This is a genomic window from Terriglobales bacterium (genome assembly GCA_035567895.1).
Classification (GTDB): domain Bacteria; phylum Acidobacteriota; class Terriglobia; order Terriglobales; family Acidobacteriaceae; genus Gp1-AA112.
In genome coordinates this window covers 56,837-172,179 of record DATMPC010000085.1, presented here as the reverse complement: position 1 = coordinate 172,179, position 115,343 = coordinate 56,837, and the positions used below count along the sequence as shown (strand labels likewise).

At 56.2% G+C, this 115,343-nt stretch carries 94 protein-coding genes, 1 tRNA gene and 1 pseudogene (2 of these 96 running past the window's edge); 45 read left to right on the top strand and 51 right to left on the bottom strand.

The features are described 5' to 3' along the window. Both VNX88_17855 and hpnJ read left to right on the top strand, forming a co-directional pair. Positions 1 to 379, top strand: the end of a protein-coding gene (locus VNX88_17855) for a TolC family protein (protein HWY70536.1). It extends 905 nt beyond the left edge of the window; 379 of the gene's 1,284 nt are visible here — the last part of the coding sequence; the start codon falls outside the window, past its left edge; it ends in the stop codon at positions 377 to 379. Positions 380 to 541: 162 nt separating this feature from the next. Beyond that, positions 542 to 2,050 (top strand): hopanoid biosynthesis associated radical SAM protein HpnJ, encoded by a 1,509-nt coding sequence (gene hpnJ, locus VNX88_17850; GenBank protein HWY70535.1) that lies wholly within the window; start codon positions 542 to 544, stop codon positions 2,048 to 2,050. A 136-nt stretch (positions 2,051 to 2,186) separates the two neighbouring features. On the opposite strand, the gene VNX88_17845 is transcribed toward hpnJ, so the two are convergent. From VNX88_17845 to VNX88_17835, 3 genes are all read right to left on the bottom strand, one after another. Continuing rightward, entirely contained in the window at positions 2,187 to 3,317 is a 1,131-nt protein-coding gene (locus tag VNX88_17845; GenBank protein ID HWY70534.1) for an ATP-dependent DNA ligase, read from the bottom strand. 324 nt (positions 3,318 to 3,641) lie between these two features. Beyond that, a complete protein-coding gene (locus VNX88_17840; GenBank protein HWY70533.1) occupies positions 3,642 to 3,944 on the bottom strand; it encodes a GtrA family protein in 303 nt (100 codons plus the stop codon). A 132-nt stretch (positions 3,945 to 4,076) separates the two neighbouring features. Continuing rightward, a complete protein-coding gene (locus VNX88_17835) occupies positions 4,077 to 4,781 on the bottom strand; it encodes a CDP-alcohol phosphatidyltransferase family protein (protein ID HWY70532.1) in 705 nt (234 codons plus the stop codon). A gap of 215 nt (positions 4,782 to 4,996) precedes the next feature. On the opposite strand from VNX88_17835, the gene VNX88_17830 reads away from it, so the two are divergent. After that, positions 4,997 to 5,539: a glutaminyl-peptide cyclotransferase gene (locus tag VNX88_17830; protein ID HWY70531.1), complete on the top strand. Its 543-nt coding sequence runs from the start codon at positions 4,997 to 4,999 to the stop codon at positions 5,537 to 5,539. A gap of 86 nt (positions 5,540 to 5,625) precedes the next feature. On the opposite strand, the gene VNX88_17825 is transcribed toward VNX88_17830, so the two are convergent. Then, on the bottom strand, positions 5,626 to 6,408 hold the full coding sequence (locus tag VNX88_17825) for an SDR family oxidoreductase (protein ID HWY70530.1): 783 nt from the start codon (positions 6,406 to 6,408) through the stop codon (positions 5,626 to 5,628). Positions 6,409 to 6,651: 243 nt separating this feature from the next. Between VNX88_17825 and VNX88_17820 the strand changes: the two genes are divergently transcribed. Genes VNX88_17820 through VNX88_17810 form a run of 3 tightly spaced genes read left to right on the top strand, consistent with a single transcriptional unit; the run spans position 6,652 to position 10,107 of the window. Next, the gene (locus VNX88_17820) at positions 6,652 to 7,263 is read left to right on the top strand and encodes an LON peptidase substrate-binding domain-containing protein (protein HWY70529.1); all 612 of its coding nucleotides are present in this window, start codon (positions 6,652 to 6,654) and stop codon (positions 7,261 to 7,263) included. A 54-nt stretch (positions 7,264 to 7,317) separates the two neighbouring features. Next, on the top strand, positions 7,318 to 8,802 hold the full coding sequence (locus VNX88_17815; GenBank protein ID HWY70528.1) for a hypothetical protein: 1,485 nt from the start codon (positions 7,318 to 7,320) through the stop codon (positions 8,800 to 8,802). A gap of 30 nt (positions 8,803 to 8,832) precedes the next feature. After that, entirely contained in the window at positions 8,833 to 10,107 is a 1,275-nt protein-coding gene (locus VNX88_17810; protein ID HWY70527.1) for a VWA domain-containing protein, read from the top strand. Positions 10,108 to 10,394: 287 nt separating this feature from the next. Here the strand turns inward: VNX88_17810 and VNX88_17805 are convergent, their stop codons facing one another. Next, positions 10,395 to 11,825, bottom strand: coding sequence for a glutamine synthetase family protein (locus VNX88_17805; GenBank protein ID HWY70526.1), 1,431 nt, complete (start codon positions 11,823 to 11,825; stop codon positions 10,395 to 10,397). 228 nt (positions 11,826 to 12,053) lie between these two features. On the opposite strand from VNX88_17805, the gene VNX88_17800 reads away from it, so the two are divergent. Then, positions 12,054 to 12,218: a hypothetical protein gene (locus VNX88_17800; protein ID HWY70525.1), complete on the top strand. Its 165-nt coding sequence runs from the start codon at positions 12,054 to 12,056 to the stop codon at positions 12,216 to 12,218. Positions 12,219 to 12,297: 79 nt separating this feature from the next. After that, the gene (locus VNX88_17795) at positions 12,298 to 14,652 is read left to right on the top strand and encodes an APC family permease (protein HWY70524.1); all 2,355 of its coding nucleotides are present in this window, start codon (positions 12,298 to 12,300) and stop codon (positions 14,650 to 14,652) included. 6 nt (positions 14,653 to 14,658) lie between these two features. Here VNX88_17795 and VNX88_17790 read toward each other — a convergent pair whose 3' ends face one another. Beyond that, a complete protein-coding gene (locus VNX88_17790) occupies positions 14,659 to 15,525 on the bottom strand; it encodes a DUF2520 domain-containing protein (GenBank protein HWY70523.1) in 867 nt (288 codons plus the stop codon). A gap of 30 nt (positions 15,526 to 15,555) precedes the next feature. Between VNX88_17790 and VNX88_17785 the strand changes: the two genes are divergently transcribed. The 7 genes from VNX88_17785 (at position 15,556) to thiO (ending at position 21,739) form a co-directional block, all read left to right on the top strand. Further along, entirely contained in the window at positions 15,556 to 16,161 is a 606-nt protein-coding gene (locus VNX88_17785; protein HWY70522.1) for an NUDIX hydrolase, read from the top strand. A 256-nt stretch (positions 16,162 to 16,417) separates the two neighbouring features. Continuing rightward, a complete protein-coding gene (locus VNX88_17780) occupies positions 16,418 to 16,633 on the top strand; it encodes a cold-shock protein (protein HWY70521.1) in 216 nt (71 codons plus the stop codon). A gap of 96 nt (positions 16,634 to 16,729) precedes the next feature. Beyond that, positions 16,730 to 18,484, top strand: coding sequence for a DNA polymerase/3'-5' exonuclease PolX (gene polX / locus VNX88_17775; GenBank protein ID HWY70520.1), 1,755 nt, complete (start codon positions 16,730 to 16,732; stop codon positions 18,482 to 18,484). A gap of 48 nt (positions 18,485 to 18,532) precedes the next feature. Then, positions 18,533 to 19,222, top strand: coding sequence for a hypothetical protein (locus VNX88_17770; GenBank protein ID HWY70519.1), 690 nt, complete (start codon positions 18,533 to 18,535; stop codon positions 19,220 to 19,222). A gap of 300 nt (positions 19,223 to 19,522) precedes the next feature. Beyond that, on the top strand, positions 19,523 to 19,873 hold the full coding sequence (locus tag VNX88_17765) for a hypothetical protein (GenBank protein HWY70518.1): 351 nt from the start codon (positions 19,523 to 19,525) through the stop codon (positions 19,871 to 19,873). Positions 19,874 to 19,985: 112 nt separating this feature from the next. Next, positions 19,986 to 20,621: a class D sortase gene (locus tag VNX88_17760; protein HWY70517.1), complete on the top strand. Its 636-nt coding sequence runs from the start codon at positions 19,986 to 19,988 to the stop codon at positions 20,619 to 20,621. A gap of 53 nt (positions 20,622 to 20,674) precedes the next feature. After that, the gene (gene thiO, locus VNX88_17755; GenBank protein HWY70516.1) at positions 20,675 to 21,739 is read left to right on the top strand and encodes a glycine oxidase ThiO; all 1,065 of its coding nucleotides are present in this window, start codon (positions 20,675 to 20,677) and stop codon (positions 21,737 to 21,739) included. Positions 21,740 to 21,742: 3 nt separating this feature from the next. Here the strand turns inward: thiO and VNX88_17750 are convergent, their stop codons facing one another. Further along, a complete protein-coding gene (locus VNX88_17750) occupies positions 21,743 to 22,627 on the bottom strand; it encodes a GNAT family N-acetyltransferase (protein ID HWY70515.1) in 885 nt (294 codons plus the stop codon). 302 nt (positions 22,628 to 22,929) lie between these two features. On the opposite strand from VNX88_17750, the gene VNX88_17745 reads away from it, so the two are divergent. From VNX88_17745 to VNX88_17725, 5 genes are read left to right on the top strand one after another with little or no spacing between them, the layout of a single operon-like run. Continuing rightward, positions 22,930 to 24,207 carry a Fe-S-containing protein gene (locus VNX88_17745; protein HWY70514.1) on the top strand — a complete coding sequence of 426 codons (1,278 nt, stop codon included), beginning with the start codon at positions 22,930 to 22,932 and terminating at the stop codon, positions 24,205 to 24,207. A 5-nt stretch (positions 24,208 to 24,212) separates the two neighbouring features. Continuing rightward, entirely contained in the window at positions 24,213 to 25,466 is a 1,254-nt protein-coding gene (locus VNX88_17740; GenBank protein ID HWY70513.1) for an ABC transporter permease, read from the top strand. After that, positions 25,463 to 26,569, top strand: a complete 1,107-nt coding sequence (locus tag VNX88_17735) for an FtsX-like permease family protein (protein ID HWY70512.1) — start codon at positions 25,463 to 25,465, stop codon at positions 26,567 to 26,569. The genes VNX88_17740 and VNX88_17735 overlap by 4 nt, the downstream gene beginning before the upstream one ends. Further along, a complete protein-coding gene (locus VNX88_17730; protein HWY70511.1) occupies positions 26,569 to 27,795 on the top strand; it encodes an ATP-binding cassette domain-containing protein in 1,227 nt (408 codons plus the stop codon). The genes VNX88_17735 and VNX88_17730 overlap by 1 nt, the downstream gene beginning before the upstream one ends. A 57-nt stretch (positions 27,796 to 27,852) precedes the next feature. After that, the gene (locus tag VNX88_17725) at positions 27,853 to 29,892 is read left to right on the top strand and encodes an amidohydrolase family protein (protein ID HWY70510.1); all 2,040 of its coding nucleotides are present in this window, start codon (positions 27,853 to 27,855) and stop codon (positions 29,890 to 29,892) included. 12 nt (positions 29,893 to 29,904) lie between these two features. Here VNX88_17725 and VNX88_17720 read toward each other — a convergent pair whose 3' ends face one another. Continuing rightward, on the bottom strand, positions 29,905 to 31,170 hold the full coding sequence (locus tag VNX88_17720) for a M20 family metallo-hydrolase (protein HWY70509.1): 1,266 nt from the start codon (positions 31,168 to 31,170) through the stop codon (positions 29,905 to 29,907). Positions 31,171 to 31,565: 395 nt separating this feature from the next. After that, positions 31,566 to 32,606 carry an energy transducer TonB gene (locus tag VNX88_17715; GenBank protein HWY70508.1) on the bottom strand — a complete coding sequence of 347 codons (1,041 nt, stop codon included), beginning with the start codon at positions 32,604 to 32,606 and terminating at the stop codon, positions 31,566 to 31,568. A 339-nt stretch (positions 32,607 to 32,945) separates the two neighbouring features. Here VNX88_17715 and ileS point away from each other — a divergent pair, with 339 nt between their 5' ends. The 3 genes from ileS to VNX88_17700 all read left to right on the top strand — a co-directional run bounded on the left by ileS (position 32,946) and on the right by VNX88_17700 (position 38,925). After that, on the top strand, positions 32,946 to 35,798 hold the full coding sequence (gene ileS, locus VNX88_17710) for an isoleucine--tRNA ligase (GenBank protein ID HWY70507.1): 2,853 nt from the start codon (positions 32,946 to 32,948) through the stop codon (positions 35,796 to 35,798). A gap of 140 nt (positions 35,799 to 35,938) precedes the next feature. Next, entirely contained in the window at positions 35,939 to 36,475 is a 537-nt protein-coding gene (lspA, locus tag VNX88_17705; GenBank protein HWY70506.1) for a signal peptidase II, read from the top strand. A 302-nt stretch (positions 36,476 to 36,777) separates the two neighbouring features. Further along, a complete protein-coding gene (locus tag VNX88_17700; protein HWY70505.1) occupies positions 36,778 to 38,925 on the top strand; it encodes an FUSC family protein in 2,148 nt (715 codons plus the stop codon). A 2-nt stretch (positions 38,926 to 38,927) separates the two neighbouring features. On the opposite strand, the gene VNX88_17695 is transcribed toward VNX88_17700, so the two are convergent. The 8 genes and pseudogenes from VNX88_17695 to VNX88_17660 form a co-directional block, all read right to left on the bottom strand. Beyond that, a complete protein-coding gene (locus tag VNX88_17695) occupies positions 38,928 to 39,176 on the bottom strand; it encodes a hypothetical protein (GenBank protein ID HWY70504.1) in 249 nt (82 codons plus the stop codon). Positions 39,177 to 39,610: 434 nt separating this feature from the next. After that, positions 39,611 to 39,985 (bottom strand): annotated as a pseudogene (locus tag VNX88_17690) (deiodinase-like protein). A gap of 12 nt (positions 39,986 to 39,997) precedes the next feature. Beyond that, a complete protein-coding gene (locus VNX88_17685) occupies positions 39,998 to 40,333 on the bottom strand; it encodes a hypothetical protein (GenBank protein HWY70503.1) in 336 nt (111 codons plus the stop codon). A gap of 143 nt (positions 40,334 to 40,476) precedes the next feature. Continuing rightward, a complete protein-coding gene (locus tag VNX88_17680) occupies positions 40,477 to 40,830 on the bottom strand; it encodes a PilZ domain-containing protein (GenBank protein ID HWY70502.1) in 354 nt (117 codons plus the stop codon). Positions 40,831 to 41,003: 173 nt separating this feature from the next. Next, complete coding sequence (locus VNX88_17675) at positions 41,004 to 41,465, bottom strand: NUDIX domain-containing protein (GenBank protein ID HWY70501.1); 462 nt, start codon at positions 41,463 to 41,465, stop codon at positions 41,004 to 41,006. A 215-nt stretch (positions 41,466 to 41,680) separates the two neighbouring features. Then, positions 41,681 to 42,412: a hypothetical protein gene (locus tag VNX88_17670; protein ID HWY70500.1), complete on the bottom strand. Its 732-nt coding sequence runs from the start codon at positions 42,410 to 42,412 to the stop codon at positions 41,681 to 41,683. A gap of 189 nt (positions 42,413 to 42,601) precedes the next feature. Beyond that, positions 42,602 to 43,351, bottom strand: coding sequence for a YebC/PmpR family DNA-binding transcriptional regulator (locus VNX88_17665; GenBank protein ID HWY70499.1), 750 nt, complete (start codon positions 43,349 to 43,351; stop codon positions 42,602 to 42,604). A 99-nt stretch (positions 43,352 to 43,450) separates the two neighbouring features. Next, positions 43,451 to 43,930 (bottom strand): AI-2E family transporter, encoded by a 480-nt coding sequence (locus VNX88_17660; protein ID HWY70498.1) that lies wholly within the window; start codon positions 43,928 to 43,930, stop codon positions 43,451 to 43,453. A gap of 301 nt (positions 43,931 to 44,231) precedes the next feature. Here VNX88_17660 and purQ point away from each other — a divergent pair, with 301 nt between their 5' ends. Genes purQ through VNX88_17645 form a run of 3 tightly spaced genes read left to right on the top strand, consistent with a single transcriptional unit; the run spans position 44,232 to position 47,324 of the window. Next, positions 44,232 to 44,927 carry a phosphoribosylformylglycinamidine synthase subunit PurQ gene (gene purQ / locus VNX88_17655; protein HWY70497.1) on the top strand — a complete coding sequence of 232 codons (696 nt, stop codon included), beginning with the start codon at positions 44,232 to 44,234 and terminating at the stop codon, positions 44,925 to 44,927. 3 nt (positions 44,928 to 44,930) lie between these two features. Continuing rightward, positions 44,931 to 45,239, top strand: a complete 309-nt coding sequence (locus VNX88_17650) for a tetratricopeptide repeat protein (GenBank protein HWY70496.1) — start codon at positions 44,931 to 44,933, stop codon at positions 45,237 to 45,239. Positions 45,240 to 45,281: 42 nt separating this feature from the next. After that, positions 45,282 to 47,324 carry a family 20 glycosylhydrolase gene (locus tag VNX88_17645; GenBank protein HWY70495.1) on the top strand — a complete coding sequence of 681 codons (2,043 nt, stop codon included), beginning with the start codon at positions 45,282 to 45,284 and terminating at the stop codon, positions 47,322 to 47,324. Between the two features lie 509 nt (positions 47,325 to 47,833). Here VNX88_17645 and VNX88_17640 read toward each other — a convergent pair. Both VNX88_17640 and VNX88_17635 read right to left on the bottom strand, forming a co-directional pair. After that, complete coding sequence (locus VNX88_17640; GenBank protein ID HWY70494.1) at positions 47,834 to 48,046, bottom strand: hypothetical protein; 213 nt, start codon at positions 48,044 to 48,046, stop codon at positions 47,834 to 47,836. A 112-nt stretch (positions 48,047 to 48,158) separates the two neighbouring features. Next, the gene (locus VNX88_17635) at positions 48,159 to 51,209 is read right to left on the bottom strand and encodes a vitamin B12-dependent ribonucleotide reductase (GenBank protein ID HWY70493.1); all 3,051 of its coding nucleotides are present in this window, start codon (positions 51,207 to 51,209) and stop codon (positions 48,159 to 48,161) included. Positions 51,210 to 52,045: 836 nt separating this feature from the next. Between VNX88_17635 and VNX88_17630 the strand changes: the two genes are divergently transcribed. The 8 genes from VNX88_17630 to VNX88_17595 all read left to right on the top strand — a co-directional run bounded on the left by VNX88_17630 (position 52,046) and on the right by VNX88_17595 (position 63,000). Next, positions 52,046 to 54,412, top strand: a complete 2,367-nt coding sequence (locus tag VNX88_17630; GenBank protein ID HWY70492.1) for a hypothetical protein — start codon at positions 52,046 to 52,048, stop codon at positions 54,410 to 54,412. Between the two features lie 201 nt (positions 54,413 to 54,613). Next, positions 54,614 to 55,648, top strand: a complete 1,035-nt coding sequence (gene glpX, locus VNX88_17625; protein ID HWY70491.1) for a class II fructose-bisphosphatase — start codon at positions 54,614 to 54,616, stop codon at positions 55,646 to 55,648. 98 nt (positions 55,649 to 55,746) lie between these two features. Next, positions 55,747 to 57,198, top strand: coding sequence for a pyridoxal-dependent decarboxylase (locus VNX88_17620; protein HWY70490.1), 1,452 nt, complete (start codon positions 55,747 to 55,749; stop codon positions 57,196 to 57,198). A 79-nt stretch (positions 57,199 to 57,277) separates the two neighbouring features. Then, positions 57,278 to 58,885: a bacillithiol biosynthesis cysteine-adding enzyme BshC gene (gene bshC / locus VNX88_17615; protein ID HWY70489.1), complete on the top strand. Its 1,608-nt coding sequence runs from the start codon at positions 57,278 to 57,280 to the stop codon at positions 58,883 to 58,885. A 122-nt stretch (positions 58,886 to 59,007) separates the two neighbouring features. Then, complete coding sequence (gene ccsA / locus VNX88_17610; GenBank protein HWY70488.1) at positions 59,008 to 59,820, top strand: cytochrome c biogenesis protein CcsA; 813 nt, start codon at positions 59,008 to 59,010, stop codon at positions 59,818 to 59,820. Further along, positions 59,817 to 61,208, top strand: a complete 1,392-nt coding sequence (gene hemA / locus VNX88_17605; GenBank protein ID HWY70487.1) for a glutamyl-tRNA reductase — start codon at positions 59,817 to 59,819, stop codon at positions 61,206 to 61,208. The genes ccsA and hemA overlap by 4 nt, the downstream gene beginning before the upstream one ends. After that, positions 61,208 to 62,143 carry a hydroxymethylbilane synthase gene (hemC, locus tag VNX88_17600; protein ID HWY70486.1) on the top strand — a complete coding sequence of 312 codons (936 nt, stop codon included), beginning with the start codon at positions 61,208 to 61,210 and terminating at the stop codon, positions 62,141 to 62,143. Before hemA ends, hemC begins: the two co-directional genes overlap by 1 nt. A 23-nt stretch (positions 62,144 to 62,166) precedes the next feature. Then, entirely contained in the window at positions 62,167 to 63,000 is an 834-nt protein-coding gene (locus VNX88_17595; protein ID HWY70485.1) for a uroporphyrinogen-III synthase, read from the top strand. 1 nt (position 63,001) lies between these two features. Here the strand turns inward: VNX88_17595 and VNX88_17590 are convergent, their stop codons facing one another. The 5 genes from VNX88_17590 to VNX88_17570 all read right to left on the bottom strand — a co-directional run bounded on the left by VNX88_17590 (position 63,002) and on the right by VNX88_17570 (position 67,858). Then, entirely contained in the window at positions 63,002 to 64,024 is a 1,023-nt protein-coding gene (locus VNX88_17590) for a tetratricopeptide repeat protein (GenBank protein HWY70484.1), read from the bottom strand. A 136-nt stretch (positions 64,025 to 64,160) separates the two neighbouring features. Continuing rightward, the gene (locus VNX88_17585; protein ID HWY70483.1) at positions 64,161 to 65,393 is read right to left on the bottom strand and encodes a glycosyltransferase; all 1,233 of its coding nucleotides are present in this window, start codon (positions 65,391 to 65,393) and stop codon (positions 64,161 to 64,163) included. Further along, a complete protein-coding gene (locus VNX88_17580) occupies positions 65,390 to 66,625 on the bottom strand; it encodes an MFS transporter (protein ID HWY70482.1) in 1,236 nt (411 codons plus the stop codon). The genes VNX88_17585 and VNX88_17580 overlap by 4 nt, the downstream gene beginning before the upstream one ends. 2 nt (positions 66,626 to 66,627) lie before the next feature. After that, entirely contained in the window at positions 66,628 to 67,044 is a 417-nt protein-coding gene (gene queF / locus VNX88_17575; GenBank protein HWY70481.1) for a preQ(1) synthase, read from the bottom strand. Between the two features lie 295 nt (positions 67,045 to 67,339). Next, positions 67,340 to 67,858 (bottom strand): YihY/virulence factor BrkB family protein, encoded by a 519-nt coding sequence (locus VNX88_17570; GenBank protein ID HWY70480.1) that lies wholly within the window; start codon positions 67,856 to 67,858, stop codon positions 67,340 to 67,342. Between the two features lie 188 nt (positions 67,859 to 68,046). On the opposite strand from VNX88_17570, the gene VNX88_17565 reads away from it, so the two are divergent. The 3 genes from VNX88_17565 (at position 68,047) to VNX88_17555 (ending at position 71,004) form a co-directional block, all read left to right on the top strand. Then, positions 68,047 to 69,297 carry an efflux RND transporter periplasmic adaptor subunit gene (locus tag VNX88_17565; protein HWY70479.1) on the top strand — a complete coding sequence of 417 codons (1,251 nt, stop codon included), beginning with the start codon at positions 68,047 to 68,049 and terminating at the stop codon, positions 69,295 to 69,297. Positions 69,298 to 69,305: 8 nt separating this feature from the next. Then, entirely contained in the window at positions 69,306 to 70,280 is a 975-nt protein-coding gene (locus tag VNX88_17560; protein HWY70478.1) for a tetratricopeptide repeat protein, read from the top strand. A gap of 181 nt (positions 70,281 to 70,461) precedes the next feature. Continuing rightward, entirely contained in the window at positions 70,462 to 71,004 is a 543-nt protein-coding gene (locus tag VNX88_17555; GenBank protein HWY70477.1) for a hypothetical protein, read from the top strand. Between the two features lie 595 nt (positions 71,005 to 71,599). Here VNX88_17555 and VNX88_17550 read toward each other — a convergent pair. The 8 genes from VNX88_17550 to VNX88_17515 all read right to left on the bottom strand — a co-directional run bounded on the left by VNX88_17550 (position 71,600) and on the right by VNX88_17515 (position 85,049). Further along, the gene (locus tag VNX88_17550; protein HWY70476.1) at positions 71,600 to 72,661 is read right to left on the bottom strand and encodes an NADP-dependent oxidoreductase; all 1,062 of its coding nucleotides are present in this window, start codon (positions 72,659 to 72,661) and stop codon (positions 71,600 to 71,602) included. Further along, positions 72,639 to 74,402: an acyl-CoA dehydrogenase family protein gene (locus VNX88_17545; GenBank protein ID HWY70475.1), complete on the bottom strand. Its 1,764-nt coding sequence runs from the start codon at positions 74,400 to 74,402 to the stop codon at positions 72,639 to 72,641. The genes VNX88_17550 and VNX88_17545 overlap by 23 nt, the downstream gene beginning before the upstream one ends. Before the next feature lie 74 nt (positions 74,403 to 74,476). Next, positions 74,477 to 76,603 carry a 3-hydroxyacyl-CoA dehydrogenase NAD-binding domain-containing protein gene (locus VNX88_17540; GenBank protein HWY70474.1) on the bottom strand — a complete coding sequence of 709 codons (2,127 nt, stop codon included), beginning with the start codon at positions 76,601 to 76,603 and terminating at the stop codon, positions 74,477 to 74,479. Positions 76,604 to 76,651: 48 nt separating this feature from the next. Further along, positions 76,652 to 78,256 (bottom strand): long-chain-fatty-acid--CoA ligase, encoded by a 1,605-nt coding sequence (locus VNX88_17535; protein ID HWY70473.1) that lies wholly within the window; start codon positions 78,254 to 78,256, stop codon positions 76,652 to 76,654. A gap of 14 nt (positions 78,257 to 78,270) precedes the next feature. Then, a complete protein-coding gene (locus VNX88_17530; GenBank protein HWY70472.1) occupies positions 78,271 to 79,698 on the bottom strand; it encodes a prolyl oligopeptidase family serine peptidase in 1,428 nt (475 codons plus the stop codon). 66 nt (positions 79,699 to 79,764) lie between these two features. Further along, positions 79,765 to 83,271 carry a TonB-dependent receptor gene (locus tag VNX88_17525; protein ID HWY70471.1) on the bottom strand — a complete coding sequence of 1,169 codons (3,507 nt, stop codon included), beginning with the start codon at positions 83,269 to 83,271 and terminating at the stop codon, positions 79,765 to 79,767. Between the two features lie 14 nt (positions 83,272 to 83,285). Continuing rightward, positions 83,286 to 83,996: a TetR/AcrR family transcriptional regulator gene (locus VNX88_17520; GenBank protein HWY70470.1), complete on the bottom strand. Its 711-nt coding sequence runs from the start codon at positions 83,994 to 83,996 to the stop codon at positions 83,286 to 83,288. Between the two features lie 33 nt (positions 83,997 to 84,029). Further along, positions 84,030 to 85,049 (bottom strand): alcohol dehydrogenase catalytic domain-containing protein, encoded by a 1,020-nt coding sequence (locus tag VNX88_17515; GenBank protein ID HWY70469.1) that lies wholly within the window; start codon positions 85,047 to 85,049, stop codon positions 84,030 to 84,032. A gap of 182 nt (positions 85,050 to 85,231) precedes the next feature. On the opposite strand from VNX88_17515, the gene VNX88_17510 reads away from it, so the two are divergent. Genes VNX88_17510 through VNX88_17495 form a run of 4 tightly spaced genes read left to right on the top strand, consistent with a single transcriptional unit; the run spans position 85,232 to position 88,822 of the window. Then, on the top strand, positions 85,232 to 86,377 hold the full coding sequence (locus VNX88_17510) for a phosphotransferase family protein (GenBank protein HWY70468.1): 1,146 nt from the start codon (positions 85,232 to 85,234) through the stop codon (positions 86,375 to 86,377). Continuing rightward, positions 86,374 to 87,096, top strand: a complete 723-nt coding sequence (locus tag VNX88_17505; protein ID HWY70467.1) for a histidine phosphatase family protein — start codon at positions 86,374 to 86,376, stop codon at positions 87,094 to 87,096. The genes VNX88_17510 and VNX88_17505 overlap by 4 nt, the downstream gene beginning before the upstream one ends. 9 nt (positions 87,097 to 87,105) lie before the next feature. Then, positions 87,106 to 88,305: an acyl-CoA dehydrogenase family protein gene (locus tag VNX88_17500; GenBank protein ID HWY70466.1), complete on the top strand. Its 1,200-nt coding sequence runs from the start codon at positions 87,106 to 87,108 to the stop codon at positions 88,303 to 88,305. A 46-nt stretch (positions 88,306 to 88,351) separates the two neighbouring features. Continuing rightward, positions 88,352 to 88,822 carry a MaoC family dehydratase gene (locus VNX88_17495; protein ID HWY70465.1) on the top strand — a complete coding sequence of 157 codons (471 nt, stop codon included), beginning with the start codon at positions 88,352 to 88,354 and terminating at the stop codon, positions 88,820 to 88,822. Positions 88,823 to 89,057: 235 nt separating this feature from the next. On the opposite strand, the gene VNX88_17490 is transcribed toward VNX88_17495, so the two are convergent. From VNX88_17490 to gcvT, 7 genes are all read right to left on the bottom strand, one after another. Further along, positions 89,058 to 89,134, bottom strand: a tRNA-Arg gene (locus tag VNX88_17490). A gap of 109 nt (positions 89,135 to 89,243) precedes the next feature. Beyond that, positions 89,244 to 89,573, bottom strand: coding sequence for a DMT family protein (locus VNX88_17485; protein ID HWY70464.1), 330 nt, complete (start codon positions 89,571 to 89,573; stop codon positions 89,244 to 89,246). Positions 89,574 to 89,674: 101 nt separating this feature from the next. Further along, a complete protein-coding gene (locus tag VNX88_17480) occupies positions 89,675 to 89,947 on the bottom strand; it encodes a hypothetical protein (GenBank protein ID HWY70463.1) in 273 nt (90 codons plus the stop codon). Positions 89,948 to 90,014: 67 nt separating this feature from the next. Continuing rightward, complete coding sequence (gcvPB, locus tag VNX88_17475; GenBank protein ID HWY70462.1) at positions 90,015 to 91,547, bottom strand: aminomethyl-transferring glycine dehydrogenase subunit GcvPB; 1,533 nt, start codon at positions 91,545 to 91,547, stop codon at positions 90,015 to 90,017. Beyond that, complete coding sequence (gene gcvPA / locus VNX88_17470) at positions 91,547 to 92,875, bottom strand: aminomethyl-transferring glycine dehydrogenase subunit GcvPA (GenBank protein HWY70461.1); 1,329 nt, start codon at positions 92,873 to 92,875, stop codon at positions 91,547 to 91,549. Before gcvPA ends, gcvPB begins: the two co-directional genes overlap by 1 nt. Further along, on the bottom strand, positions 92,876 to 93,265 hold the full coding sequence (gcvH, locus tag VNX88_17465) for a glycine cleavage system protein GcvH (GenBank protein ID HWY70460.1): 390 nt from the start codon (positions 93,263 to 93,265) through the stop codon (positions 92,876 to 92,878). It abuts the gene before it with no gap. A 14-nt stretch (positions 93,266 to 93,279) separates the two neighbouring features. Then, positions 93,280 to 94,419, bottom strand: a complete 1,140-nt coding sequence (gcvT, locus tag VNX88_17460) for a glycine cleavage system aminomethyltransferase GcvT (protein HWY70459.1) — start codon at positions 94,417 to 94,419, stop codon at positions 93,280 to 93,282. Positions 94,420 to 94,650: 231 nt separating this feature from the next. Here gcvT and VNX88_17455 point away from each other — a divergent pair, with 231 nt between their 5' ends. From VNX88_17455 to VNX88_17445, 3 genes are all read left to right on the top strand, one after another. Then, positions 94,651 to 95,832 carry an acyl-CoA dehydrogenase family protein gene (locus VNX88_17455; GenBank protein HWY70458.1) on the top strand — a complete coding sequence of 394 codons (1,182 nt, stop codon included), beginning with the start codon at positions 94,651 to 94,653 and terminating at the stop codon, positions 95,830 to 95,832. 551 nt (positions 95,833 to 96,383) lie between these two features. Next, positions 96,384 to 98,993, top strand: coding sequence for a M1 family metallopeptidase (locus VNX88_17450; GenBank protein HWY70457.1), 2,610 nt, complete (start codon positions 96,384 to 96,386; stop codon positions 98,991 to 98,993). Positions 98,994 to 99,462: 469 nt separating this feature from the next. After that, positions 99,463 to 101,865, top strand: a complete 2,403-nt coding sequence (locus VNX88_17445) for an MASE1 domain-containing protein (protein ID HWY70456.1) — start codon at positions 99,463 to 99,465, stop codon at positions 101,863 to 101,865. A 97-nt stretch (positions 101,866 to 101,962) separates the two neighbouring features. Here VNX88_17445 and VNX88_17440 read toward each other — a convergent pair whose 3' ends face one another. The 6 genes from VNX88_17440 to VNX88_17415 form a co-directional block, all read right to left on the bottom strand. Beyond that, positions 101,963 to 102,994 carry a response regulator gene (locus VNX88_17440; GenBank protein ID HWY70455.1) on the bottom strand — a complete coding sequence of 344 codons (1,032 nt, stop codon included), beginning with the start codon at positions 102,992 to 102,994 and terminating at the stop codon, positions 101,963 to 101,965. Positions 102,995 to 103,410: 416 nt separating this feature from the next. Then, positions 103,411 to 103,680: a hypothetical protein gene (locus tag VNX88_17435; protein HWY70454.1), complete on the bottom strand. Its 270-nt coding sequence runs from the start codon at positions 103,678 to 103,680 to the stop codon at positions 103,411 to 103,413. 123 nt (positions 103,681 to 103,803) lie between these two features. Beyond that, positions 103,804 to 104,070, bottom strand: coding sequence for a hypothetical protein (locus tag VNX88_17430; GenBank protein ID HWY70453.1), 267 nt, complete (start codon positions 104,068 to 104,070; stop codon positions 103,804 to 103,806). Between the two features lie 472 nt (positions 104,071 to 104,542). Continuing rightward, on the bottom strand, positions 104,543 to 104,734 hold the full coding sequence (locus VNX88_17425; protein ID HWY70452.1) for a hypothetical protein: 192 nt from the start codon (positions 104,732 to 104,734) through the stop codon (positions 104,543 to 104,545). Positions 104,735 to 104,776: 42 nt separating this feature from the next. Beyond that, complete coding sequence (locus tag VNX88_17420; GenBank protein HWY70451.1) at positions 104,777 to 105,034, bottom strand: hypothetical protein; 258 nt, start codon at positions 105,032 to 105,034, stop codon at positions 104,777 to 104,779. A gap of 18 nt (positions 105,035 to 105,052) precedes the next feature. Next, on the bottom strand, positions 105,053 to 105,250 hold the full coding sequence (locus VNX88_17415) for a hypothetical protein (GenBank protein HWY70450.1): 198 nt from the start codon (positions 105,248 to 105,250) through the stop codon (positions 105,053 to 105,055). 589 nt (positions 105,251 to 105,839) lie between these two features. On the opposite strand from VNX88_17415, the gene VNX88_17410 reads away from it, so the two are divergent. After that, positions 105,840 to 106,088 carry a hypothetical protein gene (locus VNX88_17410; GenBank protein ID HWY70449.1) on the top strand — a complete coding sequence of 83 codons (249 nt, stop codon included), beginning with the start codon at positions 105,840 to 105,842 and terminating at the stop codon, positions 106,086 to 106,088. Between the two features lie 232 nt (positions 106,089 to 106,320). Here the strand turns inward: VNX88_17410 and VNX88_17405 are convergent, their stop codons facing one another. The 6 genes from VNX88_17405 to VNX88_17380 all read right to left on the bottom strand — a co-directional run. Beyond that, a complete protein-coding gene (locus VNX88_17405; protein ID HWY70448.1) occupies positions 106,321 to 106,929 on the bottom strand; it encodes a hypothetical protein in 609 nt (202 codons plus the stop codon). Positions 106,930 to 107,331: 402 nt separating this feature from the next. Continuing rightward, on the bottom strand, positions 107,332 to 108,414 hold the full coding sequence (locus VNX88_17400; GenBank protein HWY70447.1) for a hypothetical protein: 1,083 nt from the start codon (positions 108,412 to 108,414) through the stop codon (positions 107,332 to 107,334). Between the two features lie 3 nt (positions 108,415 to 108,417). After that, positions 108,418 to 111,093: an ABC transporter permease gene (locus tag VNX88_17395; protein HWY70446.1), complete on the bottom strand. Its 2,676-nt coding sequence runs from the start codon at positions 111,091 to 111,093 to the stop codon at positions 108,418 to 108,420. Next, positions 111,090 to 111,431 carry a PadR family transcriptional regulator gene (locus tag VNX88_17390; protein ID HWY70445.1) on the bottom strand — a complete coding sequence of 114 codons (342 nt, stop codon included), beginning with the start codon at positions 111,429 to 111,431 and terminating at the stop codon, positions 111,090 to 111,092. The genes VNX88_17395 and VNX88_17390 overlap by 4 nt, the downstream gene beginning before the upstream one ends. Before the next feature lie 205 nt (positions 111,432 to 111,636). Beyond that, positions 111,637 to 114,798 (bottom strand): SBBP repeat-containing protein, encoded by a 3,162-nt coding sequence (locus VNX88_17385; GenBank protein HWY70444.1) that lies wholly within the window; start codon positions 114,796 to 114,798, stop codon positions 111,637 to 111,639. 271 nt (positions 114,799 to 115,069) lie between these two features. Continuing rightward, positions 115,070 to 115,343, bottom strand: partial view of a DUF4097 family beta strand repeat-containing protein gene (locus tag VNX88_17380; GenBank protein ID HWY70443.1) — the final stretch only. The gene runs 581 nt beyond the window's last position; 274 of the gene's 855 nt are visible here — the last part of the coding sequence; the start codon falls outside the window, past its right edge; its stop codon occupies positions 115,070 to 115,072.

Below are 115,343 nucleotides of genomic sequence, written 5' to 3'. Positions count from 1 at the left end.
CTTCCCGTTCTTGAATAAGGCCCAGAAGGACCACAGCGAAGCCCTGTACGCCGAAGCACACCGTGCACGCAAAGACGCAGATGCCGCGAAGGAACAGGTGTCGACGGAAACTCTCAAGCTGCAACGCACAGTCGCTCAGCTTAGCGCGGCGCGCGAAGTGGCCAAGCTGGAGTATCAACTTTCCCAAAACAATACCCAAGCAATGCAGGCCAAGGTCGATTCAGGACAGGCGACATTACGCGATCAGCAGCAGGTCCAGCTCGATGAAAACGACAAATACTCGGCTTTGCTCGACGCCACCTATGAGCTGGACAAAGCGCAGATGCAATTGTTGAAGCAGACCGGCGACCTGGAGAAATGGGCGCTATCAACACCTTGAGTCCCGGGGATGCGTGGCGACCTTTCAGTCCACAACCGCTGGTCAAATTAGCGACGGTCTAACTCCACAAAGTAGTAGCTTTGTCAATGAGTTACCACTCTCACATTTTCTTGTTTGGGACGATGAACGGGGTTCTCTGGATGTTATAGTTGACATGGAAGCATGCCATTAAAAACGTTGTTCCTGAACCCTCCCTCGTTCGAGAACTTTGACGGCGGCGCCAGTTCGCGTTGGCCGGCTACTCGAGAGATTGAATCGTATTGGTATCCGGTTTGGCTGGCTTATCCGGCGGGCATGCTAGAAGGCTCGCGTCTGCTGGACGCCCCACCGCACCACGTCTCCTCCGACGAAACTATCGAAATCGGCAAAGACTACGAGTTCCTTGTCCTGTTTACCAGCACTCCGGGATGGACAGGTGACCAGAAGCTCGCCGACGCCATGAAGACGGCGAATCCGAAGCTGAAGATCGCATTCGTCGGACCTCCGGTTACTACTTCGCCGGACAAGGCGTTGAACGAGTGTGATGCCATCGACTTCGTGTGTCGGAAAGAGTTCGATTACTCGGTAGTCGAGTTCGCACAAGGCAAGCCTCTCGATCAGATCCTTGGCATCTCGTATCGAAAGAACGGGCGCGTCGTGCACAATCCCGATCGCCCGCAGATTGAAGACCTCGATGCTCTGCCGGATGTGACCGATGTTTACAAGCGCGATTTAGACGTAACCCGCTACAACGTTCCGTTCTTGTTGTATCCATTCGTCTCGTTGTACACGACGCGTGGATGCCCGGCGCAGTGCACCTTCTGCTTGTGGCCACAAACCCTCAGCGGACACGCGTGGCGTAAGCGATCCACCGATGCCGTCGCGCGAGAAATGGCCAAAGCGAAAGAATACTGGCCAAACGTCAGGGAGTTCTTCTTTGACGACGATACGTTCAACATTCAGGGACCGCGCACAATCGAACTTTGCCAGAAGCTAAAGCCCCTGAATCTGACGTGGTCTTGCACCTCCCGCGTGACGACGAGCTACGACACGCTCAAAGCGATGCGCGATGCCGGCTGCCGTCTGCTGATCGTCGGCTTTGAATCGGGCGATGCGCAGATCTTGAAGAACATCAAGAAAGGTGCAACCGTTGAACGCGCCCGCGACTTCACGCGCGATTGCCACAAGTTGGGACTTGTAATCCACGCGGATTTCATTTTGGGATTGCCCGGAGAAACCAAAGAGACAATCCGCAACACCATCAACTTCGCCAAATCGCTGGATTGCGAAACGATTCAGGTTTCAGTTGCACACGCTTATCCCGGAACGGAATTCCACGATTTCGCGGAGAAACACGGATTCATCGTCAACAGTCAGTCGATGGTGGACTCCGGCGGACACCAGATGGCGCACATCGAGTATCCCGGTTTGCCGCGCGATTACGTGATGGAGATGGTCCATCGCTTTTACGACGAGTACTACTTCCGTCCGAAGCAGGTCTATCGCATCGTACGAAAAGCGATCTTCAATAACACTGACCGCAAACGCCTATATAAAGAAGCCAAATCGTTCCTGAAGTTACGCGCCGCCCGCAACAAGTACGTGGAAGAGACGCGAAAGAATCCGCAACCAGTACCGATACCAGCGGCACCGCAGGTACAAGAAGAGGTCGTCGAAGTCGGGTCGGAATGACGGCCCGGCGATATCTGGTTCTGCTGGCGATTGTGTTATCCGCCGCAATAGGCGACGTACTTCTCTCAGTTGGAATGAGGCAAATCGGAGCCATCTCTGCTAAGAGATGGCTCGATCTGCTTTTTGCGATTCGATGTCACGCCACCAGGAGTTTTTCTAAGTCTCCCGCAGTACCCGGAATCACCTGTTCGTAAGTGCACTGCTCCGGCGATTTATCCGGACGCCATCTGAGAAACTTGCATCCGTGACGGAAGCGTCCGCCGGAGAAATGATCGTATTGCACTTCACATACCAGCTTGTTCTGAAGCGGAACCCACTCGGTGGAGCGCTCGGTCGCCCATCGGCTGGGTCCGCCGGGAGCGTTGCCGCTGAATCCTTCCTGCTTCTCTTGAGTGATGTAAGGCTCGAGTGTCTTCACCAACTTCACACGCTCTTCAGCCTTGAAGCTTGAAGTGAAGCCGACGTGATTGAGTCTTCCCTGCTCGTCGTGGAGTCCCAGCAGCATTGAGCCGATCACTTCGCCTTTGCTCGCATAACGGAATCCACCGACGACACAATCCGCCGTGCGCAAGCGTTTCACTTTCACCATGCCGCTGCGTTCTCCGGAGAGATAGGTCTCTTCCAGTTTCTTTGCGACCACGCCATCGAATCCAACGGTTGCAAGATTGCCCATCCAACGCTGGGCTACCTGCAAATCACGAGTTGAGGGCGAAAGTCGCACAGTGGGATTCTTCCCAACCTGATCAAAGAATTCTTTCAGGCCTGTTTTGCGACGCTCAAGCGTCTCGTCAGTCAGCAGTTTGCCGTCGGCATTGACCAGCACGTCGAAGCTTAAGAACGTCACCGGCGTCTCCGTGGCCAGTCTCCGAATGCGGCTCTCTGCTGGGTGAATGCGCTGCAGCAGCGCGTTGAAATCCAGATGCCCTTCGCTGAGGATCACTATTTCGCCGTCAAGCACGAACTGTCTTTGCGGCAGCGCACGCAGCGCCTCGATCAACTCGGGGAAGTAACGACCAAGCGGTTGCCCAGCTTTGGACTGTAGCAAAACATCATCATTCTTGCGGAACGCAAGGCCACGAAACCCATCCCATTTCGGTTCATAGAGCCAATCGCCGGACTCAGGTAATTGAACGGCTGTGCGAGCCTCCATGGGCGGAAATGGCGGACGAATGGGAAGATCGATTGGCGGAAATACTTCTTGGAGTTGTTCAGCGGGAACGGCTCCGGAGAGATCCTCTGATTTGGAACTATTTCTTCCTCGGGCCATTGCCTGCCGATTGTACGCTGGGCTCGCCGCGCGTTGCGGCTTGCCCTTCTGCTGGTGATGCCTCCTTGACCCCCTTTGAGGCGCTTCGCTATGTCAGAAAAAAGCGTGGGACAAAGCTCGAAATTTGGGCCCTTTGTCCCACCTAGACTATCACTCGTAATCATCTGTATTTACAGATACTTATACTGGAAATTGTCACTGTCCCACTGTCCCAAAGCCCTAGGGTGTATGGGACAGTGGGACACGCACTTCCCGGGGCACAGCCGCCATCGCCTGCGACAGATTTGGCCATCGACTAGTGCAGGGCCAATGCCACACAAATTCTCATTGTGCGCGGCAGCCCTGCTGCCAGTCGTTGCGAAAGACGAAGCGGTCGCTAGCAAAGAAGTTCAGCAAAGAGCAAATCAGGACACTGGAAACGTTAGCTATGAGATAGGGCCAACCCATCCGCTCAACCAGCGTCCAAGTGAACCCAAGATTGCCAAGAATCGAGATAAGTCCATTGGCCACGTGGAAGCGCAACAAGCGTGACCATACGCTGTGGCGACACAGTGCGATCACATCGGCCCAAGTAACGTGCTCGTGCCAGACGAAGTTATGCAGAACCGCAGCCTCGACGGCAAGCACTTGTCGCGGCCAAATAGTTCATTGAGAGTCCTCGTTTTAGCGCGAGCAAGACTGTAAGCTGAACCGCAAATCCAAGTATTCCTACCGCGTTGAACACTCCCCAACGGCGCATTTGATGTTGTTTAGCGGCGCTCACTGCAGCCGCTCCGCGTCGTAAAGCACGCGCGTATGACGGATGAACGACAAAATTGCGATCGTAGTCATGCCGATCGAGCCCAGCACAGCGCCAAAATCCCACAGGCTCAAAGACAATCCAAAGGGATGCACCCCAGGATAAAAAAACACATACACGTTGCCGAGACACAGCAAAATGCGGAGTTCCGTAGGACCGAAGTAGAAGTAAGACATTTCAAACCGTGCCAGCGCGTAAGTTGCAAGAAAAATCTCCGCCGAAAGCAGCAGATACGCGACCAGCATCCACACTGCGATCAAAGGATTCATGTGTCCTGAAGCTCCCATTCCAGCGAGCAGTGCGGTTACGCTAAAGCAATCAATCACATGATCTACGTAGAATCCGTACCGCGGACGCTGCCGATGTCGGTATCGCGCCAGCGTGCCGTCGAGGCTGTCGCCGAACCAATTCACGGCAAGAAAAAAGCATGCCAGCAGCAATCCGTAGCGATTGAAGCGAGTTAGCGCGTACGAAGCGCCAGCTAGGAACATTCCAGCCGCGCCCAGGACGGTTAAATGGTCCGAATTGATCGACGCCGGCATTCGTTCCGCCAGCCATCGAAGTGCTTTCTTTTCAGCTTTTGTGATGAAACTCTGCTGGATTCGAGTCGCTTCGCGGAACTCCCCAACTCGCGATCCCGCAATTCCCAACTGTAATTCCGACATTTTCACGTCTCCACAGCGTACTTTTGGGGCACATTAGCCCCGTTCTGTGACGTATTTGAGGCGCTATCGCGAGCTAGAACAATGCATAAACACTCCGGCGAAGGTAAATTTGAGGTAATTCCACAAGTCTCGCGCGAACATGAAGTTGCGAGGAAGCTCAACGGCGCCGACTCATCATCGGCGCTGGCGCCAGACAGTTCTAAGGCCAGTCAAGCTTGATCACAGTCAGTATCCCCAAACTCATCTTCGGAGTTGTTTGCGCGGTGACGCAGCTCATAGGACAAAGCGCGCCTCGGCTCCAGACCAAGCCTCCGCGGCAATATACCTTCAAGGTTGTTCACATATTTCCGCACGATCCCACTGCCTTCACCCAAGGTCTTGCCTATCGTGACGGCCTTCTCTATGAGGGCACGGGGCTCCACGGTCGATCGTCGGTGCGAAAAGTTCGCCTCGAGACGGGTGAGGTTGTTCAACATGTCGATCTGCCTCCTGAGTTGTTCGGCGAAGGCATTGCGCTGTTCAAGAATGAACTCATTGAGCTCACCTGGCAGTCGCATACGGCGTTTGTCTATGACATGAACGACTTCCGTCTACTGCGGAAATTTTCATATCCGGGAGAAGGATGGGGACTCACAAGCAACGGCGAGGAACTGTTCATGAGCGACGGAACATACGACTCACACAAGAAGCGCCTGTTCGTTACAGGAAAACTGTGGCCCAGCCTGTTCGAGATTCGAGTTGTGCCAAAGCAGCGTTAGAGATGTGACAAAGTGCCGTGGCTTTGCGGCACGGTTGAAGATAGCCGGGGATGCAACCCCGGGTGGACCGTTACCAAGCCTACCGCTTATTTCATCATCCGCCTCAGGCCAAACTCGATGACTTGCGGGGACAGTTCGTAAAGGTGGCTTAAGAGCCAGCCGTGCCAGGGCACAAAAACTTCCCGCGTGCCGCGCAGATAGCCACGCAATATCGCCCGGGCGCAGCGCTCCGGGGAAATTCCCTGTTGCATGGTTTCGCCCAGACGTTTGCCTTCAGTTCCCTGCACCGTATTCACGCCGAAATTGGTGCGGATGCGACCGGGACATACGCTGATCACCCGGACGCCACTTGGCTCCAGTTCAAGCCTCGCAGCCTCACTGATCGCGTTCAAGGCATGTTTCGTCGCGCAATAGGCACCCATGTGCGGTACCGGCAGATGTCCGACGATGCTGGAGATATTGATGATCGTGCCCCCACCTTGAGCCTTGAAGATGGGCGCAGCGACCTGCATGCACTCGATCGCGCCGAACAGGTTGGTTTCGAACAGCGCGCGGCACTCGTCCATCGACATTGAGGCGACTGAATCAAGCAATCCGTAACCGGCATTGTTGACCCAGACGTCGATCTTCCCAAAACGGTTCTTAGCGACAGTAACAAGAGCTTCGATCTGCCGACGATCGCGCACGTCACATGCGATTGCGGCTGTCCGATCGCTGTCTCCTAAGCGGCTCCTGGCCTCTTCCAGCCGGGCGAGATCCCGCGAGCTCAGGACGACGCGCGCGCCTTCCAAGAGAAAGGCACGAGCAAGGGCCTCACCGATTCCCATGGAAGCGCCAGTTATCACCACAACTTGATCGCGACACCGCATGGCCTTCGGTTGTATATGCAGCGCGCAAGAGGGTCAAGCCGAGCATAGGGAACGCAGCATAGCGCAGGCTTGTCCAAATAACTTCGTGTCCCGCGAGAGAAAGTGCCGCGGTGTTTGCGGCACTGCTCTTGGGTACCGCGCTCTCTTTTTGCAGCAGTCAGTTTCAACGACCCTGTTCAACAACCCTACGGCATGCACGCCTCTGTCATGCAGACTAGGCATCCGTGCTCTAGAATCAAACGAGTGAGCGAGCTTCTCCCATTATTCCCGTTAGAACTGGTTCTATTTCCGGGAATGGCTCTGCCTCTGCACATTTTTGAGCCGCGATACAAAGAGATGATCGGTGAGTGTCTGGATCACAACTCGCCCTTCGGCATCGTTCGCGTCATCAAGGATGGCATCGCTCAGATCGGTTGCTCGGCAGAAATTGTCACTGTAGTGAAGCGATATGAAGACGGCCAGCTGGATATCGTCACGCAAGGCTTGCGGCGATTCGAGGTGCTCGAGATCCATCAGGACCGGTCATTCCTGCAGGCAGATGTGACGTTTCTCCTCGAAGAACCGGACGAGGCGGATGACGCGCGCAAAAAGGCGCTGGATCTGCATCATTCGCTGTTGTTAATGGCGGCGAGCGGACAGGCGGTTCCCTCCCTCGAGCCTCCCGAGGAGCTCCTGTCGTTCTATCTGATCTCGCAACTCCCGGTCGATCTCGACTTCAAGCAAACCATCCTCGCCATGCCTTCCGAATCGAAACGCCTGGCAACACTCATCGAATACTACGAAGCCATCCTGCCGAAGCTCGGAAGGATGGTTCAGGCAAAGAAAAAGAGCGGTTCGAACGGGCATGTGATGTAAGAGGGCGCGCCTGGCGGGCCCGCGTATAATTTTCTTGAGGTGATCTCATCTGTAATGAACCTCCCTACCACTCTGGGCGAACTCCGGAAAAGTGAATTTAGCGAACAGCGGCTGCGCACGCGTCGTGTGAAGGATGAGCTGCGCGACAACCTGATGGCGAAGCTCAAGACTGGCGAGCCCATCTTTCAAGGCATCGTCGGATATGAGGACACGGTTGTGCCGCAATTAGTTAACGCGGTTTTATCGCGGCACAACTTCATCCTGCTTGGCCTTCGCGGACAGGCGAAGAGTCGCATGTTACGCGCCCTTACCGGCCTGCTCGATCCCCGTATGCCGTATGTGAAGGGGTGCGAGATTCACGACAATCCGTACGAACCTCTCTGCCGGCAATGCAAACATCGCATCGCCGAGGAGGGTGATGAGACACAGATCGCCTATCTAAATCCGCAGGAGCGCTACGTGGAGAAGCTGGCGACTCCTGACGTGACCGTGGCCGACCTCATAGGCGATATCGATCCCATCAAAGCTGCACGTGGAGGACTCGATCTCGCAAGCGAACTCACTGTCCATTACGGACTGCTGCCTCGAGCCAATCGCGGAATCTTTGCCATCAACGAGCTGCCAGACCTCGCCGGCAAGATTCAGGTGGCGCTGTTCAACATCATGCAGGAAGGCGATGTGCAGATTAAGGGTTATCCGGTGCGCCTAAACCTGGATGTGGCACTCGTCTTCAGCGCCAATCCCGAGGACTACACGGCGCGCGGAAAAATCGTCACGCCGCTCAAGGACCGTATTGGCTCCGAAATTCGAACGCATTATGCAGGGACGTTGGAAGAGGGAGTTGCGATCACGCGCCAGGAGGCCTGGACCGAGCGCAATGGCCATCCACTGCACGTGCCGCAGTTCATCCGCGAGATTGTAGAGCAGATCGCTTTCGCCGCCCGCGAAGACAAGCGCGTCGACAAACGATCGGGCGTAAGCCAGCGTCTCCCGATCTCGACGATAGAAAACGTAATCTCCAACGCCGAGCGCCGTGCGTTGCGCAACTCTGAGAGCACGGTTGTTCCTCGCGTGAGCGATATCTATAGCGCGATTCCGTCGATCACCGGCAAGCTCGAACTCGAATACGAAGGTGAGCTGCGTGGAGCCGACACGGTGGTTCGTGACCTGATTCGCCTCGCTGTCGCGCGCACCTTCGACCAATACTTTAAAGATGGCAATATGCAGCAGATCACGCAGTGGTTTGATCTGGGCGGCCAGCTAAAGTTCTCCGACACAGCTGGAGCTGGTGAACTACTCGATGGACTCAAACGCATTCAAGGTCTCACGGAGAAACTGAACGCGGTTGAGGTGAAGGCGAAGGACAAGCCGGAACTTGTAGTTTCGGCAGCGGAATTTCTGCTTGAAGGTTTGTACGCGCACAAACGCATTGGACGAAGCGAGGAGCGCGTCTTCACCGCGCCGGAGAAGCAGCATCATCCCGAGAAGGCGATGGGTCGGGAAGAAATCCCGACGCGAAACAGGAGACCGTACAACTAGGGCGTTACCGGCATTCTGTAGAGACGCAGCATGCTGCGTCTCTACCTCCGCTGGTCGATCATGAAATTCATTAAGTACTCCAAATACGTAGCCGATCCAGCCGGTGAGATGAGCATGGAAGACCTGCTCAACGCGCTCTCCAATTATCTGCTCCAAAGCGGCTTTCAGGATTCCTGGTACTTTTACGAATTCAACGATGGGGAGCAAACTCTGGAACAGCTGCGGCAGGCTATCCAGCAAGCGCTCGAATCAGGCGAAATGCTCGACGAGAACATGCGCGAGCAGCTCGAGCAGATGCGCGCGGACGGCCAGCTCGACGAACTCATTGAAAAGTTGATCGAGCGCATGGAGCAGGAGAACTACATTACCGTCGACCAGCCGTTCGATCGATCGCAGCAATCGAACCTGCCGGGACAAACCGGAGAGATGCAACAAGGACAGGTTAAGTTCGAGGTTACGGACAAGAGCTTGGACTTCCTGGGCTACCGCGCTCTGCGCGATCTCCTCGGCTCGCTAGGCAAGTCGAATTTCGGGCGCCACGACACGCGTGATATGGCAACCGGTATCGAATCGAGTGGCGCGTCGCGCCAATACGAGTTCGGCGATACCCTCAACCTCGACATTACTGCCACTCTGTCGAATGCAATCCAGCGCGATGGACTTAAAGTTCCAGTTGAACTCGAATATTCCGACCTTCAGGTGCATCAATGCGAGTACCAGTCGTCGTGCGCAACCGTGCTGATGCTCGACTGCTCGCACTCGATGATCCTTTATGGGGAAGATCGCTTCACTCCAGCGAAGAAAGTTGCGATGGCGCTGTCGCAACTGATTCGCACGCAATATCCCGGCGATTCCCTATCACTTGTTTTGTTCCACGATTCCGCGGAAGAGCTGCCGCTTTCGCAGCTTGCCCGCGTGAAGGTTGGTCCGTATTACACCAATACCCGCGAGGGCTTGCGGATGGCGCAGCGCATTCTCGACCGCCAGCGCAAGGACATGAAGCAGATCATCATGATTACCGACGGCAAACCTTCGGCACTCACCCTCGAAGACGGTCGCATTTACAAAAATGCTTTTGGGCTCGATCCTCTCGTCGTGAGCCAGACACTCGAAGAAGTTTCACGATGCAAGCGAGCAGGAGTGATGATTAACACTTTCATGCTGGCCTCAGATTACGGGCTGATTCAGTTCGTGCAGAAGGTCACTGAGATGTGCCGCGGCAAGGCGTACTTCACCACACCCCACAACCTTGGCCAGTACCTGCTAATGGATTACATGTCGCGGAAGACGCGGACGATTCACTAGAATCAGGGTCGCACGTTCACTCCTATTACCCTGTCATCCTGAGGCCTGGTGTTGGCCCAAGGATCTCCCGGAATATTTCGGACTTCGTTGCTGCGTCCCGGCTTTTCGCCAGGATGTTTGGCCGAAGAGCCCGGAAACTGCATGGGAGTTCTAGTCATCGCGGGAGATCCTTCGGCCAGAACCAGGCCTCAGGATGACAGTAGGAGGAAGTACTGTGGGAGAGCCACGATCCATATTGGAACCCTAGGGAACCGCTTCGTTAAGCTGTCCCTAGGTATGAGTTATTTCTAAAACAGATTCCAAAGGTACTGATTGTAGACATCGTGGTGATACTGCACCTCAGGAGTCTTCACGAACGTTCCCAATAGCCGCGGGCAGCGATCGGCAGAGGCCTTCTTCAGATCCGCATAACGCGCCTTTACGTCTTCCCCGAGAAGCTTCGTCGTCCACTCGGCTGCAAGGAAGTTGTCGATCGCCGTATAGATGTTGTCCGGAAGGTAGCGCTCGGCCTGGCGCAGGTTCTTGATCTTCGCGATATCGCCCTGCAGGCCAGTGCGAAATACGGAGTACATCACCATGTAGGGATTGGCGTCGGGGCTCACCGAGCGCACTTCCACCCGTGAGGTCTTCTCGTTCCCAATCGGAATGCGGATCATCGATCCGCGATCCACTGGCGATGCCTTGATCTGGTTCGGGGCTTCAAAGTGCGGATCGAGGCGGCGATAGGCGTTCACGCTGGCATTGAGCATCAGGCAGATGTCGTTGCCGTGAGTAAGAATACGGTCGACAAAGGACCACGCAATCTTTGCCAGCTTCTCTTCCCCTTGCTTATCCCAGAAAATGTTCTTGCCGTTCTTACTGACGGAAACGTTAGTGTGCATGCCGCTGCCATTTACTCCTACGACTGGCTTGGGCAGGAACGAGGCCGTGAATCCCATTTTGGTCGCGACCTGCCGACAGATCAGTTTGTAGAGCTGAATCTGATCGGCGGCGGCGACGGCTTCGCCGTAGCTGTAATTGATTTCAAATTGGGAAGGAGCAACTTCGGGATGGTCCTTCTCATTCTGGAAGCCCATCGAGCGCTGTACTTCAGCGGTGGTGTCGATGAACGTGCGCAGCGGATCGCCGGGCAGCGAATGATAGTAGCCGCCGGTGTTTACGTAGTCGAACTTGCCGGTTTCGTTGTAGCGCCGCTCGGCGTCAGGTCCCTGGAAGAGAAAGCCTTCAATCTCGTTGGCGGCGTTCAGCGTATAGCCTTCGCTCTTAAAGAGTTGATCCGCCCATTGCTTGAACATACCGCGAATGTCGGCGGTGTAAGGCGTTCCGCCCTTGTCGATGACATCGCCAAAGACGAGCACTTTGCCGGCGCCAAACACGTCCGCCGGAGCCCAGTAGAACGCGGGCCAGTCGATGCCGAGGCGCAGGTCGCTCTCGCGCTGCGCGGTGAATCCGCGAATGGACGATCCGTCGAAAGTGAGGTTGTCGTAGCTGCGCAACAGAAACTTCTTGTCGTAATCGAGCATGTGCAGGCGGCCTTCGAGGTCGCTGAACAGCACGGTGACGGCTTTAATGCGCTTTTCATCCGTCAGGTAGCGCAGGCGCTCTTCCTGTATCTGGTCGAGTGGAACGCGCGTCTTGCGCTGTTCTTTTGCTTTGAGATTGAGATCTTCCAGCTCGTCGTAAGGAATGGCCAGGAAATTACGCAGTTCGGTCGACATGCATCTCCTCAAGGTGGAATCAGGGCCCGCAGCAACAACTCAGATCAGAAAATCAGACTATCGCGTGCTTGCACAGGACCAAAATAAATTTAATTGATGGAGGATATACGAACCGCTTTGCTGAGGAAAACGGCTCGCGTGGGCACTCGGGCGTCTTACGGCGGTTTCGAGGTATAAACTAGTGGGATTATTCCCCAGAACAGCCGCTTTCTGTAGAATCATCAAAGCATGAGTGCTTTGCTTCAATTTCTGGCTCGGCTCTCCGTTGGCATGTTCCTCGCCGGAGTGCTGGGATCGTTGGTGGTCGTAGTGATCAGCTTCTTCGAAGATATAGCGCTGTTGTTCGAAGGGGATGACGACCTCAACGTTGACGCTGCTACTACCCGAGCGTAGAGTTGAGCACGCAAACCACTGAACCCGGTCAGTTCTCCCCACTGACGCTGGGACGAATCCGGCAGCCGGTCTGCTAAGAATGCCTTCTGGTTCCCCGATCTTACCGCCTTCCAATCGAGTACGAATCGTAGTCGCCTCCTCGGTGGCGCTCACGTTCATTTCGTTCTGGCGCGCGGCCGCGATTGTCCTCAACGACCTCGGTTCGTCGGCATACTACGTGGGAGGAATCGCCGAAGACGCCTTTGGGCGCTCTGCACCGTGGTTCATTCTCGGCGTGATGTTGTTCTCCTTCGCCGTGCGCGCGGTGTACGTCGAGAGCTGTTCGATGTTCGTGCGCGGCGGCGTGTACCGCGTGGTGAAAGAAGCGCTGGGCGGAACACTGGCCAAGCTGAGCGTCTCCGCGCTGATGTTCGACTACATCCTCACGGGACCGATCTCCGGTGTCTCCGCCGGACAATACATCGCCGGACTGATCAACGAACTCTTCAGTAAAGCTGATGCTCACGGCTGGATCGGTCCAGGCTTTCACGCGATGTTCCACGGCACGCCGCACGTCAACGTGAATGGAACCGCCGTCGTTATCTGCCTTGCTGTGACTCTTTACTACTGGTGGGAGAACATCAAGGGTATCGAGGAATCGAGCGACAAGGCTCTGCGCGTTATGCAGATCACTACCGTCATGGTAGTGCTGCTGTTGGGATGGTGTGTAATTACGTTGATGAAGATTGGCTGGTCAGTCCCGCCCTTGCCGACTCCGTCGAACCTTCACTTCAACGAAACCTCACTCGGCTTTCTTGCTCACACTAGCCTGGCCACCAACTTTGGACTGTTTGGAATCCTCATGGCATTCGGGCACTCCGTGCTCGCTATGAGCGGTGAAGAGACCCTTGCGCAGGTAAATCGCGAAATTGCTCACCCCAAGCTGAAAAACCTGAAGCGCGCGGCGATCATCGTTGCGATTTACAGCTTCCTGTTCACTGGAATCGGCACGCTGCTCGCGGTAATGATCATTCCCCAGAGCGTGCCGGTACAGAGTTACGAGAACAACCTTCTGGCTGAACTGGTGATGTGGTTCAACGGTCCGCTCCTGTTGAAGCTGTTGTTCCGCACGTTTGTGGTCGTCGTGGGCTTCCTGATTCTTTCGGGCGCGATCAACACCTCGATTATCGGATCAAACGGCGTATTGAATCGAGTATCCGAAGACGGCGTCCTCACCGACTGGTTCCGCAAACCTCAGAAGAAATATGGAACCAGCTATCGGATCGTGAACTTGATCGTCGGCCTGCAGATCATCACGATTCTCTTAAGTCGCGGCGATGTAAACGTACTGGGCGAGGCTTATGCATTCGGCGTGATCTGGAGTTTCACCTTCAACAGCGTCGCAATGTTAGTCCTGCGCTTCAAATACAAAGGCGAACGCGGTTGGAAGGTGCCGCCGAATATTACGATCGCGGGACGTGAGATTCCGCTTGGCCTGCTTTCCGTATTCATGGTGCTGCTCACCACGGCCCTGGTGAACCTTGCGACCAAAAAGATAGCAACCATCACCGGCATCATGTTCGCGGCGGCGTTCTTTGTCATCTTCACCATCTCCGAGCGCATAAACAAGCGCAAGTTCAAGCATGCGGAAAAGGAGATGAAGGAGCACTTCCAGCTCCTTCACGAAGAAAAAATCGAGCGCGAGGCTGTGGGCATCCGTACGGATTCCACGATCGTCACCGTTCGTGATTACAACACGCTCTTGCAATTGCGTTGGGTGTTGCAGAACACCGACACCACAGAACACGATGTTGTCGTATTGGCCGCGCGACTTACAGGACCTGGCAGTGGCGAAGTCGATCTCTCAACGGAACAGATTTTCAGCGACCACGAACAGACGCTGTTCACAAAATGTGTGAGCATCGCCGAGAGTTACGGCAAGCATATTTCACTGATGGTCGTGCCCGCGCGTGACGTCTTTTCGGCGATCGTCCAGACTGCGAATTCGCTGGTTGCCGCGCGCGTTGTCGCAGGACTCTCGACCAAGATGACGTCGGAAGAACAAGCTTTCCGCATGGGACAGGCCTGGGAAGCGGCACCTCTACCAAAACACCAGTTCGTATTTCAGGTGGTGAAGCCCGGTCCGGAAGTACAGAGCTTCCGCATTGGCCCACACAATCCCGATCTGAAAACCGAAGACGTCATGCTCGTCCATCGTCTCTGGCTCGACGCGCGGCGCCAGTCGGGCACGGAAGAGTTGCATCATCACGACATCGTTACGCTGGCGCTGACGCGTCTCGCCGCCGACTATTCGCGCGACCGGCAATCGATTCTCAAGGAGCTCCGAACGCGCGGAGACGGTCTGGTGGGAAAGACTCCTCCGCGAGTTGGGCCGACGGGCAAGCCTCTCTCGAATCCCGTTTCGATACCGCCGACAAATCCAAGATCCAAGTAGGTTAGATCAGCCAATCAGCTTCTTGAGGGCGTCGGCATTGGTGACTGGCAGGTATTGGAGCGCAATGCTGGCCAACGATTTATAGAGCGTCAGAAGTTCCGGTCGCCCTTTTAGAACCTCAAGATGCTTGCGGAGCGTTGCAATGTCTCCGCGCCGCAGTGGGCCGCTAAATGCATGCTGAGGAGTACTCACAAGGCAGTTGTCGATGGTCTGGCGAACGATTGGCCCCATCAACTGACGCGATTTGCGTCGATCGAACCCTGCGAGTTCTCCTACTTGCTGAGCAGCAGCTATCAATGCCACTAGCGCCGGAGAGGAGAAAAATCCGAACAGGTGGTAAGCGGGCTTCAGTTCCGACGGAATGCGAAACGGCTTTCCTCCAAGGCTCCGCACAATCACGCTCACGGTAGCAAGCGCGTTGTGATCGCCTTCCAGCGCAAACGGCACTCCCTCCAATTCCGGTTTGGAACTGCGCACGAACGTCATCAGGGGATGCGCCGAAGCAATGCTGGCGCCGGCCGTCTTGAGCGGAGCGAGCGCCTCGGACCCGAGCGCACCGCTGCAATGAATCGCGATCTTACGCGTCCAATCGCCACGCGTCGCGATCTGGCTGGCGACGTCAAGAATGGCATCATCGGGTACGCATACCCAAGTGGCTTTGGTAGCGAATTGAGCGTCGCGGAGAGTGATCACACGTGCGCTTACCCGCTTCGCGAGCTTGCGCGCACGCGAAATTGATTGTGCATTGTTTCGAGAGACGATCTCGACTACACGATGCCCGCTGCTCCGCAATGCCACAGCCAAGGCTGTTGCCAAAGTTCCGGCGCCGATGATCGTGGTATCGATGGACCGCTTGCTTTTCGAGGGTGTCATGCGATGGGGAAAAAGTTGAGTCGCGACAGAATGTTAACCTATCGCTTCATGCCCAAAGGTCGCACGCACGCAAAGAGCAAAGTCCCGCACTTTCCTAAGCCAAAGCACGCAAAGATTCTGTCGCGCAAGATTGCATATCGCGGCAAGGTCTACACGGTCGTGGTAGATCGAGTTCGCGAACCAGGAGGCGTCGTTGCCCTGCGCGAGATTATTCGCCATCACGGCTCTGTGGTTGTGCTGGCTCTGGATGACTCCTCGGAGCCGCCACGCGTGCTCCTCGAGCGTCAATATCGTTACGCAGCCGACGCCTATTTGTGGGAGCTGCCAGCTGGTCACATCGATCCGGGAGAAAAGTCCGCGGCGGCCGCAAAACGTGAGCTGCGCGAAGAGACTGGAATGACAGCCAAACGGTGGAAGCGAGTCCTCAAGTTTTACGTTAGCCCAGGCATCCTCGACGAGACCATGGAGGTCTTCCTGGCGACTGGCCTCACCCAGGGAGAAGCGCAGCTGGAAGACGACGAGCGCATCCAGACCAGGTTCTTTCCTCTGCCTGCTGCGCTGAAGATGGCGCATAGCGGGACTATTAGTGACGCGAAAACGTTGACGTCGTTATTTTGGCTGGATTCAACGTATTAAGTAGTACTCCTCAACCTCTCTGTCAGCTCTTTTTGAGTGCTCTAAACGCGATTACTACTTTGACAACATAGTTAATTTTCTGCATAATTTTCACTAACCAGTAACCTCACTAGGACCCCAAGAATTACCCCTCGCGCCGTTCTCCAAGCTCGCTTTCGGGCGTGTGAAGTAAGTCTCCGTGCAGTCCCCAAGGGTGGTCTGGAAGCTCGGGTCCCGGCTCCTAGCTGTTCGGCCCAGAAGGAAACTCAGAAAAGGTATGCAAGTGACGCGAATTAAAGGCACTGTAAAGTGGTTTAACAACGCTAAGGGTTTTGGATTCATCGGTCAGGAAAGTGGACCAGACGTGTTTGTCCACTACAGCGCTGTAAAGTCTGAAGGCTACAAGAGCCTTCAGGAAGGCGATCAGGTGGAGTTTGAGATCGTGCAGGGCCAAAAAGGTCCTCAAGCCGACAACGTGACCAAGCTGTCCTAGTGAGATCGAGAATTTATCCAGAACCCAGCCAATCGGCTGGGTTTTTTGTTCCCAGGCATCGCGAGGCATAGGAATTTAGAATTACCGACGCACACTATGGAGAACCGTAACATCGCAGCCGTCTTTAATGAAACCGCCGACCTGATGGAAGTTCGTGGCGACGACCCATTCCGCATTCGCTCTTATCGACGGGCCGCTGAAGCTGTTGAAGGACTCCCAACCCGAATCGCGGATATCGCTGCTGACACGAAGAAGCTGCTTGAAATTCCCGGAATAGGCAAAAGCATGGCCGGAAACATTCAGCAACTTCTGAAGGAGGGTAATTTCCCCCTCCATGCTGAGCTACTTCAAAAGTATCGCCCTTCCATGTTGGAACTCCTGAAGATTCAGGGCCTCGGCCCAAAGACCATCGCGCTGATTTGGGATGCATATCAGGTGTGCGATATCGAAGGCGTGGAGAAGCTGGCGCGTGAAGGAAAGATCCGCGAGCTTCCGCGCATGGGAGAGAAGCACGAGCAGAAGATCCTGCGAGGAATCGAAGAGTATCGTCGCATCTCCGGACGCTTCTTGCTCGATGCGGCTGAGCGCACTGCGGAGAAGATCAAACAGTTTCTCGCTGAAATGCCCGGCGTCGAGAAGATCACCGCGGCTGGCTCCCTGCGCCGCGGACGCGACACTGTCGGAGATCTCGACATCCTCATCACTGGTCCGTGTTGTGCCGACGATCGTCTGGAACCGCTACTCGATCGAATTCTCACATTTCCCGGCATCAACGAGGTGCTTGCCCGAGGCGGCAACAAGGTTAGTTTCAGGCTGCGCGGCGGGATGCAAGTGGACGTTCGCACGCTGAAGCCTGAGTCCTTCGGGGCTGCGCTGCAATACTTCACCGGATCAAAGACTCACAATGTTTCGCTTCGTCAGCGCGCATTGAGGATGGGTTACACGCTGAGCGAATATGCGCTCACGCGCGTCGACGACGGAACTCATGTCGCCAGCGCGACCGAAGAGGAAGTTTATGCCGCGCTGAAACTCGACTACATTCCTCCCGAGCTTCGCGAGAACCAAGGCGAGATTGAGGCAGCAGAAAAGCATCTGCTTCCACGACTGATCGAGCTGAGTGATATTCGTGGCGATGTGCACATGCACACGGTCGAGACTGATGGTCGCTGCACGATCGAGGAAATGGCCGGCGCAGCCCGTGAGCGCGGCTACGAATATATGGCCATCACCGACCACTCAAAGAACCTCGCGTTTGCCAACGGACTGGACGATAAGCGGGCGATAGAGCACATCCGCAAGATTCGCGAGGCAGACAAACATAGCGAAGGCATCAAGATATTTGCTGGGATCGAAGTGGACATTCTCGCGGACGGCGAACTCGATCTTTCCGGTGACGTGCTGGATGAGATGGATCTTGTGATCGCCAGCGTCCACTCCCATTTTCAGCAGGAGCCACAGCAGATGACCGATCGCCTGCTGTGCGCTATTACCAGCGGACATATTTCCATTCTCGGCCACCCCACTGGGCGTATCCTATTGCGGCGCGAGGGATACGACTTCGACTTCGACGCGATCTTAAAGGCTGCGGCTACACACAACGTCGCAATGGAACTCAATGCGTATCCTGATCGCCTCGACCTCTCGGATCGTCATTTGAAAATGACGAAAGAGCGTGGGGTAAAGATCGTGATCAATACTGATTCGCACCATACATCACATCTGGAAAAGATGCGGTTCGGGGTCGTGCAAGCCCGGCGCGCGTGGCTTACAGCGGCGGATGTGCTGAACACTCTTGCTGTTAGTCAATTTGCCGCAGCGATGAGACGGCATTCACAAACAGCAGTCGCCTGATGCCAGAATCGGCATCTTAGAATCAGAGCTGCTGCTGAAGGAGGAATCATGTCGAGCCCAACTGGTCCAGAAATGAAGAAGACCGAAGCGCCGCGCTTTGACGCCGGGCACGTGCCGATGAGCGAAGAGCTCGATAGCCCCCGCTGGAGCCTGCCTCCCATCGTGCCAGTTCTCGTCGCAGCGGCTGTACTAGGCGCGATCCTCGGCGTCTATCTCCTCTCTTCCCGGAAGCCGCCAACCTCGAACGGCTCAGCGACTCGTGTCGTGGCACTTCCGTTACACATCGAGTCCAAAGGGTCCATCGCACCCGGGCAGGAGGGCACGCTAGATCAAAACATCGAGAAGCGCGACTCAATCCTCGTGAACATCGCTCTCAACGTGAAGAACGCGATCGGTAAGCCGATGTACATCAAAGGCGTTGAAGGCAAGCTCGTAGCAGAAAAAGGAGAGTTCAACGACAGCGCCGCACCAGCGTCTGATTATGAACGCATCGTACAGGCCTATCCTCAACTCGGCATTCCCGGGGCAAAGCCGCTACAGTCAGAGTCGATTATCGCGGCGAATGCCAATCAGCAAGGAGTAGTAATCTTCAGTTTTCCCATATCGCGTGAAGATTGGGATAAGAGAAAGTCGCTACAAGCGACAGTCAATTTCTATGATCACTCGCCTCTCGTGATCGATGCTACTCAGCTTGCCGCTGCACAGGACGCAACTTTGCCAACCAAAGTCTCGAAGTGAGTGCTGATTGAGAGACTCTGCTTCAGAGACAATCGCAAGACTCCGCCTAATTCCGCCATCCAAATAACCGAATTTCATCCCTGCGCAACTTGGGCTAGGAAATTGCACAGGGATAAGCAGGGCGGAGTGCGGTACTCGGTCCTGCAATCATAGTATTGAGAGAGTAAATAGCTGATTTTGGGAGCTTTGTCTGCCTCAGTTGAGGTGGTATGGGTGCAGTATTGATTTGGAATCTAACGGGCGAAAATGGGAATCGGAGTTCTCATTAGTAGTAACTAAGTAGTACGTACAGCTTGCGCCATGAAGAACGTCCGGACCTTCGTAATTCTTATATTGCTGGCGATCGCTACTCCCATCGCCATCCACTACCGTGCTTGGTCACTTGGTCTCCCGGCAGCGAGTCACACTGCAATTTCAAGATCAGCGGACAACTCCGGACAAAGCACTACTGCCGCGAACACTGTTGAAACGCAATCCGCCACACAGCCCGAGCCAACGGCGCTCTCACCAGCACCCAGCTCTGATTTGGCAAACTCATCTTTCAACTTGCCAGTAGCCGGCAGCTCTCTCCCGCTCCTCTCCGTGATTGGCTTCGGAGTCTTTGTGGGTGGGTTGATATCGGCACTGCGGACGCGTCCGGCTCACAAGTAGAGCCTTCCCGCAATTCAGACTTCGCATCCAACCAATGAGCCATTCCTGGTCCATGCAGAACGAGAACCAAAATAATGCCCGCAGTGTTGCTCAGGAGGTTGCGCCACTTGAAATGTGGAAACGCTTGCGATCGATCTCGAAGCGCAAGATTTCGGCGATTCTGATTGTTGTGGGCGCCGTTCTGTTGGGCTATGTAGGTACTGAGTACGCTGCCATGTACAACGAGCAACGGGCGTTGCACCAGCAGTGGCAAGAGCAACAGAGTTCGTCTCTTGTGACGTTGAGTACACCGGTTTCGAAGAACGACGGACTGACTCGAGTTTCCATACCTAAGATCGATCTGGACGTGATCGTGGTCGAAGGCACCAGCCACAAGGCCTTGCGTCTCGGCCCAGGGCATGTCAAAGGCACTCCAGTTCCCGGCGAGGCCGGCAACTCCGTCATCTCGGCGCACCGCGACACGTTCTTTCGAAACATCTATGAACTCAAGAACGGCGACGAGATCCAGGTTCGCCGCGACGGTCACGCCTACACTTTCCAAGTAACAGGAAAAAAGATCGTAACGCCCAACGATCTCTCAGTGCTGAAGAAGACATCGGACACTCGCCTCACTCTGATCACCTGTTACCCGATTTACTACATTGGGCCAGCCCCGAAGAGGCTCGTCGTGTTCTCAAAACTTGTGGATACTGCAAAGACTTCCCCGGAACGAGCGCAAGTGACGCCGCCGTCGCACCGACACTCGTAATTCCCTCTTTCGCTCGTAAGCTACTAGCGCAGGTCAAAGGCTAAAATCGTCTTGTGCACACCTGCGATGTAGTCATCGCCGGCGCCGGAATCATAGGTCTTTCTGTCGCCATTGAACTCAGACGCGCAGGCGCCTCCGTCGCGGTTCTCGATCGGGGAGAGCCGGGCCGCGAGGCTAGCAGCGCAGCCGCAGGAATGCTCGTGGCCGACGATCCGGAAACTGATCCCAGATTGAAACCGCTGGCGCGAATGAGCGCCTCGATGTATCCGGCATTCGTCGAGGAGCTGGAAGTTCGCTCCGGGCATAATGTCGGACTCGAGAATCGCGGCACAATCTACGTCGCGCAAGAGCACGATGAGTTACCAGGCTCCCCGCTTTCTCCAGCTGAACTGCGAAGCCTCGAGCCCAGCTTGGCCGATCTGCCACGTGCGTGCTTCTTGCAAGAACAAACCGTCGATCCTCGCCTCCTTGTGCAAGCCGCATTGGCGACAGCAAAGAGCATGGGCGTTACGGTTCATCACGAGGCGCGTGTCGAGCGCGTTAGCATTGCCACAACGCGCGATCTTGAGCTGCGAACTAGCGCAGGTCCATATTCGACGGCCACGTTTGTCAATTGCGCAGGAGCATGGGCAGGTGAAATCGCCGGTGCCTCAGCTCAGTCCCGTCCCGTAAAAGGACAAATGCTGACTGTGATCCCGCCGGCCCGCGAACTGCGGCACGTCATTCGTGCACGCGAAGTTTATTTGCTTCCACGGAAGACCGGTCGAATTCTGATTGGTGCAACGGTAGAGGAAGTCGGGTTCGACAAGACTGTACAACCGGTAGCGATACAAGAACTTCATCAGGCGGCCTCGAACCTGGTGCCGTGGATTAAAGAGGCAAAGATGATCGAGGCCTGGGCAGGCCTGCGACCCGGGTCTCCTGATGGACTTCCGATCATCGGCGCTGGTTCTCTGCCCGGAACCTATGTGGCTACTGGACATTTCCGAAATGGGATTCTTTTGGCTCCGATTACCGCCGCTCTGATGTCTGATCTAATTCAGGGAAGAAAAACTCCAGTCGACTTGCGCCCCTTCTCACCGTCGCGGTTTTCTGGAGATCGAGCGTTGGTGGGATAGCAGTTACGCGGCATCCGAAACTGCTGCCCGGAATACCTGGTGCATTTCGGCTGCGCTGGCACTCACCTTGAATAGATCTTGGGTACTCTGAGCCACTCGCATCTTGTACTGCTGCTCCCCGGTCATGAGATCAATATTCATTCTTTGCTCCAGTGAGCGTCGCGCGACTTCAAAAAGGAGACTTACTCCCGGGGAGAATCGCGCCCATCGATGGTCATAGAAGATTGTGTAACAACGGCGCCAATCAGCATCACGGAAGGTTACCAGCGCCGCCGCAAGCATACTGCCGTGCTCCAGAGCGAAGACTTCGCACTTTGGACCCTCAGCGCGGCAAAGCGAAACCATGAACTCGCCGCGCAGCGGATCATGAAAGAGTCCGCTGGAAGTCGACTGCGCCCTGCGAAGCCGGTAAATTTCCGAGACCATGGGAGAGTCGCCGGTGTACTGAGTGATACGTAAACCCATTCGCTCCAACTTGCGCAGTCGGCTGAAAGCTCGCGGGTGACGGTGAACGAGTTGCTCCGATGTGATCTCCGACTTCAGCAATCGTGGAGCCCTGCTGAAGAACTGCGTCGGCAGCAGCTGCCAAATTCCATTTTCTGGGCGACAGATCGCGGTAACGGAAATCGGCAGATTTACGGATGCGAGTTTCTGCCAGGCTGCCCTGAGAGGAGAAGTATCTCCGACTGCGAGGTAGTCGCGATAGTCAAACAGGCATTCGCCGGCGAAGGCAATGGTGCGAGTGTGAGATTGAATTACTGCGGGCAGAATCGCGGCACCGTTGTCGTTTTCCGCGAAAATGAAGTACGGCTCTTCCCGCTCCCGGAAGAGATTTGCGGCCAGGAGATTCCACCGGTGACTCTGGAACGAGGTCAATTCCGGGGTCATGAGCGACTCCCATGACGGACCGAGCCTTTCAATTTCCGCGACGTTACGTGCCACCCGCAATTGGAACAAGCTTTGTTTCTCCTACTGCTGTTTGTGCTGGAGCGAAGACGTCGCGTTCAACAATGACTACGTCTTGGACGCGATTGGTTGCGAGCGGGATGGCAGAGTAGCTGAAGAACCTGCCCGTTCAGTCGAACTCCGATGGCGCACCGGTAGAGAGCACTCGCAAGCTATCGGGCAATGGTCTCAAGCTGTTACAATACTAGTTGAAATTGAAATTCATTTTCATTTTCACCTAAGCAATGCTCCAAGCTCTTATTGTCACCCTGCGTGAAGGCGTCGAAGCTGCACTGATCGTCGGAATCACTCTCGCCTATCTGTCGAAGATTGGGCGTCCGGAGCTGCGTCGGGTGGTCTACGCGGCCCTTGGAGCTGCCTTTCTCTGCAGCATTGGCGTGGCCATCGTCCTCTCCCGTACTCAGTTCAATCAAGACATCTTCGAAGGCTGGGTAATGCTGGTCGCCGCATTCTTCGTTATCACCATGATCTGGTTCATGAGCCGGGCAGCCAAACGGCTCAAAGGCGACATCGAGGGGAAAGTCGGCGGGCTGGCCAGTGGCGGGCGCATCTCCGGCCTGTTTCTGTTCGTGTTTCTCATGGTTCTGCGCGAAGGCGTAGAAACTGTATTGATCCTGACGGCCGTTGAGTTCAACTCAACACAGCTCTTGAGCTTCATGGGAACTCTTATCGGGGTGCTGCTCGCAGTTGTCTTTGGTGTGATGTTCGTGAAGGGCAGCATTCGTATCAATCTGCAGCGCTTCTTCCGTGTGACCACTGTAATCCTGATTTTCGTCGCGGCTCAGCTCCTTGTCTCTGGATTGCACGAACTCTCGGAGAACGGTGTACTTCCGTCGAGCCGTGAAGAGATGGCGCTGATCGGCCCGATTGTGCGCAATGATCTGTTTTTCTTTGTCACGATTCTCGCGTTAGCGGCTTTGATGATTTTGTTTGATCAACGCCGACGCCAGGGCGACGGTGGAACACCAGCTCCACCCTCATCATCAGGTGGAACGAACTCCCGGGCTCTTCAGCGGAAGGCACTCTGGTCGGCGCGCAAGGAAAAGCTCTGGTCGACCGCCGTCTATATCTCCTCATTTGTCTTCATTGTGCTGGTGACCGCTGAGTTCATTTATGCAAAGAGCACTACTTCCCTATCGCCGGCGCACGAGCTGACCTTCGTTGGCGGACAGGTCACGATTTCGATCAGTGAAGTCTCGGACGGTGAACTGCACCGTTATTCGGCGAACTTGGAGGGTAAGGAAGTACGGTTCCTCATTTTCAAGAAGCCCGACGGGAAGGTCGTCACGGTTCTGGACGCTTGCCAGATCTGCGGTCCGGTTGGCTTTTACAAAAGCGGAAACCAGATTATTTGTAAAAACTGCTCAGCGCCGATAAACGCTCAGTCAATGGGACAGGCCGGCGGCTGCAATCCTATTCCGCTCAAATCGTCGATCAATGGCGACCAGATCACGATTAGCCAGGCTGATCTCTCGAGCGACGCGGCGAGTTCCGCGAAGTAGGCCTCGTGTTTTTCCGTCTCCTCTATCAATCGTTCCGGCGACAACAGCGGCGCAAGCTCTTGGCCGGAATTGCCGTTACTTTGGGGGTCGCAGTCGCAACTGCGATGATTGCCGTGGGCGTTGACGTAGGCGACAAGATCAATCGTGAGCTGCGCGTGTACGGCGCAAACATTGTTGTCTACCCAGAGGATGCCGCTCTACAGGTCCGCGTTGGCGATCAGGAAGTGAAGCCTGCGTCTCCCGGAACTTACCTGAAGGAATCAACCCTCCCGAACATCAAAGGAATCTTCTGGGGTCACAACATTCTCGCCTTTGCGCCCTTTCTGGAAACGCAGGTCCAGGGGCAATCAGGTCCAATCCGCGTGCTTGGCACTTACTTCGACAAACAGCTCCGTTTTGGAACAGAAGAGTTCTCAACCGGAGTCGAGAAGCTCTATCCCTGGTGGAAGGTACAAGGGACATGGCCGAGCGATGGCAGCACCGATGTGCTTGTCGGATCACAATTGGCCTCTCGTATCGGAAAACAGGCGGGCGACTCGATCGACCTCTCCGGCGTTTCGGCGCGGATCAGTGGAATCGTTAGCACTGGAAGCACCGAAGACAATGCCGTCGTTGCTCCGCTCGCACTCGTGCAGCGATTGGCTCATGCCCCGGATGGAGTGGACAGGATCTATGTGAGCGCGCTCACAAAGCCAGAAGACCCGTTTGCCCGCCGCGACCCCGATCGCATGACTGCAGCGGATCGCGATCGCTGGTACTGCTCCCCATACGCCAACTCCATTGCCTATCAGTTGCGAGAGGTGTTTCCGGCAGCGCGCGCCGAACAGATTCGCCAAGCCGCGCAGAACGAAGGCACGGTGCTTTCGCACATTTCGGGAATGATGTTGCTGATCGCCCTGGCATCGCTGATTGCGGCTGCCTTGGCCGTTTCGGCTGCTATGGCGACCACGATTCTGGAGCGACGTCAGGAGGTCGGCCTCATGAAGTCGCTGGGGGCGACGGCTTCGACGATTGCATCTCTGTTCGTATGCGAAGCCACACTCCTCGCGCTCGGCGCAGGCATTCTCGGATTCCTGCTCGGTGACCTCATCGCTCAGCGCATCGCCCAGGCGGTATTCCATTCAGGTGTGGCGATCACCCCCGTGCTACTGCCGATGGTCATCATTCTAGCTCTGCTTGTCACTATTGGCGGTAGCGCTGCGGCGATTCATCGTGCCTTGAATCTCGATCCCGTGCTGGTTCTTCGGGGTGATGTATGAGCGTACGTGCCTCGATGTTCCTTCATGTGCTCAAGCGGGGTCTGCTGGGGCGCGGCAACCGTCCGCTGATCGCGTTTATCGCGCTAACTGTTGCGGCCACGATGATCACGGCCATGCTGAGTCTCTATGGCGGCCTGGAAAATAAGCTAAATCGTGATTTTCGCTCTTATGGCGCAAACATCACGGTTGCTGCTCCTGATGGACAGCGTCTGCCTCCTGATGCCTTAACACGTGCTCACTCCGCCATCGGATCCGATGCGATCGTAGTCCCGTTTGCGTTTGCAATCGCTCACACCAGTGGCGATGAGGCAGTGGTGGTTGCTGGAACAGAGATGGACCAGGTCCGGCGACTCAACGCCTGGTGGTCCGTTTCGAAGTGGCCCAGCGGAGACGACCAGGCTTTGGCAGGCTCGCGGGCTGAGTCGCATCTGCAGGTCAATCACGGCAGCTTCGATTTAGACTTTGCGGGACGCTCGCTTCACTTCCGGCAGTCCGGCACGGTGAAAACCGGATCGGATGAGGAAGATCGGGTCTATATTCCGCTCAGCACATTCGAGCGTTGGACTGGAATCGGCGCATCGTTACTCGAGATCTCAGCGCCGGGATCGCGCGACCAGATAGCCGCCGATGTTTCCCAGCTCGAATCAGCATTGCCGGGCATGCAGGTTCGACCGGTGCGACAGTTGCTTCGGGCACAGGGCGCCGTGGTAAGCCGTATGCGCTCCGTGATGCTCGCCTCAACGCTGCTTATTGCATTGACTGTTGCGCTGTGTGTTTTTTCTACGCTCACTTCCTCAATTCTGGAGAGACGTCGTGATTTTGCAGTCATGAAGGCAATTGGCTCCTCGCAGGCAACCGTGAACGCTCTCTTCGCCGGTGAAGCGCTGACCATCGCCCTCTGTGCTGCGGTCCTCGGCTACATTCTGGGTTCCGGCACTGCTGCATGGATTTCGCAAGCCAACTTTCACGCCGTCGTCACGCCGCAGTTGAGCGTGCTGCCGCTCGTGATCCTTGCAAATCTAGCTCTGGCACTCCTCGCGGCGACGGTTCCGCTGGCACGCTTGCAACGAATTGAACCGGCAGGCATCCTTAAAGGGGAATAATGTCCATCGAGATCATCAACGTTCGGAAGGTTTACGCGGCGAGCCAGCGCGGGCAGGCAGGGGAAATACGCGCGCTCGACGGTGTATCGCTTTCTGTGCGGAAAGGCGAATGGCTCGCGATTATGGGGCCATCGGGTTCCGGCAAGTCTTCACTTGTTAACCTCATCGGATGCCTGGATCGTCCCAGTTCGGGAGACATTTTCATCGATGGCAAGGATCTCGGCGAACTCTCCGGCTCCGAACTCAACCGTTTTCGAGCAGAGAAGATCGGCTTCATCTTCCAGCAGTTCCATCTCATTCCCTATCTGACTGCACTGGAAAACGTCATGCTCGCGCAGTACTTCCACTCAATGACCGACAAGCAGGAAGCTCTGGAAGCGCTCGACCGAGTGGGACTCAAGGAGCGCGCGCATCACTTGCCCGCACAGCTTTCCGGCGGCGAGCAGCAAAGAGTCTGCATCGCACGCGCACTGATCAACGATCCCAGCATCATTCTGGCCGATGAGCCTACCGGCAACCTCGACGCTAAGAACGAAGAGATCGTTCTGAAGCAGTTGCGGACTCTACATCAGCAGGGCAGAACGATTGTCATGGTGACGCACGATCCAGTAGTCGCTCGACTCGCGGACCGCTCGGTGGAACTTCACCACGGCCAGATCGCCCATCAGCAGATCTTCAACATGTCTGACGAGATGCAGATCGACGAAGTCCTCGAGGAGATCTGGACACTGCACGAGAACGGCGAGCTAGCAGAAGTTGGCCGCATGGAAGTTGACGGCGCTTTGCCGGTGTCGCTCGCAGTGGATCGCATGGAGCAGCTTGGGCTCGTCATGAAGCGTTCTCACGGCGCAGCCGATCACACGCACAAGGATGTAGTGAACCGCTGCCACGAGGCGATACATCCTGCAACCCACTCACAGCAGCACGGAGAATTCATTGTCGACTTCACTCCTGCGGGCCAGCAGCGTGCTGCCGATGTTATTCGCCGTCACCGCCTTGCCGAGCGGCTCTTCACGCAAACCTTGAAAGTGCAAAACGAAGACGAAATCGAGCAGCAGGCATGCAAGTTCGAGCACATCCTCTCACCCGAGGTTACAGAGAAAATCTGCTCGTTCCTCGGACATCCAGCTACCTGCCCACACGGCAGTCCTATTCCCGCAGGAGAGTGCTGCGATAAGGCTGGACGTGTTCCTGATCCCGTAGCTACGCAGAGCGGCGCCCGCTAGCGCGTAGCTGCTGGATCCCCCCGGTAGCCCTTGGCCGCTCTGGTAAGCTTCCCTGCCATGAAGCGCCCATTCCTGACGACCGTACTAGCTGTCACCTTCGCCATCACCGCCAATTCGCAACAGCAGGGTTCCCCCACACCTGAGTTGCCGACGGACGTCCCCAAGGAAGCGCACATCCGCGTCGTGCTCAGTGACAAGACGCCGTCCGGTCAGGACGCTGTGTGGACAACTCCCGATGGCGTCATTCATGAGTTCTTCCAATTCAACGATCGCGGACGCGGCCCGAAGATCTACACAACATACAAGCTCGACGTCAAAGGAGTTGTTATCGCAGAAGACTCCAAGGGCGTCGACTACATGAAGAATCCCGTAGAGGAGCACTTCGTCCTTAGCGGCAGCGGCGCATCCTGGAAAAACCAAGCGGAAGACACTCACCAGCCCAACGCATCTGGCAAGGCCTACGTCGACTTGAACGGCGGTCCAGAGTCACTTGAGTTACTCACGCGAGCCGCTCTAAAGAACGGCGGAAAGATCGACCTCTTACCTTCAGGTCAGACATCCGCGCGCAGCGTGAAGTCAGTGCTCGTGGAGGCCAGCGATTCGAGGGTTAATGCCACTCTGTACGAGGTTTCTGGCCTCGGTTTCGAGCCTGCGTATTTGTGGCTGGACGAAAGCCAGCAGTTCTTGGCTGTCGCTTATGGTTGGAGCAGCACTGTGCGTCAGGGATTCGAGACCGTTGTCCCGATACTGCATAAAGCGCAACAGGAAGTGGAGAGCACCCGCGCCGCCGAGCAAGCGCACGCACTAACTCACATTCCGGCGGGCGACTTAGTCCTGAAGAATGTCAACCTCTTCGACTCCGAGGCGGCTAAGGTTCTTCCCAAGCAGCACGTGGTCGTGCACGGCGAGCGTATCGCGTCGGTTGCCGCCGAAGCCGGTCAGGCCACGCCGGCGAATGCTGAAGTCATCGACGGCTCCGGCAAGACACTCCTGCCTGGACTCTGGGACATGCACGCCCATCTCTTCCCGCTGAACGCCTTCATGGATGTCGCGGCTGGCGTCACCACTGTGCGCGACATGGGCAACAGCATTGACGACCTCACCGTGCTGCGCAAACACATCGGCGACGGCACGCAGATTGGACCCCGTGTCGTGCCTGCAGGCTTCATCGACGGACCTGGCCCGTTCGAAGGCCCGATCAAGGTGCTCGCCGCGACGCCCCAAGAGGCCGTGGAGCGCGTTGATCGCTATGCCAATCTGGGCTACGTCCAGATCAAGATCTACAGCTCAGTCAAACCCGAGCTGGTGCCCATAATCGCCAACGAAGCGCACAAGCGAGGATTGCGAGTCAGTGGACACGTTCCCGCCGGGATGATCGCGGAGCAGTTCATCCGTGACGGCGCCAACGAGATCCAGCACATGAACTTCGTCTTCCTGAACTTCATGCCCGACGTGAAGGAGACACGCACTCCCGAACGCTTCATCGCGCCCGGCAAGCGCGGTGCCGATCTCGACCTGAACAGTCCGCCAGTAAACAACTTCATCGCTTTGCTGAAGGAGCGCCACATCGTCATCGATCCCACCATGGGCGTGTGGGAAAACACGTACACGGACCGCCAAGGTCAGATTCCCAAAATCGATCAACCAATGTTCGACCGTCTTCCAGTACAAGCCCAGCGTGGCATTAAAGCCGGAGGCGGTTCCCTGCCCGTCCCTGACGCGGCCACTGACAAGCAGTACCGCGCTTCCTACGCCAAGATGGAAGAGATGCTGAAGAAGCTCTACGACAGCGGTGTGCAGCTAGTAGCGGGGACCGATGCCGGGAACGGGTACGCGTTCCATCGCGAACTCGAAATTTACAGCCAAGCCGGAATTCCCGCGCCGGCAGTGCTCCGCATGGCCACCCTCGAAGGCGCCCGCGTAATGCACATGGACAAAGACTTCGGCTCGGTTACACCGGGCAAGTACGCCGACATGATTCTGGTGAGCGGCGACCCAACCACCCAGATCAGCGACATTCGCAAGATCGACCTCGTGATAAAGAACGGCAACCTCCTCCGCCCGGCGGAGCTGTACCACGCAATCGGCGTGCAGTGATGTTTCTGCTTTCTACTTGGAAGCGAGTTCAGCAAGTACATGCGCGAGGACACGAGTTCCGTTGGCAATCGCCACGGGGGAGGCGTACTCGTCAGGGCGGTGACTGATGCCGTCTTTGCAAGGGATGAAGATCATGCCGGTTGGAGCGATTCGCGACATGAATAGCGAATCGTGGTAGGCACGACTCACCATCCTCCTGAATCGAAGCTGATTGGTTCTGCAGGCGCTTTCAATTGCGTCCACAACTTCAGGAGCACATTCGCCGGGTGCATCTGCGTTGACAGTTTCGATTTGAACACTGACTGATCGATGCCCGGCAACCTCGTCGCATCTTTGACGAATTAATCGGGAGACAGTTTCACGACGCTGTTCATCGATATCGCGAAGATCAACTTCAAGGCGCACGCGGCTCGGAATGCTGTTCACCGCAGAGGGAAAGACATCGCACACGCCGGTTGTGGCCACCGTATCCCGCGAACCCGTTGACTTTGCGGCAGACTCGACAGAAAGAATGATCTCTGCAGCGGCGCACAGAGCGTCATGGCGGTCAGGCATCAGGACTCCACCCGCATGCCCTCCCTGCCCTTCTACCGAGACGCGCAGGCTTGCCGGAGCGGCAATAGCAATGACTACCCCAATGTCGAGTTGTTCCTGCTCAAGCAGCGGGCCTTGCTCAATATGGAGCTCGACGAAGCCGTGGTAGTAGCTGCGCGAAACAGGCACTTGCTGCAGATCTCCGCTGAACCCTGCCGCCTCTCGAGTCTCACGTAATGTCTGGCCGACTTTGTCCTTCAACTTCTCATCGACAGACGCATCGCGGTTGCCGGAGAGGAGTCTGCTGCCAAGACATCCGATGCCGAAGCGCGTCGGCTCTTCAGACGTGAAGACGAGCAGCTCGATCGGACGTTTTGGCGAGAGTCCAGAGCGCTTGAGCGCACGAATCGCCTCTAAGCCGCCGAGCACTCCGACAGTGCCATCGTAGCGTCCGGCATTCGGTATGGCATCGATGTGCGAGCCCGTTGCGATGGCCGCTTCCTCGGGACGCTCTCCGTTCCAACGGGCGAAGGTATTGCCAACCGCGTCTTCGCGGATTGCCAATCCAGCCTCACGACAGAGGCCCTTTACGTACTCGCGAGCACGACGGTCCGACTCGGAAAACACGATTCGCGTTACCGCAGGAGACGGGCTGTCCGAAAATGAGGCAAGCGTTTCCAGCTCCTGGTTCAGCCGATCGCTGTCTATGATAATTCGCGTCGATTGAACCGATAAGGCGCACATGGCAGTTCGAAGAACTGGATTATAAGCGGAACTGAACGGCAGACCGAGGCAGGGACAGATCAGCAGGTGTCAAGACCGAAATGGAACAAAAAACTCCCTGATGTTTCCCAGTTAATTTCTTGAATCAAGCCTCAAATCGGCAGTAAGTGCTTTGCTCGTGCCGCCTTACAGACAATTCTAGAGAAATCTCTGTTAATTCCCTGCCTTGAAGAACAATTTGCAATTTTTGGGCAGAATTTAACGATTTTGAAGAGAATTCGAGAGATCCCCTTGTTATTGTCGCTGTTCTTTGTCACGCTACACAGAGTCGGCGGCGAACTCGCGACGGCCAGAAAAGCAAAACGGCACGAGCAGGTTCGCTCATGCCGCTTCAATTCTTCTGATGAAGACTTACTTCAGAAGAGTCTAAACTCCACTTCTACACTGATAGCCACTGAGACTGGCTTGCCGTCTTTCTCAGCCGGTTCGAATTTCCAGGTGCGCACTGCTTCCAGTGCTTTCTCGTCGAGACCCATGCCTAGCCCACGCTCCACTTTCAGGCCTCGGGGACGCCCAGCAGCATCGACGATAAGTCCCAGAACTACAGTTCCCTGGTACTTAGCTTTACGAGCCTCTTCCGAATACTCCGGATCTGGCTTATAGATAGCGCGGGGCGCGGTTACGCCGCCAACGCCTGGACGGAAAACTCCGCCACCATATCCGCCGCCGGAACCAGGACCAACGCCACCACCCATTCCAGAGCCGATTCCGCCTCCGCTGCCAGAGCCGATCCCAGCGCCGCTACCAACGCCATTCGACGGAGGTCCGCCGATGACAGGGGATTTAGGATCGCCCAAGTTCGGCAGGTTATTGCTCGCCAACTTCACTTGGGGAGGCATCACTATTGTCGGCTCTACAGCAAGCTTAGGATGGTCATTGCGGACCACAACTTCTGGCGGGGTAAATTGCTGCATCGCAGGCTTAGGAAGATGCCCCTTGGGAGCGATCACCTTGTCGCGATCTCCGCCACCACCGCCGCCCTGGAGCGTCGGCATTTTCTTGGCGGTCATGGGCATGTATTCGGAGATGTCGGGAGCAATGATCGTCACTTCCTCTTTCTTCTGCTCCTGATAAGCCTTGTGCCCCAGGATTGAGGCAGCAATGAGCGCCCCGATCAGTCCAGCGTGCACAATCATCGAGGATGTGCGCGCAACTTTCCGATTGTCGTAGGCCCCCCAGATGCTCCGAACCGCAACTGGACGGGATGTCAGCTTGAGCGGTGGTAATTTTTCCGGAAAAAAGACGTCGCGAAGATTCTCCTTCAGCGACTGAAGGAGTCCTGTCTCTGCCTTCAGGCCAAAGTTAGGCACGCTTGCGGGTACCCGCCTACGAACCGGAGAAATTTCAGTGGGGGCGATCAACACCTGGTTTGCCATAAGAACTTCTGTTCGACCCATTCAGCCGATTCCGCTTGTCGCAGTGGGAGTGGCTGCTTACCTCTATCCGATGAATCCTTTGGTCATTTTGTTGCTCGCGCAGCAGTGCTGAATATTGCGAGTTTGTCAAGATTCCAAACCAAAAAATTCGTGAAAAATTTCAGTAAATGGGTGGAAAAGCTGAGCAACTCCTCACATGATTTGGCATCAGCAGAATCTCCCTACCGAAGCCCATTCCGCATCCTTAGATGCGGGCAAGCAATAATGGAACCAAAGATATGTAGGCCCTGCCCCTACAAACCCATCCCCTATAATGAAGTTTCCCGCCTTTTTTATGTGAGGAGTAGATAACGACCGGGCATGCCCTCTGAACTGAAAGACACGCTGAATCTGCCGAAAACCGACTTCGCCATGAAGGCGAATTTGCCGCAAAACGAGCCTAAAAGGCTCGAATTTTGGAAGAAAATCGGCATTTACCAGCGCATTCGGGAAGCGCGCAAAGGTGCGCCCAAGTACCTGCTGCACGACGGTCCGCCTTATGCCAACGGAGAGATCCACCTCGGCCACGCGCTGAATAAGTCGCTCAAAGATTTTGTCGTGAAATCGAAAACGATGGCGGGCTTCGACGCACCTTACGTCCCGGGATGGGATTGCCACGGTCTTCCTATCGAGATCAAGGTCGACGAAAAACTTGGCCGCAAGAAATTGGAGATGGCTCCGGCGCAAGTTCGCCGTGTATGTCGCGACTATGCGCAAAAGTATCTGGACCTGCAGAGCGAGCAGTTTCAGCGAATCGGGGTGTTCGGCGATTTCGAGCATCCTTACTCGACGATGTCACCGGAATACGAGTCAGTGATCGCGCGCGTCTTCTTTGACTTCTGGGAGAACGGATTCGTCTACAAAGGACTTCGTCCTGTTTACTGGTGCATCTTCGATCGCACCGCGTTAGCCGAAGCCGAGGTCGAGTATGAACAGCACACCAGTCCCAGCGTCTGGGTGAAGTACGCGCTTACCAGTCCGCCAGAAGCGATCGATCCCGCACTCGCCGGAAAACGCGTCAACACCATCATCTGGACGACCACGCCGTGGACGCTTCCGGCATCCATGGCCGTCGCTTTCCATCCCGATTACGAATACGTGGCGCTGGAAGACGCAAACGCACGAGAGGTTTACATCGTCGCCGAGGGACTCCTCGAAGCGACCCGCGAGCATACGGGACTGAAGGAAGCTGTCGTCATCGCGCGCTTCCCCGGACGCAAGTTGGAAGGCACAACGTTCCGGCATCCGTTCCTCGACCGCAAAATCCTCGGAGTGCTTGCCGACTACGTGACTCTCGAACAGGGCACTGGCGCGGTGCACACCGCTCCGTCTCACGGTGCCGATGACTTTTACACCGGCGTCAAATACGGTCTCGACCAAACCTGCAACGTCGATGCCGAAGGCCGCTTGCGCAACGGATTGCCCGAATACAACGGGAAAACCGTCTTCGAAGCCAACCAGCCGATTATCGAGTTGCTGAAATCGCGCCATGTGCTGTTAGGTGAAGAAAAGATCACCCACTCGTATCCGCATTGCTGGCGCTGCCACAATCCTGTGATCTTCCGAGCGACCGAGCAGTGGTTCATCGGCATGGAGAGCCCGACGCACGGCTCCACGCTCCGCCAACGTGCTCTCGATGAGATTCGGAAAACAAAGTGGGATCCGGCTTGGGGAGAGGAACGCATCTCCAATATGGTGGGCACGCGTCCGGACTGGTGTATCTCGCGCCAGCGTGTGTGGGGCGTTCCCATCCCAATCTTTTTCTGCGAAGGCTGCAACAAGCCTCTGCGCTCGAAAGAGGCGAATCAGGCTGTAGTGAAACTGTTTGCAACTGAAGGTGCGGACGCGTGGTACACGCGCGATGTAAAGGACACTATTCCTCCTGGCGTCAAATGCCAGAACTGCGGCGGGCAAAACTTCCGCAAAGAGTTCGACATCATCGACGTGTGGTTCGAGTCCGGCTCGAGTTGGGCCGCTGTGATGAAAGACGCCGTCGCGGATATGTACATCGAAGGTGGAGACCAGCATCGCGGATGGTTCCAGTCTTCCCTGCTCTGCTCTGTGGGCACACGCGATCGTGCGCCTTACCGCCTGGCGGTGACGTGCGGTTGGACACTCGATCCCCAAGGTCGCGCCATGTCGAAGTCGCTCGGCAACGGGGTCGATCCGGCAGAAGTCGCGGACAAGCTCGGTGCCGAGATCGTGCGCCTATGGGTCGCATCCGTCGACTTCCGCGAGGACATGCACGCGTCAGACGAGTTGATGAGGCGCGTCGCCGACAATTATCGCGACATCCGCAATGCCTTTCGCTGGATTCTCGGCAACCTCGACGAGTTTAATCCGGCGCAGGATCAGGTCGCGTTCGAGGAGATGGAATCGATCGACCAGTTCATGCTGCTCCTCACCTCCGATCTGGTGAAGGATGTGCTCCGCTGGTATGAGGCGTTCGAGTTCCATCGCATCTACCAGCGCATCATCGCGTTCCGCACGAGCGAGTTGAGCAACTTCTACTTCGATGTACTGAAGGATCGGCTGTACACGTATCCGCGCACATCAGGCGCGCGGCGCTCCGGACAGACCGCAATCTGGCGCATCGGACAGGTGCTCGTTCGCCTGCTGGCGCCCATCATGAGCTTTACTGCCGAAGAAGTGTGGCAGTTCTTGCCGTCGCTTGGCGAAAAACCTGAAAGCGTGCACCTTGCGCTCTTCCCTACACCTGAAGAGGTTCTGGGAAATACCGAGCCACAGCCTAACGCGCAAAGACAATCGCTGCCTTCCGACACCGAACGTATTCGTGCGGATTGGCAACGGCTGTTACTGGTTCGTGAAGAAGTGTTTCGCGCTCTGGAGACTGCCCGGAAGGACAAGGTCATCGGCAGCGGACTGCAGGCCAAGGTAGCGATCGCAGCTCCGGCTGAGAGCTACGGCTTGCTGGAGAAATATCGCGAAACTCTGCGTTACCTGTTCATCGTCTCTCAGGTAGAGCTGTACCAGCTCTCGGGCCAAGGAAACGGATCCGGCCTCAAAGTCGAAGTTTTGCACGCAGAGGGATCCAAGTGCGAACGTTGTTGGAACTACTCAACGCAGGTCGGCGTTGATGCCGAATATCCAACGGTTTGCGAACGCTGCAGCGCAGCGCTGCACGAAATGGGAGACACAGAGAGCGTTGGATAAGAAGGACAGGACAATTAAGAGCCTTGCGTTGCACCCCAAACATCAAGAAGACCAGTGGTAACGAAGTATCGGCTGTGGCAGTCTTTGTAGAAGAGGCTTAGGGGCTCACAGCGGACATTCAGGAGCACAGTAGTCTAGGAATGCCTACCGGGACCTTACGAAGATATGTTTTGCTGATTGCCGGAGTCGTGCTCGCGCTCGACCGGCTCAGCAAGTGGATTATTGCCAAAACCATCCCGCTTCACGACAGCATCTCCGTCATTCCAGGGTTGTTCAAGCTCACGCATGTGACCAACGGCGGGGCTGCCTTTGGCTTGTTCTCTGAGTCTCCCTCCGAGCTGCGGATCGTATTTCTTATCTTCTTTTCCCTGCTGGCTCTGGTCGTTGTTTCTGCGCTTCTGTGGCGGCACACACAGGGGCTAAACAGTACGGCCTTTGCGCTGTCTCTCATCCTCGGCGGAGCGCTAGGGAATCTATGGGATCGCGTGCTCAACGGACACGTAGTCGACTTCCTCGAGTTCTACATTGGCCAATACGTCTGGCCCGACTTCAACATCGCCGACAGTGCGATCGTGGTTGGCGCGGCCATCCTGATGGTTGAGATCCTCTTTGCTCCCAAGCACCAGAAAGCATACGAAGAACGTGTGCTGCCCCAGCCCAGCTCCGAAGCTGACTAGTATGTGATCTCATCAAGTTTGAATGTTGGTTTAGGGAAGGGCATCGGCTTCAGCCGGGCCGTTAAGAGGCACTCAGTACTTCCGGCTTTAGCCGCTGGGGTCCTCCCGGCGCGAATATCCACGTGGGCCGTAATTCCGTTTTTGCAATGTAAGAGTCTAACCTCTGAGGCTAAAGCCTGGGCTATCAGCGCTTCCCTTAACGGCACGGCTAAAGCCGGTGCCCCTCCCTAATGCATTTCAGCCCTTTTGATCGCCCAAGAACTTGCCTATTGATAGCATCGCAAGCAGGACTCGCCTGACCGATGTGGCGCTCATTCGCGCGGCTGCTTACCCAATTCGATCGCACCAAGCTTGAACCGGCAATTGCACTTCGCAATGCCGTCGGCGTGCTTGTTCCGCTTGCGATCGGAGTCGCCATTGGTATGCCTCTGGGCGGAGTAGCCGTGGCCAGCGGCGCCCTTCAGGTTGCCTACTCCGACGGTCACGATCCGTACTCGCAGCGTGGCCTCCGCATGCTGACGGCAACGTTGCTGTGCGCTCTAGCTGTCGTCGTCGGAGGACTCACTGGACACGTCCCCGGTTTGGCAATCCTGGCTGTGGTGATTTGGGGGTTTGCCGCCGGATTCGCCATCATTCTTGGAGCAGATGCTGAGAGCCTGGGCGTCATCAGCCTGGTTATGCTGATCATCTATGCGGCACAAGGGCTCACGATTCAACGGGCGCTGAACTCCGGCCTGTTGGCCCTCTTAGGCGGACTTGTTCAAACAGCCTTATCGATCGCACTGTGGCCGTTAGCGCGACACGAACCGGAGCGCCGCGCTTTGGCTGAGCTGTATTCCGAACTTTCGCAATCTGCGCTGGCGGCATCGAGGTCTCAGGAAGCTCCGCCATCGACCGCCGAGGTCACCCGCGCGCAAGACGTGCTCGGCCGGCTGGGACGCGACCATGGAAACGAGTCACAACGCTTATGGGCGTTGCTGAACCAGGCTGAACGCCTTCGCCTCAGCCTGCTCACACTCGGACGGCTGCGCACTCGCCTCGCACGACAGAGTCAGCAGTCGGCTGATCTCGAGATCGTCAGTCACTTTCTGCAGCACTCGGCCAATCTCCTCGACATGATCGCGAGCACGCTGGTCACACACAAAACGCTCTCCTCAGGACCGCCAGCGCTCCGCGAATTGCAGCAGTTGAGCGAACAGTATCGATCGCTGGAGAAGACTCCGGACTCGGGATTTCCCAATGCCGTGCGCCGCACGATGCGGCGGCAGCTAGACGCCGTTGCTGGACAGCTTCGTGCCGCCTTCTCCATCGCCACCAACCAGGAACTGAGCGATACACAAATCTCGCCCGCCGAGACCGTGCCCGACTGGCGCACCCGAGTGCGCGAGAACCTGGCGAAGCTGCAAGCGAATCTGAGTCTTGAGTCTCCTGCTTTGCGCCATGCCGTGCGGTTCGCCGCAACTCTCGCCGTCGGCGAGATCACGGCTCACCTGATAAGCGCCCGCCGCTCCTACTGGCTGCCAATGACGATCGCTCTCGTCCTCAAACCGGAGTTTACGGTCACATTCAGCCGCGGACTCCTGCGCATCGCCGGTACCCTGGCAGGGCTCGTGCTCTCTACCGCACTGTTCCGATTCCTCCATCCCGTAACGGGAATGGAGGTCGTTCTGATTGGAGTCTTTGTATTCCTGGTTCGCTGGATCGGTCCCGCAAACTACGGGATATTCGCCATCAACGTAAGCGCTCTGGTAGTTCTGCTGGTGGCGTTCACTGGCGTGTCACCAACCGAGGCAATTCTCACTCGCGGCATCATGACCACGCTGGGTGGAGTCATCGCGCTGGCTGCTTATGTGGCTTGGCCCACGTGGGAGTCCGCTCGCAGCTCGGAGGTCCTCGCGAGAATGCTTGATGCTTACCACGAATACTTTCGCCGAATGACCGCACGACAAACCGTCTTAGATCCGCTGCTGCAGCGTCAATTGGACGCTGCCCGGATCGAAGCTCGCCGCGCGCGCAGCCAGCTTGAGGCCTCAATTGACCGTCTTCGCATGGAGCCCGTCGCGAATGAAGACGACATCCGAGTGCTGAACGCCATGCTTGCCAGCTCTCATCGTTTCATCAACGCGACCATGGCATTGGAAGGAGCGCACGAAAAGGCACTGTGGCCACAGAGCGAGGCCGCTGAGAGGTTCGCGCAGGATGTGGAGAAAACTCTTGAGCTGCTGAGTGCCGCTTTGCGCGGAGCCCAGGTTTCACCGCGGCAATTCCCCGACCTCAGAGAAGATCATCATGCTCTCGTTTCTTCCTTAGGCACAGAGCATCACACGCTGCTAGTGGATGAAACCGATCGCATCACCAACAGCCTGAACACTCTTCGCGAGCAAATTCTCGCGTGGCGTGGACGAGAACTTGCCAGTCCAATTCCCGAGCCCGTTCCACAGCAGGCGTGAGCTCACTCCGCGTCTTTGGTTTTCAGCCGCGACTTGTTTTCCTCGATGAAAGCGCGTAGTTCATCCACAGTGCCCAGCAATCGCATCCACTGCTCGTAATACAAAGTGACGGGAAAGCGGCCGAGGCCGTACACGCTCACTCCGCCTTTTTCACTCACGCGAAATTCCAGATTTCTGGATTTGCGTGATGTTAGCTTCTGTTCAAGTTCCGCGATCCGCGCCTTCAGTTGCTCAGGAGTTGGTTCAGACATGGCAACATTGTATCGGGCATGGGGCGGTAAGAAACAGTTTGGCAATTACCGACTTTTGGAACGAGGACTATGCGAATCGCAAACGTGGTTGTAGGGTCCGCGCACTGCTTCAGCCGTGAATCCTGAGCGAAGCGCTTTGTTACAGCGCGAACAGACTGCTACAAGACGCCGATCATTGCTCGCTGCCGGCCAGATGACTACCTCTGGAGGCGATGCCGATCCCGACTCCCACCCAACGAGCGTTCGGACGAGTTTTCGGAACAATGCCACTGGCTACATCATCCGCCTGAAGTGCAGTCCTGCGGCATCTCAATCCGCGTGTGGCACGTTACGGCGGAGCCATTCGTGTTACCCGCGGAAAGGCTGCCAAGTTACTAACTGGGGATCGAGTTGCGGCTGAGGTGCTGACGGGGAAGAGCGGCTGTCCTGGAGGTTCAGTGCAACTGCGCCAGCGCAGTCTTCAGCTCTTCAGGATGAAACCCGAAGGGGCCTGGACGACTCTTGTAAACCACGCGGCCACTTTTATCAATCAAATAAATCCGATCGGGCCAGCCGGTATAAGCCTGCTCTGTGACGTTATCGAAACCATCAATGAGCGCGGGAAATTTGATGCCGAGCTTCCGCACACACATGCCCGCAACCTGCTCGCGCTCGCCAAGGTTCTTTGGACTGGCGAACACGACCTTATCGCGAACGTTGCTCTGCATCTGCCAAACATCGCTGGGATGCGCTTCCAAGATGTAAACAGCGTAAAACTGCACACGCTGACCATAGTCGTCGTAGAGCTTGTTGAGCGCGGGAACCTCCCGCCGAAATGGCGGTCACGTGTAGCTGCCGAAGACCAGTACTACCGGCTTGTCGTTGCGAATGGATGCCAGGCTCACATGCGCGCTCTTATCAAGAGTGGCCAGCGTGAATTCCGGCGCGGTGTCGCCGATTCTTAGATGTCCAGCGCGCGCACGCGTCCACATGGTTTCAAAAGGAGCGATCAGGAAGATCGCGGTAGGCATCTTCGTCATGAACCGCCCAAACTCTTCCGGCGACCGATGCATTGCGCGATTCACTGAGAACAGCAGCGCGGCGTATCCAATGACGAGGACCAGCAGCAGGACACCGAGGATCCTGCGGAGCGCCTTTCGTTTGGCAAGTCGATCCATAGAGATGGCGAACAAGTGTACCCAGCAGAGAAGATCCCGTCGCTAATATTTTTGCGTTAGCCTTACCGACAGGAATCAAACGTTCAAGTCGCACGGCTAAAACGATGCCCTTCCCTAGTACCTGGATTTTGCAGAGGCTTTGGCTAGGCCGATGCGGCCGACAGCTTATCGCAACAATCAGTCAGCGCCTTTTGCTCCGTAGGCGTCAGGCTCAAGAATTCCACACCGCACCGAAAGCCGGAGCAATCTCGAACCAGAGCAGTTACCCCAAGCCTCTGATTTGAGTCAGGAAGAATGAACTCGATCTGCACCATCTGGCCGACTTGCAATTCGGCCGGAATGTAGATCGCCATTCCCGCATCCGACAAGTCGTGGCTTCGCCCTTGGAGGATGCATCTTCGCTGCTGCACGACGGCGAACAACTTGATGGGAAAATTCACGCGGAAGCGCTGTGAGCGGCGCACACCCATACCCGCATTGGTAGAGGAGGATGACATCCTGCCGCAGCTTAGGACTTCATCTAAACGCTTTCAAATCACACTGGTAACACACGATGCGAAACTTTGGTGCAAACTACTTGCTGGCCAGCAACGTCTCAGGTTCCACATTCGGGAATCGGTCAGGCTGAGCGTTACCATCCTGGTTCGTCCGTCGAGGCTCGACAGATACTTCAGCGTCGATTCGCGGATAGAGACTCCACCGCGCGGTGGATGGCCCAGCGATGACTTCCATGCGAGAGTGCGTCTCCTGCACTGTCAGCCGACATCCAGACCAGCTCGTGATCGAGCTCGCTCTGCGGGCCATGGCCTACGATCTCGGCTTCGATGAAGAAGCTGTCTTTCTCGAAGTACTCCTTTTCCTCACTGGAATAACAGATCTCCATCGCTCGTCCGATCCGCGCACATGGCTTGAGAACAAACCCACACTCCTCCCGGCCTTCTCGGATAATCGTCTGCTCCGGAGTCTCACCGGACTCCATGCCTCCACCGGGGAGATAACACGCGACCGGTGTGCGGACAACGGCGAAGTTACCGGCGTCATTACGGACTAACGCATACGCGCTTGGGCGCTGCCGATAGATCGCACCTTCAACGCGGGTTCCGAAAATGGGAAAGTCTGTCACGAAGAGCACTTGTTTAGTCGGTGAGTCCGACGTTTGCGATCAGTCAACCCCATCCTAAGACTGTCATCCCTCGCGCGCTTTTTGCGCGGGGATCTGCTTTTTTGTGAGCACCGAGTAACAGCAGATCCCCCACTCCGCATTGAAAATTATTGACTCACCAAAAGGCTGGCTGCGGAGTGTGGGATGACAGTATCGACAGTGAGCGAGAACGGTTACCTCGTCGGCTACTTCTTTACTTCCGCTGGCTTAAGCAGCTTGAAGCTGAGCGCATACTCGGCTGGGACTACGATCTCCTTGTTTCCGGTGAACGCCGTGCCAGCCGTACCCGCTCCCGCGCCTGCCAAGGCTCCGATGGCCGCTCCTTTGCCACCTCCTGCCAGGCCACCGATGATTGCGCCGAGGCCTGCACCGCCACCGATTAGCGTCGCCGAACGCTTACCTTTTCCCTTTTCGCTGCGCACAAAAGCCGAGGTTTCAACCGGTACGGTCCGCCCGCCGATGGTGACAGACGTGAGCCTCAATTCGAGCATCGCTCCGCCCTTGAAGCGTCCAAGAGGATGCGCTGCAACTACCGTTCCGCTCGCGCTGGCGCCGTCCGGGATGGCAACTGCACCGCCAACGTCTACGGGGCGAGCGACGGTCGCGGTAAATGTGTCACCTGCCTGGCTGCTCTTCGAGCCCAGTGTCTGCGCTGTACGGACGGTAATCACTGTCCCCGCCGGAATTATGACTGGCCCTGCTTCGGCAGTAGCCCTCGTTTTGAGCGAGGGAGAAGGAGCTGGTGCGGCCTGGGAGGCGCTGGACGTTTCTCCGGATCCTGGTGTGGATGTCGCCGCCGGCTGGCCTGCGGGGGCCGGTTCGTTGTTGGCGTTCGGCTTGTTTCCGCAAGCTGCCGAAAAGATGCAGAGGCTGGCGATTAGTGGTAAAGCAATCGTTCTTAGATTTTTGGGGGTCACGCGATTCTCTCCTGATTCAAAGCCGAAATTATCGCGCTCAGAGTTGCTGGCGCGGTGAGAAAGTGGCAAGCAATTGTAATCGGGATAGCCAGAAATCGCTCATTGAGCGTCTCGATTCCCCCTGAATTCGAAGAAAACAAAAGCCACCCGGTAAGCCGGATGGCTGTGCAGGAGAGCGGAAATGTAGTGCTACCCGGCTACTTCCTCGAGCTGCTTGGCATCAACGTCGAAGTTGGAGTAGACATGCTGGACGTCGTCGTGGTCCTCCAGAGCTTCGAGTAGCCGAATCATTGTGTTGGCGGCGTGTCCTTCGAGTTTGATGTAGTTCTGCGGGATCATCGAGATCTCCGCGACTGATGTCTCAACCTTTGCGCCTTTTACGGCATTGAGCACGCTTTCGAATGCCCCGGGATCGGTAACGATCTCCCAATCGTTGCCATCGTCACGAAGATCCTCGCCGCCATTTTCAAGAACCAGCGACATCAGATCATCCTCTTTGGCCGCAGACTTCGGCACCACGATGTAGCCCTTCTTGTGGAACATCCAGGCCACCGAGCCAGCTTCGCCCAAGTTTCCACCGTTCTTGCCGAAGGCGTGGCGGATCTCGCTGACAGTCCGGTTGCGGTTATCGGTTGTGACATCAACCAACAGCGCTACACCGCCTGGCCCATAGCCCTCAAACAGGATCTCCTCATAGGTCGCGCCGGGCAGTTCGCCTGTGCCGCGCTGAACTGCGCGCTTGATGTTGTCCGCGGGCATGTTCTCGGCCTTGGCAGCGGCGATGGCGGTGCGCAGGCGAGGATTGCCCTCAGCGTCTCCGCCGCCGGACTTGGCGGCCATGGTGATTTCCTTAATCAGACGGGTGAATATCTTGCCGCGCTTGGCGTCCAGCGCGCCCTTTTTGTGTTTGATTGTGGCCCATTTTGAGTGGCCGGACATGCGACTACCTCAGAGGCGAAATTTTGTCTGTAGATGGACGCAGATAATCCGCATCCGCATGAGAACAAACGAGAAGTATAGCACGCGAGTACAGCTATCTTAGGGCGGAGGAGGCTGCGGAAGCTGCCTTCGCCTGTACGCATAAATCACTGCCAGCAGCGGTGGCGCGAGCAGAACCCCCCAGAACGGGATCACGATTCCGAGCACAATCGGAGCCAGAATCGAGGCCCAAATCGGAACCTTGTTGCTGCGCTTCATCAGGTACGGCTGCAGCACCAGGCCATCGACGACTGCGATGATCGCGTACAGCATGAAGACATACAGCAGGTGCATCATGGCGTCCGACTGGCTGGCAAACAACGTGGATAATGCCGGCCCAATCACCGCGATCACGGGCCCGAAATTAGGAATGAACTGGCAAGCGCCGCCGATGATCGCCCACACGAATGCCAACGGAACGCGAAGGATCAGGAGTCCAATCAACCACATCGCGCCGACGGCAACTGCATCCTGCAAGGTGGCGATAAACCAGTTTCTCAGCGCAGAACCGGTAGTGCGAAAATGGCTGCGAAGGTCCATGCGAAAGGTTCTCAGTATCGATTATTAGTAGTCAGTAAAACTTCAGCTTGTCATCCTGAGGCCCTCATTTGCCCGAAGGATCTCCCGCGAATATTTCGGATTTACTTGCTGCGTCTCGGCCCTTTGGCCACGTCTCTCGTGAAAGAGCCGCGACACATCGCGGGAGATCCTTCGTTCGCCGCGGCGAACTCAGGATGACAGTTTAGTAGGCAATGAGGGTTGCCGTCGTTGTGTTTCCCGATTACTAACAACCGAAGACTGACTACTCGCTCCTGCGTCGATGCTAGACTGAAATTACACCATGAAATTCGGCGTACTCGTTTTCCCCGGCTCCAATTGCGATCACGATGCGTATCACGTAATCGCTTCGGCGGCGAAGCAGCCGGTCACCTTTCTGTGGCACGCCAGCCACGATCTCGAGAATTGTGATGCCATCATCGTTCCCGGTGGATTCGCCTACGGTGACTATTTGCGAACCGGAGCCATTGCGAAGTTTGCTCCGATCATGCAGGAGGTGAGCCGCTTCGCGGCCAGTGGCGGCCTGGTTCTGGGAATTTGCAACGGCTTTCAGATCCTGTGCGAAGCTGGGCTGCTGCCCGGTGCCCTGATGCGCAACGCCGGACTCAAGTACATCTGCAAGGCGGTTAAGCTCCGCGTCGAGAGCACCGATACGCCCTTCACGAATACCTGCACTCAGGGCGAGGTTCTCGAAATCCCGATCGGGCACATGGAAGGCAACTACTTCTGCAACGCGGACACCCTCGCACAACTGAATCGCGAGAAACGCATTGTCTTCCGCTACTCGACCGCTGATGGACGAATCACTCCTGATGCCAATCCCAACGGCTCAATCGACAACATCGCAGGCATCTGCAATGCCGGACGCAACGTGCTCGGCATGATGCCTCATCCCGATCGCAGCTCCGATCCACTATTGGGAATGACGGACGGCTTCCGAATCTTCGAGGCGATGGTCGGGGCGCTCGCGCACGAATAGCCTATGGACCGCGTAGCGATGCTTCAGGAAATCCTTGCGCAGAACCCTAACGACGCCTTCGCCCGTTACGGACTCGCGATGGAATACGCCAACAACGGCGATTCCGAGACAGCTCTGAGCGAGTTTGCGCGGCTGATTCAGGCAAATCCTGACTACACTCCGGCATACCAGATGTCGGCGCAAACGCTCATGAAAGCTGGACGCGAGCCTGAAGCGCGCAAGATGCTAGAGGACGGTATCGCCTGCGCTGCACGAACTCGCAATCAGCACGCTCGTTCCGAGATGCAAGCGCTCCTCGACGAATTGCGGTAATCTGCTTCGCTGCTTGTTTTCAAATCCACCTCGGGATCAGAGATGAGATTTTTTGCCCTGCTGTGCGTGCTCTCCGCCACTTCACTCTTCGCCTCGCAATCATCAACCGCTGGACCTTCGCAACCAGGACCACCGTGGAACCTGATGCCCGTGCCCTCGAAACTCGAAGCAGGCTCAGGACAGTGGGTTGTGCAACAGGGCCTTACGATCTCGCTGAGCGGAGTTGACGATCCGCGCGTCCGCGGCGCAGCACAGCGCTTCGTCGATCATCTTTCGCGTGCGACCGGGATCCCATTGCACTACCTCACTGCCGCACCAGAGAAAGCAACGATCGCGATCCACAGCGAACGAGCTGGCGAGAAGGTGCAGAAGCTTGGCGAAGATGAGTCGTACAAGCTCGATGTTACCGAGAACGGCGCGAAGATCTCCGCGCCGACAGCGCTCGGCGTGATCCACGGATTGCAGACGCTGCTGCAACTCGTCGCACCGAGCCCGCAGGGATTCTCCGCCCCTGCCGTCCACATCGAGGATACTCCGCGATTCCCCTGGCGCGGTCTCTTGCTTGATTCGTGCCGTCACTGGATGCCGATGGAGGTCGTAAAGCGCAACCTCGACGGCATGGAAGCCGCGAAGATGAACGTCCTGCACTTCCACCTGAGCGAGAACCAGGGGTTCCGCGTCGAGAGCAAGAAATTCCCAAAGCTGCACGAGATGGGCTCTGGCGGCCACTACTACTCGCAGCAAGAGATCAAGGAGCTGCTTGCCTACGCTCGCGATCGTGGTATTCGCGTGATGCCTGAGTTCGACATGCCGGGACACGCCACCGCCTGGTTCGTCGGCTATCCCGAATTGGCATCAGGTCCCGGACCGTACGAGATCGAGACGAAGTGGGGAATCTTCGATCCTGCGATGAATCCAACCAAGGAGTCCACGTACAAGTTCCTCGACAAATTCATCGGCGAGATGGCCGAGTTATTCCCCGACGAGTTCTTCCATTTGGGCGGAGACGAAGTCAACGGCAAAGAGTGGAACGCGAATGCCGAGATACAGAGCTTCATGAAGTCACACAACCTTAAGACCAACGAGGATCTTCAGACTTACTTCACCCAGCGTGTCGTGAAGACTATTCAGAAGTACAAGAAAACTCCTGTCGGATGGGACGAAGTTCTCACTCCCGATCTTCCGAAAGAAGTAGTTGTCCACTCGTGGCGGGGACCAGAATCGGAGGCGAAGGCTGTTCAGCAGGGTCACCGTGCTCTGCTTTCCAATGGCTACTACCTCGACCTGGCTGAGTCCGCCGAGAAGCATTACCTGAACGATCCCCTTAGTGGCGACGCGGCCGCGCTCACTCCCGAGCAGCAGAAGATGATCCTCGGCGGCGAGGCGTGTATGTGGTCGGAGATGGTAAGCGCTGAGAATGTCGATTCCCGAATCTGGCCGCGCGCTGCAGCGATTGCTGAGCGGCTGTGGTCGCCAGCCGAAGTTCGCGATGTGGACTCGATGTACAGCCGCATGGAGGTCGTGAGCGAACGCCTGGAGACGCTTGGACTCACTCATCACTCGGCTTTGCACACGATGAAAGAACGCCTCGCTCCCCAACATCTGGAGCCGCTACGGACTTTGGCAAATACCGTGGAACCCGTTAAAAAATATTCCCGCTCAGGAACGCACAAGTACAGCACGGACGCTCCGCTGAACCGGCTGCCCGACGCCGTGCCGCCCGAGAGCATTGAGGTGAGAAAGTTTGCGCGGTTGGTGGATCGAATCCTCGCACGAACCGCTTCAGAGGCGGACATTGCCCTGGCTCGCGACACAATGATCGACTGGAAGCTGAATCACGATCGGCTCTCACCGGCGCTTCAGAATTCACTCCTGACGGAAGATACCGTGATCTCCCAGAACCTCTCCTCAGCGGCCATTATTGGACTCCAAGCCTTGGATATGCTCGGCTCTCCCTCATCAGTTCCAACTGGATGGACAGATCAGCAGATGGCACAGCTCGAACCGATGAAGAAGGGACAGGCCGAACTGCTGCTGATGGTTGTTGCACCGATACAGAAACTCGTGCAGGCAGTAGGAAAATAGCAGAACGATTTTTCATCAAAAAAGCTGCCGGCGGACTTTCGGCAGAAGAAAACCCGAATCTTGCCCTTGGAGCCATAGGCGAACAAAACATATAGACGAAGATAAATCGATTTAGCCTGCCCGCAGACGCGCCGGTAAGCGCGGCGTGCCACTCCCCCACTGGCTGGCTCTGGCGAACGCCCCAAAACGCCCGCAATGCAGATTTCCCATTTTGACCAAACGAGGCTGCCCCATAACTAAAGGATGCAGGAGATCGTCAGGCCTTGGATCGGAGACGTCTCTAAAACGCATCCGAAGTGCATTTTGGGGCTCTGGAAGCGTTTTTTCGGGGCACTTCGAGCGCACTTTTGAGGCAGTTTTAAGGTACTTTTGAGGCGCGCAAGCCAGCTTTTCGAGCGCCTGGCCGCAGGTGCGTTCGTAGCTGCTAATTCAGGTACGAAAACACGTAATGAGCCCTTAGATAAGTGCCGCCAAAGGCGCGGCACTAGTTCTCACTCTGCGCGAACGATCTATTCCAAATTGGGACGCAAGTTCGCGGCCAATAGAAGCTCGTCTACTTTTTCGGTCAAGCTCGCGAGAAAACCTGCCAGACTCTCCGGCTCGGGTTGATATTCGACTTTCTCATTCGGCATTTGGAACATATCTCTCGTCTCGCGCATCTCGGGGAGTTTCTCCTCGGCCAGAGGCAAACTGAATGGGGTGATCGGGTGAAGTGAACCCATGTTTCGGTTCATCCGTCCGATCCGTTACATCCGTCTAATCCGTGTTCTGCTTTTGATTACCTCCGGGGCTGGAACACAGCCGAGGGCGGCTGTGCCACAACTTCAAATCTTCTTAGCTACATCCGCTGGTGCTGCCGCAGCTCATGCATCTGTAGCAACTTCCATTACGCGTCATGATGGAGCCGCAGACGTGGCATGAGGGTGCGTCGCCCATGTCCACAATGTCGCGCAGTGCATCGGCAGGATGCACGCTTCCAGCTTCCAGCTTCCGGCTGCCGGCTAAGCCCGACTGTGCTCCAGAGGAAGTCGTGCCAGCCACGCTCTCAGGCGGCGCCGGTAGACTCCCCGCCGAGGCGGCTGGATCCGCGACTCCGTTGCGCTTCAGCATGCCTTCGAACAAGTCTCCCTGTTCGGGCTCGACGAAGCGGAAGTGCAGCCAGCGAAAGATGTAGTCGGTGATTGACTTGGCGAAGCCGATCTTGCCGTTGCCGCTCCAGCCGCTGGGTTCGAAGCGGGTGTGGGCGAACTTCTCGCAGAGCACTTTCAGCGGCACACCGTGTTGCAGGGCTAGCGAGATGGATGTTGCGAACGCGTCCATGAGCCCGGAGACCGTGGAGCCCTCCTTTGCCATCTTGATGAAGATCTCGCCCGGCTGTCCGTTGGGATAGAGACCTACCGTGATGTAGCCCTCATGCCCGGCGATGGAGAACTTGTGTGTGAGCGAGGCGCGCTCTTCCGGCAAACGATGGCGAACCGCTTTCGGTGGAGCGTTCTGGTCCTGCACTTCTGGCACTATCTGCTGGCTGGTTACCGGCTGCTGAGTGCTGGCTTTTGTGTCTTTCGCTTTGTTTCCGTCTGACACGTTGAGTGGTTGCGCGCCCTTCGAGCCGTCGCGGTAGATGGCTACGGCCTTCAGGCCTTGGCGCCAGGATTCAATGTACGCTTCGGCGATCTCTTCGACGGTTGCATCGTTGGGCAGATTGACGGTCTTCGAGATCGCGCCCGAGATGAACGGCTGCGTGGCCGCCATCATCTTGATGTGGCCTATGTAATGGATAGAGCGCGTTCCCTTGGACGGCTTAAAGCTGCAGTCAAAGACGGGCAGGTGCTCTTCCTTCAGACCAGGCGCGCCTTCGATGGTGCCGGTGGCGTCGATGTAGCTGACGATGTTGTTGGCCTGCTCGCTGGAGTAGCCGAGTTTGAACAGAGCAGTCGGGACGGTGTTGTTGACGATCTTGATCATGCCGCCGCCGACCAGCTTCTTGTACTTCACCAGTGCCAAATCGGGCTCGATGCCGGTGGTGTCGCAGTCCATCATGAAGCCGATCGTGCCGGTGGGGGCGAGCACCGTGACCTGCGAGTTGCGATAGCCGTGTTTCTCGCCATGGGCTAGCGCGTTATCCCAAGCTTCCTTGCTGGCTTCGATGAGCTTGGGCAACTGCTTATCGTTCACCACAGAGGACACAGAGGAACCGATGTTGTTGACGCTTGCCCTGTGCATCCTGATTACGTCGAGGAATGGTTCGCGATTCACATAGAAGCCAGGGCAGGCTGCGCCGGTGATCTCCGCGGTTTGCGTGAGCGGAGTCGCAGGAGCCAGAGCGAGGCACAGCTCGGCGATCTTCGACGACTGGTAGTACGCTTCGCCGCACATGATGGCCGTAAGGCAGGCAGCATAGTCGCGTCCGGCATCTGAGTCGTAGGGCAAGCCTGCGGCCATCAGCAAGCCGCCAAGATTGGCGTAGCCGAGTCCCAGCGGACGATAGTCATGCGAGTTGCGCGCGATTGCCTCGGTGGGATATCCCGAGCTGTCCACCAGTATCTCCTGTGCAGTGATCAGCACGTCGCAGGCGAACTTGTAGGCTTCGATGTCGAAGGTGTTGTTCGTATAGAACTTCAGCAGGTTGATGCTGGCCAGGTTGCAGGCCGAGTCGTCGAGGAACATGTACTCCGAGCACGGATTTGAAGCGTTGATGCGGGCGGTGTTCTTCGACGTGTGCCACTTGTTGATGGTGGTGTCGTATTGCATGCCGGGATCGCCGCAGTAGTACGTGGCTTCGGCGATCTTGCGCAGCAGATCTTTGGCCTTCTTCGACGCGAACGGCTTCTTCTCCTTCACGCTGCGAGTAAAGAAATTCTCGTCGTTGATGGCCGCGTTCATGAACTCGTCGGTCACGCGCACGGAGTTGTTCGCGTTCTGGAAGAAGATCGACGAATAGGCAGGCGAGTCGGGCGTGCTGCCGTCGTAGCCTTCGCGGATCAGCGCCCAAGCCTTGGCCTCTTCTTCCCGCTTGCAATCGATAAAGTCTTCGATGTCGGGGTGATCGACGTTGAGGATCACCATCTTGGCAGCGCGGCGGGTCTTGCCGCCCGACTTGATGACGCCGGCGAAGGCGTCGAATCCGCGCATGAAGCTCAGCGGACCTGAAGCTGTGCCTCCGCCCGAGAGTTGCTCGGTCGAGGAGCGCAGCGGAGAAAGATTCGTGCCAGTTCCCGATCCCCACTTGAAGAGCATGCCTTCCGTCTTGGCCAGCGTGAGGATGGAGTCGAGCGAGTCCTTTACTGAGTTAATGAAGCAGGCGGAGCACTGCGGATTGCGATAGCCGGTCACGCCGAACTGCACACTTCCCATTTCGGGATTCCAGTGCCAGTTCTGCGCATCGGAGTTGGGCTCGAGGCGGTCGCAGCCCACGTTGAACCACACGGGAGAATTAAACGCTGCGCGCTGGTCGAGCAGGATGTACGCCAGCTCATCATGAAATGTGTCGGCATCGGCGCGAGTGGCGAAGTAGCCGCCATTGACTCCCCAGTCGCTAATCGTCTCGGCAACGCGGCCCACCAGGGCACGCACGCCGCTTTCACGCTCAGGAGTTCCCACGGTGCCGTGCAGATACTTGCTGGCGACGATGTTGGTTGCCGTCATCGACCAGTCTTTGGGAGTCTCTACGTTTTTCTGCTCAAAGATCGTCTTGCCCTGGGCGTCGGTGATCGAGGCGGTACGCAGCTCCCACTGGAACTGGTCGTACGGCGATGTACCTGGCTTAGTGAAATAACGACGGAACTGGAGGCCCGGTGCCTTCCTGGTTGAGGGGGTGGAGACTGCGGGCGCCGTCTTCGCGGCTGCTCCGGTTGCCACTTGCGTCTTGTTGGTCACTTCAGCCATGGGAGGCTCCTGAGGGATATCGACCGCTTCTCTTATCGGGTCACTTCGGATCGGGTGATCGGGTCATCGGGTGATCGGGTGAAGTAAAACCAGCAGCCAAACCAGTCTTACTTCACCCGATCACGCAATCACCCGATTCCCATTGGTGTCACCGCTGCACCGGTTAATTGTTGTTATGCGGACGCTCACCTCTGAACGTCCAAGGGGGCTGACGCAAATTGGATGATTTTGCGATTTGATGAATCCGAGATTTGCTGTCCTGGGAGCCATCGCTGGAAACTCACCCGATCACAAAACCATCCGATTGGGGGAGGGCCACTGTCACCCGCTCCGTGACTTTCAGGAGCAGGTGGAAACGTAAGTTACACCTGCATATGGGGCCTGTCAATAGGCTAACCCCATATATTGTAGCTGAAATGCAGACTAGCTGCTGGCTGGTTAACCCCTTGCCTTTCAATCATCGCCAGCCTGGACTGTGGTTTTTGGCGGAATTCGGATTGTTAATAATTTGTGGATAACAGGTGCGGCCCCGAGCAGCACCTGTCCTCGCAGTTACCACTCCAGCGTCGCCCGTTTTGACGCCGCGGAGGCATTTGACTGTAGGAGCCTCGAGAGCAGGAATCAATGACGGTTATCGGGGCAAAGCTGTGGAGTCTTGTGGGTTCTTCGGAAAACCCCGACACAGCGAACACGAAGGTCACGAAGGACGACAAAAGAGGTCACGGAGTAGGACCTCCCGAAACCACCTTCCATCGTCAACTTCGTGGCCTTCTGTGTCGTCTTTCGTGACCTTCGTGTTCGCTCTTCAATTCGGGTTTTCGCATACACTTTGGAATATGGTTCAAGGCTTTCTGAAGGCGTTCTGCCTTCTTCTACTCTCCTCGGCCGTTTGGGCTGAGGGTACTCAGCTCTGGCAGCAATCCAAGTTTGAAGAGTTTGAAAAAGGGACGAGTAATGGCGTCGCCATCTCTAGCGATGGGAACTTGCAGCTCGCGCCATCGCTGAGATCGATCTACACCTCGCCTTCAACTTACATCTGGCAGGTAGTGAGTGACGCTCAGGGCAATGCCTATTTGGGCGCTGGATCGCCGGCGCGCGTCTATCGCGTGACTCCAGACGGCAAAGCAAACGTCATTTTCGAAGCCAAAGAACTTCAGGTACAGGCGCTGGCCATCGATACCGATGGCACTATCTACGCAGCCACATCCCCGGATGGGCGGGTGTACAAATTGCAGCCGAACGCGCCCGCCCCCGAGAAGAAAAAAGCAAAGAAGGAAGAACCGCAGCCTGCGCAGAACGATTCGGCCGTCACAAAGACGACCGAAGCCGAAAACATGTACAACTCTTCGGTCTTCTTCGATCCCAAAACGAAATACATTTGGGACATCGAACTTGATCCGGCTGGACGGATGTATGTCGCGACCGGCGACAACGGTCAGATTTTCAAGGTCGAGAAGACGGGAGAGGGGTCGGTTTTCTTCAAGAGCGACGAAGCCCACATTCGCTGCCTGGCCCTGGTGAAGCCAACCGCCGAGCCGGAAGATGGCAAGCGCAGTAAGAAAGGTACGCCGGGATTGAGCACGGTAATTGCCGGATCGGACGGCAGCGGGTTGGTATACCGCATTTCCCCAGCCGGGGAGGCGTTCGTGCTGTACAGCGCGCCCAAAAAGGAGATCACCGCGCTCGCCACCGACGCAGCCGGCAACATCTTCGCCGCGGGCGTGGGAGAGAAGCGTGGAGCTGTAACCCCATCTCCACAGCCTCCGCCTCCGGCTCCGGCCAGCACGCCTGCCGTTGTCACAGCAGCACCACCTTCTCTGCCCGGCCAGATAAGCGGTGGCTCAGAGATCTACACGATCTCTACGGATGGATCCCCAAGCCGCATCTGGAGTTCCAGAGACGATCTGGTTTACGCGCTTACCTTCGCTCCGGACGGACAGTTGCTCGCCGGCACCGGTAACCGTGGTCACATCTATGCTGTTGCGCCCAATTCTAAAACGGGAATCTACCGCGATCTGGTGAAGCTCAGCGCGAATCAGATTACGTCAATGGCGCGGGCCAGCAATGGGGCCGTCTATGCCGTCACCGCCAACCTGGGCAAGTTATTTGTCCTTGGCCCGGGGCGCGAGCAGGCAGGAACGTATGAGAGTGACGTCTTCGACGCTAAGAGCTTCTCGCAGTGGGGGCGTCCGCAAGTGCGCGGAACCGGCGAGTTCGATTTCTTTGCCCGAAGTGGGAACGTCGATAATCCGGATCGCAACTGGAGTCCATGGACGAAGATCGATTTGAAGACCGCTGAGCGACTGTCGATTCCGGCGGCCCGCTTCGTGCAATGGAAGGTCTCGTTGCATCCCGGAAATGCGAATACACAGATTGAAAGCGTGGCGATCAACTATCTGCCAAAAAACATTGCTCCGGTAATAGAAGACATCAATGTGCAAGTCGGCGCACGCATCACCTCCCTGCCCGCGCAAAAACCGACTACTGAGAACGTGAATATCCCGCTGGGAAACACGCCGGTGGCAGCGCCAGTGCGCTTCGATACTCCTCCGTCGGCGGTCAAGGATCGTGACTACATCGCGGTGCGCTGGGGCGCACATGACGATAATGACGACGATCTTGTCTATTCCATTTACTACCGCGGCGATAACGAACGCGACTGGAAGCTGCTGAAGGACAACATCCCGGACAAGTACTACTCATGGGACTCGAGTCTGCTGCCTGACGGAGGATATGAGGTTCGGATTGTCGCATCGGACGCTCCCTCGCACTCGCCCGATGAGGCGCTGACGGACGAGAAGATCAGCTCGCGCTTTGAAGTCGACAGTACGCCTCCGGTAGTTCAGGCGCTTCAGGCCAAGGTGGAAGGAAACACGATGCACGTGAGCTTCCGCGCCGCCGACAGCTTCTCACCGATCAAGCGTGCCGAGTATTCGATTGACGCGGGTGAATGGCATTATGTAGAGCCGGTGGGGAAACTCTCCGATTCCCCAACCGAGGAATATGACTTCTCGGCAGGCCTGCCGAACACAGAAGTTCAAGCCGCGGCCGAAAACGGCAAGAAGGCGGGCAAGCGCTCGCGCACTCGCGATGGTGGCAGCGAGGAACCTGCGCAAGTAGTGAGTTCGGGAGAGCACGTGGTGGTGGTGCGTGTATGGGATCGTTTTGACAACATGTCCGCAGCTAAGACTGTGATCAAGTAAGACCGGAGAGGCGAACACGAAGGTCACGAAGGAAACAGCAAGGTCACTGAGTCTCAATCTTCGTGACCTTTGAAGTTTCCTTTGTGACCTTCGTGTTCGCCTCTCCGTCCTAAGGTTATAATCGGCAGTTTCGTCCGCAGGGTACCCCCGCCTGCAGCTCGCTTCCTGAAGTATCAGCATCGTATTCTCGGAGGGCTTTCCATGCCGAAGACCCAAATTGAAACCATCCCGTCGCCGAATGGCCTAAGCCAGCAGATGGAGTTCGAACTGGCGCTCGAATTTACACGCATTGTTGAAGAAGCCGCGATCGAGTCGGCGAAGACGATGGGCATGGGGGATCGTCCGAAGTCGGATCAGGTGGCGACTGAGGCGATGCGGCGCGCGATGGATTCCGTGCCAATGCGCGGCACGATAGTGATCGGCGAAGGTGAACGGGATCAGGCTCCCATGCTGTATATCGGCGAGAAGGTGGGGGCGAAACATCCCGACAGCGTGGCATTTCCGGAAGTGGATATCGCTGTTGATCCGCTGGAAGGGACGAATCTGTGCGCTACGGGAGCTCCCAACGCGATCACCGTCCTCGCGGCTTCGGAGCGCGGCGGACTGCTGCACGCACCCGACTGCTACATGGAAAAGCTCGTTGTGGGACCGCCGTGCAAGGACGGAATCGATCTTGACGCTCCGGTGAAGTACAACTTGAAGATGATTGCCAAGAGTCTTGACCGCGATGTGAGGGACCTGGTGATTATCGTGCTTGATCGTCCCAGGCACGAAAAGCTCATCTCTGAGATCCGCGCGACGGGTGCACGAATAAAACTAATCGGCGATGGAGACCTTTCGGCAGGAATTGCGGCGGCAGTGATGGGGACCGGTGTTCATGCCGTAATGGGTATCGGTGGAGCTCCTGAGGGCGTAATAACCGCGGCTGCTATGCGCTGCCTGAACGGCGAGATCTTTGCGCGGCTGGTAGTGGACAAGCCGGAGTTGGAAGAGCGTGTGAAGACGATGGGCATCAAGGACCCGAAGAAGATTTATCTCGCCAAGGACCTGGCGCCGGGCGAGAACATCGTTTTTGCCGCGACCGGCGTGACGGATGGATCGTTGCTCAAAGGAGTGCGCTTTTTTGGTGATGGGATTCGCACGCAGTCGCTTGTCATGACGCGTAGTACCGGCAAAGTGCGATTCATCGATAGCATCCACGTGCATCAGGAGCCGGATTTCAAGGTGCGTTTCTAGTTCGGGCGACATCCAACACATCGTCGGAGTGCCAGCGCACACAGCCGAGGGCGACTTTGCCACAAGTCCCATGAGGCATCTGCAAGGCACGGAGTGAAATGAGCAATCGCAACGGCAAATCTCGCGTGGCATCGGAACAGCTTCTTCGAGACGGTCGCGTTGCGCTCGAATGGATTTCAAAGTACCTGGCGCGCGCTCCGGAGCTTCCCGTGCTGTCGCAGGTGAAACCAGGAGACGTTTTCGCCTCACTTCCCTCCCGCGCGCCTTCGGCTCCCGAACCGGTCGAGACGATTCTCAAGGATCTTGACAGCAAGATTCTGCCGGGCATTACGCATTGGCAGTCGCCAAACTTTTTCGCTTATTTCCCGGGGAATAGCTCTCCACCGTCCGTAGTCGGCGATCTGCTGTCGTCAGGCCTGGGTGTGCAGGGAATGTTGTGGCTAACGAGTCCAGCATGCACGGAACTCGAGATGCGCATGCTCGACTGGCTGGTGGAGATGCTCGACCTGCCCAAACATTTTCTGTCGACAAGCACAGGTGGCGGCGTGATCCAGGATTCGGCATCGAGTGCAAATCTCTGCGCTGTGCTTGCCGGACGCGAGCGAGCGACGCAATTCAGCTCGAATGAGGATGGGTGCGATCAGCGCCTCACGGCGTACACCTCGGCGCAGGCGCATTCCTCGATGGAGAAGGCCATAAAAGTTGCAGGCATTGGACGAAAGAATCTGCGCGTGATCGAGGTCGACGAGCAGTTTCGCATGAAGCCCGCTGCGCTGGCGCGAGCGATTCAGGACGACAAGTCTTCCGGTCGCGTTCCCTGCTTTGTGGGTGCGACAATCGGCACGACATCGACGATGTCGATTGATCCGCTGCCGGAGATTGGCGCTATTTGCCGCGAGCACAACATCTGGCTGCACGTTGATGCGGCGATGGCGGGTACAGCCGCGCTTTGCCAAGAGCTGCGATCGATTCACGACGGGCTTGAGCTGGCGGACAGCTACTGCTTCGATTGCCACAAGTGGATGCTCACCAACTTCGATTGCACTTGCTTTTATGTCCGCGACCGAAAGGAGCTGACGGAAACCCTGGCGATCACTCCTGAGTACTTGCGGAACGCGGCTTCAGCTACGGGTGCCGTCGTAGACTTCCGTGACTGGCATATCCCGCTCGGCAGACGGTTTCGCGCTCTGAAATTGTGGCTGGTCATGCGCTCTTACGGGGTAGAGGGATTGCAGGCAATGGTCCGTCGCCATATTGAGCTCACTGAAAAGTTTGTTGGCTGGCTCAAGGCGGATTCCCGCTTTGAGATTGTGGCTCCTGTTTCCTTGAACCTGGTGTGCTTCCGCCTCAAGGGCCCAGATTCAGCCAGTGAAGCTCTGATGAAGAAGCTGAACTCATCAGGCAAGCTCTTTCTGTCGCACACTAAGCTTAAAGGACAGTTTGCAATCCGGATGTGTATTGGCCAGGCCTACACTGAAGAAGAGCACATTCGTGGTGCATGGCAGGAAATTCAGCAGCACGCCACTGAACCCGCAATGGCCGCGGGATAACGAGGACTTTCTGCATCCTTCTGCAGTCCGCTGAAATCCAAACTCCACTGTAGTATGAACTTGAGCGAGAGAGGCCCGATTGGACCAGGAATGTCTTCCCTTCCGTGATGTGCCCGGCACTTCGCGGCTCTTTCTCGACTTCCTCACCGCTAATCCGCAGACTCGCCCCTTCTATCCCACGTCCACACTTTCTCTCGATGAACTCGAAAGTCAGGCTCGCGGCGTAAGCATCCCGGTTGAACGTCGGGAACGCGTCGCTGATGTGCTCTTAAGACAAAATCGCGCCTGGAACGCCGGAGACGAGGCTCTTAGCAACATCGAGAAACTTCGTAAAGGAGCGCGTGCAGTCGTTAGCGGCCAACAGGTGGGTCTGTTTCTGGGACCGGCCTACACGCTTTACAAGGCCGTCACCATCATTCGCCTCGCACGCGAACTCACGGCCAGAGGAGTGGAAGCCGTCCCAGTGTTTTGGTTGGCGTCGGAAGACCACGATCTGGCAGAGGTGAATCACGCTTTTGTGCCCGATAGCCGGGGCGAACTGCAGAGATTGGAAACGTCTTCGCGAGGCTGTCCAGGGTGTCCGGTCGGAACCGTTTCCCTTGCCGGCGATATCGTCTCGCTGGTTGACCAGCTGCAACAACTTGTTGGTGAATCCGAGACGCTCGATCTGGTGCGATCGAGTTATCAGCCGGGAAAGACATTCGCGACCTCCTTCGCGGAGCTGATGACGAAGCTGTTCGCGCGACAAGGCCTGATCGTTCTGGAACCATCGGATGATCAACACCACCAAATCGGTGCCCCGATTCTTCGCTCCGCCGCTCAATACGCAGAAGAGCTGACGCGCGCGCTCCTCTCGCGATCGAAGGAACTCGAAGCTGCGGGATATCACGCGCAGGTAAAGGTCACGCAATCATCAACGCTTCTGTTCTTTCTCAAGGATGGAAAGCGCCTGCCGATTCATCGCAAGAATGGAACCTTCAGCGCCAACGGCACCCAGTGGACTCCAGAGCAATTGCAACGGCAGATTGAGTCCAGCCCCGAGCTTTTTACCGCGAATGTCTTGCTCCGCTCGGTCCTGCAGGATTACTTGCTCCCCACAGCGACCTACATCGCTGGACCTGCGGAGATCGCATACTTCGCTCAGTCTCAGGTTGTATACGAGCGTCTGCTGGGCAGGACTACGCCGGTATGGCCTCGATTCTCGACGACTTTGATCGAGGCGCGCCTCGCGAGCTGGATGCGTAAGTACGGTCTCAGGCTTCGTGACGTGCTCCAACCCAAAGACGACTTTGTAGCCGCGCTCGCGCAGAGAACCATTCCAGCTGACATAAAAGATGACTTCGATCGTAGCCGCGAACATCTCGAACGCTTGCTGGCTCCCCTCCTCCACTCGCTAAAAAGGCTCGACCCAACTGTAGAGGCAGCGGGTGAGGTTGCGGCGCGCAAGATGCGGCATCAACTTCAGCGCCTGGAATCACGGGCGGCACGCGCGAATCTCCATCGGGAACAGGTCCTGGACCGTCACGCGAGCATGCTCAGTTCCTTACTGTTTCCCGAAAAGGAGCTCCAGGAGCGGCGCGTAGCCGGAATTTATTTCCTGGCCAAATTTGGGACTGAGCTGATCGATCGGCTCATCGAAGACTATCGGCCCGAATGCCACGACCATCAGGTGATCGCGCTGGCGTAAAGGCAAAATGGGCGAACCACGCTGCGTATAATTATGTGGTACTGTTCGCCTTCAAGTTGCGGAATTTCAACTGTAGCAACGGAGACAATCGAGTCTTCGCGGGCGAATTGGCATAGTTTTCCATGTCTCTATTCTGGTTACGAATCGCGGCAGGTTTGTACGGCCTCAGCATGCTGTACGCCCTGATCGCGCTGCTGCGGCGGCGCGAAATTCTGTCCAGGGCGACTCTCCCCATCGCCGGAGTTGCGGTCACGCTGCATTGTGTCGCGCTGGTAGAAGCGTTTGTATCCGGCGGTATGGCCGGAAGTCCGCTGCATCAGTCGGAATCGCTGCTTGCATTCCTGATGATGCTGCTGTTCATCGGCGTCTATTACATCTATCGGACCACATCTCCGGGAATCGTTGTCCTGCCAATCGCATTTCTACTTTCCCTATCGGCGGCATTGGCACAGGGCCCACCACAATTGATTTCACCGCAATTGCGCAGCGGATGGATCTACACCCATATCATCCTGATTCTGGTTGGATATTCGGCTCTCTTCTTCAGCTTCATCGCCAGCGTGCTGTATCTACTGCACGAGCGCAGCCTCAAGCGCAAGGATCTGAATGGAATCGCCGGTAAGCTTCCTGCATTGGAGACTATCGACAACATCGGCTATCGACTCCTGATCATCGGCTTTCCGTTCATGACGATCGGGTTGATCGCCGGTTCGGTGATCGCCCAGATGCAATACGGGGCGAGTTATTTTCAGGATCCCAAAATCATTCTCAGCCTGCTGATGTGGGCCGTTTACACGGTGATGCTGTACACGCGATGGAACTCCGGGTGGCGCGGACGGCGTGCCGCGTTGCTCACAGCCTTCGCTTTCGCTGCAGCGCTTAGCGTTTGGGCAGCAAACTACTTCAGTGGAGTCCACAGGTTCGTAGCGCGATGAAACTCCAACTCATTGGCGTGAACCACAAGACGGCCCCCGTCGAAGTGCGAGAACGCATTGCAGTTCCAGAATGGCGTCTGGAGGAAGCTACCCGGAGACTGCTGGAACATCCCGGTGTCGGTGAGTGCGTGGTGTTCTCGACTTGTAATCGAGTCGAATTTGCGGTCGCTTCCGAAAGTGGCGCCGATCTGTATGCCTTCATTCGCGACTACCTCCTAACCGATGTATCAGCGCTGCGCGAGCACCTGTATGAGTACAACGGCGACGATGTGGTACGGCATGTTTTTCGCGTAGCCGCGAGCCTTGACTCAATGATCGTTGGAGAACCGCAGATTCTGGGCCAGGTTAAACAGTCATACGCCATCGGCAAAGCCGTGGGTTCCGTTCAATCGAATCTCGATGCGCTCTTGAGCCGAGCCTTTTCAGTAGCGAAGCGGGTACGGACGGAGACGGCCATCGGAAGCTCGGTAGTCTCGGTTGCGTCAGTCGCTGTGGAACTCGCTAAGAAGATTTTCGGCAGCCTGCAAGGTAGAAGCGTGTACGTAGTAGGCGCCGGCAAGATAAGTGAATTGGCGGCCCGCCATCTTCGCTCGCATGGAGCCGGCACAATCTTTGTTTCCAATCGCACACATGACCGTGCACTGCAGATGGCGGAGCGTGTGGGCGGCAGCGCGATCCATTTTGACCAGCTCTACAGCACCGCTGACCAGGCCGACATCGTAATCACCTCTACCGGCGCTCCTCACGCGATCTTCCGGCGCGAACATGGCGAGATGTTCATGCATCGCCGCAAGAACCGGCCAATGTTCTTCATCGATATCGCCGTGCCGCGCGATGTGGATGCACAACTGAGCCATGTGGACGGTATCTTCGTTTACGACATCGACGACCTGCAGCAGGTAGTCGAAGCCAACGTCAGCGATCGCGGACGTGAGGCCGAGCGAGCGGAGAGGCTGATCGAAGAAGAAGTCGTCCGCTTTCAGCGGCGCGTGCAAAGCCTTGATGCAGTGCCCACAATCGTGGCGCTGCAAAAACGCGTAGAGGACATTCGGCGGTCGGAACTCGATCGTCTGCGCGGACGGTTGGGTAAGCTCTCGCCAGAGCAGGAGAGTGCCGTAGAGAATCTGACCCGCAGCATTGTAAACAAAATTCTGCACACTCCCATTTCCGCACTCAAGAGCTTCAGCGGCTCAGACCAGCTTGCCACTACCGCAGAGCTTTTGCGCGGACTGTTTGGAATCGAAAGTGAGGAAGCGCGGCGGAACGGTGCATCGGGCCCTTCCGACAAAAATGCTTCCGCCGTTGCTGACAATAAGGATCGGCATTCTCTTGCGATCGACGAGGACGAAACCGAGGTTGCCGAGCAAAAGCCCGGCTCTCGCCGCTGATGGCTCAACTCCGCATTGGATCGCGTGGATCTCAACTGGCTCTTTGGCAGGCCAATCACATTTCCAGCCTGCTTCAGCGGCAAGGGCACAGCGTCTCCATTGAAATCATCAAGACTACTGGCGACAAAATTACCGATGTGGCTCTCGCTAAAGTTGGCACCAAAGGAATGTTTACTAAAGAGATCGAAGAGGCGCTATCCGCAGGTCGAGTCGATCTTGCCGTACACAGTCTCAAAGATTTGCCGACCGAGCTGCCTAACGGGTTTGTGCTGGCAGCGGTTCCACGGCGGGACGATCCGCGGGATACATTCTTGTCGGTTCGCTACTCGCAAATCGGCGAATTGCCTAAGCGCGCTCGCGTCGGTACGAGCAGCCTGCGCCGGCAGGCGCAACTGCACGCACTCCGCTCGGATCTCGAGATCATTCCGTTGCGGGGCAACGTGGATACTCGACTACGAAAGCTCCAAAGTGGCGCGTTTGATGCCATCATCCTGGCCGCAGCCGGAGTGACTAGATTGGGACTGACCGACGCGGTCCGGCAGTATTTCGAACCGGCACAAATGTGTCCCGCCGCTGGGCAAGGAGCGCTTGCCATCGAGACTCGCGCGAACGACGCAGCCACCATAGAGGCTGTGAAATTTCTCGATCATCCGCCGACCCGCGTGGCGGTTGCATGTGAGCGTGCGACGTTGAATCAGTTAGGAGGCGGATGCCAGGTTCCGATCGGAGCTTATGCGTCACCAACTCAGCGAGGTTTGTTGCTTCGAGCCGTAGTCGCCAGTCCCGATGGGAGCTCGATGATTCGCGAAGAAAGCGAGGGATCCGATCCCGAGAAACTCGGTGTGGAAGTTGGGCGCGCCCTGCTGGCGAGAGGCGCACAGAAGATTTTGGACGAGGTTTACGGTAGAGAGGTCTCCGTACCGCAGCAACCGTAGTATCCTGCATCTTCAACATGGCAATGGCAAAGAAGAAAACGGTCGATCCCCAGGCGCATCGGGTGGCGGAGCTGGTGACCTCTGGTCCTCTCGCCGGCAAACGCATTGTCATCACGCGTGCTCACAGACAGGCAGATGGTCTGTCTTCTCTGCTCAAACACTTTGGCGCAGAGGTAGTTGAAGCTCCGGTCATCGAGATCCGCGAACCGGACTCTTACGACGCGCTTGACACCGCACTGAAGGACATTCTTCAGTATGACTGGCTGATACTGACCAGCGTAAATGGCGTCGAAGCTCTGTTTTCCAGGCTGGAGCCGCTTGGGCTCAGCGTCGATTCGCTTCAGCACTTGAAGATTGCAGCCATCGGCCCAGCTACTGAGGAGCGCATTCAGGACCATGGACTAGTTGTGGATATCGTGCCTCCGCACTACGTTGCAGAAGAGGTGGTTCGTGCAGTGCGAAAGTTAGTTAAGGGTGAAAAAGTTCTACTCGTGAGAGCGAAGATCGCGCGAGACGTTATCCCCGACGAACTGCGGGCAGCGGGAGCGCAGGTGGACGTCGCAGAGGCTTATCAAACCGTCATTCCGGAAGACGCAAAATCTTGCATGCAGAGCGTCTTCGCCGCACGGCCCCTGCCGGATGCCATTACCTTTACAAGCTCCTCTACTGTCCAGAACTTCCTCACGGTTGTGGTGGGCACAGACATCCCGTCGAAGATTTCGCACGTGAAGTTCGCCTCGATAGGCCCGGTGACCTCGCGCACCATGCGCGAGTATGGACTGCCGGTAGACGTTGAGGCCGACGAGTACACGATGGAAGGGCTTACACAGGCGCTTGTGAGGTTTTTCGGAAACTAGCTCAACCCTTCAGTCGCTTCAGGTCTTTTTGGGCGTTTTCGAAATCCGGCTGTAATCGTAGCGACTTCTCCAGTTCCCTAATCGCGTCTTCCTTTCGGCCCATCTTCTCCAGAACCAATCCTAGCCGCCAGTGCGCCGCGCTGAGCGATGGAGTGAATCCTTCAGGATCTTGCGAGAGATATTTCCGGAAGTAACGCTCGGCTCGCGACAGTTCCTCGTTCAACTGAAGGAGCGTTCGCCCGGCTTGATAGAAGGGACTCAAATCATCTCCGTTTGCTTTCTCGGCTTGAGAGAGCAAGCCTTCGAGTTTGTCCCAATTTTGTTTGAAAGCGGCGACTTCTGCGAAGACGACGTACGACCCAATACGGATCCGATCAAGGTCTAAAGCCTGCTGCGCATACTTGTCGGCCAGTTCATATTTTTTCTGAGCCTCGGAGGCATAGAAGGCGGCGAGCGCAACCAGCGCTTCGAAGCTCTTGGGATCGGCCTTCACCGCATTCAGGTAAAGGCCTTCGCGCTTGTCGGTTTGTTTTTCGTGACGAGCGAGTTGCGCTTGAGCCAGATAGCCCTTGGATTCATCGATTTTCCCAATGTCTTCGGCTATTTGGTGTGCCTTGTCCTTCCCACCACCCGCAATTCCAGGCGCCTCCTCGTAGTACGTCATGATGCCGAAAAGGCAATCGGTGTTCTTTGGCTCGAGTTTCAGAGCGGTTTCCAGCTCCGAATGAACTCGCTTCGCTATCGACATCTTCTTGAACAGGCCTGCTTTGTCGATGTCTTCACTCAGAACGCCGGCCAACTGCAAGTGGTAAGCGGCCTTATTCGGATTCGCCTTTACTGCAGCTTCGGCAAGCTGCAGGGCCTCGTCGTGCTTACGGAAGCCTTGCTTGAGCTTTGACAGCAGGTAGAGAGTCTCTGCATCTTGATCCTTGCTTCCGGAAATAAGTCTAGCGGCCTGTTTGAAGTGCCCTTCCTCAAGTAATGCATCAAGCCTTCCAGTCTGGGAAAAAGCGCAGGTCGACAAGGCCAGGACTACAGCGAGTGAAAAAAGGCGGGGCAGCAGAATGGACTCCAAAGGCTGATTTGGCGCAGAGCATAGCATGAAGCCCGGGGTGGAAGCAGCGAATTCGAGGGCGCTGAAAGGGACTAAACGGAAGTGCCTAATACGTGTCGTCGGTCAGGTTAGTGTTGCTGCGGACACGTAGCAGCTCTTTGTGTCTCTCCGCGGTATAAGCTCGAATTTCTTCGAGTGGATATGTTGTCCCTCGCCACACAACTCCGTCGTGCACCAGCGAGCTAACAGCCGAGTTCAGCAGCGCAAGAATGAACATGACAGTCGATAGAGGATGAGTTAAGAAGAACCAAGGCGAAAGTCCGAACTGGCGTCCCATACGCCAGTACAGCAAGGCGATCGAGAAGATGGCAACAGCAAATCCAACCTTTGTAATTCCCGGAGCGAGGACGATGCCAACCCACGGCCCCAGTTGATAGACTCCGGCAGCGACAGTGGCAAGGGCAGCTAGCCACCATTTGAAGTGCAGCAAACTGAACATGTTTTTCCGCAAGTTGCGCACCACACCCAATCCGCCTTCTGCCCATCGGACTCGCACAAGATCGGTGCCCACGACGCAGTCTTGCCGCAAGCCGTGTCTCTTGACGGCTTCGCCCAGCTTCAAGTCATCGATCACTTCCATGCGAAGCGCCTGATAGGTGCCCACTTCCTCGTAGGTGTCACGGCGAATCAGGTTGAATGCTCCGGCTCCTATAAAGTCCCGTGCCTTCGGATCTTTCACTTTCCACGGCCGTAGCAGTAACAAGGAAGCGAGGCCGAAGAAGCCGAGCATCATGCGCTCACCGAAGCCCTTCATAATGAGCGTGGGAAAGATTACAAGGTGATCGGACTTTGTTGCTTCCGCGTACGCAACCGTGCGCCGAATTGCATCCGGGCGAAAGATGACATCGCCATCGGTAAAGAGAATCCAATCAGTCTCCAACTCGGCGGCACCACGCCACATCGCGTGTGTTTTCCCCAACCATCCAGCAGGAAGTTCAGTCACATGCAGGACACGGAGTTTGCCAGATGACTCCGTCTGGACGCGATCCATGATCGTTCCTGTCGCGTCAGTTGAACGATCATCGATTGCAAAAATCTGCAGGTTGGGATAATCCTGAGCCAGCAAGGAGAGCAGGCATTGCTCAATCGTGCCACCCTCGTTCCGTGCCGGAACGACTACCGTGACGCTGGGCTGGGGCGCGCTGCTTCGAGGCAGTCTGTCCCATTCTGGGCTGGTCACGTCTGACAACTTGCCCATGCCAATGGCAGTGCGAAGCGAGCGTCGCAACCAGTCGGCGCCGAGAAGAATGCCAGCCGCAAGCCAGATCCAGCGGGTCAAGCCGACGCTCCCGCTAATTGCCTTTCGTCCGCCCGTGGTGGGGCAAAACGCGTCCCGAGGAACAGAATCAGAGCTGAGGCAACCATGGCAATCAAGGTGATGGAAAAGCCCAAACGCAAGCTGCTGCGGTCAGAGATCGCACCGATAATCGTCGGAGAAATCGCATCACCCAGAAGGTGAATGATGAAGAGATTCATGCCTATCGCTGTGGCACGAATTGGAGCAGCCACCGAATTCACGATCGCGGCATTCAGCGGTCCGGTGTTAAGGAAGAGGAAGAATTCGGCGACCGCAAGTGAAACGAAGAGCATCGAGGGGTGTCCGTAAAATGCGTAGAGCGCGCCTGGAATAGCCAGCAAAGCACTAATTCCCGATATTGCGTAATAGGCTCCTCGCGAGCGTCGCAACCACCGGTCCCCAAGCCAGCCTCCGACTGCCGTTCCCGCCAGACCGTCCACTACGGTGATGAGTCCAAAGTAGTAATTTGCGCGATCGAGCGGAATTCCCTTCTCCCGTTCCAGGAATGTAGGCATCCACGCGGAAATTCCTCCGATCGCGAAGGTCATCATGGCCATACCCAGAGTCGCGGTCCAGAATGCGGGATTGCGCAACAGTCCGCGAAAGGTCGTGCGCTCGAGTGTGTGAAGAGCTATCTCGTGCGCTCCTCGTTGGGGCTCATCGCCGGCAAAGTAAAACCAAATTGCCACGATGAACCCCGGAATAGCACATACATAGAAGGGCGATCGCCATCCATACCGCGTTCCGAGTGCACCGCCGATGATGTACCCAAGCGCGGCGCCCATGGGAATCGCTAAATAGAACAACGACAAAATTCGCCCACGTTTTTCCTCTGGAAACAGATCGGCAATGTAAGCGGGCGCGATCAATGAGAACGTAGCCTCCCCCACACCCACGACGGTGTGCCGAATCAGGAGAGAGGTGAAGCTATAGGTTGCGGCAGTGAGCAGAGTAGCTCCGCTCCAGACAAGCGCACCGACCGCGATGATCGCCTTACGCGACTTCCTGTCTGCCATAAACCCAATGGCAGGCGCGGAACACATATAGAAAATGAAGAACACGGTCGTAAGCGCGCCAAGCGCTGTGTCGGAGGGATGGAACTCCTGTTTAATCAGTGGCTGGACGGCAGGCAGAATGTAGCGGTCAATGTAGTTGAGAAAGTTCAGTGCGGTGAGCAAACCAAGCGCAAGGAGCGGCCGCGTTGCGCGCTGCATCTCTAAGTACGTTCCTTGGAACTCGTAGCTGGACGCGGCCAGCGTGCCTCAACCGTCGTGCCTATGCCGCCACGTGGGCGAAAGACACCGCGGACGACAGCCCATTCCGGATCGGCAGCGCTTACAACATCCTCGAGAACGCGATTCACGATGTTTTCCTGAAAGATGCCAAGGTTGCGATAGCAGGTGAGGTATTCCTTGAGCGACTTCAATTCCAGACAGCGCTGGCGCGGCATGTAACGCAGGGTGAGAACGCCAAAATCGGGCAATCCGGTCTTAGGGCACACCGACGTGAATTCCGGTATGTCGATCTCGATCTCGTAGGCCGGAAATTGATTCGGCCAGGTCTCGATTTCGGGAAATGCGAAATCCAGGCCCGACTTCGCGTGCTCTGGTGTGTATGCGGGAGCTCGGGACATTTCCCCTATTGTAACGGTGGAAAGTGCGGGATGCCTGTGGACAGGCAGCACGCTGGAGCGTCTCTCCAAATTAGCTTTCGATCGTACCGTGAAGTGCCGCCCGCCGGGGGAAAGGCGAACACGAAGGGCACGAAGGAGAACATCAAGGTCACAAAGCAAATAAGGTCGTCAGAAACTGGTCTTCAAAAATGATTCTTCGTGACCTCCTCTTTTTCCCTTCGTGACCTTCGTGTTCGCCTCTCCCCTGGCGGGCGGCAGTTCTCTCCGATCGCTATTCGAACGACGGCTTCTAATCTCACGCGGCCTTCGGCATTTCCGCAATCTGACCTGGTGTGATCCGCTGCTGTCCTTGTAGCTTCTCACCTTCTACTTCAAGAGTTCTGCCGCCGGTCATGAAGGTGAGTCCAAGCCCCAGCAGTCTCTGCTTCAGCATCGGCCTACTGGTACGAGCGTCATAGGCGATATGGAGGGCGTCGATCATGGCGGAGAAGCCGCCCGACGCTGCCCACAGCGTTCCTATCAGGCCAATGGAGAGTAATCCGCCGCGATTTGGGGTTGATACGCTTTGGAGAATCCTGCGCACCAGACCCATGGCCTCTGACGGCACAAAGCGGGCAGCGAAATCCATGCTTTGATCAAAGAGATTGGGGATTGGCAGGTACCCGAGCAGCGTGGCCAGCACGATGAGCAGTGGAAAAAGTGAGAGCACGAAGTAATAGGACAGCCCGGCCGCCATATTGAAAACACGGGTGCGTCGCACCTCGTTATGCAAGGCCAGGGTGACTTCTTTGACTCTTTGCAGTCCAATTTGCATCGGCTAAACGTATATAGACGTAAGCTGTTATCTATGATTTAGATGGGAACGCCGATTTCTTGAGATGTCGCTGAACCGCGATCGGTTTGACGGACATCTGATTAGGGTCTTTTTTGTAGCGTATCAAGGCCAAGCTGCTGAAAGAAGGCGGCTGGCTCGGTTCGATATACTTGAAGTTTGTTTCCCTGATGGCAGAGCGCAATAAACAAAGCAACGGCAATGGCAAACATGTTTGGCGAGGCATAATCATCGCCATTCTTGCTGTGATCGTGTTGGCAGCCTTCATCTCCAGCCGCAAAGGCGAAGTTCCCGTTAGGGTGGACCACGTAACCAAGCAAGACCTCGTCACCACGATCTCCACCAACGGCAAAGTCGAACCCATTGAAAATTTCGAGGCTCATGCCCCTGCTCCAACGACGGTTAGGAAGATTTATGTCCGTGAGGGACAACATGTGCGCCAGGGCGACCTGCTCATGCAATTGGACGATGCAGATGCTCGCGCCCAAGCTGCCCGAGCATTGGCCCAGGTAAAAGGTGCTGAAGCTGATCAGCACGCGATTCAGACTGGCGGAACCCAGGAAGAAGTTCTGAATACACGCTCTGAGCTGGTAAAAGCCCAGGCTGAGCGTGATGCCGCTCAAAAGAATTACGACTCCCTCCAGAGACTAGCCCAGACCGGCGCGGCAGCTCCTTCTGAAGTACGCGAAGCCGCAAACCGTCTTACTGCTGCGCAGGCGCAACTAAAGGTTCTGCAAGACAAACAGCAGGATCGCTACTCTCGGCCCGAGGTAAATCGAGTTCAAGCCCAGGGCGAGCAAGCTCGCGCCTCCTACATTGCTGCCCAGGATCTACTCAAGCACAGCGAGATTCGGGCGCCCTTTGAAGGAACGGTATATTCCCTTCCGATCAAGCAGGGTGAGTACGTCCAACAAGGGGAACTCCTCATCCAGCTTGCGAATCTGCGGCGGGTACAGGTAAGGGCTTTTGTCGATGAACCCGAATTGGGAAAACTGGCGGTCGCCCAGCCTGTTACCGTTACTTGGGACGCTCTTCCCGGAAAAGTCTGGCGTGGGCAAATCACACAAATGCCTTACACGATTACAACGTATGGAAGTCGCAATGTTGGCCAGGTTCTCTCCGGCGTAGATAACGAAGACAGCCGCCTTTTGCCCAACATTAATGTCACGGTGAATGTGAGTATTGCGAACAAGAAGGAAGTCGTGACCGTCGCACGCGAAGCCCTGCACGAGGACGAGAGTGGACGTTATGTCTATGTGATCAGGAACGGCCGTCTCGAGCGCCAGCCTGTGGAAGCCGGAATTGCCAACAATACTCGCGTGGAGATCATGAACGGCGTCCAGCCAGGAGAACTGATCGCTCTCAACAGCATGAATGCAGCGACTCCTTTACGCCCAGGCCTCGAGGTTCGCGCACGGTAAAACTCCTGATGTCAATCTCCCGTTTCTTTTCATTGATCCTGGCGTTTGTAATAGCGCTGCCCGCGGTCTCGCCGGCCAACGCGCCACTGGATTCCGTTCACCAGCTGCTGGTAAATGGCGAGGCCGATGCTGCGATCCGAGTCTTAAAAACATCGCTGAGCGCCAATCCCTCGGGGGCGGCAGAACACAACCTTCTGTGCCGCGTTCATTACGCCGAGGAACGCTGGGAAGCCGCCGTTTCCGAGTGCGAGCGCGCTGCAAACTTGAATCCAAGCAGCAGCCTCAATCAGCTTTGGCTCGGGAGAGCCTATGGAGAAAAGGCGGATCACTCGAGCTGGTTTTCCGCCATCAGCTTGGCAAAGAAGACTCGCATTGCCTTTGAGAAGGCCGTGGAATTGGATCCGAAGAACGTAGAAGCACGATCCGACCTGAGCGAATACTACATTGAAGCTCCGGGATTTCTGGGTGGCGGAACAGACAAGGCTGCCGCCCAAGCGAATACCGTCGAGAAGCTAGAGCCCGCAACCGCGTATTGGATCCGCGCTCGCATTGCCGAGCACGACAAGCGAAACAGCGACGCCGAGCAACAATACAAGAAAGCCTTGCAAGGCGATCCCGGACCTCGCCGCATTTTAGATCTCGCTTCGTTCTATCGGCGCATGAATCGTCTCGACGATCTGGAAGCAGCCATTCAGCAATCGGCAAAGCTAAATACCAAGAACGACTCTGCTCTCTTCGACTCCGCGTCTTTGCTGCTTCGCGTAAATCGCAACCTGCCGCTGGCAGCGACCCTCCTACAGCGCTACATCAATCAAGGCGAAAAGTCGGAAGATGCTCCTCTGTTTCGAGCCCACTATCTGCTGGGACAAGTGTTGGAAAAAAGCGGCGACACAACCGGGGCAATCAAGTCATATCAAGTTGCCCGCGCCAGCGCCAGTGACTTCGCGCCTGCCGGCGTGGCACTCAAGAGGTTAGGCGCGTAAACGTCCAGCACCACCTCACCCTGAGTCGACCATCCTTCAGTTGACACGCGCAGCATGGTTCATTCCGTTCCCCTGATAAGCCGGGCTCTCCACCGCGAAAACGTGTTTCGATAATCGAGAAAGAATTTTCTTGCAAACGCTAGCGGTTTGAGACACTTTGCCCGAGACACGCGGAGACTCTATGAACGTTCCCCTTCTTTTGCGGAAGATAATCGCGATTCAGATTCTGGGTCAAACCGCCCTGATCGTTGCCGCGCAGCAAGCTGCCCCCAATCCCAAGGCTCTCTCCGCGACGTTTTCTGAGCGCCTTGCTTTTGGGAAGTCCATGTACGTTAAGAACGAGCACGGCAGCAACATTCCTTTTGACGTGATAAATACCGATATTCAGGGTTGGGGTCGATTCGTCATGTTGAATACAGAAGCGAATGCAGATTTCATTGCTGAAGTTACTTCCTATGGAAGCGGCTCTGTGACGGTCGGCAGTACAGCCGACCATGCAACTCCTGACGGCAAGCCGCGGCAATCAACCGGCGCGCGCAAAGATCTTTCGTCAGCATCGGTGACGCTAAAGATTCACGAAGCCAAAACCGGGCGCGAGCTGTGGTCAGGTAGTGAAAAAGTTAAGTCCGCGTTTAAGAAGAAGGCAGAAGAGGACAACATCGTTGCTGCAGCGGAAAAATTGTTTCTACGATTCCACGATGCAGTGGAACCGCCGAAACCGTAAGTCGTTTGTAATTTAATGGCGGCGCCCGGAGAGATTCGAACTCCCGACCTATTGCTCCGGAGGACTTGACGCACCAATAATCACGTACTTGCACGTAGTGTCACCAAGTGTGACTAATGACGACTGAGCCCACACGTCAATAGGTTAAGACTACCCACAAATACTGGGTAGCACTCGGTAAGGTTTGGTGGTGGGCACAAAACTGGGCACAGTGTTGCAATCGGTAGATGCTTTGTCATCGGTTTACTGTTCGCTAAAGAGTGGATTAGCACAGCGCCACCGGGACTGGAGCAGCACGAAAAGTGAATCGGATCCGACGACCCCACATTTCGTCCGAAGTCCGAGATGCGACTAGGTGAGGCGATACGTCGTGGAAGCACCCGCTGGGAAATTTTGGGTCCGAACCGTCCGCAGCGTCCGAAATTTCCTTAGATGATCTCCCGATGACTCCGTCGAAATCCCTGGCCCCCGATTCTTGCTTCCACCCAAAGAATACTCCCTAATCTCCCCCTAGACCTTTGGGCGCTAAACCCGACGATCCGGGGGAAGAATTGACCCGTTAAACGCCGTCCTCCTTACCCTTCGATGAAGATTGTCAGCCCAGCTTTACGACCATCTTTCCGACGTTGCCGCCGTGAAGCATGTCTAAGAATGCTTGCGGAGCATTTTCGATTCCTTCGACCACGGTCTCCTTCATCTTCAGCTTGCCTTGTCCCCAGTACGCGCCAACCTCTTTCAGGAACTCCGGTATGTGGTTGAGCCAGTCGGTGACGATGAACCCCTTCATCGTGAGCCGCTTCGACGTGATCAGAGGAAGATTGCGAGGACCGGGCGGGGGCACTTCGTCGTTGTACATGGAGATTGCGCCGCAGGCGATGATACGTCCGTTGGTTCGCAGGGCTGAGAGGGCGGCTTCGAGGTGCTCTCCACCGACGTTGTCAAAATAGACGTCGATTCCATCGGGCAGCGCCTTCTTGAGCTGCGCGTACACGTTCCCATCTTTGTAGTTGAACGCGGCATCGAAGCCGAGTTCCTTAGTCAGGATCTTGACCTTCTCTTGCGATCCCGCGCTGCCAATGACTCTGCACCCTCGCAATTTGGCCAATTGTCCGGCCATGCTGCCTACCGCGCCTGCCGCTCCGGAAACGAATACCACATCTTCAGATTTGACATTCACAAGGTTCAGTCCCACCCATGCAGACATCCCCGGCGTGCCCAGAATTCCCAGATAGGCGGAGAGTGGGCGCACGTTCCTGTCCAGTTTTCGTACGCCGCGCTCGTCGGAAACGAAGTATTCCCGCCATCCCAGGATGGAATTAACGATGTCGCCGGGCTGGAACGTCGCGATGCGAGATTCCAGCACTTCGCCAATCGCGCTTCCTTCGAGCGTCTTCCCCAATTGGAACGAGGGCACGTAGGACTTCGCTTCCTTCATGCGCCCACGCATGTAGGGATCGACTGACATGAACAGGTTGCGCACGCGCACTTGTCCATCAGCCGGCGGTGGAACTTTGGTCTCGACCAGGCTGAAATTATCAAGCGACGGCCAGCCTTTCGGGCGAGAGGCAAGTTGAATATCGTGGCCGGTAAGGTCGGTCATTGTGTTCTGTTGGCTCGGCGTCGAGGTATGTGTTTCAGACAACGTAGCGTTCTTCATCGATGAGTCTCCGCGCAATCCTTCTGCGAGTTTGGACGGCATCAATCGGTTCATGCTGCGCCAGGTTGCGCAGCGCACTCATGTTGTTGCGCAGGGCTGCGCCTTCGGAGCAGGCGCCCAGGACATTGCGCGCCGCCGTCTCGATTCGCGTCATTGCGTCGCGAAGGATGACGGAGCACATGTCAGTGGCGTTGGCGGCATCGACTCCGAGTTTCATGGTCCGCAGCAGTGTGGATTCCATGGCATAGGCGTCCATCAAGATGTCGGAGATACTCATTACGATCTCCTGCTGCTTTTCCAATTCGTCAGAGTACTTCTCATGGGCAAGTCCGATGGTCAGCAGTGCAATCTTTTTTGCGTTATGAACCAACTCATCGTTGCTGACTTCACTGCGTGCCGGATGCCCGTGAGCAAGGGTTTCGTTGATCGCCGCTCGAGCAGCGGGGATCAGCTCCAATCCTCCGCGGGCTGCGCGTTTGAGCAACATACCCGTGATGATGAGGCGATTGATTTCGTTGGTGCCTTCAAAGATGCGATTGACGCGGGAGTCCCTGTACGCGCGTTCCACCGTGTAGTCCTGATGAAAGCCATAGCCGCCATGAATTTGCACGCCCTCGTCCACCACATAATCGAGAGTCTCGGAGGCATACACCTTGACCATCGAGCACTCCGTAGCAAACTCTTCGAGGGCTTTCATCTGCGCGCGCGCAGGATCCAAAGCGGATGAACTGTCCCGCAAATGCTCCTCGACCGAACCAACCACGCGCCAGGTCATCGACTCCGCAGCATAGATTCTGATCGCCATCTCGGCGAGCTTATGCTGCATGGCGCCAAACTCGGCGATTGCAGAACCGAAGGCCTTGCGCTGCTTGGCGTACTTGAGACAGATTCCCAAAATGTGCTTTGATTTGCCGAGTACGGCGGGCCCGAGCTTCAGTCGTCCCACGTTAAGGATGTTGAACGCGATGACATGGCCGCGCCCAATCTCTCCCAGGACGTTCTCTACAGGAATCCGGACATTGTCGAAATAAACGGCGGTAGTGGAGCTGCCTTTGATGCCCATCTTCTGTTCTTCTGCGCCGCTGCTTACGCCAGGGAACTTGCGCTCGACCAGGAATGCGGTGAACTTCTCTCCGCTAACTTTGGCAAAGACGGTGAAGAGATCGGCGGCTCCGCCGTTGGTGATCCACATCTTCTGCCCGTTCAGGATATAGTGCTTGCCGTCTTCGCTGAGGTCGGCTCGAGTGCGTGCAGCCAGCGCGTCTGAACCCGCCAATGGCTCGGTAAGCGCATATGCCGCGAGCATTTCCACCTTGGCTAGCTTTGGAAGATATTTCCGTTTCTGGTCTTCGTTGCCAAAGAACACCAAGGGCAGAGTGCCGATTCCGGTATGCGTGGACTGCCAACCTGCATAAGATCCGTCTTTGCCCAAGTGCTCGGCGACCACCATCGCCGACGTTAAATCCATCTCCATCCCGCCAAATCGTTCCGGGATCGAGAGGGCAGTGAGTCCCAGCTCGGCCGCTTTCCGCAGCACCTTGAGCGCGAGACCGGGCTCCTGGTGCCGGATGCCGTCGAGATGGGGCTCAACCTCAGTGGCCCAGAAGGCATCGACCGTGCGCCCGATATCGAGATGCTCGTCAGTCAAATCTTCGTACGTGAAGACGCGACCGGCCTCGATGTCCTGGAAGAGAAAGCTGCCGCCAGTGGCTTTGCGAATGGTTTCCGTAGTAGTTGCCACGAGTCCTCCTGAACTGAGAAATGCTGCGCCAAATTTCCAGGTTAGGGTGAAGCAGGTCGCTAGGGCCCTGCGTTTTAAGCCGCCGTCACGCCCTGCTCCCGGTTAAAGTCCGCGAATCTTCGGCCTTCCTCCGCTAATCGTTTCAAAAGCGGGGCAGGGGTCCAGAGTTCTCCGTGAGTGCGATGGAACTCGTTGACGCGTTCATAGACGTTCTTCAGGCCAACGGTATCCGCGTACCACATTGGGCCGCCTCGATATGGAGGAAAGCCATATCCGTTGATGTAGATAATGTCGATGTCCACCGCTCGCAATGCGAAGCCTTCGTCGAGAATGCGCGCACCCTCATTGACCAGGGCATAAATGCAACGGTCGATGATCTCCTGCGGCGAGATTTCGCGCTGAGCGATGCCGGCCTCTGCTGACCATTTGCGGACCAGATCCGCCACCTCTGGATCGGGACTAGAGCGGCGGTTCTCGTCGTACTTGTACCAACCGGCCCCGGTCTTCTGACCGTAGCGACCAAGTTCGCACACCCGATCGGCTGCGAAGGCCTGTCGTATACCCGGCTTCTCCAGATGGCGGTATTCCTTGCGGATGCGCCAGCCAACATCGAGACCTGCCAAATCACCGGTTGCGAGGGGTCCCATGGCCATTCCGAAGTCATAAAGCGCTTTGTCCACAGCTTCGACGCTTGCTCCCTCCTCCACCAGGAACGTGGCTTCACGAATGTAAGGATGAAACATTCGGTTTCCGACAAAGCCCCGGCAATTACCGACGAGCACTCCAATCTTTCCGAGCTTCCGGGATAGCTGCATGCACGTGGCAACTACGGATTTGCTGGTCTCCTTCCCGCGGACGACCTCCAACAGCCGCATTACGTTTGCTGGACTGAAAAAGTGCGTCCCAATTACGAACTCGGACCGCGAGGTTGCCGACGCGATCTCGTCGATATTCAGGGTCGATGTATTGCTGGCAAGAATCGCGCCGGGTTTGCAGATGCGATCCAGTTCACCAAACACCTGTTTCTTGAGAGCCATGCCTTCAAAGACAGCTTCGATTACCATGTCAGCCGGTCCAAAGTCGTCGTAGAGGAGCGTCGGTCGAATCAGTTTCAGCCGTTCTTCTACGAACTGCTGCGTAAATCGTCCGCGCTTCACCGAGCTTGCATAGTTCTTCTGAATGTTCGCCAAGCCGCGATCGAGAGCTGCCTGATCAGTTTCCTTCAACGACACGGGAATGCCAGCGTTGGCAAAGACCATCGCGATTCCTGAGCCCATGGTGCCGGCTCCGACGACGGCTGCGCTGTTCACGGGAATCGTTGGTGTGCCTTTGGGAATATCAGGGATTTTGGCAACCTCGCGTTCGCCAAAGAAGACATGAATCAGGGACTTCGATTGCTCGGAAAACAGGCAGTCTTGGAATAGTTTTCGTTCCAGCTCCAGGCCTTTATCGAAGGGCAGAGTAGTTGAGGCCTCCACCGCGTCGATTGCAGCAGTGGGGGCAATCCAGTTGCGCTGCTTTTTGCGCGCCGTTTCGCGAGCCGCCGCAATTAGAACAGCAGTCTCTCCTGATGTTGGCGGCCACTCACTTCGATTGCGAGTCTTGGGTGCCGGATGGCCCGCCACTTCACGCGCAAATACTGTTGCCCCTGTGAGCAGGTCTCCTGGGATTATGCGATCGACCAGTCCCAGATTCAGCGCTTCCTCAGTCGAGACGGGATTGCCTTCTGCGCACATCTCGACGGCTTTCTGCAATCCAATGAGCCTCGGCAGACGCTGGGTGCCACCTGCGCCAGGAATTAATCCGAGCTTGACCTCCGGTTGCCCGAGCTGGGATCCAGGAGCCGAAACCCGGTAGTGACAGGCAAGAGCCAGCTCCAATCCACCACCAAACGCGCTTCCATGGATGGCGGCCACAATCGGCGTGGAGCAATCTTCAATGCGATTCAAGAGAGCTGGCAGCGCCAGGCCACGAGACTCTCCAGCGGTCATCTTGCCGAATTCTTTGATGTCGGCGCCGGCGATGAAGGTCTTGCCTGCGCCGATCAGCACGGCAGCCTGGATGGCGGAGTCTCTCTCAAGCTGTTCAAGGGCGTGACTTAGGCCGTCGATCACCGCTGGACTCAGGGCGTTGACAGGCGGATTGTCGATCGTGATCGTGGCGATGCCATGACTTGTAATGAACTGAACAAGATCGCGCATAAGACTTTGCGTCCTCAGAGTTAATCGAGATGCTCTATGCGTCAAGACTCAGGAACTTCGAATCGCCAACTCAGGACGAAGGGTTCCTTGTCCCCAGTACTTCTCACGTAATTGCCGCTTCAGTATCTTGCCGGTTCCTGTTTTGGGCAGAGCTTCCAGAAATTCCACCGACCGCGGACACTTGTAACGAGCCATCCGCGACGCACAGAACTCAAGCAACTCCTGCGCCGTTGTCTTGACTTGCGGTTTCAGTACAACCAGAGCTTTAGGAGTCTCGCCCCATTTCTCGTCCGGTACGGGAATCACGGCAACCTCGTAAACATCTGGATGGGCCAGGAGCGTCTTCTCGATTTCGAGCGAGGAAATGTTCTCGCCGCCGCTGATGATGATGTCTTTCTTGCGATCGACGATGAGGAGATATCCGTTTTCGTCGATGGTGGCGAGGTCGCCGGTATATAGCCAGCCATCACGAAGTACCTGAGCAGTAGCCTCCGGCTGGTTCCAATATCCCATCATGACACCGTCACCACGCGCGATGATCTCACCGACACTGTGTCCATCGGGGGCGACGTCGTTGCCGTCCGCATCGACAACCCGCAGTTCACTTCCGGGAATCGCATACCCCGTCATTGCCTGTCCGCGGTAACGCTCTTCGCCTTGCCAGTCGCACCCGGCCTTGGTGAAGGCAACCGATAGCGTGGGCGAGGTTTCGGTCAGTCCATATCCCGCATAACAAGTGCAGCCGAGTTTTTCTTCTACTTCTTTGATCAGAGTCGGTGAAGAGGCCGCGCCGCCGATGGTGATGCGCTCAAGACTGCTGAGATCGTATTTACTACGTTCCGGAGAATTGACCAGCGCGATGGCAATGGTTGGCACAAGAGCGAGTCCCGTGACTCTTTCCTCCTCGATCAACCGGAACAGCTCGCCGCAGTCCCACCGCTGAATCATCACGTGTTTGCCGCCGATGAATGTGATCCCATGGGCTGATCCCCAGCCATTCGCGTGAAATAGGGGAATCGTGTGCAGATGCACGTGTTCCCTCGTCGGATCAAACGTCAAACAACCGTTCAGTGCGTGCAAATAAACATTTCTGTGACTCAACATCACGCCCTTTGAGTTAGCGCTGGTGCCGCTGGTGTAGAAAAGTTCGGCCAGCGCATCCTCGTTCACCTGCATAATGTCTATGCGATGAGGCGTAGCGGATGCAATGAGTTCTTCATAGCTCTGCGACAGCGCCCAACTTGCGGCAGGCGGGTCATCCATAAGGATGAACTTCTGTGTGGGGACCTCGCGTCGAAACGACTCGACCAGCGGAAGGAAGACTTTTTCGAAGAACAGAACTCTTGGGCTTGCATCCCGCAGGATGAATGCAATTTCTGATGGCGCCAGCCGAACATTCAATGGCAGCAACACAGCCCCAGCCTCCAGCACTCCAAAATACGCTTCCAGCAAGCGATGACAGTTAATACTCAGGAAGGCGACACGATCGCCGGACTCAATACCCAGCGTCCTCAGAGCGCCCGCGAGACGGCTTGCGCGATCCGCAAACTGAGAATAGGAAAATCGTTCGTTTCGGCAAACGACAGCAGTTTTGTTAGGAAACTGCTGTTCCGCGTAGCGCAAGAAACGGAGCGGTGTGAGCGGCACGTTCATATAAGAAAACTTCTCTATTCATCCGCTCGAAATTCGAACTTACTCCGATGACACTCACCATCTTGCGAATCTTGATGACACTCATCGAGAGCATCGAACGGTCGCAGGTAGAGAGCAGGATGAAAGTCGACAAATGCGGGGGGAGCTACGTTTAAAGGCCCGAGGGCACTCGCTTCCGCGTTTAGCAGATCGTCGTCGAGTTGAGGCCATTTGCCGGTGTCGAGGCGGGCGATCAGGTTCTTCGCCGCAGTCACAGTTTCCGCAGGCGTGAAGGTACAGTGCCCAGCCCGGTGGACGAAAGTTTGCCGCAGGAAATGCCGGTTGCCAGCTTCATCGACAACATCCTTATAGGCGCGTTCGTTTTCTACAACGACTAATCCATCCCCAGTTGTGTGCATGGTCAGAACGGGAATGTGGATTTGACCATTGAAGATAATGTTGTTTTCCAGATATTCAACCGACTCTTCATTCGCGCTGATCCGCTTGGCATCGTTGAGGGCGTCGAGATCCGCATTCAGATCAAGCCCGGCTGCCTGATACAGGGCTTCTACTTCTTCTTTGTCGACGGAATGCGAGAACTGTTTCCGGTAGTCCACGCCTGTGTTCCACGAAACGTTGCCCCCTGCCCGCGCCTCCAGTTCGGCGCGTAAAGCGAAGGCGAACGGAAAATCCACCTGCTGGGACCACAAAAACTGATTCATCTCCCGGCTCGCGAAATCCGTAGGTGCCGGCTCAGGGCTCAGCGGCGTGAACCAGCCGGGGGTGTCGCTTAGCGCGGCACCCAGTGCAATCCGCGCTTGGCCCTGCGGAGTTGCTTGCGCTTGGGCGAGTAGCACTTCGGCGAGGCCAAGATTTCCAAGCGTGTTCTGAGGGGTAATGTTGACGACCTGGAGAGCAGTATTCGCCGCGAGCAAGGTCTTGAAGGCAAAGGCACCGTCTAGCGCCGTATTCCAGGTGGCAACGCCACCAGAGAGCACTCCGCACATGGGAAGCGCTCCATCAAAACGTTTCGGGTCTTGCTGGATCAGCCCTGCGGTGATAATCCCGCCTAGCGAATGTCCCCATGCGATCGTTCGGGTGGGCTGGCCGACGGAGGCATCGAATATATCAAGCACTGCAATCTGGTCTAGCAAAGCCTCTTGAATCGCCCAGCCGGTGTGTGCATACGAAGAGCCGGCCAACGCGAAGCCGTTCGCAAGCATGAACGCTCTAGTGCCCGGATCACCAACATCCATCGCGGGATTCGGAGAGCCTGGCGGGACATATCCGTGACTGTAAAGAAACAGAATTCCGTTCCACGGACTCGGTACTTCGATCAGGTAGGTCGCTCCGTCGGGAAGCGAGCCCTTTATCATCTGCCCTTGCGCGGCGGCTACAAAGCAAAGCAGCAACATCGCAGCCAAGCCGAAGCATTTGGCTAGTTTCGTGGTAATTCGCGTCATAGAAGTTCCTCTCTGAACGTCACCAATGCAAATCTTTCCAATTCACTTCTTCAGATCGGCCTGTGTTCAAAAGCTCAATCGCAGCCCCAACTGTATTTCCCGTTTCGGCAATGCTGACGTAAAAGCCAGCGGCGTGCTGGGCGTCGCTGTTCCCCCACCCGCAAGGGGAGTGCCCGGTCGAATCCCGCTCACGTTGAATGTCGTGAACCCCGGGATGAGGCCGAATAGAGGGCTTACCTCGTTGTTTACGCTGGCAAAATTTGTCCGGTTTGCTAGGTTGAATCCTTCCGCGATGATCTGCAGCTGCGCCTTCTCGCCTAGTTTGTGCCGCCAGCTCAGACGCATGTCGAAGTCGACATAGTTGGGGCCCAGACCCGTGTCGCGTGGGGCGCCGATGGGACGTTCGTTGGTGGTGTGATTGTCTCCGTTCACCTCTCCTCCCGCCAGCAGATTGAAAGGATGTCCGCTGTGGTACGAGAAAATCGGAGCCAATTGGAAACCCGACAAGATATTCTGTTTCCAGGGGCTGTCGAACACTCCCGCGATTACCACTTTGTGCCGCTCATCAAACTCAGAAAGAGCACGATCCGCGTTGAGGTTGGTCGGATCCTGCGGCCCGTAGTCGGAGTTGTAATCCGTGGACGTGTCAAAGGCTTTGCTATAGGTGTAATTCCCGAATAACGTGAAGTGATCGCTGAAACGCTTCTTGACTTCTACGATGCCGCCCTCGTATTGAGCAAATCCCACAGAGCTATATTGGTTGTTCTGCACAACCAGGGGATTTACAAAGCATTGAGCGGTATCGCAGGGCAGGCCGCCGGGCTCAGTGCCTCCCAGCGGGTCGGCCCCCGCGGCCGTGGTATTCCAGTTGCGGTAGGAGACTTTTTGGCCATTGGCCAGAGTTACTGTGGTAAACGGGGCCGGCAGTAGATTGGTATCGATGGCGACAGGGAGTCTCTGAGTATGGGAATAGATACCGCTAAGAGAAATCGAAAAGCCAGGCGAAATCTCACGTTCAATTCCAAACGAGGCCTGTTGCGCGATTGGCGGGCGGTAGCCCGGCTGATTCACGAAAACTACTTGCAGCGGACCGACGGGACCGCTATTCGTAACATTGATGCCCAACGGGGCTACAGCAGCCGGTGTGATGCAAGCCGCATTCCCTGGGGCCGGCGTTGTGCACTGAATCAATCCTTGCCGAAAGAGTGTTTGGTAAACGGTGTTCGCTCCTTTTAAACCTAAAGCCGGAACACCCCCGAGCGGGTCTACATAAATAGAAATTTCCCGGTTGCAAGGGCTGGTGCCCGTACCGGGGATGATCTTTACGCCGAACTGGGAGAACCCGCAGATCGCGGTCAGGTTGGCGACTTGGCCGGCTCCTGAGCTGTTCTCGACCGCGGACTTATTGGCGTTCACAACTCCCAGGCTCAAGTCGACGTCGGGGATCTGAACGTCCACGGGTCCGTAAAAGATTCCGTATCCTCCCCGGATCACCGTCTTGTGATCTTTGAAGGGATCCCAGGCGAAAGAAACGCGGGGGCCGAAACCCTTCTTATATGTGGTCAACGGAGCGAATTGTGAGTCCAGTTCGTAGCGGAGACCGTAGTTCACGGTAAAGTTTGGAGCGATCTGCCACGAGTCCTGCGCGTAAAACGCCGTGAGCGGCCGGCTGTAATACGGGTACGTCGGATTTCCGAAACCTTGCTGGTAAACCTGCGGCAGCCCGAACGATGCCGATTGCAGGGGATTGATGGTGGTTGTGGCAAGCTGTGGGCTGATCAGGAAGCCGGGAAGCGACCCAAACACGAAGCGGCCGGGGAAAAACGTGTGGGATTCGGTGTGATTGCCGCGCAGCAGTTCGTAACCGCCAAACTTAAAGGTGTGATTGCCGTGAATCTTGGTGAAATTGTCCGCGAATTCGTAACGGCGCAGAATGCTGAAGTTGGGTATGAAAATGCTGGTTCCTAAATTATTAATGAAACCAGGAATCTGAAGCCCCACCTGTCCCGGTTCGTTGGGAATCACATTAAAGCTGTTGTAATCCCACTGCACGCGGGCCTCGTTCTGCGCCGTGGGGTTGAACAGGTGGTACCAGGTGGCTTGGAGATTATTCTCATAGGTGTGGATCGAGCTTCCCGCCGAAAAAGCCGTCAGGGAGTGGACATCCGGCGACTCTTCCACATCGTGTCCATACCTGTAGGCCAGGGAAATCTCGTTGCTCTCGTTAATGCGGTGATCCACGCGGGCCGACCCCAGGTATTGGCGCGTGTTATAAGGAAAGAGTCCGCCTTGAGTTTCAAATTGGTTTACGAGGAAGCCGTTCAATGCGGCCTGCCCGGAGCTGACAAACGGATTCGCTCCCGGATTGGGATTCACCGTCAGAATACTGTTCAGCGCAAACGCGCACGTTGCCGCCGGCAACGTGATCAAGGTGCCTGGCGGGGCCGGTGCCGGTGCAGGCAAACAGGGGACCGGAGTTGCGCCTTTGGCATTGAGACCGGCGATAATGCTGTTCTGCGCTGCCGTTGGACGGAATACATTGGTGTTCGTCAAGAGGGGAACCGCGTTTTGCGCATCCTGCCGCAGGCCTTCGAAAGCGACAAAGAGAAACGTTTTATCTTTCTTTAGCGGTAAACCCAGCGTTCCGCCGAATTGCTGGCGGCTCAAAGTGTCTTTGATCGGTGAACCCAAAGTATCGGGGTTGGCAGGATTGAAGGTTTGGCCCGGCTGCAATGCCTGGCTGAACGAAAACGGATTTTGGGCGTCCAGCGCATCGTTGCGGAAAAAACCATAGAGTCCGCCATGGATAGTGTTGGTGCCGGACTTGGTCACAATATTGATAGAAGCCCCGGTGGCCGCCCCCAGGTCCGCCCCATAATTGCTCCGATTGATCTGAAATTCCTGCACCGCGTCCTGGCTAATGGTCAGGCGCTGGCCGCCGCTATCGCCTGAAGTTTCGCCACCGTCTATGGTGATGCTGTTTCCTCTGCCATTGCTGCCGTAGAAAGACAGCCCGCTTTGCGGCGTTTGCTTGACTCTGAAATCCTGGTCCCCGGCAAGTCTGGAGGCATCGGAGACTCCAGGCGCCAGCAACGTAAACGTAAGGTAATCGCGCCGATCAATCGGCAGATCGATGATGTACTGTTGTGAAATTGTGTTGGCCTGCTTCCCCTGCGTGGTATCGATCACCGGAGCCTCGCCAGTAACCGTGACCTCGGTTGAAACCTCGCCAATCTTCAAACGAAAGTCTGCCAGTCTCGTTTGCCCCACGCTCACGGCAACGTCTTTTTGTATCTGAGCTTCAAAACCGGATACTTTCACGTTCACGTTGTAGGTGGCTGGCGGCAATCCGGTCAGGCGATACTGGCCAGTGCTGTCGGTCGTCGCTGAACGTTGCAATCCAGTCTGGGTGTCCACGGCGATGACGGTCGCATTGGCCAGCGCTGCTCCGGAGGAGTCGGTTACAGTCCCCCTAAGATCGCCGGAGGATCCCACTCCTTGCCCTTGAGCGGGCTTTGTTCCGAACAGCACCAGAACGAACAGAAGAAGGAAGAACAGCCTGACACTCTTCATATGCCTACCTCCACTCACCGCGAATACGCGCGTGGTCTTTCTTTGTGTCTTGCCGGGCCTACTTGACGGTTTGAATGATTGGTCGAGCTGTTCCGCCGGAGCCCATTCGAAGCGCTCCAGATACCATGCGAAAACAGATCAACGAATGCGTCGATCGCCTGCTCATCGGACACGCCCAGATGGCGATTGCCCTGAAATAATTTCTCGATAAGGAAGTATTCGAATATGTACATATAGATCGAAGCAAATACGAAAGCCGGATCCTTTCCGCACCAGCCTTTTTGCCTCTTAGCTTCATTCAAAAGCGGGCCGATGCGACGTCGAATCTTCTCAATCAGACCCTGAAATACTTGGGCGAAGTGTTGATTTTTGAATTCGATCACGTCGATGTACATGAGCAACCAGTAGTCTGCGTTGTCATAAACAATCGATCGGATTTCCGATGCTAGCTTCTTTATGTCCCGTTTTGAAAATGGCATCTGAATGTTGTTGAACATGTGGTCTCGCAATGGTTTCATCCGCAACTCGTAGTTGCGAACCAGGCTTACGAATAGCGCCTCTTTCGTGGCGTAATACGTATAAATTGCGCCTGTGGAAACATCCGCTTTCTCGGCAATTTCCCGAATGTTGGTTCCGTGAAAGCCCTGCTTTGTGAAGAGGGCGAGGGCCGCCGCTTCGATCCGCCGCTGGTTCTCTTCCATCCTGCCTTGCCTGATTTTCGGCATGTTCCCGGTCTCGATGCACCTTCGAAATTACAGTTAGTTGAGACTGAACACTAATCGACCTGATACCTTGCCAGCTCGCAAGTCCTGCAGCGCCTCGTTTGCCTGATCGAGTTCCCGAGTTGAAACGAGGCAACGAATCCGGCCCGACTCGGCTAGGGCGAGTACCTGATTCACATCCTCACGGGTGCCCACTGCCGATGCGCGAATGCAGACCTCTCGCGATGCCATCATGATCGGGGGAAAACAGATGTTTTCTGCGGGCAATCCCACGACCAGCAGCGTTCCGGCCGGCCTCAAGGATTGAAAGGCCGCGTCATATGCAGCCCTTGCCGCCGAAGTTACCAGCGCCACATGTACGCCGCCCTGCTTACGCAGTTGCTTCCCCGCATCGGTCGTCGTTGCGTTGATCGCGGATGTGGCACCCAATAACTTTGCTAGTTCGAGCTTTTGCTCGGAGACATCAATGGCCGTTACATCCGCTCCCAATTCGCGACCGATTTGAACTGCCATGTGTCCCAGTCCGCCGACACCAAAAACTGCCAGCCGTTGTCGTGGCAGCATATCCGCTTGCTTCAGCGCCCGATAGACAGTCACCCCCGCGCAGAAGAGCGGAGCCGCTTCACTTGAGGAAAGCTTCTCGGGAATTCGGAGCACATGACTTGCAGGGGCGCGCAAGAGTTCGGCGAAGCCTCCGTCTACGCTGACACCGGTAATCATCTGGCGGGCGCAAAGGTTCTCATTGCCTTCGCTACATGGCTCACACTGACCACACGTCCAGTAAATCCAGGGCACGCCAACCCGGTCACCGGTTTCTACTCCGGTGACAGATGTGCCTTTATCGACGACGCGACCAACTACTTCGTGTCCAAGAATCAGCGGCTTCTTGACGATCGGCGCGAATTGCGGCCAATCGCCGTCTGCGATATGAAGATCGGAGTGGCACACTCCGCACGCTTCCACTCGAAGTAGAACTTCACCATCGGCGGGCTTCGGATCCGAAGTTCGCTCAATAGCGAGCGGCTGCTTGAATTCGTGCAATATCGCAGCCTTCATGGCAGGTACAAATACCCCTTCCTACGTTGGAAGATCGCCATCGTCGTGGATGGCGGTGGGCCAGCGCTGTGTCCAAACTGAACAAACGTTCATTCAATGAACAAGCGTTCAGTGTTTTAGTACCGGCAATGGCGGCTTGTCAAGACATCTTTGGAAGAGGCTGCTTCACATCTGGGATAAGAGTGCCCGTCCGCAAAACGAATAGGCGCCCACCTCTGGACATCAAATCCGTAGTTCGCTATGGTTACCTGCCGATGATCCCTTCCGCCACGACGTACTCAGATGTCGCAGCGATCCGCAAAGGGGAAGAACTCGATGTGGCCACCCTTGCCGAGTATCTGCGCGGCAAAGTAGAAGGCGTGGATTCCAGGCTTGAAGTTCAGCAGTTTCCTTCTGGCCATTCCAACCTGACTTATCTGCTTGCAACAGGAGGGCGGGAATACGTGTTGCGGCGTGCTCCGCTCGGCCCGGTTGCGCCGAAAGCCCACGACATGGCGCGCGAGTACCAAGTGCTCTACGCGCTGCATCCATATTTTCCCGAGGCGCCGAACGTCTTCCATTTGTGCGAAGATCCTGCTGTCATCGGGGCGGTCTTTTACCTCATGGAGCGCCGGCGCGGGATCATCCTGCGCGATCGCGTTCCACAGGAGATCGAACGTCTACCAGATTACAGCCGCTTGATCAGTGAAGCTTTCATCGACTGCCTGGTCCGACTACATGCGGTCGATCTTCACTCGTCCCGACTTCTTGCGCTTGGTAAGCCAGAGGGATTTCTCGAACGGCAAGTACGCGGATGGACGGACCGGTGGCAGCGTTCAAAAACTGAAGATCTCCCCGAAATGGGAATTGTAATTGGGTGGTTGTGTGACACGATGCCGGCGTCTGCACCAGCCACACTCGTGCACAATGACTACAAGCTCGACAACGTAATGCTCTCTGCTGAGTCCCCGGATGGGATCGCGGCCGTGCTGGATTGGGAGATGGCTACGATTGGCGACCCGCTCGTGGATGTGGGCTTAAGCTTGTGCTACTGGTATTGGGCGGCAGCCCCGGAACTCGGAAGCCACGGCGTGCAGGCGCTAACCGCAAATCCGGGATGGTACAGCCGTGAGGAATTCATCGCGCGCTATGCCGAGCACACTGGACGCGATCTGACACGCATTGTCTACTATGAGATTCTTGGGATCTTCAAGTTGGCAGTCATCCTGCAGCAAATCTACTACCGGTTCCATCGCGGACAAACTTCCGACGCGCGCTTTCGCGATTTCGACAGCAGGGTGAAGGGACTGGTTCGATTGGCAGCATCGCTGGTGGAGCGAAACCGTTGAGCAACATCTACCTCGTTCGTCATGGCCAAGCCGGTACTCGTGACGCATACGATCATCTCTCAGATCTAGGAAGACGCCAGGCGAAGTTGTTAGGCGAATATCTTGCGGGGCAGCGGCTTGTATTTTCCGCTGCGTATACCGGATTCATGAGGAGACAGCAAGAGACAGCCTTTGAAGTCCAGGCCGTTTATCAACAAATGGAAGTGGAGTTTCCCGAAGTAGTAAATAGGCGGGAATGGGATGAGTTCAATCTCGACCAGATTTATCGCGAGATCGCTCCGCGCATGTCTGCCGACGATCTTGGCTTTCGCCAGCAGTACGAAGCCATGCAACGACAGGTCAGGTTGAGCAACGGAGAGCAAGCGGCGGTTCATCGGCGCTGGCTGCCATGCGATTCCCAAATTTTGAATGCATGGATTTCCCGCAAGTATCCATACCAGGGTGAGAGCTGGGACGCTTTTCGAAAACGTGTTGGATCTGGATTAGAGGAGCAAAACGGCACTCATAAAACCAATGTGATTGTGTTCACCTCCGCACTGCCAGTCGCTATCTGGACCGGTTTGGCTTTGGATATCTCTGATCACCGGATCATGAGGCTCGCGGGGGTCCTGCAAAACTCTTCTTACAGTGTTCTTCGACTCAAAGCTAACGATCTGCGCTTGCTCACCTTCAACGCAGCACCGCATTTGATCGACGAGAGCCTGCGCACCTACCGATGAGAGTGAACGATGCTCTTTGACCTGTCGGACAAAGCAAAGCTGTTACAGCAGAAGCTCAATGCCTTCATGGAAGAAAACATTTATCCAAACGAAGCCCACTTTAATCAGGAGGTAGAGGGGGATCGGTGGAAGCCTGTCTCGTTCATCGAGGACCTGAAACTAAGAGCCCGTTCTGAAGGTCTGTGGAACCTTTTTCTGCCGGATGAAGACGGCGCCGGCCTCAGCAATCTGGACTACGCTCCCCTCTGCGAAGTTATGGGTCGCAGCATGATTGCCCCCGAGGTCTTCAACTGCTCGGCTCCGGATACGGGAAATATGGAAGTCATCTCCCGTTACGGCACGTCGGAACAGAAAGAACGGTGGTTGAATCCACTGCTAGAAGGCCGAATTCGCTCCTGCTTTGCCATGACAGAACCCGATGTAGCATCCTCGGATGCCACCAACATTCAATCAAGCATCCGCCGCGAGGGGATGGATTATGTAATTAACGGACAAAAATGGTGGGCCTCTGGAGCTGGAGATCCACGCTGCAAAGTCGCAATTTTCATGGGCAAGACTGATCCCGGAGCGCCCAAGCATAAGCAGCAATCGATGATTCTGGTTCCAATGGATACGCCGGGAGTCAAGGTGGAACGGCTGCTCACCGTCTTTGGATACGATCACGCGCCGCACGGCCATGCTGAAATCAGTTTCACGAATGTCCGCGTTCCGGTATCGAACTTATTGCTGGATGAAGGACGAGGGTTTGAGATCGCACAGGGCAGACTCGGTCCCGGCCGGATACACCATTGCATGCGTTGCATCGGGGTTGCCGAGCGAGCCTTGGAGTTGATGTGCAAGCGAACACAGAATCGTGTGGCGTTTGGCAAAACGTTAGCGGAACAAGGGACTATCCGCGCCGGTATCGCTTGTTCCCGTATGGAGATCGACCAGGCTCGTCTGCTCACCATGAAGGCAGCGCACATGATGGATACCGTCGGTAACAAAGCCGCACAAACGGAAATCGCGATGATCAAAATAGTAGCTCCCAATGTGGCACTGCGTGTTTTGGACCGCGCCATTCAAGCGCATGGGGGACTCGGGGTCTCGCAGGACACGTTCTTAGCTGCAGCGTGGGCCAACGTGCGAGCGCTGCGTCTGGCTGACGGGCCTGATGAGGTGCACGCGGAATCGATTGCGAAATGGGAATTGAAGAAATGGCAAGGCTGAGAAACCTGAGCCTCATCTGCTAATCGATGAGACAGAAGAGATGACGATGGATCAATTGCATGCGTTAGTGCTGGAATCGGTCGATGAGTTTCAAACGATGGTGGGCCAGCAGATTGCAAAATCTGACTGGGTCGCGGTAACTCACGATCGTATCCAGGCGTTCGCGGAGGTAACCGGTGACCGGCAATGGATCCATCTCGATTCCGAACGAGGGCAGCGAGAATCTCCGTATGGATCGACAATCGCGCACGGATTTCTAACGCTGTCGCTGCTCAGCCAGATGTTCAGGAGTGCTATCCAAATTCGCGGCGCCGGGATAATGATCAACTACGGTCTGAATCGGGTTCGTTTTCCTGCTCCGGTCCCGACTGGTTCACGCGTTCGCGCAACATTCTCCGTCCAAGCTTTCAAGACAGTGATGAACGGATCCGAGGTGACGTTCTCGGTCGCAGTCGAACGTGAAAACCAGTCAAAGCCTTGCTGCGTAGCAGAGTGGATCCTCCGCTACTATTCCTGAGCATTTGTCGTTGCTGGCAAACGCGATTAGCAGAGTGAGGGCGGTTGTGCGGCGATGTCGTATTCCGCCCACCCGCCCGCGAATTTCAAGGGCTTCGAGATACGGGCAAACACCGCTTCACGGATTTTTGTGGCACGTTTTGGGGCACAGGTCCAAGAAAGAAACAGGCGCAATGGTCCGCCAAAACATGTTTGATGCCGGATCCGACGTAAGCGTTGAGTCCAAAGAGGTTAGATGGCGCGCCCGGAGAGATTCGAACTCCCGACCTATTGCTCCGGAGGCAATCGCTCTATCCAGCTGAGCTACGGGCGCGCTTCGCGGTAGGTATCAATAGCTTACACCAGCAATGTCTTAAAACATCTGCCTGAGCAGGTCAGCCGCAGCCTGTGCTTTTGCTTACGGGCATGAGTCGGGACTGTTTTCACCATCGCTTAAACACAAAGAAGACGGCTAACACCATACACACAAACCCAGCAACATAGTTCCACTTCAGTTGCTCTTTGAGGTACAGCGCAGAGAACACAGCAAACACGATGAGCGTAATCACTTCCTGAATGATCTTCAGTTGAGCGGTTGTGAATTCGTAAGAACCGATCCGGTTGGCTGGCACTTGAAAGCAATACTCGAAGAATGCGATGCCCCAGCTTGCGAGGATCGCTTCCCATAACGGAGCTTGCCGATGTTTGAGATGGCCATACCAGGCAAAGGTCATGAAGACATTCGAAATCGTCAACAGGAGGATTGTGCTCATGAATTGAATTTAAATCGGATGACTTTTAATTACTCGGGGAAGGCGTTGGAAGTCTGGTCCATTTAGGCACGGGGAAGTCTCAGTGTACGAAACAAATCGGTTCAACCGATCTTCGGGGTGTCGCGTTGCTTGCGCAGATCCTCCATGACAGAAGAGACCAATTCTTTGGCTCCGTTGATCGAAGAAAGAACAGTCTGAAGATCCATGGCAGGCTTGCTCGGATTGCGGTTACTGGTGCAGTAGACGCCGTGTTGGCCGACCAGGATCAGCGCATCGGTTAATAGATCCATGGTGACGGCAAGACGCCCGCGGGCCGCGCCCATCATGAACTCGTGCTTTTCGATTTCTTCCTTGTGATCGTCGAAGACGGACATAGATTCATTTCACCACGGAGACACGGAGTCACGGAGAAAACCTGAGGCGAAAGCTCAGGCTGGACAGCTATCGCGTCTCGACCAACTCGGGCTTCGGGGCTGGTGTAGCCTGTGCTTTCTGTTCAGGCTTCCAGCGCAGGATTGGTTTGCGGGCGGCGGTGGTTTCGTCCATGCGCGCGACGCGAGTGTTGTGCGGAGCACTGACCACCAGTTGCGGGTCATCCTGCACTTCTTGGGCGATCGACTTCATCGCGTCGATGAACAGGTCGAGTTCTTCCTTCGATTCGCTCTCGGTCGGCTCGATCATGAGCGCGCCGGGCACGATCAGGGGGAACGAAGTTGTGTACGGGTGAAAGCCATAGTCGATCAGCCGTTTGGCAATGTCTCCGGTCTTGACTCCGTTTTGCGTTTGTAGATGATCGCTGAAGACTACCTCGTGCATTGATCCGGTCTTGTACGGCAGCTCATAGATTCCCTCAAGCTTCTTGCGAATGTAATTTGCGTTCAAGACCGCATCTTCTGTGGTCTGGCGCAGACCATCGGGACCGTTCGCGAAGATGTAGGCAAGAGCGCGCACGAACATGCCGAAGTTGCCATAGAAAGCGCGGACGCGGCCAATCGACTGTGGTCGGTTGTACTCGAAGCCTAGTTTGCCGTCTGTACGCGTGGTTAGCACAGGCGTGGGCAGGAATCGTTCGAGAATCTTCTTGCAAGCAACGGGGCCAGATCCCGGGCCTCCGCCGCCGTGTGGGGTTGAGAACGTCTTGTGCAGGTTTAAATGCATCACGTCGACGCCGAAATCTCCCGGGCGGGTCTTCCCTACCAGGGCGTTCATGTTGGCGCCGTCCATGTAAAGGAGCGCGCCCTTGTCGTGAAGGACATCGGCAATGCGGTGAATCTCTTTTTCGAAGACGCCGATCGTGCTGGGATTGGTGAGCATCATGCCGGCGACGGTGTCATCGACAACCGAAGCCAGCAGGCTGGCATCGACCATGCCTTCGGCGTTCGATTTCAGGTTGATGATCTCGTATCCGCAGATGGCCGCCGTTGCAGGATTGGTGCCGTGTGCCGAATCGGGAATTATGATCTTCTTGCGCGGGTTCCCTCTTGACTCGTGATATGCGCGGATCAGCAGGATCCCGGTAAACTCGCCATGAGCTCCGGCAGCCGGCTGGAGGGTGATCGTGTCCATGCCGGTGATCTCGCACAAGCATTCCTGAAGCGTCTTGATAATACGCAGCGCGCCCTGAGAAATCTTCTCCGGCTGATAGGGGTGCGCGTTCCCTAGCCCTTCGAGCCTTGCGACGAACTCGTTGACCCGTGCGTTGTACTTCATCGTGCACGAGCCCAGCGGGTACATGCCTAGGTCAATCGCGTAATTCCACGTTGAGAGCCGGGTGAAATGGCGGATGATTTCAATCTCGCTGACCTCTGGCATCAGCCCAAGGTCTTCACGCGCCTGCTCTCCGAGGAGCTTCTCGGGGTTGACCTCAGGCACATCGAGCGGCGGCAGTTTATACGCCTTCTTACCGGGAGAGGATTTCTCGAAGATCAATCCTTCGTTCTGGTTCACGTGCTGAGAAACCTTGCGGGGCTTCATCACGCGTGCACCGCCTGAATTGCGGCGTCGATCTGCTCGCGCGTATTCATTTCAGTGCAGCACCAGAGTGAGGCGTTACCCAATTCGGGATAGAACTTCTTCAGCGACAGTCCTCCGACGATTTTCTTTTCCAGAAGACGATCGTTGATTGCGTGAGGATCTTCCTTGCTCTGCACAACGAACTCGTTGAATCGTTTGCCGCGCGGGAAGAGTACCTTGGCTCGCTTTCCGAATTCGCCGGCGGCATAGTGGGCTTTGGCCAAGTTCTGCTTGGCGAGGTCTTTGAGGCCCTCGCGTCCATAGACATTCATGTAGATCGTGGACATCAGCGCAACCAGCGCCTGGTTCGTGCAGATGTTCGACGTCGCCTTCTCGCGACGAATATGCTGCTCGCGTGTGGAAAGCGTAAGTACATAACCTCGGTTTCCGTTCTTGTCCTTGGTTTCACCGACGAGACGGCCCGGCATTTGACGAACGTATTTTTCCTTCGCCCCGAGCACGCCGTCGTACGGCCCGCCGAATCCTAGTGGCACCCCGAAGGACTGCGCCTCCATCGATACGATGTCAGCTTCTGCCGGAGGCTTTACGATTCCGAGCGACAGGGCTTCCGCGATTGAGACCACGAGCAGTGCGCCCTTTCGGTGCGCGATCTCGGCGATTGCTGCTACGTCTTCGATTGAGCCAAAGAAGTTCGGGCTTTGAATCAAGACACATGCGGTGCGATCAGTGACTGACTTCTCGAGTTCGTCGAGCTTAGTCTCACCAGTATCTTCCTGGTAGCCGACGAACGTCATAGGCATGTCGCGATGATGGAGATAAGTGTGGATCACCTCGCGATATTCCGGATGCACCGTCCGCGCGATTACCGATTCGTGGCGGCCGGTGACGCGCATTGCCATCAGGATCGCTTCCGCCGCGCCAGTGCTGCCGTCATACATAGAGGCGTTGGCGATTTCCATTCCTGTGAGTTCGCAGATCATGGTCTGAAACTCGAAGATCGCCTGCAGCGTGCCTTGAGAAATCTCTGCCTGGTAGGGGGTATAAGAAGTGAGGAATTCGCCGCGCTGCACCAGAGCATCAATGATCACCGGCCGGTAGTGGTGGTAAGCGCCAGCACCCAAAAACGCCGCGTATCCGGCAGCGTTCTCCTGGCTGCGCTCGCGGAAGTAGTCGATGATCTCCGACTCCGCCATCTGCCGCGGAACCTTTAGATCGCGATCCAGACGGTATTCGGCGGGAATAGCCTTGAAGAAATCGTCAACGGAATGGACACCGATCTCGCGTAACATCACCTCGCGATCGGCAGGAGACTTGGGAAGATAACGCAACTATTGCCCGCCCTCTTCTTTCACGAATTTGTCGTAATCGTCCGCTGAAAGCAGCTTGTTCACCTCACCGGCGTCCTTGAGCTGAATGCGCAGCATCCAGGAGCCGTGCGCGTCGGAGTTGATCTTTTCCGGAGCAGTCGCCAGCGATTCGTTGATGGCAACAACTTTGCCCGTGGCCGGCGCATACAGGTCGGAGACTGCTTTGACAGATTCCACGCTGCCGAAAGTCTTGCCGGCTGTGAGTTCGTCTCCCACCTTGGGCAACTCGACAAAGACGATATCGCCGAGCGAATTCTGAGCGTAATCGGTAATGCCGATCGTGGCTTGATTGCCGTCCACCTTGATCCATTCGTGTTCTTTGGTGTAGCGGTAATCTGAGGGAAAAGCCATGCTGTCTTCCTTTGCTATTTCTCTTTCTTGGGACGTTTGTAGAAGGGCGTCGGAACCACTTGCGCCTTTACTTTTTGACTGCGAACTTCGACCAGAACTACGGTTCCGATCTGCGAGTACTGCGGAGGTACATAGGCGAGCGCAATATTCTTCTTGAGGAAGGGCGCCGGCGATCCGCTTGTGATTTCGCCGATCTGCTCGCCTGATTCGCTGAAGACCTTGTAGCAGTCGCGGCCAATTCCTCGCTCGATCATTTCGAGACCTACGAGAATGCGCTTGAGCCCGCCGGCCTTAGATTTCTCCAGAGCCTCGCGGCCGATGAAGTCGCCTTTCTCCATCTTGCAGTAGCGTCCCAGGTCAGCCTCCCAGACGTTAATCGTGTCGGAGATCTCGTGACCGTAAAGCGCCATCTTCGATTCAAGGCGAAGGGTATTGCGGGCACCAAGACCGCAGGGCAGGATTCCAAACTCTCTGCCTGCTCCAAGCACCTCATACCACACGCGCTCGCTGGTCGGCTCGTCAGAGGGGATATAGATCTCGAATCCGTCTTCGCCGGTATAACCGGTGCGGGCGATCATCGTATTCGGCAGTCCGCAGACCGTGCCGTACGTAAACCAATAGTTCTTAATCGGGGAAAGATCAACGTTCGTGAGCTTGCGCAGCACATCCACGGCCTTCGGGCCCTGAATCGCGAGTTGTGTGTAGTAGTCGCTCAGGTTGTCGGCATGGCAGCGGAACTGGCGCACGTTTTGGCCCACCCAGTTCACGTCCTTTTCTCGGGTTCCTGCGTTAATGACCAGCAAATAATCGTTCTCGCCAAGCTTGTGGACGATTACGTCGTCGACAAAGGTTCCCTCGGGATATAGCAGCGCGGAATAATGCGCCTGGCCAGACTGGAGTCTCGACGCATCGTTCATGCTGATGTGCTGAACTGCGGGCAGAGCTTGCGGTCCACGGATGAGGATATCGCCCATGTGGCTGACGTCGAAGACGCCAACCCCGGTGCGAACCGCCAGGTGCTCGGCAATCAGCCCGGAGTACTCTACGGGCATGTCCCAGCCGCCAAAATCGACCATCTTGGCGCCCGTCTTGCGATGGACGGCGTTCAAGGCAGTCTTGCGCAATCCGGCATTTACTTCGGCGGTAGGACTCAACGGTGTTCCTTATTTTGCAGTGCGGAAGGTGACGCCCAGAACGTGCTGGGTAACCTTTGAAATTAACACGCTGATAGGGGAGGGTCAACGAGGCCTCGCCTGTCATTCCGAGCCGAGCGAGTAATCTGTTCGCAGCCAAGGTTTCGGCGTCTGATACGATTTTGTGATTTCATGATTTGGTGATTCTGTGATTTTCCAATCGCGAAATCACCAAATCACAAAATCTCCCTTATGCCTCCGTTCAAATTCAAAGGCGTTGACTTCATCGAGTTCGACTCGCTGCTCTCCGACGACGAGCGCCTGGTGCGCGACAGCACGCGCAAGTTCATCGAAGAAAACCTGGTCCCCATCATCGAAGAATGCAACCGCGAAGGACGCTTTCCGCGTGAGTTGGTGAAACCGATGGGCGAAATGGGACTCTTCGGCGCCAGCCTCAAAGGATATGGATGCGCTGGCATGTCGAACGTCGAGTACGGCCTAGTGATGCAGGAATTGGAGCGCGGCGATAGCGGTGTGCGCTCATTCGTCAGTGTGCAATCTGCGCTCGTGATGTATCCGATCTACGCTTTCGGCAGCGAGGAGCAGAAGCAGCAATGGCTGCCGAAACTCGCAACCGGAGAAAAGCTTGGCTGCTTCGGGCTTACGGAACCGGACTTTGGCTCGAATCCCAGTGGCATGCGAACCCGTGCGGTCCGCCAGGGTAACGAATACGTTTTGAACGGCGAGAAGATGTGGATCACTTCTGGCTCGATCGCCGATGTTGCTGTGATCTGGGCAAAGAGCGAAGAGCATGGTGGCAAGATCAGTGGCTTCCTGGTGGAGACGAATCGGCCAGGCTTCTCAGCGCAAGATGTTCATGGCAAGTGGTCACTACGGGCATCTGTGACCTCAGGCTTGTCGCTGCAAGATGTTCGCGTGCCCACGTGCAATCTGCTGCCGAAGTCCGATGGGCTCAAGTCGCCGCTCATGTGTCTGAATCAGGCGCGCTACGGAATTGCGTGGGGCGCGATAGGCGCAGCCATGTCGTGCTATGACACCGCGCTTCAGTACTCGCTTCTGCGAAAACAATTCCGCGATCAGCCCATCGCCTCGCACCAGCTCGTCCAAGAAAAGCTCGCCTGGATGATCTCGGAGATCACGAAAGCGCAGCTCCTGGTGCTGCAAGTTGGCCGCTTGAAGGACGCAGAGAAAGTCCAGCATCAGCACATCTCAATGGCGAAACGGAACAATGTCTGGATGGCGCTCGAGAGTGCACGCATGGCTCGCGACATTCTCGGCGCAAATGGAATTGCTGATGACTATCCCATCATGCGCCACATGATGAACCTCGAATCTGTAAAAACCTACGAAGGCACTCACGACATTCACACGCTTATCATCGGAGCGAACGTCACGGGAATTGACGCGTTTTAAGGAACTCAAGACCATGCCTGATTCTTGCAAACATCTCCAACAAGCCCACGATGCAAAACCAAATTCGAAAGGGTGCGAAGAGTGTCTGAAAATGGGGGACATTTGGGTACACCTGCGGCTGTGCCTCTCCTGCGGACATGTCGGCTGCTGCGATTCGTCTAAAAACAAGCACGCCACGAAGCACTACCACTCGACGAAGCATCCTGTAATTCGCTCCTTTGAGCCTGGAGAAGCTTGGCGATATTGCTATGTGGATGAGTTGTTCGCTGGGTGAGTGAGTGGGGTTCGTGATGGTTCAGGGACGATTTCGGATTCACCCTGGTGGAGCGTTAGCTACGAACCCGATCAATGCACTTAAATGTTGAACACTCCTTGAGACTGTCATCCCTCGGGCCGCCGCGGGCATTTGAATCTGTCGTCGAAGCAAACGCGGCTCGGGGGATCTGCTGTTTATGGTGACGGTAACGAACAGCGGATCCCCCGCGCCGCAACAGCCGAATTGGTGAGCAAGTCCAGTTGGTCGCAGCGGCGCGACGGATGACAGTTTCAATATGGGATTCTACTTTCAAAATATGAAGCGCATTTGTTCGCTGTCCCTTTTTCTACTTACAACTTCGCTCTTCGCTCAACGCCTTCCGCAAACCATCATCCCAACCCACTACTCGCTCTACCTCGACCCGGTCATAACGCAAAAGATCTTCACCGGCGAAGAGACGATCGATGTACAGGTGAGCACGACGACGAAGGAAATCGTTCTCAACTCGCTCGATCTCGACATCACCGAAGCCGAGGTTAAATCCGCGGGATCAATGCAGAAGGCTGCGGTGACCTACGACAAGCCACAGGAGATGGTGCGACTTTCTCTGCCCGAATCTGTTCCGGCCGGTTCGGCCCAACTCCACCTGAAGTTTTCCGGCAAGCTGACCGAGGGCCTGCGTGGGTTGTATCTCAGCAAGGGAGCGCGTCGTCAATACGCGGTTACTCAGTTCGAAGGTACCTACGCTCGCATGATGTTTCCCTGCTTCGACGAGCCCGCCTTCAAAGCCACTTTTGATCTTTCGGTCATGGCCGACAAGGACGACACGGCAATCTCCAATGGCCGAATCGCGAAAGACGAGCCCGCGAGCGCCAATCGCCACAAAATCACCTTCTCCACTTCACCGAGGATGTCTACCTACCTGGTGGCCTTGGCCATCGGTGATTGGCAATGTTTGTCTCGGACCGTCGATGGTGTGCCGATTCGTGTTTGTGCGGAACCAGACAAGAAGCAACTCGGAGCTTTCGCGCTCGATGTAGCTGCGCATTCCCTCCAGTTCTATAACCAGTGGTACGGGATCAAGTACCCATTTGGGAAACTCGATATGGTCGCCATTCCCGACTACGAGTGGGGTGGCATGGAGAACACGGCGTCGATCTTCTATCGCGATACGGCGCTACTCCTGGGCGAGAACAACGCCTCCGTCTTCCGCAAGCGTGCGCAGGCCGTAACCATTGCTCATGAGATCGCACATCAATGGTTTGGCGATCTGGTTACGGCGGCGTGGTGGGATGACATCTGGCTCAATGAGGGATTTGCTACATGGATGTCACGAAAACCGATCGAGGCTTGGCATCCCGAATGGCATGTCCAGGATGATGCCGCAGAAGATGCCCAACAGATCATTGGCGTCGATTCGCTGGCCACTGCGCGCGCGATTCACGGCAATCCGAGCACGTCCTCCGAGATTAAGGAGATGTTCGACGGCATCACTTATGAGAAAGGTGGCGCCGTGCTGCGAATGCTGGAGTCCTACGTTGGGCCGGAGACGTTTCGCAAAGGCGTGAACGCCTACCTGGCGGCTCACGCGAATGGAAACGCTACCTCCGCCGACTTCTGGCAGGCCGAAGCTCAAGCCTCAGGCAAGCCGGTGGACAAGATCATGCCGACGTTTGTCTTCCAGCCCGGCGTTCCTTTGCTAAGCCTGTCGAACTCCTGCAGTGATGGCTCCGGCAAACTCGACCTGAAACAACAGCGCTTTTTCGTTTCCCCGGAGCGGCTGCAGACGGCGAGCAACGAGACATGGCAGATCCCGATTTGCACGAAGACCAGCAAGAACGCGGCTGGTGACTGCTCGCTGATGACGCAAGGCGAACAGACGGTCTCGTCGTCAAGCTGCGCCGACTGGGTGTTCGGGAATCGTGATGCGAAAGGCTACTATCGCGTGGCCTACGCACCGGAGGAGCTGAAGAAGGTCGCCGATGCCGCCGAGCGCCAACTGAACGTGCCCGAACGCATCGCGTTGGTTGAGGACGCGTGGGCTCTCACCCGTGCCGGTAGAACCTCAGTTGCAGACTTTCTTGATCTCGCGCAGCGGTTGCCTAGCGAACAGAATCGGCACGTAGTCGGATCTTTGGCGAGGCATTTGGAATACATTGGCGACTCGCTTGTGGCCGATGGCCTCGATCAACGCTATGACGCGACTCTGCGCGCACAGTTTGGCCCACTGGCGAAGGCACTTGGATGGGATGCTCGCGCGAGCGACACCGATGAACAGAAGGCTTTGCGGGCGAACTTGCTGGCAACGCTCGGCTCGGCGGGGGATCCCGATGCAGTTGCCGCTGCACGCAGGATTGTGGAGCAGTACATGCAGAATCCGACTTCGGTGGACGGAACCATCAGCGGAAGCGCCTTTACAGTTGCTGCCGAGAACGGCGACCCCACCTTCTATGATCAGCTAACGAACGCGCTCTTTAACGCCAAGAGCAGCGATGAATACAACCACTATCTGTACGCGCTCGCGGGGTTCAGAGCGCCTGAGTTAGTGGAACGTACGATTGCTCTCGTAGGTCAAGGAAGGGTAAGACAGCAGGATTATCCTCGGTTTTTTGGAGCTTTGCTTTCAAACCGGGCATCGCGGGAATCTGCCTGGAAGTATCTGAAAGAACACTGGGGAGATTTGGCAGAGAAAGTAACTTCGTTCGGCGGAGCAGGTGCAGTGTCCGCGCTGGGAAATAGCTGCTCAGCGGAGATGCGCGACGATGTGAAGCAGTTCTTCGCGAATCACCCTGCGCCAGGAGCACAGCGTGCTGTCCAGCAAAGCATCGAGAGGATTGATGGCTGCACCGACTTCCAGCGGCGGCAGGCCGGAAGCTTTCAGAATTGGCTGCGAAGCCAAAATTGATGCATGCATCGCTCGGACTGCGAAAAATGTCGCGATCCGGCAATATGCGGCCGATCACACTCTTAACATGGCGTTCACTTTCGGACGCCTGTCGCCGGGTCGAGCACAGTCCGACAAACCGCTGAGCCGCCATTTCCTATATTGGAACTACTCAGCCAGACTGTATTGAAATTAAGGAACTTAGGGAGCTCTGCAGCAAGTGATGCTTCTCTGCTCTGGCCCTGCACGGGGCTATTTTGAACAGCTTAGTGAGGCCAAGGGTGACCGGTCCTTTCTGATTTCTGTACTCCCAAGATTAGCGAACGATGCACATAGGTGTGATTGCACTTGTAAAATTTGTTCGGTTGCGAGTATAAGATTCAATCCTAGTAACTATCTATGGTGACCACCGACGGGCACTGATCCGTTGGGGCTTTCGATTCCTTGTTCGAAGGGGCAAACACGTTGAGCATGCTTTAGGAGTCGCCTCGTGGCTCAAGTCGTCGCGCATCGCGCATTCGTCCCGCTCAATCGCGGAGGATATCTCGCTCAGACCGCGCTTGTCTTCGTAGCATATTTTGTCGCGGGCAAACTCGGGCAGGCTACCGCCAACATTCGCAGTAGCAATCTCGGACCTGTATGGCCGGCATACGGGATCGCGTTGGCTGCGATCTTATTGCTAGGACATCGAGCCTGGGTCGGAGTCTTCGTTGGAGCTTTTGTAGTCGCGCTGTCGAGCCCCGTTTCTGCCGCGACTGCGCTGGGGCAAGCTGTGGGTGCGACGCTTGCCGCTCTCAGCGGAGCGTATCTTCTCCACCGCCTTGCGAGGTTTGATCGTTCGCTGTCGCGTTTGCGCGATGCGTTCTGGCTAATTGTTATAGGCGCCCTGGGCAGCGCCGCTGTGAGCGCGTCGATTGGAACGTTAGTTCTCTTTGCCAGCCACGAACGCCCGTACTCCGGAATCGGTTCAGCCTGGCTGGTCTATTGGTTGGGAGACGCGATGGGCGTTCTGCTCATGACCCCTCTGGTGTTGACCTTCCCTGCTCTTCTGCGAATCCGCAATCGGGACAAGTTCGCAGAGCTGGTCACGCTTCTAGTGCTACTTGCCGCAGTTTGCATGTTCGTCTTCGGCGATCCTCCGCTGATTACTGGCGAAGTGCACGTTCTAGCGCTCATGGTTCTTCCATTTGTCATGTGGGCGGCGATTCGTTTTGGCGCGAGCGGGGCGTCTTTGTCGATTCTCATGGTCGCCACCATTGCCACAGTACAAACTGCATTGGGCTCCGGGCCCTTCGTTATCAACGGCCCGTTCACAAACGCCGTCTTGTTGGACGTCTTCTTCGGCGTGCTTTCCATTACGGGACTTTCCCTGGCAGCTGTTTGCGCAGAGCGCGAGCAGGCTCACCGCGAACGGGAACGGATGGTACGTAAGCAACTTGCGATAGAGGCCTATCTGCAAAATCAGAAACTGCTGCAGGAGAGCGAGCAGCGATTGCGAGTGGCAACCCAGGCCGGCAAGATGTATGCCTATGAATGGGATGTCGCTACCGATGCGGTCGCTCGTGCTGGGGCAGTCGAAACGGTCCTGGTTCCCGAGGAAGCGTCGGGCGACACTCGCCGGCAATGGCTGGAGCGAGTCCACCCCGATGATCGAGACCGGCTCGACGCTTCCGTGAGCGAGAGGACCCCCGAGGACCCGGACTCTCAAGTCGCATATCGCATATTGCGTCCTGATGGATCCGTGATCTGGCTGGAGCGAACGGCACATGCCTTGTTTGACGAGCACGGAAAGATGACGCGAATGATCGGGATCATCGCGGATATCACAGAACGCAAGCTGGCGGAAGAGGCTCGGTTCCAGCACGCAGCTATTGTGGAATCATCTTCTGACGCTATCTTTTCGGAAAATTGCCAGGGGCTCATCACCAGCTGGAACGCAGGTGCGCAGCATATTTTTGAATATAGTGAGGCGGAAGCAGTCGGACAGCCGATAACGGTTCTTATTCCGCCAGACTTAGTTCTCGAGGAGGAGAAGGTTCTGGAGAGGTTAAGGGCGGGCGAGCGGATTGAGCACTATGAAACGGTTCGTCTCACCAAGTCCGGAAAAAGAGTCGATGTTTCTGTGACGGTTTCTTCCATTAAGGATTCAAGCGGCAAGATCGTCGGCTTTTCCAAGATCGACCGCGACATCACCGAGCGCCGCCTGGCCGAGCAGGCCATGGCGGACATGAGTCGCAAGCTGATCGCTGTTCAAGAGGAAGAACGTACACGAATTGCAAGAGATCTTCACGACGATATCAACCAGCGCCTGGCGCTGTTGGCAATTGAAACCGATACCTTAAAGGACAATCTGCCCACTTGCGCCAACGACATCGATCGACGCCTGACAGACATCCGGGAAGGCATTGTTGAGGTTTCGACGGAAGTGCAATCCCTATCGCATCAACTCCACTCTCCCCAGCTGGAGTACCTAGGCATTGTTGCGGCTATGAAGATCTTCTGCCGCGATTATTCGGCGCGGCAATCGCTGGAGATTGATTTCAGCAGTGACGAGATCCCGAAGGTTATATCGCCGGAAGTCTCTCTAGGTCTTTTCCGAATTATGCAGGAGGCGGTGAGCAACGCCGCAAAGCATAGCCGAGTCCGACACTTCCAGGTGAACCTGGGATACTCGGCCGATCAGCTTCATCTCACGGTTGCAGATCAAGGGAGCGGTTTCGATGCCCACACAGCAATCAATAAAGGTGGACTGGGACTGGTGAGCATGCGCGAACGGACTCGACTGATGAACGGCACCATTGCCATCGACTCCAAACTGATGGGTGGCACAACCATCAACGTTCATGTCCCCGTACAGGCTGAACAGTCCAGTACACGCGCCGTAGCCGGCTAGCCCGAGGATTGTGCGGCGGCTCAGGCCGGTTCGGTCTCAGCAGGATTCTTTGCTTCCCAAGACGTTTGGCTGATTTCGTGACAACCGACTGGATGACTCAGTTCCAGTTGTGAACCACTGAGTGTTCCGCACAGATACGCTGGAAGGTGTCATCTTCCATACCGTCCTGAACGTCCCTGAGCGAATAGCCACAGAGGATATCTACGTTGTATGTGGCAAGGAGCTGATTCGAAAGCTTCTCCACCTGAATTGCAGCCTCCGTGTCGCCTCGCGCCCAGAGCAAGTTGACACCTTCTCCGAAAATTGCGACACGGGCGTGTTCGTCCTTAGTAGCTTTCGCGGAGGTTGCAATGCGATCACGCCAGAGTTTTAAAAATCGATTCGGATCAAGGATGCCATTCACCATAAAGGTGGAAACGGCGTCGGTGACATTGAATGCGATATACCTGCCCTGTTCAATGGCAGCACCGAGATCCACACCATTTGCCTGCAATCTTGCAAGAATGCTGTCCAGATGTGACGAAGTGGCGCCAACAATTGCGGCGCTGCCGTTCCGGAGAGCGGTTCCGATGGACTGTGCAACATGGTCCACAAGATGCTGATCATCAGAATAAAAAACCACTTCATGTCTGCCCGGGACCTTTGCGTTCGGTAACGGCAATGGGATGACAACATTCTTGCGGTGAGCAGGACTTAGACCCTGATCGCTGGATTCAAGACTGTGCTGACCGAGGCCGGCGCTAATGAAGCGCTTGCCCTGAAGAACCGCTTCCACGGCGGGTAACAGGTCGCGGTTTGCGTCGGGTTTAAACACGTAGCCGTTCCCACCCGCGCGCAATGCTGCTTCGGCGATATCCCGCGAGCGTTGTTCACTCACAAAGAGAATCCAGGAATCCGGTGAGAGATCTCGGATTTGGCGAGCGGCCTCAATTCCATTCAGCGTGGGAAGTCCGATATCCAGCAGAATGAGGTCCGGCTTTAGTTCCTGCGCTAACCGAATCGCTTCTGCACCATCCGACGCTTCCCCAACAACCTGAAGTTCCGCCCGTTCGCGGAGCGCATTGCAGATAAAGCGACGCCAAGCCTCGTAATCATCAACCACGAGAACCCGTTTGGTTGGCTCTCTCAAGTAGCCTCCGCCCACAAAGAGTCAAGGCCGGTTTAGTAACGGGCGCGTGCTGGAGCTCGACTTAATAGGATCGTACGGATGAGTGGTCTTGCTCATTGCGCCAGGGCAGCGTCGTGCTTAGAAGCAATCGGCCAAAGTCTAGCACTTCGGGGAGGTCACGAACAGGTCACGTCGCTGAACCATTCTGACTTATATCAGAGCGCGCGAGCAGCTGAATGGTAGGCAATGCCGAAGTGCCGAAAGTCGACTGGCCGCGGCAGCAGGGCGGTCTGTGTGGCAACATGCTAATGGGATCTCTTCAAACCGGGCGGTTGGTATTTACGGCTGGTGGTTGAATGCGGACAGGACGCGCGCATTCCGTGTGCGAACTAGGCGACGGCTATATACCGTTGGCCTGAATCCTGAACACCCGGCATCTATTTCTGTCCGGCAACCTTTCGCTGGGTGTTATTGGCTGGCTGATCGGCAGGCTTAGGACTGTACGCAGCAAATTCGCTATCGGGAAATACAGCCGTCACTACAATGCAAGTTCGTCGTTCGAGTCCAGGTGTTTGACTGTCAAGGAAATCCGCCAACTGAATCCACCGGCGCTCGTCTCCGGTCATGTCTCTTCCAAACACCTGCCTGAAAGTTCCCTCGAATTGCTCAAAAGACATCTGCGGCTGTCCGTTTATTTTTATCAGCATGGTGGCTTGCCTTAATACAACGAGCAAACAAGATAACGCAAAGAGTCAGAATAGGAATATAAAAAAATGCACAATTTTTGACTGATATTTCTGACAGTAGGCAACCCGTTCCCGATTTGATTCTCACTCCGGATGATCTTCATTCGTCGCTTTGTACCAGGGCTCTTTCCTGCTTGGGAAAATCGAAGGCGACAACTTCATGAGCGTTGAGAGAACGCGCCGGGCGAGGTTCGCGGCAAAGTCGATTTCTTTGTCCAGCTCGCAATTGCTGTTTCTTGCATCGATTGTTGCTGACCATTTCGCGGTCCGGATAGCGACGATAAGCGCAGTGGCAATCAGCAGTGAGGGCCCCATCTTCGGCCAATCAGCAACGTCCTTGTAGCCGCCCACTTCCATCGCAACAGGCTAGGCGAATGCAAGGCGAAGGTCAAATGGGCGCACAGGCGCGTGTGGGGGAGACTGAGACTAGGTTTCTGTTGGCTAAGTTTTTCTGTTGCCCTCGGGCAACGACAGGCCGGAAGCCATGTGGCAATCTCTCGCATGGCAAAGTGGAAAATAATTGAAGCGGTAGGCGAACCAACGCAGGGTTGGTGTAGAGAGTGCGAAAACCTTTTCCTTCCACCAAACGAAGAAGGATTTCGGAAGCACTGCCGCGAAAGGCACCCGCGCAAAGAACCTTCCGAGGGCGAATAGATCGCTTACGCGAATAGATCCCTTACATAAGATGGCTGGCGTCTCACCGGCGCAACCTCGCGCTCCCTGGCCAGCAAATCCTCGTTGTGAAATCTATCAAGTGAAAAATCAGAAATTATTGACCGGCTCGACAAATTCGGCGCGCGGCTTCGAACTATTGATTCCTTCATTACTGCCGCTGTAGCTGTGCCTCTAGCTTGACGGCCTCCTCGTAGTGTTCCAGTGCCTGCTGCGCGACCCGTAGTTCAGCTTCCAGCAGATTTCGTTCCGTGCGCGTTATATGGTCTTGCATCATAGTTTGGCTAAGCTGCTGGACGCGCTTCTTCAACTCTGTAATGTGATGCTTCAGGGGCTTTTTCATTTCCGTTCTCTACGGCCAATTGTGGGAATGAACTTTTTGCCCCTACCGCGTATTTCCGCCATAGGGGTTGGCTTCTATCGAGTGCTTTATCAACCAACGAGCGACTTCCGTATTGAACCGAAAGTGAATGGCAAGGTCTGAATCATCCAGCGTTTGCCACGGGCCTTCGTTCGTCCGAAATTCACAGGCATTTCTGTTCAGGCGGTAGACGTTCGTCACGCCACCGTCAAAGAACAGTCGCAACGTAGGCAGATAATGCACGTCTTCAGTTGATGGCCAGAGGGCAAATTTAGAGTTCATGCTAGTCGGATCGACTGCCTAGCTCTTGGACAGATCGTCAAGGTGTTCCTGAAGGCGCTTCGTCTCTGCGAATAAATTCTCCGATTCCTGCTGGAGTTGCATCTTGAGGTGCCGGTCGCTTGCGTAACGGATCAGCCTCTTGAGCTTCTCAGCGCGGGTCAACTGAAGGCTGAGGTAAACCTCCAGCTCTGCAATTCTCAAGTCGGTGGTCATCATAATCTCTCCCTCTTGGTCGAATCCGCCTGGCGGGCGGAAACGGCGGAGATCAAGCGGCTAAGGGGTCGTCCCGGTCAGTAAGTTCAGGAAGCTCGTACAGAGTTATCTGGAAGCGGCTTCCATTCATTCCCAGGAACCGAGCGGAACGTATTAACTCGAAATAGACGGGCTCGGTACATTTTGAGCATCGTGGGAACGGTTGGCCAGTGAGGAGAGTGACTTCTTTCGGAAGACGATGCTGCGAGTGCCGGACCCGGTAAAAGCCGTTCTCTGGAACGGGCGAGCCCGTCTGAAAGTCGTTTGACGTTCCACACACTTTCTGCTTTCCGCTTTGCAAGTTGCATTCCTCAGCACTAAGGCAGTCATCTCGGCCAGACAGACCCCCAAAGCGGTAGTGAGATGTCACAATCAGTGACTCTGGTTGCCTGGGAGCCCTCAAGAAGTGTTTCCCTGGTGGCTTGGGGCTTGCTCAGCCTCATAGGCATCGATCGGTATCCTCTGCGTGCGTTCTCAGCAGAAAGGTCAAATGGGCGCGCAATGGCATAACTCAGCGCGGTTGGGCACCGCTGGGCTCAACTGACCTCATGCAGTGCCTGATTCCGGCCAGCCGCAGCCGAGCAGTTACCAGCTGGGCAACTACACTGCTCACGTGCTGCACCACACAAGCGTAGAGTCTTTCTGGTACTACATTATTGAACGCATGGGTTCCAACGCAGTCATTGATCTTGTCAAGTGCGCCAGCTACGAGCAGGCTATGGTGCTATCGCAGCAGGTGCTCGAAAGGCTGATGGGAGGCGAAGGTCAAGCCGCCTACAATCGTGGCTCATGGCGCAGCTAACGTTTCGTTGCCCTTACTGCGGAACAAACATCACATGGATGAGCGAGGATTCGGCCTTCATGGCCTGGCGCAGCTGCCAGAAATGCGAAGGCGAAATCCTCATCGTGGATCATGTCCCGATGAAGCCTGAAGACTGCAAGCGGAAGCGTTAGGAAAAGCCTGTCGATGATCTGGCTCTAATTCCTCGGAATGGCGGCAGGCCCGTTTCGTTTTCACAAACTAAACCCGCGATTCACCGTCCGAACGTGTATCCAAGGTTCACACCATAGCGTGTAGCGTGAGCCGAAGTGAATTCAACGTTGTTGTGCACGAAATACACATGCGCTTCGGGAGCCAGGTAAACAGAGTTTGTCAGGTAAAACCGCAACCCTCCTCCGACGTGTCCCATGAAGTGGTTGCTGCTCACGTAGTTGGTGCACTGGCCAAAGTTATTGCAATTAGTAAAATTCCCGTAAAAGCGAATGCTCTCCGCCCCGATTCCTCCCATGGCGACAAAACCAACTCGTCCAGTCTTCTTGGCATAGACCGCATTGAAATCGTAGAAGATCGGCCGATAGGGTGACGTGGGGTCGTCTTGATAGTTGCCGCGTGTGGCCCTCCACGCGACTTCCCCGTTGAAGCCAAAATTGCGGAAGAGAATAAAATCGGCAGCAAAGCTCGGGTACACGCCACCGCTAAGCGATTGTGGAGAGTGGTTGAAGTCGTTCAAATCGAAGTTAGTAGCTGATGGCGCGTTCATACCACTGATCCCGAATTGGGCATCGATCTGTTGTTGCGCATGAAGCCCGCTGACCAGGGACATTGAGGAAATCCAAAAGAGCACAGTAAACAGTCTTTTCACAACTCCTCCCATTAAGAGAATATCCCTTCTCCCCAACGAAGCTGCGGCGGAGTTCTCTCTAAGTAACTCAGACACTCAGATTGATCGTGGGTTGTTGGGTTGCCGGCAAATAAACAACGCCGGGCGAGGGCGCAATCAGCAGAAGCATCATCAGAGGATGAGTTTTACCGAGGAATGGAACGCGTTATTGCGGAAGCACGGAATATCTTTGGATCGCGTGGCATAGCAAGTGCCGCCCCTCCGCGGCTCCGATTTCCAAATGCTACCCGGCACTTTGTGCCGGGCTAAATTCCCACCGTGCCGCGAGACGCGGCACGAATTCCGATCGGCTGATGTCGATCGTGTCTGAGTTCGCGAGCGAATAGCCGCCGGGTGCGTGAGCCGCCGGCACCTCGCACACGGTCAGTGTGTCTGCTTCAAACGATCCAGGTCCTTCCTGGCCGGCTGGAAGTCTGGTTTCAAGCGCAACGCCGTTTCAAGCTCGCTCTTCGCGTCAGGCAAACGTCCTTCTTTCTCGTACACAAGGCCGAGCGACCAATGAGCGCCAGCCAACAGCGGCGCACCGGCTTCGGGCTCCTTGGTTTCGGTGAGGTACTTTTGCAAGAAGCTCTCTGCTCTCGGAAGCTCGATCGCGTCTCGCAGCAGGGCTCGCCCTGCGTACACATACGGGCTGAGATCGTCGGAGATGGTGGCTTCGGCACGCGACAAGACTTGGGTGGTTTCGTCAAATCGCCGCTGCGATGCCAGCGCGGATGCCAGCCAGCGATACCCGCCGATGCGATCGGGATTGAGTTCTATCGCTGCCTTCGCGTGCCGCTCCGTTAGAGCCAGATTCCGACGGGCAGGCTCAAAATAGAATGTAGCCAGAGCCAGGCGAGCCTCGTAATTCTGAGGATTCGCCTTTACCGCTTCCTGATAGAAACCCTCGAGCTTGTCCTCCTCCTTCCGCTCTCGGGCAATGCGCGCGAGTGCGAGATAGCCGCGAGCGGGATCGATCTGGACCAGATCGCCGGCGAGTTGCCCTGCCTTACCCTTGTCTCCGCCGGCAATTCCTGGAGCGTACAGCAGGTAATTGATCTGATCGTTAAGGTTGTCAGGATCTTTTGGCGCAATCGCGGAAGCAGCATCAAGCTCGGCGCGAATCCTGCGCGAATAGCCAAGCTGTTTGAACAATGAAACATGGCCGATTTGATCCTCATAGGCCTCGCCCAGCGCGCGGTGATAAGCGTCCACCTTCGGATCGAGGGAGACGGCCAACTCGCCGTAATTGATCGCCTCTTCGAGATTCAGGAATGCATGGCGAACGCGGCCAAGCCGGTAGGCCGCCGCCGCGTCTTTGGAATGCTCCCGATAATCCTCCTCGGCCGCTTGCCGCGCCCGCTTCCAGTGGCCGTTCCGCATCAGAGTCTCGACATCTGCCGCTGCCGTCTGAGCAGAAAGCGCAAGAGCAAAACCAAACACGAAGACGAGTGGGAGGAGACGCATGATCTACTCGTGATGCAACACGCGCATCGGTTCGACGCTCGCGGCCTGCCGAGCCGGCAGATAGCAGGCAAGCGTCGCAACCAAAAGCAGCAAAACGCTTGTGAGCGTAAAAGTCGGCAGATCGGTAGGACTCACGTGGAACAGGATCATCGACATGAACCGAGTCTCGGCTAACGACGCCGCCAACCCGATCGCGAACCCCAAACCGGCGAGCTTCATGCCCTGACCAACTACCATGGAAAGCAGATCGCGCGGAGCAGCGCCGAGCGCGAGCCGGATTCCGAACTCCTTCCTGCGAGCAGCCACCGCATATGCCATCACGCTGTAGATTCCGGTTACCGCCAGGATGAGGGCGATTCCGCCGAGCAGCATCATCATCTGCCCGGCAACATGAATCGGGTTGAACCAATCCGACTCGAGGTCTTCCATGGTCTGAAGGCTGTAGACGGCCTGGCCGGGATCGACTTCCCTTGTAGCCCGGCGCACCGCGGCAAACAGCGGAATGGCATTCGACTGTGTGCCCAGGTCGGGCCGTATGACGAGCGTCATACTGCGGGCGGAAGACTGGTGCGCAGGGATATACGCCTGTGGCCGGGGAATATTGTTTTCGCTCTGTCCTTCCGTATCGCCGACGACGCCGACGATCGTGAACACCTTGTTGAGCGATCCCCCGAACCGGATGCGTTTGCCGATCGGGTTTTCGTCCGCCCAATGACGGCGCGCCATGGTCTGATTGATCACTCCCACCACGTCGGAAGCCTCCCTATCCTGCTCAGAAAAGAATCGGCCACGAAGAAGCGTGATTCCCATAACGGAAAAGTAATCGGGAGTTACTGCGTCGAGGATCACGTCATAGCGCGCTGCCCCCCTGGTCTCGGGTTGACCTTCGAGGGTATAAGGGGTAACGCTCCATCTGCCATCGAAGGGGACCAGTTGTGCGGCAGCGACTCCTCGTATGCCGGGCAGCGATCCGATTCGCTCGACGAGGTCGTCGAAGAACGCGCGCGCGCGATGCAGGTCGGTGTACTTCGAGTCAGAGAGCAACAATCGCGCAGTGATGAGTCCTCTGGGATTGAATCCAGGATCGTCGGCGTAGATTCTCGTCATTCCCTTGACCAGGAGCCCAGCAGCCACCACCACGGTCAGTGCCAGCGACATCTCCAGGACGACCAGCAAGCTCTTCAGCCGGATGCTTTCACCACTGGAGGCCTGCGACGAAGACCCTTTCAGTCCGCGATGCACGTCTACCCGCCAGCAATGAAGGGCGGGAGCAAACCCGAAGACGATTCCGGTGAACCCGGCGACGGCGAATGCATACAGCAACGTCGGCATGTTCACGCGTAGCGCGCCCATATACGGAAGAGATCCGCGGACTTCGTACGATAACGAGTTCTCTATCCAGCGCACACCCCAGACCGCGAAAGCCGCGCTCAGTGCGCCCGCCAGGAGAAACAGCACGAGATTTTCTGTGAGAAGCTGGCGCAGCAGACGAAATCGCCCGGCTCCCATCGCCAGGCGCACGGCCATCTCCTGTTGCCGCCGCAGGGCCCGACCTACAATCAGATTGGAGACGTTGGCGCAGGCGAGCAGCAAAACGCATCCCACCAGCGCAAAAGTGAAAAGAATCGGCTCCTTGCCGATCTTTCTTCCAAGCTCGTCCGCCAGGGTTGTGAGCGTGATGCTATTGCCGGCGCTGGTTACGGGATAGGCGGTTGCCAGTTGATCGGCGACGGTGCTGAGATACCGGCGTGCGCGCGCCACATCCACTCCTGGCCTGGTACGGGCGATCACGCTGAGGTAGAGGCGGTCACGATTTGCGCGCTCCGCTGCGCTCAGTGCCAGAGGCATCCAGAGGCTGTTTCTTCCCATTACGGGAAGGTGGAAGCCCGACGGCATGATCCCGACTATCGTCGTCTTCGTGCCATCGATTGGAATCGCCGTCCCAACGATATCGGGATCGGCTCCAAACAAGTCGTGCCACAATCCGTCGCTGAGCAGTGCAACCGGTGGCGCTCCTGGCTGATCGTCCTCCGGCACGAAGTCGCGTCCGAGCTGTGGCGCCACACCGAGCATCCGGAAGAACTCCGCGCTCACGAGCGCCCCGCGAAATTGTTTCGGTTCGTCCTCGCGGATTAACGTGACTACGGAAGCAGTCCAACCGCAAATCTCTTCGAAGATCTCGTTCTTAGCGGCGTTCGCCTGCCGCCAGTCATAGAGATCAGCGGCCGAAGTGCTGGTGAGCCCGTGGTACTTCGGATTGATTGTCCAAATCGCCATCAGACGATCGGAGTTCGGGTAGGCCAGCGGGTGCAGCACCCATTGATTCACGACGCTGAAGATCGCAGTGTTCAGGCCAATTCCCACTGCAAGAGTGAAGACGGCGGTCGCCGCAAATCCCGGACTCTTGCGCAACATTCGCGCGGTGTAGCGAATATCCTGTCCAGTTTCGTCGAGCAACCGCAGGCCCAGCGCCTGGCGGCATTCGTCTTTCAGAAGTTCACCCGGACCAAACTCGATCCGGGCCATTCGCTCCGCCTTGTCTCGCGCAACGCCAGAGCGCACCAAGTCTTCCGTGTAACTGGCGAGGTGGAAGTTGAGCTCCGCTTCCATCTCCCGCTCCATCCGCCTGCGGCGCAGGACCGAGACCAGAAAAGACTTGCATCGCGATACCAGGCTCATGACTCCTCCGGTACCGCTTTCATCACGCCGGCGATTCCTCCCGCCAGACGCTTCCAGTTGTCCGTCTCCGCCTGCAACTGCCGCCGTCCCTCTTCAGTCAAACGGTAGTACTTCGCCTTGCGGTTATTCTCGCTCTCACCCCACTTCGAAGCGATCCAGCCGTGATGCTCGAGGCGGTAGAGCGCGGGATAGAGCGATCCCTGCTGAATTTGCAAACGATCCTTCGACAATTGCTGAATGCGCAGGAGAATTCCATAGCCGTGTACGGGCTGGAGCGAAACCGCTTTGAGAATCAACATGTCGAGCGTGCCCTGAAGCACGTCTTGCTGCTTGCCCATGAGACGAGCTGCCTCCCGTCATTCCTAGATGGTCTAGGAAGCGAATGGTGCGCCCTTCTCTCCTAGATTGTCAAGGAGAATAACCGGGAAGTCCGCGTCTGATGAGAGTGCAGAACCGGCAGCGGTAGCCGCCTGGGTGCGTGAGCGGGCGCGGGAAAGGCAGGCTGACGCGCGGATTGTGAGTTCGCACGCCAGCCCAGCATTCTTACTTACTGTTTACTACGAGATTGGGAAGGGTGATCGTGCTTCCCTGCCATGTGAAGCTCTGGGAAGCAGCTGGGAATCCTGCGACTTGAGCCGTAAAGCTTGTGCCCACCGACAAACTTCCGGTGTTAGCGAAGAAGTAGAAGCCAGTGGCATCGGAAGTCGCCGTGTCGAGCGTGTTCAGGATGTTCACCGTGACTCCACCGACACCAGCGTTGCTGCCGTTTACGACATAACCCATGACGGGATTCGGAGTGTTAGCCACTTTCAGGCTCGCGAGGATGGCGCGCACGTCCTGGAACAGCACGTCGACCGGATTGAACGTCTGGCCGTTCACCGTGCACGAAGAGTGGATGTGCTTCCCGCTTTGGGCCTGGAGTTGGTTGAGCAGGGCGCTCAGCGTGTTGATGGCGTCCTGGATTTGTCCTGCGTCGATAGAGCTTTGTGCCTGGTTGAGCTTGTTGATCAAAGCCCCGCTAATGCCCGCATTGTCGATGCAGCCCGCAGCTGTGATTCCGTCAATTACCGTGCCGGTTCCTTCCGTTGAAGCGCGCACAATGACCTGCGCCGAGGCTGAGTGCGTCAGCAGGCCAGAGTCTCCCTTAACGTGCAGGCTGAATGCGCCGGGAGTGGCGGCAAGGCCCAGGTTCACCGTCAAACTGGAAGACTGTGAACCACCTGCCGACGGCGTAAGCGGATTCGGATCCAGCAGTGCAGTCACACCGCTCGGCTGACCGGAAACGCTCAGATTCACCGGAGCATTGAACTCACCGCTGGAATTCACCGTGACGGACGACTTCCCTGATCCGCCTACGTCAACGGTGATTGTGGAGATAGGTGGAATTGAGAAGTTCCCAATCGGGATTCTCGCCACAAAGCTGTCGGAGTTGCCGCTGAGAGTTCCGCGTGGCGCATCTGAAGTGTGTGGGAAATTGCTGGATTGAGTCTCCCCCACCACATAAGCGTTTCCGTTGCCGTCAAGCGCGATGCCGCTTGCGAAGTCCTCGCTTGCGCCGCCAAGATATGTGGCAAAGGCGAGGTCCGATGAGCCCTGTCCCGCAGGATTCAGCTTCGCCACAAAGCCATCACATTGCCCACCGCCAGGCGAGCTCTGGAGTGCATCGTTGGTAACCGGAAGCTTCCCGGAACAGGAATCTCCAGCAATGTAGATGCTTCCCGTAGGTCCAACGGCAATCGCGTTCCCTGACTCACGACTTTGTCCGAAATACGTTGAGTAGACTAAGTCGGAAGCGCCCTGACCGACAGGATTCAGTTTGGATACAAAGCCATTAAACGTTACGACATTGGGATCGCCGGTGGCGACCGCCGACGTTTGGAAGGCACCTGGCGTGACCGGAAAATCACTGGAAATCGTGGTTCCAGTTACATAGATCTTCCCAGTCGAGTCCACAGCGATGCCGGCCGCGTCTTGCTCCTGAAGACTCCCTCCAAGGAAAGTTGAGTAGAGCAGCGAGTCTTTACCTGACTTCGTGAGGTCAAACTTCGTGATGAACTCATCGAAGACGCCGCCCTGCTTGGTTTGGAATGCTCCAGAGGTTGTTGGAAAATCTGGTGAGCCAGCCTGGCCAACGACGTAAACGAGATTCGAGGAGTCGAGGGTGACGTTCTCGGCATGGTCCTCTTCAGTAGCGCCTCCGAGATACGTTGAGTAAAGCAGATCGGCGGAACCTCCGCCTGCTGGATTGAGTTTTGTGACGAACGCATCGCAAGGAAGCAGCCCGCCTTGGAAGGTTTGGAAGGCGTTCTTAGTTGGAAAATCGGTGGAGCAGGTTTGGCCTACCACATACGCATTTCCGGTAGAGTCCGCAGCGATGCCTGTGCCCACGTCACTCGCATCGAAGTTGTCTTTGCCCTTGCTGCCTCCGAGATAGGTGGAATAAAGAGTATTGCCGCTGGCGTCGAGCTTAGTGATGAACGCGTCGCAGGTTCCGCCCAGTGTAGCTTTAAAAGCACCGGCAGTAACCGGGAAGTCCGGCGAGCAAGTTATTCCTGTGACATAGACGTTTGCCAATGGGTCCAAAGCGATCGCCGTAGCATCATCGTTGTTGCCGCTGCCACCGAGCACGGTTGAATAGAGCACCGCAGTACCTGCGGCATTGATCTTGGTCGCCGTCGCATCACATCCGCTAGAGTCATTGACCGGGTCGGTCGTGCAAGACGCGCCGGAAACGTAGACATTGCCAGAAGCATCAGCCGCGACGCTTATTCCAAAGTCGAAGTTGCTGGCTCCCAAATAGCTGGAGTAAGAGAGCACAGGATCGATGATCAGCGTACGTGTCTTGTCGTAAGCTCCGACTTCAAACCCAACCCGATTCGCAGCCAGCAACACAAAGTGGCCGTCCACGAGCTGCCGGTCACGCGCGGAAGATTGCCGATCGGAAGCGCCGGCATCTTGGTTCTTCAATGCTGTTTGATAGACGACGGGTTTAAGGAGTCGTACATCTCCACTCGTCGTTTGGATTACAAGATCTCCGTTTTCATCGATGCGGATGGCGCCGTCCTTCGAGGAGCGTTCCCGTTTCGGATTTAGGCCTGCTAGGCTGAACTGAATTGACTTCGGGTTTGCGCCTGGAGCCACTACGAAGTCGTATTCCAACTGCTGCTGGTTCCCGTAATAGACCAAGTCGATTCCCGGATAAACGCTTTCGTACTTCACCCTGGCATACGTCGGCACGTTCCGGTGCCATTTGTTCGGATCATTCCCAATGAAGTAATTGCTCTTGCCCGGAAGCCGATCGACTCCTCTCACTTCGGCTGCGCGATTGGATCCGACCAGCTTCATCGTTACAACCTCGGAAGATGAGGCCTGCGCACTGCCAGCTTCGAGCTTCGCACTTCGATCCAGCTTCCGATTGCCCTGTGATACCTTTCGCAGCGACAGCTCCGCTCCGTCCCTACCTAGGAATAATCTGTATCCTTTGCCGCGCGAAATAAATTTAGCCCTGGGATCAGCCTGTCCTTGATTCGCCTCGAAACTCATCGGCAGTTTGGCAAAGGTGGCCACCATCTTCGGTTCGCCCGTCGCTCCGGACGCCTTAACGCCTGAACCCGCTGTCCGCGGATCTTGTTGCGTGACCGCTATCGCGGCCATCGAGATCGCTACCAAAAATAGCGAAAGAAATTGACTCTTCCTAACTTTCATTGACTCTCCAATGCTTCATACCTCCTGGCCGGTGACTCCGGCAGGGGGAAAGTGGGCGAATGAGCATCGCCCCTTCTCTAGTAATCGCAATTGAGATGGGAGAGATGACAACGGGAAGAGATGTGGCTGGTTCCAGTAGGCGTTTTAGTAGCCCTGCGGTTTTTCGCTCACCGCGAATGTGAGCAGGAGGCGGTCATGTTGGGTAAGGGATGAGAAGCCCGCCGGGCGAAGGCACCCGGCGCTCCGTTACTTAGTACTTATTAGACAACGCTTACTGCGCCTTCACTCCGGCCTTACGGATATAGATATTGCCATTGAAGTTGCGGAACTGAAGCTCCTGGCCGCCGCCGTTGATGGTTCCACGCACACTCTTGTCGATCTTCACCCTGTAGCGGCCGTCTTTTGCGCGACTGTCTTCTGCAGTTTGCTGCTGTGGAGCGCGTGCTGCAAGCACCACATCAAAGTCACTGTAGACCTCGCCACGGTCGGAGCTGATCACCACGTTTGCCTTTAGATCGGGCGGAAACGTCACATCGATATCGCCG

Excerpts from the sequence above, each read along its gene's own strand:
- hpnJ (HWY70535.1), top strand. The coding sequence starts at position 542 with ATGCCATTAAAAACGTTGTTCCTGAACCCTCCCTCGTTCGAGAACTTT.
- VNX88_17845 (HWY70534.1), bottom strand. The coding sequence starts at position 3,317 with ATGGCCCGAGGAAGAAATAGTTCCAAATCAGAGGATCTCTCCGGAGCC.
- VNX88_17835 (HWY70532.1), bottom strand. The coding sequence starts at position 4,781 with ATGTCGGAATTACAGTTGGGAATTGCGGGATCGCGAGTTGGGGAGTTC.
- VNX88_17825 (HWY70530.1), bottom strand. The coding sequence starts at position 6,408 with ATGCGGTGTCGCGATCAAGTTGTGGTGATAACTGGCGCTTCCATGGGA.
- VNX88_17815 (HWY70528.1), top strand. The coding sequence starts at position 7,318 with ATGAACCTCCCTACCACTCTGGGCGAACTCCGGAAAAGTGAATTTAGC.
- VNX88_17810 (HWY70527.1), top strand. The coding sequence starts at position 8,833 with ATGCTGCGTCTCTACCTCCGCTGGTCGATCATGAAATTCATTAAGTAC.
- VNX88_17805 (HWY70526.1), bottom strand. The coding sequence starts at position 11,825 with ATGTCGACCGAACTGCGTAATTTCCTGGCCATTCCTTACGACGAGCTG.
- VNX88_17800 (HWY70525.1), top strand. The coding sequence starts at position 12,054 with ATGAGTGCTTTGCTTCAATTTCTGGCTCGGCTCTCCGTTGGCATGTTC.
- VNX88_17795 (HWY70524.1), top strand. The coding sequence starts at position 12,298 with ATGCCTTCTGGTTCCCCGATCTTACCGCCTTCCAATCGAGTACGAATC.
- VNX88_17790 (HWY70523.1), bottom strand. The coding sequence starts at position 15,525 with ATGACACCCTCGAAAAGCAAGCGGTCCATCGATACCACGATCATCGGC.
- VNX88_17785 (HWY70522.1), top strand. The coding sequence starts at position 15,556 with ATGTTAACCTATCGCTTCATGCCCAAAGGTCGCACGCACGCAAAGAGC.
- VNX88_17780 (HWY70521.1), top strand. The coding sequence starts at position 16,418 with ATGCAAGTGACGCGAATTAAAGGCACTGTAAAGTGGTTTAACAACGCT.
- polX (HWY70520.1), top strand. The coding sequence starts at position 16,730 with ATGGAGAACCGTAACATCGCAGCCGTCTTTAATGAAACCGCCGACCTG.
- VNX88_17770 (HWY70519.1), top strand. The coding sequence starts at position 18,533 with ATGTCGAGCCCAACTGGTCCAGAAATGAAGAAGACCGAAGCGCCGCGC.
- VNX88_17765 (HWY70518.1), top strand. The coding sequence starts at position 19,523 with ATGAAGAACGTCCGGACCTTCGTAATTCTTATATTGCTGGCGATCGCT.
- VNX88_17760 (HWY70517.1), top strand. The coding sequence starts at position 19,986 with ATGTGGAAACGCTTGCGATCGATCTCGAAGCGCAAGATTTCGGCGATT.
- VNX88_17750 (HWY70515.1), bottom strand. The coding sequence starts at position 22,627 with ATGACCCCGGAATTGACCTCGTTCCAGAGTCACCGGTGGAATCTCCTG.
- VNX88_17745 (HWY70514.1), top strand. The coding sequence starts at position 22,930 with ATGCTCCAAGCTCTTATTGTCACCCTGCGTGAAGGCGTCGAAGCTGCA.
- VNX88_17735 (HWY70512.1), top strand. The coding sequence starts at position 25,463 with ATGAGCGTACGTGCCTCGATGTTCCTTCATGTGCTCAAGCGGGGTCTG.
- VNX88_17730 (HWY70511.1), top strand. The coding sequence starts at position 26,569 with ATGTCCATCGAGATCATCAACGTTCGGAAGGTTTACGCGGCGAGCCAG.
- VNX88_17725 (HWY70510.1), top strand. The coding sequence starts at position 27,853 with ATGAAGCGCCCATTCCTGACGACCGTACTAGCTGTCACCTTCGCCATC.
- VNX88_17720 (HWY70509.1), bottom strand. The coding sequence starts at position 31,170 with ATGTGCGCCTTATCGGTTCAATCGACGCGAATTATCATAGACAGCGAT.
- VNX88_17715 (HWY70508.1), bottom strand. The coding sequence starts at position 32,606 with ATGGGTCGAACAGAAGTTCTTATGGCAAACCAGGTGTTGATCGCCCCC.
- ileS (HWY70507.1), top strand. The coding sequence starts at position 32,946 with ATGCCCTCTGAACTGAAAGACACGCTGAATCTGCCGAAAACCGACTTC.
- lspA (HWY70506.1), top strand. The coding sequence starts at position 35,939 with ATGCCTACCGGGACCTTACGAAGATATGTTTTGCTGATTGCCGGAGTC.
- VNX88_17700 (HWY70505.1), top strand. The coding sequence starts at position 36,778 with ATGTGGCGCTCATTCGCGCGGCTGCTTACCCAATTCGATCGCACCAAG.
- VNX88_17695 (HWY70504.1), bottom strand. The coding sequence starts at position 39,176 with ATGTCTGAACCAACTCCTGAGCAACTGAAGGCGCGGATCGCGGAACTT.
- VNX88_17685 (HWY70503.1), bottom strand. The coding sequence starts at position 40,333 with ATGGATCGACTTGCCAAACGAAAGGCGCTCCGCAGGATCCTCGGTGTC.
- VNX88_17680 (HWY70502.1), bottom strand. The coding sequence starts at position 40,830 with ATGTCATCCTCCTCTACCAATGCGGGTATGGGTGTGCGCCGCTCACAG.
- VNX88_17665 (HWY70499.1), bottom strand. The coding sequence starts at position 43,351 with ATGTCCGGCCACTCAAAATGGGCCACAATCAAACACAAAAAGGGCGCG.
- VNX88_17660 (HWY70498.1), bottom strand. The coding sequence starts at position 43,930 with ATGGACCTTCGCAGCCATTTTCGCACTACCGGTTCTGCGCTGAGAAAC.
- purQ (HWY70497.1), top strand. The coding sequence starts at position 44,232 with ATGAAATTCGGCGTACTCGTTTTCCCCGGCTCCAATTGCGATCACGAT.
- VNX88_17650 (HWY70496.1), top strand. The coding sequence starts at position 44,931 with ATGGACCGCGTAGCGATGCTTCAGGAAATCCTTGCGCAGAACCCTAAC.
- VNX88_17645 (HWY70495.1), top strand. The coding sequence starts at position 45,282 with ATGAGATTTTTTGCCCTGCTGTGCGTGCTCTCCGCCACTTCACTCTTC.
- VNX88_17640 (HWY70494.1), bottom strand. The coding sequence starts at position 48,046 with ATGGGTTCACTTCACCCGATCACCCCATTCAGTTTGCCTCTGGCCGAG.
- VNX88_17635 (HWY70493.1), bottom strand. The coding sequence starts at position 51,209 with ATGGCTGAAGTGACCAACAAGACGCAAGTGGCAACCGGAGCAGCCGCG.
- VNX88_17630 (HWY70492.1), top strand. The coding sequence starts at position 52,046 with ATGGTTCAAGGCTTTCTGAAGGCGTTCTGCCTTCTTCTACTCTCCTCG.
- glpX (HWY70491.1), top strand. The coding sequence starts at position 54,614 with ATGCCGAAGACCCAAATTGAAACCATCCCGTCGCCGAATGGCCTAAGC.
- VNX88_17620 (HWY70490.1), top strand. The coding sequence starts at position 55,747 with ATGAGCAATCGCAACGGCAAATCTCGCGTGGCATCGGAACAGCTTCTT.
- ccsA (HWY70488.1), top strand. The coding sequence starts at position 59,008 with ATGTCTCTATTCTGGTTACGAATCGCGGCAGGTTTGTACGGCCTCAGC.
- hemA (HWY70487.1), top strand. The coding sequence starts at position 59,817 with ATGAAACTCCAACTCATTGGCGTGAACCACAAGACGGCCCCCGTCGAA.
- hemC (HWY70486.1), top strand. The coding sequence starts at position 61,208 with ATGGCTCAACTCCGCATTGGATCGCGTGGATCTCAACTGGCTCTTTGG.
- VNX88_17595 (HWY70485.1), top strand. The coding sequence starts at position 62,167 with ATGGCAAAGAAGAAAACGGTCGATCCCCAGGCGCATCGGGTGGCGGAG.
- VNX88_17580 (HWY70482.1), bottom strand. The coding sequence starts at position 66,625 with ATGCAGCGCGCAACGCGGCCGCTCCTTGCGCTTGGTTTGCTCACCGCA.
- queF (HWY70481.1), bottom strand. The coding sequence starts at position 67,044 with ATGTCCCGAGCTCCCGCATACACACCAGAGCACGCGAAGTCGGGCCTG.
- VNX88_17570 (HWY70480.1), bottom strand. The coding sequence starts at position 67,858 with ATGCAAATTGGACTGCAAAGAGTCAAAGAAGTCACCCTGGCCTTGCAT.
- VNX88_17565 (HWY70479.1), top strand. The coding sequence starts at position 68,047 with ATGGCAGAGCGCAATAAACAAAGCAACGGCAATGGCAAACATGTTTGG.
- VNX88_17560 (HWY70478.1), top strand. The coding sequence starts at position 69,306 with ATGTCAATCTCCCGTTTCTTTTCATTGATCCTGGCGTTTGTAATAGCG.
- VNX88_17555 (HWY70477.1), top strand. The coding sequence starts at position 70,462 with ATGAACGTTCCCCTTCTTTTGCGGAAGATAATCGCGATTCAGATTCTG.
- VNX88_17550 (HWY70476.1), bottom strand. The coding sequence starts at position 72,661 with ATGAAGAACGCTACGTTGTCTGAAACACATACCTCGACGCCGAGCCAA.
- VNX88_17540 (HWY70474.1), bottom strand. The coding sequence starts at position 76,603 with ATGCGCGATCTTGTTCAGTTCATTACAAGTCATGGCATCGCCACGATC.
- VNX88_17535 (HWY70473.1), bottom strand. The coding sequence starts at position 78,256 with ATGAACGTGCCGCTCACACCGCTCCGTTTCTTGCGCTACGCGGAACAG.
- VNX88_17530 (HWY70472.1), bottom strand. The coding sequence starts at position 79,698 with ATGACGCGAATTACCACGAAACTAGCCAAATGCTTCGGCTTGGCTGCG.
- VNX88_17525 (HWY70471.1), bottom strand. The coding sequence starts at position 83,271 with ATGAAGAGTGTCAGGCTGTTCTTCCTTCTTCTGTTCGTTCTGGTGCTG.
- VNX88_17520 (HWY70470.1), bottom strand. The coding sequence starts at position 83,996 with ATGCCGAAAATCAGGCAAGGCAGGATGGAAGAGAACCAGCGGCGGATC.
- VNX88_17515 (HWY70469.1), bottom strand. The coding sequence starts at position 85,049 with ATGAAGGCTGCGATATTGCACGAATTCAAGCAGCCGCTCGCTATTGAG.
- VNX88_17500 (HWY70466.1), top strand. The coding sequence starts at position 87,106 with ATGCTCTTTGACCTGTCGGACAAAGCAAAGCTGTTACAGCAGAAGCTC.
- VNX88_17495 (HWY70465.1), top strand. The coding sequence starts at position 88,352 with ATGGATCAATTGCATGCGTTAGTGCTGGAATCGGTCGATGAGTTTCAA.
- VNX88_17485 (HWY70464.1), bottom strand. The coding sequence starts at position 89,573 with ATGAGCACAATCCTCCTGTTGACGATTTCGAATGTCTTCATGACCTTT.
- VNX88_17480 (HWY70463.1), bottom strand. The coding sequence starts at position 89,947 with ATGTCCGTCTTCGACGATCACAAGGAAGAAATCGAAAAGCACGAGTTC.
- gcvPB (HWY70462.1), bottom strand. The coding sequence starts at position 91,547 with ATGAAGCCCCGCAAGGTTTCTCAGCACGTGAACCAGAACGAAGGATTG.
- gcvH (HWY70460.1), bottom strand. The coding sequence starts at position 93,265 with ATGGCTTTTCCCTCAGATTACCGCTACACCAAAGAACACGAATGGATC.
- VNX88_17455 (HWY70458.1), top strand. The coding sequence starts at position 94,651 with ATGCCTCCGTTCAAATTCAAAGGCGTTGACTTCATCGAGTTCGACTCG.
- VNX88_17450 (HWY70457.1), top strand. The coding sequence starts at position 96,384 with ATGGGATTCTACTTTCAAAATATGAAGCGCATTTGTTCGCTGTCCCTT.
- VNX88_17435 (HWY70454.1), bottom strand. The coding sequence starts at position 103,680 with ATGCTGATAAAAATAAACGGACAGCCGCAGATGTCTTTTGAGCAATTC.
- VNX88_17425 (HWY70452.1), bottom strand. The coding sequence starts at position 104,734 with ATGAAAAAGCCCCTGAAGCATCACATTACAGAGTTGAAGAAGCGCGTC.
- VNX88_17420 (HWY70451.1), bottom strand. The coding sequence starts at position 105,034 with ATGAACTCTAAATTTGCCCTCTGGCCATCAACTGAAGACGTGCATTAT.
- VNX88_17415 (HWY70450.1), bottom strand. The coding sequence starts at position 105,250 with ATGATGACCACCGACTTGAGAATTGCAGAGCTGGAGGTTTACCTCAGC.
- VNX88_17400 (HWY70447.1), bottom strand. The coding sequence starts at position 108,414 with ATGCGTCTCCTCCCACTCGTCTTCGTGTTTGGTTTTGCTCTTGCGCTT.
- VNX88_17395 (HWY70446.1), bottom strand. The coding sequence starts at position 111,093 with ATGAGCCTGGTATCGCGATGCAAGTCTTTTCTGGTCTCGGTCCTGCGC.
- VNX88_17390 (HWY70445.1), bottom strand. The coding sequence starts at position 111,431 with ATGGGCAAGCAGCAAGACGTGCTTCAGGGCACGCTCGACATGTTGATT.
- VNX88_17385 (HWY70444.1), bottom strand. The coding sequence starts at position 114,798 with ATGAAAGTTAGGAAGAGTCAATTTCTTTCGCTATTTTTGGTAGCGATC.